General features: G+C 51.4%; 102 protein-coding genes, 3 tRNA genes and 2 rRNA genes. 44 read left to right on the forward strand and 63 right to left on the reverse strand.

Annotation, left to right across the window (positions count from 1 at the left end; genetic code table 11):
• Positions 1-189: 189 nt before the first annotated feature.
• From mtr to ACJHXA_RS15260, 12 genes are all read right to left on the reverse strand, one after another.
• Positions 190-1,434 (reverse strand): tryptophan permease, encoded by a 1,245-nt coding sequence (gene mtr, locus ACJHXA_RS15205; protein WP_000224340.1) that lies wholly within the window; start codon positions 1,432-1,434, stop codon positions 190-192.
• 153 nt (positions 1,435-1,587) lie between these two features.
• A complete protein-coding gene (deaD, locus tag ACJHXA_RS15210) occupies positions 1,588-3,477 on the reverse strand; it encodes an ATP-dependent RNA helicase DeaD (RefSeq protein ID WP_001295553.1) in 1,890 nt (629 codons plus the stop codon).
• On the reverse strand, positions 3,470-3,550 hold the full coding sequence (gene yrbN / locus ACJHXA_RS15215; RefSeq protein WP_010723222.1) for a protein YrbN: 81 nt from the start codon (positions 3,548-3,550) through the stop codon (positions 3,470-3,472). The genes deaD and yrbN overlap by 8 nt, the downstream gene beginning before the upstream one ends.
• A 106-nt stretch (positions 3,551-3,656) precedes the next feature.
• A complete protein-coding gene (nlpI, locus tag ACJHXA_RS15220) occupies positions 3,657-4,541 on the reverse strand; it encodes a lipoprotein NlpI (RefSeq protein ID WP_000802080.1) in 885 nt (294 codons plus the stop codon).
• A gap of 108 nt (positions 4,542-4,649) precedes the next feature.
• A complete protein-coding gene (gene pnp / locus ACJHXA_RS15225; RefSeq protein ID WP_001298740.1) occupies positions 4,650-6,785 on the reverse strand; it encodes a polyribonucleotide nucleotidyltransferase in 2,136 nt (711 codons plus the stop codon).
• 246 nt (positions 6,786-7,031) lie between these two features.
• Positions 7,032-7,301, reverse strand: coding sequence for a 30S ribosomal protein S15 (rpsO, locus tag ACJHXA_RS15230; protein WP_000059466.1), 270 nt, complete (start codon positions 7,299-7,301; stop codon positions 7,032-7,034).
• Positions 7,302-7,449: 148 nt separating this feature from the next.
• Positions 7,450-8,394, reverse strand: a complete 945-nt coding sequence (gene truB, locus ACJHXA_RS15235) for a tRNA pseudouridine(55) synthase TruB (RefSeq protein WP_000089698.1) — start codon at positions 8,392-8,394, stop codon at positions 7,450-7,452.
• Positions 8,394-8,795, reverse strand: coding sequence for a 30S ribosome-binding factor RbfA (gene rbfA / locus ACJHXA_RS15240; RefSeq protein WP_001040205.1), 402 nt, complete (start codon positions 8,793-8,795; stop codon positions 8,394-8,396). The genes truB and rbfA overlap by 1 nt, the downstream gene beginning before the upstream one ends.
• 163 nt (positions 8,796-8,958) lie before the next feature.
• Entirely contained in the window at positions 8,959-11,631 is a 2,673-nt protein-coding gene (gene infB, locus ACJHXA_RS15245) for a translation initiation factor IF-2 (RefSeq protein ID WP_000133043.1), read from the reverse strand.
• A 24-nt stretch (positions 11,632-11,655) separates the two neighbouring features.
• Positions 11,656-13,143, reverse strand: coding sequence for a transcription termination factor NusA (nusA, locus tag ACJHXA_RS15250; RefSeq protein WP_001031057.1), 1,488 nt, complete (start codon positions 13,141-13,143; stop codon positions 11,656-11,658).
• A 27-nt stretch (positions 13,144-13,170) separates the two neighbouring features.
• The gene (rimP, locus tag ACJHXA_RS15255; protein ID WP_001300397.1) at positions 13,171-13,623 is read right to left on the reverse strand and encodes a ribosome maturation factor RimP; all 453 of its coding nucleotides are present in this window, start codon (positions 13,621-13,623) and stop codon (positions 13,171-13,173) included.
• Positions 13,624-13,829: 206 nt separating this feature from the next.
• A tRNA-Met gene (locus tag ACJHXA_RS15260) sits at positions 13,830-13,906 on the reverse strand.
• A 347-nt stretch (positions 13,907-14,253) separates the two neighbouring features.
• On the opposite strand from ACJHXA_RS15260, the gene argG reads away from it, so the two are divergent.
• Positions 14,254-15,597 carry an argininosuccinate synthase gene (gene argG / locus ACJHXA_RS15265; RefSeq protein WP_000207685.1) on the forward strand — a complete coding sequence of 448 codons (1,344 nt, stop codon included), beginning with the start codon at positions 14,254-14,256 and terminating at the stop codon, positions 15,595-15,597.
• Between the two features lie 7 nt (positions 15,598-15,604).
• On the opposite strand, the gene ACJHXA_RS15270 is transcribed toward argG, so the two are convergent.
• From ACJHXA_RS15270 to rlmE, 7 genes are all read right to left on the reverse strand, one after another.
• Complete coding sequence (locus tag ACJHXA_RS15270; RefSeq protein WP_001349419.1) at positions 15,605-17,230, reverse strand: phosphoethanolamine transferase; 1,626 nt, start codon at positions 17,228-17,230, stop codon at positions 15,605-15,607.
• Between the two features lie 458 nt (positions 17,231-17,688).
• Positions 17,689-17,775, reverse strand: a tRNA-Leu gene (locus ACJHXA_RS15275).
• 14 nt (positions 17,776-17,789) lie between these two features.
• Positions 17,790-18,122, reverse strand: coding sequence for a preprotein translocase subunit SecG (gene secG / locus ACJHXA_RS15280; RefSeq protein WP_001297427.1), 333 nt, complete (start codon positions 18,120-18,122; stop codon positions 17,790-17,792).
• 227 nt (positions 18,123-18,349) lie between these two features.
• The gene (gene glmM, locus ACJHXA_RS15285; protein ID WP_000071134.1) at positions 18,350-19,687 is read right to left on the reverse strand and encodes a phosphoglucosamine mutase; all 1,338 of its coding nucleotides are present in this window, start codon (positions 19,685-19,687) and stop codon (positions 18,350-18,352) included.
• A complete protein-coding gene (gene folP / locus ACJHXA_RS15290) occupies positions 19,680-20,528 on the reverse strand; it encodes a dihydropteroate synthase (protein ID WP_000764731.1) in 849 nt (282 codons plus the stop codon). The genes glmM and folP overlap by 8 nt, the downstream gene beginning before the upstream one ends.
• Positions 20,529-20,617: 89 nt before the next feature.
• The gene (gene ftsH, locus ACJHXA_RS15295; protein WP_001107467.1) at positions 20,618-22,552 is read right to left on the reverse strand and encodes an ATP-dependent zinc metalloprotease FtsH; all 1,935 of its coding nucleotides are present in this window, start codon (positions 22,550-22,552) and stop codon (positions 20,618-20,620) included.
• A gap of 99 nt (positions 22,553-22,651) precedes the next feature.
• Complete coding sequence (rlmE, locus tag ACJHXA_RS15300; RefSeq protein ID WP_000145975.1) at positions 22,652-23,281, reverse strand: 23S rRNA (uridine(2552)-2'-O)-methyltransferase RlmE; 630 nt, start codon at positions 23,279-23,281, stop codon at positions 22,652-22,654.
• A 125-nt stretch (positions 23,282-23,406) separates the two neighbouring features.
• On the opposite strand from rlmE, the gene yhbY reads away from it, so the two are divergent.
• Entirely contained in the window at positions 23,407-23,700 is a 294-nt protein-coding gene (yhbY, locus tag ACJHXA_RS15305; RefSeq protein WP_001054420.1) for a ribosome assembly RNA-binding protein YhbY, read from the forward strand.
• Between the two features lie 155 nt (positions 23,701-23,855).
• On the opposite strand, the gene greA is transcribed toward yhbY, so the two are convergent.
• Complete coding sequence (gene greA, locus ACJHXA_RS15310) at positions 23,856-24,332, reverse strand: transcription elongation factor GreA (protein WP_001148001.1); 477 nt, start codon at positions 24,330-24,332, stop codon at positions 23,856-23,858.
• A 247-nt stretch (positions 24,333-24,579) separates the two neighbouring features.
• Here greA and dacB point away from each other — a divergent pair, with 247 nt between their 5' ends.
• Positions 24,580-26,013: a serine-type D-Ala-D-Ala carboxypeptidase gene (dacB, locus tag ACJHXA_RS15315; protein WP_283512320.1), complete on the forward strand. Its 1,434-nt coding sequence runs from the start codon at positions 24,580-24,582 to the stop codon at positions 26,011-26,013.
• A 39-nt stretch (positions 26,014-26,052) separates the two neighbouring features.
• Here dacB and cgtA read toward each other — a convergent pair whose 3' ends face one another.
• From cgtA to rplU, 4 genes are all read right to left on the reverse strand, one after another.
• Positions 26,053-27,225, reverse strand: a complete 1,173-nt coding sequence (gene cgtA, locus ACJHXA_RS15320) for an Obg family GTPase CgtA (RefSeq protein ID WP_000673561.1) — start codon at positions 27,223-27,225, stop codon at positions 26,053-26,055.
• A gap of 15 nt (positions 27,226-27,240) precedes the next feature.
• On the reverse strand, positions 27,241-28,206 hold the full coding sequence (locus ACJHXA_RS15325) for a DMT family transporter (protein WP_103262031.1): 966 nt from the start codon (positions 28,204-28,206) through the stop codon (positions 27,241-27,243).
• Positions 28,207-28,332: 126 nt separating this feature from the next.
• Entirely contained in the window at positions 28,333-28,590 is a 258-nt protein-coding gene (gene rpmA, locus ACJHXA_RS15330) for a 50S ribosomal protein L27 (protein WP_000940595.1), read from the reverse strand.
• A gap of 20 nt (positions 28,591-28,610) precedes the next feature.
• Positions 28,611-28,922 (reverse strand): 50S ribosomal protein L21, encoded by a 312-nt coding sequence (gene rplU / locus ACJHXA_RS15335; RefSeq protein ID WP_000271401.1) that lies wholly within the window; start codon positions 28,920-28,922, stop codon positions 28,611-28,613.
• 258 nt (positions 28,923-29,180) lie between these two features.
• Here rplU and ispB point away from each other — a divergent pair, with 258 nt between their 5' ends.
• Entirely contained in the window at positions 29,181-30,152 is a 972-nt protein-coding gene (gene ispB / locus ACJHXA_RS15340; protein WP_001047336.1) for an octaprenyl diphosphate synthase, read from the forward strand.
• Positions 30,153-30,379: 227 nt separating this feature from the next.
• Entirely contained in the window at positions 30,380-30,658 is a 279-nt protein-coding gene (sfsB, locus tag ACJHXA_RS15345) for a DNA-binding transcriptional regulator SfsB (RefSeq protein ID WP_000445413.1), read from the forward strand.
• Between the two features lie 47 nt (positions 30,659-30,705).
• On the opposite strand, the gene murA is transcribed toward sfsB, so the two are convergent.
• The 7 genes from murA to mlaF all read right to left on the reverse strand — a co-directional run bounded on the left by murA (position 30,706) and on the right by mlaF (position 35,536).
• Positions 30,706-31,965 (reverse strand): UDP-N-acetylglucosamine 1-carboxyvinyltransferase, encoded by a 1,260-nt coding sequence (murA, locus tag ACJHXA_RS15350; protein ID WP_000357259.1) that lies wholly within the window; start codon positions 31,963-31,965, stop codon positions 30,706-30,708.
• Positions 31,966-32,019: 54 nt separating this feature from the next.
• Complete coding sequence (gene ibaG, locus ACJHXA_RS15355; RefSeq protein ID WP_000429656.1) at positions 32,020-32,274, reverse strand: BolA family iron metabolism protein IbaG; 255 nt, start codon at positions 32,272-32,274, stop codon at positions 32,020-32,022.
• A gap of 159 nt (positions 32,275-32,433) precedes the next feature.
• Positions 32,434-32,727 carry a lipid asymmetry maintenance protein MlaB gene (gene mlaB / locus ACJHXA_RS15360; RefSeq protein ID WP_000004488.1) on the reverse strand — a complete coding sequence of 98 codons (294 nt, stop codon included), beginning with the start codon at positions 32,725-32,727 and terminating at the stop codon, positions 32,434-32,436.
• Positions 32,727-33,362, reverse strand: a complete 636-nt coding sequence (mlaC, locus tag ACJHXA_RS15365; protein ID WP_000476487.1) for a phospholipid-binding protein MlaC — start codon at positions 33,360-33,362, stop codon at positions 32,727-32,729. Before mlaC ends, mlaB begins: the two co-directional genes overlap by 1 nt.
• Before the next feature lie 18 nt (positions 33,363-33,380).
• Entirely contained in the window at positions 33,381-33,932 is a 552-nt protein-coding gene (gene mlaD / locus ACJHXA_RS15370) for an outer membrane lipid asymmetry maintenance protein MlaD (protein WP_001296448.1), read from the reverse strand.
• Between the two features lie 4 nt (positions 33,933-33,936).
• On the reverse strand, positions 33,937-34,719 hold the full coding sequence (gene mlaE / locus ACJHXA_RS15375; protein WP_000925795.1) for a lipid asymmetry maintenance ABC transporter permease subunit MlaE: 783 nt from the start codon (positions 34,717-34,719) through the stop codon (positions 33,937-33,939).
• Between the two features lie 7 nt (positions 34,720-34,726).
• Positions 34,727-35,536, reverse strand: a complete 810-nt coding sequence (mlaF, locus tag ACJHXA_RS15380) for a phospholipid ABC transporter ATP-binding protein MlaF (RefSeq protein WP_000438245.1) — start codon at positions 35,534-35,536, stop codon at positions 34,727-34,729.
• A 209-nt stretch (positions 35,537-35,745) separates the two neighbouring features.
• On the opposite strand from mlaF, the gene ACJHXA_RS15385 reads away from it, so the two are divergent.
• The 12 genes from ACJHXA_RS15385 to yrbL all read left to right on the forward strand — a co-directional run bounded on the left by ACJHXA_RS15385 (position 35,746) and on the right by yrbL (position 44,554).
• Positions 35,746-36,723 (forward strand): calcium/sodium antiporter, encoded by a 978-nt coding sequence (locus ACJHXA_RS15385; RefSeq protein ID WP_000922872.1) that lies wholly within the window; start codon positions 35,746-35,748, stop codon positions 36,721-36,723.
• A gap of 13 nt (positions 36,724-36,736) precedes the next feature.
• Positions 36,737-37,723: an arabinose-5-phosphate isomerase KdsD gene (gene kdsD, locus ACJHXA_RS15390; protein WP_001295557.1), complete on the forward strand. Its 987-nt coding sequence runs from the start codon at positions 36,737-36,739 to the stop codon at positions 37,721-37,723.
• A gap of 20 nt (positions 37,724-37,743) precedes the next feature.
• Entirely contained in the window at positions 37,744-38,310 is a 567-nt protein-coding gene (kdsC, locus tag ACJHXA_RS15395; RefSeq protein WP_000030005.1) for a 3-deoxy-manno-octulosonate-8-phosphatase KdsC, read from the forward strand.
• The gene (gene lptC / locus ACJHXA_RS15400; RefSeq protein WP_000030537.1) at positions 38,307-38,882 is read left to right on the forward strand and encodes an LPS export ABC transporter periplasmic protein LptC; all 576 of its coding nucleotides are present in this window, start codon (positions 38,307-38,309) and stop codon (positions 38,880-38,882) included. The genes kdsC and lptC overlap by 4 nt, the downstream gene beginning before the upstream one ends.
• Positions 38,851-39,408, forward strand: a complete 558-nt coding sequence (gene lptA, locus ACJHXA_RS15405; protein ID WP_000669785.1) for a lipopolysaccharide ABC transporter substrate-binding protein LptA — start codon at positions 38,851-38,853, stop codon at positions 39,406-39,408. Before lptC ends, lptA begins: the two co-directional genes overlap by 32 nt.
• A gap of 6 nt (positions 39,409-39,414) precedes the next feature.
• A complete protein-coding gene (gene lptB, locus ACJHXA_RS15410) occupies positions 39,415-40,140 on the forward strand; it encodes an LPS export ABC transporter ATP-binding protein (RefSeq protein ID WP_000224099.1) in 726 nt (241 codons plus the stop codon).
• A gap of 47 nt (positions 40,141-40,187) precedes the next feature.
• Entirely contained in the window at positions 40,188-41,621 is a 1,434-nt protein-coding gene (rpoN, locus tag ACJHXA_RS15415; RefSeq protein ID WP_000809051.1) for an RNA polymerase factor sigma-54, read from the forward strand.
• 22 nt (positions 41,622-41,643) lie between these two features.
• Entirely contained in the window at positions 41,644-41,931 is a 288-nt protein-coding gene (hpf, locus tag ACJHXA_RS15420) for a ribosome hibernation promoting factor (RefSeq protein WP_001176599.1), read from the forward strand.
• A 117-nt stretch (positions 41,932-42,048) separates the two neighbouring features.
• On the forward strand, positions 42,049-42,540 hold the full coding sequence (gene ptsN / locus ACJHXA_RS15425) for a PTS IIA-like nitrogen regulatory protein PtsN (protein ID WP_000183676.1): 492 nt from the start codon (positions 42,049-42,051) through the stop codon (positions 42,538-42,540).
• A 45-nt stretch (positions 42,541-42,585) separates the two neighbouring features.
• Positions 42,586-43,440, forward strand: a complete 855-nt coding sequence (gene rapZ / locus ACJHXA_RS15430) for an RNase adapter RapZ (protein WP_000243741.1) — start codon at positions 42,586-42,588, stop codon at positions 43,438-43,440.
• Complete coding sequence (gene npr, locus ACJHXA_RS15435) at positions 43,437-43,709, forward strand: PTS phosphocarrier protein NPr (RefSeq protein WP_000216791.1); 273 nt, start codon at positions 43,437-43,439, stop codon at positions 43,707-43,709. Before rapZ ends, npr begins: the two co-directional genes overlap by 4 nt.
• A gap of 212 nt (positions 43,710-43,921) precedes the next feature.
• Positions 43,922-44,554 carry a PhoP regulatory network protein YrbL gene (yrbL, locus tag ACJHXA_RS15440; RefSeq protein WP_000620387.1) on the forward strand — a complete coding sequence of 211 codons (633 nt, stop codon included), beginning with the start codon at positions 43,922-43,924 and terminating at the stop codon, positions 44,552-44,554.
• On the opposite strand, the gene mtgA is transcribed toward yrbL, so the two are convergent.
• The 4 genes from mtgA to ACJHXA_RS15460 all read right to left on the reverse strand — a co-directional run bounded on the left by mtgA (position 44,551) and on the right by ACJHXA_RS15460 (position 49,520).
• A complete protein-coding gene (gene mtgA, locus ACJHXA_RS15445; RefSeq protein ID WP_000047091.1) occupies positions 44,551-45,279 on the reverse strand; it encodes a monofunctional biosynthetic peptidoglycan transglycosylase in 729 nt (242 codons plus the stop codon). The two genes, yrbL and mtgA, sit on opposite strands and share 4 nt — an antisense overlap.
• Positions 45,276-45,929 (reverse strand): isoprenoid biosynthesis glyoxalase ElbB, encoded by a 654-nt coding sequence (gene elbB, locus ACJHXA_RS15450; protein WP_001299134.1) that lies wholly within the window; start codon positions 45,927-45,929, stop codon positions 45,276-45,278. Before elbB ends, mtgA begins: the two co-directional genes overlap by 4 nt.
• 229 nt (positions 45,930-46,158) lie before the next feature.
• Positions 46,159-48,495: an aerobic respiration two-component sensor histidine kinase ArcB gene (gene arcB, locus ACJHXA_RS15455; RefSeq protein ID WP_000809774.1), complete on the reverse strand. Its 2,337-nt coding sequence runs from the start codon at positions 48,493-48,495 to the stop codon at positions 46,159-46,161.
• Between the two features lie 95 nt (positions 48,496-48,590).
• Positions 48,591-49,520: a TIGR01212 family radical SAM protein gene (locus tag ACJHXA_RS15460; protein WP_001176896.1), complete on the reverse strand. Its 930-nt coding sequence runs from the start codon at positions 49,518-49,520 to the stop codon at positions 48,591-48,593.
• A gap of 674 nt (positions 49,521-50,194) precedes the next feature.
• Here ACJHXA_RS15460 and gltB point away from each other — a divergent pair.
• From gltB to ACJHXA_RS15475, 3 genes are all read left to right on the forward strand, one after another.
• Positions 50,195-54,655, forward strand: a complete 4,461-nt coding sequence (gltB, locus tag ACJHXA_RS15465; RefSeq protein ID WP_001388534.1) for a glutamate synthase large subunit — start codon at positions 50,195-50,197, stop codon at positions 54,653-54,655.
• A gap of 12 nt (positions 54,656-54,667) precedes the next feature.
• On the forward strand, positions 54,668-56,086 hold the full coding sequence (gene gltD, locus ACJHXA_RS15470; RefSeq protein ID WP_283512322.1) for a glutamate synthase subunit GltD: 1,419 nt from the start codon (positions 54,668-54,670) through the stop codon (positions 56,084-56,086).
• Positions 56,087-56,269: 183 nt separating this feature from the next.
• Positions 56,270-57,397, forward strand: a complete 1,128-nt coding sequence (locus tag ACJHXA_RS15475) for a YhcG family protein (RefSeq protein WP_000445142.1) — start codon at positions 56,270-56,272, stop codon at positions 57,395-57,397.
• Between the two features lie 59 nt (positions 57,398-57,456).
• On the opposite strand, the gene nanQ is transcribed toward ACJHXA_RS15475, so the two are convergent.
• From nanQ to nanR, 6 genes are all read right to left on the reverse strand, one after another.
• Positions 57,457-57,921, reverse strand: coding sequence for an N-acetylneuraminate anomerase (gene nanQ, locus ACJHXA_RS15480; RefSeq protein ID WP_000979880.1), 465 nt, complete (start codon positions 57,919-57,921; stop codon positions 57,457-57,459).
• Positions 57,918-58,793 carry an N-acetylmannosamine kinase gene (nanK, locus tag ACJHXA_RS15485; protein ID WP_000209027.1) on the reverse strand — a complete coding sequence of 292 codons (876 nt, stop codon included), beginning with the start codon at positions 58,791-58,793 and terminating at the stop codon, positions 57,918-57,920. Before nanK ends, nanQ begins: the two co-directional genes overlap by 4 nt.
• Positions 58,790-59,479 carry an N-acetylmannosamine-6-phosphate 2-epimerase gene (locus ACJHXA_RS15490; RefSeq protein ID WP_000054239.1) on the reverse strand — a complete coding sequence of 230 codons (690 nt, stop codon included), beginning with the start codon at positions 59,477-59,479 and terminating at the stop codon, positions 58,790-58,792. The genes nanK and ACJHXA_RS15490 overlap by 4 nt, the downstream gene beginning before the upstream one ends.
• Positions 59,480-59,526: 47 nt before the next feature.
• On the reverse strand, positions 59,527-61,017 hold the full coding sequence (gene nanT, locus ACJHXA_RS15495) for a sialic acid transporter NanT (RefSeq protein WP_000108460.1): 1,491 nt from the start codon (positions 61,015-61,017) through the stop codon (positions 59,527-59,529).
• Positions 61,018-61,125: 108 nt separating this feature from the next.
• The gene (gene nanA, locus ACJHXA_RS15500) at positions 61,126-62,019 is read right to left on the reverse strand and encodes an N-acetylneuraminate lyase (protein ID WP_000224721.1); all 894 of its coding nucleotides are present in this window, start codon (positions 62,017-62,019) and stop codon (positions 61,126-61,128) included.
• Positions 62,020-62,140: 121 nt separating this feature from the next.
• The gene (gene nanR, locus ACJHXA_RS15505; protein WP_000523845.1) at positions 62,141-62,932 is read right to left on the reverse strand and encodes a transcriptional regulator NanR; all 792 of its coding nucleotides are present in this window, start codon (positions 62,930-62,932) and stop codon (positions 62,141-62,143) included.
• Between the two features lie 379 nt (positions 62,933-63,311).
• On the opposite strand from nanR, the gene dcuC reads away from it, so the two are divergent.
• Entirely contained in the window at positions 63,312-64,679 is a 1,368-nt protein-coding gene (gene dcuC / locus ACJHXA_RS15510) for an anaerobic C4-dicarboxylate transporter DcuC (protein ID WP_000466976.1), read from the forward strand.
• Positions 64,680-64,721: 42 nt separating this feature from the next.
• On the opposite strand, the gene sspB is transcribed toward dcuC, so the two are convergent.
• The 5 genes from sspB to zapE form a co-directional block, all read right to left on the reverse strand.
• Positions 64,722-65,219 carry a ClpXP protease specificity-enhancing factor gene (sspB, locus tag ACJHXA_RS15515; protein ID WP_000366129.1) on the reverse strand — a complete coding sequence of 166 codons (498 nt, stop codon included), beginning with the start codon at positions 65,217-65,219 and terminating at the stop codon, positions 64,722-64,724.
• A gap of 5 nt (positions 65,220-65,224) precedes the next feature.
• The gene (gene sspA, locus ACJHXA_RS15520; protein WP_000257293.1) at positions 65,225-65,863 is read right to left on the reverse strand and encodes a stringent starvation protein SspA; all 639 of its coding nucleotides are present in this window, start codon (positions 65,861-65,863) and stop codon (positions 65,225-65,227) included.
• A gap of 394 nt (positions 65,864-66,257) precedes the next feature.
• Complete coding sequence (gene rpsI, locus ACJHXA_RS15525) at positions 66,258-66,650, reverse strand: 30S ribosomal protein S9 (RefSeq protein WP_000829818.1); 393 nt, start codon at positions 66,648-66,650, stop codon at positions 66,258-66,260.
• Positions 66,651-66,665: 15 nt separating this feature from the next.
• On the reverse strand, positions 66,666-67,094 hold the full coding sequence (rplM, locus tag ACJHXA_RS15530; protein WP_000847559.1) for a 50S ribosomal protein L13: 429 nt from the start codon (positions 67,092-67,094) through the stop codon (positions 66,666-66,668).
• Between the two features lie 218 nt (positions 67,095-67,312).
• The gene (zapE, locus tag ACJHXA_RS15535) at positions 67,313-68,440 is read right to left on the reverse strand and encodes a cell division protein ZapE (RefSeq protein ID WP_001192307.1); all 1,128 of its coding nucleotides are present in this window, start codon (positions 68,438-68,440) and stop codon (positions 67,313-67,315) included.
• Between the two features lie 193 nt (positions 68,441-68,633).
• On the opposite strand from zapE, the gene zapG reads away from it, so the two are divergent.
• From zapG to degS, 3 genes are all read left to right on the forward strand, one after another.
• A complete protein-coding gene (gene zapG, locus ACJHXA_RS15540) occupies positions 68,634-69,032 on the forward strand; it encodes a Z-ring associated protein ZapG (protein ID WP_001295270.1) in 399 nt (132 codons plus the stop codon).
• Positions 69,033-69,185: 153 nt separating this feature from the next.
• The gene (degQ, locus tag ACJHXA_RS15545; protein ID WP_001295271.1) at positions 69,186-70,553 is read left to right on the forward strand and encodes a serine endoprotease DegQ; all 1,368 of its coding nucleotides are present in this window, start codon (positions 69,186-69,188) and stop codon (positions 70,551-70,553) included.
• Positions 70,554-70,642: 89 nt separating this feature from the next.
• On the forward strand, positions 70,643-71,710 hold the full coding sequence (gene degS / locus ACJHXA_RS15550; RefSeq protein ID WP_000497724.1) for an outer membrane-stress sensor serine endopeptidase DegS: 1,068 nt from the start codon (positions 70,643-70,645) through the stop codon (positions 71,708-71,710).
• 61 nt (positions 71,711-71,771) lie between these two features.
• On the opposite strand, the gene mdh is transcribed toward degS, so the two are convergent.
• Positions 71,772-72,710 carry a malate dehydrogenase gene (mdh, locus tag ACJHXA_RS15555; RefSeq protein WP_001295272.1) on the reverse strand — a complete coding sequence of 313 codons (939 nt, stop codon included), beginning with the start codon at positions 72,708-72,710 and terminating at the stop codon, positions 71,772-71,774.
• A gap of 434 nt (positions 72,711-73,144) precedes the next feature.
• On the opposite strand from mdh, the gene argR reads away from it, so the two are divergent.
• Together argR and yhcN are read left to right on the forward strand one after the other, a co-directional pair.
• The gene (gene argR, locus ACJHXA_RS15560) at positions 73,145-73,615 is read left to right on the forward strand and encodes a transcriptional regulator ArgR (protein WP_001257846.1); all 471 of its coding nucleotides are present in this window, start codon (positions 73,145-73,147) and stop codon (positions 73,613-73,615) included.
• Positions 73,616-73,979: 364 nt separating this feature from the next.
• Entirely contained in the window at positions 73,980-74,243 is a 264-nt protein-coding gene (yhcN, locus tag ACJHXA_RS15565; protein ID WP_000695690.1) for a peroxide/acid stress response protein YhcN, read from the forward strand.
• A 55-nt stretch (positions 74,244-74,298) separates the two neighbouring features.
• Here the strand turns inward: yhcN and ACJHXA_RS15570 are convergent, their stop codons facing one another.
• From ACJHXA_RS15570 to aaeX, 4 genes are all read right to left on the reverse strand, one after another.
• On the reverse strand, positions 74,299-74,571 hold the full coding sequence (locus ACJHXA_RS15570; protein WP_001029013.1) for a barstar family protein: 273 nt from the start codon (positions 74,569-74,571) through the stop codon (positions 74,299-74,301).
• Positions 74,572-74,662: 91 nt separating this feature from the next.
• Positions 74,663-76,630, reverse strand: a complete 1,968-nt coding sequence (aaeB, locus tag ACJHXA_RS15575; protein WP_000510962.1) for a p-hydroxybenzoic acid efflux pump subunit AaeB — start codon at positions 76,628-76,630, stop codon at positions 74,663-74,665.
• 5 nt (positions 76,631-76,635) lie between these two features.
• The gene (gene aaeA, locus ACJHXA_RS15580; RefSeq protein WP_000854021.1) at positions 76,636-77,568 is read right to left on the reverse strand and encodes a p-hydroxybenzoic acid efflux pump subunit AaeA; all 933 of its coding nucleotides are present in this window, start codon (positions 77,566-77,568) and stop codon (positions 76,636-76,638) included.
• A gap of 7 nt (positions 77,569-77,575) precedes the next feature.
• Positions 77,576-77,779: a p-hydroxybenzoic acid efflux pump operon protein AaeX gene (gene aaeX / locus ACJHXA_RS15585; protein WP_000051841.1), complete on the reverse strand. Its 204-nt coding sequence runs from the start codon at positions 77,777-77,779 to the stop codon at positions 77,576-77,578.
• A gap of 182 nt (positions 77,780-77,961) precedes the next feature.
• Between aaeX and aaeR the strand changes: the two genes are divergently transcribed.
• Positions 77,962-78,891, forward strand: a complete 930-nt coding sequence (aaeR, locus tag ACJHXA_RS15590) for an HTH-type transcriptional activator AaeR (RefSeq protein WP_000440317.1) — start codon at positions 77,962-77,964, stop codon at positions 78,889-78,891.
• A 127-nt stretch (positions 78,892-79,018) separates the two neighbouring features.
• On the opposite strand, the gene tldD is transcribed toward aaeR, so the two are convergent.
• The 8 genes from tldD to csrD form a co-directional block, all read right to left on the reverse strand.
• Positions 79,019-80,464 (reverse strand): metalloprotease TldD, encoded by a 1,446-nt coding sequence (tldD, locus tag ACJHXA_RS15595; RefSeq protein WP_000055909.1) that lies wholly within the window; start codon positions 80,462-80,464, stop codon positions 79,019-79,021.
• 155 nt (positions 80,465-80,619) lie between these two features.
• Complete coding sequence (yhdP, locus tag ACJHXA_RS15600) at positions 80,620-84,420, reverse strand: AsmA2 domain-containing protein YhdP (protein ID WP_001253578.1); 3,801 nt, start codon at positions 84,418-84,420, stop codon at positions 80,620-80,622.
• A 67-nt stretch (positions 84,421-84,487) separates the two neighbouring features.
• Positions 84,488-85,957, reverse strand: a complete 1,470-nt coding sequence (gene rng, locus ACJHXA_RS15605) for a ribonuclease G (protein WP_000123197.1) — start codon at positions 85,955-85,957, stop codon at positions 84,488-84,490.
• The gene (gene yhdE, locus ACJHXA_RS15610) at positions 85,947-86,540 is read right to left on the reverse strand and encodes a nucleoside triphosphate pyrophosphatase YhdE (RefSeq protein WP_000203096.1); all 594 of its coding nucleotides are present in this window, start codon (positions 86,538-86,540) and stop codon (positions 85,947-85,949) included. The genes rng and yhdE overlap by 11 nt, the downstream gene beginning before the upstream one ends.
• Positions 86,541-86,548: 8 nt before the next feature.
• Entirely contained in the window at positions 86,549-87,037 is a 489-nt protein-coding gene (gene mreD, locus ACJHXA_RS15615) for a rod shape-determining protein MreD (protein WP_000179409.1), read from the reverse strand.
• Positions 87,037-88,140: a rod shape-determining protein MreC gene (gene mreC / locus ACJHXA_RS15620; protein ID WP_000802516.1), complete on the reverse strand. Its 1,104-nt coding sequence runs from the start codon at positions 88,138-88,140 to the stop codon at positions 87,037-87,039. The genes mreD and mreC overlap by 1 nt, the downstream gene beginning before the upstream one ends.
• A 65-nt stretch (positions 88,141-88,205) precedes the next feature.
• A complete protein-coding gene (gene mreB / locus ACJHXA_RS15625) occupies positions 88,206-89,249 on the reverse strand; it encodes a rod shape-determining protein MreB (protein ID WP_000913396.1) in 1,044 nt (347 codons plus the stop codon).
• Positions 89,250-89,553: 304 nt separating this feature from the next.
• The gene (gene csrD / locus ACJHXA_RS15630; RefSeq protein ID WP_001241436.1) at positions 89,554-91,494 is read right to left on the reverse strand and encodes an RNase E specificity factor CsrD; all 1,941 of its coding nucleotides are present in this window, start codon (positions 91,492-91,494) and stop codon (positions 89,554-89,556) included.
• Positions 91,495-91,645: 151 nt separating this feature from the next.
• On the opposite strand from csrD, the gene ACJHXA_RS15635 reads away from it, so the two are divergent.
• From ACJHXA_RS15635 to ACJHXA_RS15680, 10 genes are all read left to right on the forward strand, one after another.
• Complete coding sequence (locus ACJHXA_RS15635; RefSeq protein ID WP_001148478.1) at positions 91,646-92,620, forward strand: MDR family oxidoreductase; 975 nt, start codon at positions 91,646-91,648, stop codon at positions 92,618-92,620.
• 977 nt (positions 92,621-93,597) lie between these two features.
• Positions 93,598-94,068, forward strand: a complete 471-nt coding sequence (accB, locus tag ACJHXA_RS15640) for an acetyl-CoA carboxylase biotin carboxyl carrier protein (RefSeq protein WP_000354622.1) — start codon at positions 93,598-93,600, stop codon at positions 94,066-94,068.
• Between the two features lie 10 nt (positions 94,069-94,078).
• Complete coding sequence (gene accC / locus ACJHXA_RS15645; RefSeq protein ID WP_000884620.1) at positions 94,079-95,428, forward strand: acetyl-CoA carboxylase biotin carboxylase subunit; 1,350 nt, start codon at positions 94,079-94,081, stop codon at positions 95,426-95,428.
• Positions 95,429-95,536: 108 nt separating this feature from the next.
• Positions 95,537-95,779 (forward strand): YhdT family protein, encoded by a 243-nt coding sequence (locus tag ACJHXA_RS15650; RefSeq protein ID WP_000381170.1) that lies wholly within the window; start codon positions 95,537-95,539, stop codon positions 95,777-95,779.
• Complete coding sequence (panF, locus tag ACJHXA_RS15655; RefSeq protein WP_001175728.1) at positions 95,769-97,220, forward strand: sodium/pantothenate symporter; 1,452 nt, start codon at positions 95,769-95,771, stop codon at positions 97,218-97,220. Before ACJHXA_RS15650 ends, panF begins: the two co-directional genes overlap by 11 nt.
• An 11-nt stretch (positions 97,221-97,231) precedes the next feature.
• Complete coding sequence (prmA, locus tag ACJHXA_RS15660; RefSeq protein WP_001145827.1) at positions 97,232-98,113, forward strand: 50S ribosomal protein L11 methyltransferase; 882 nt, start codon at positions 97,232-97,234, stop codon at positions 98,111-98,113.
• 328 nt (positions 98,114-98,441) lie between these two features.
• Positions 98,442-99,407 (forward strand): tRNA dihydrouridine synthase DusB, encoded by a 966-nt coding sequence (dusB, locus tag ACJHXA_RS15665; RefSeq protein WP_001219652.1) that lies wholly within the window; start codon positions 98,442-98,444, stop codon positions 99,405-99,407.
• 25 nt (positions 99,408-99,432) lie between these two features.
• On the forward strand, positions 99,433-99,729 hold the full coding sequence (gene fis, locus ACJHXA_RS15670) for a DNA-binding transcriptional regulator Fis (RefSeq protein WP_000462905.1): 297 nt from the start codon (positions 99,433-99,435) through the stop codon (positions 99,727-99,729).
• 85 nt (positions 99,730-99,814) lie between these two features.
• Positions 99,815-100,699 carry an adenine-specific DNA-methyltransferase gene (gene yhdJ, locus ACJHXA_RS15675; RefSeq protein ID WP_001258900.1) on the forward strand — a complete coding sequence of 295 codons (885 nt, stop codon included), beginning with the start codon at positions 99,815-99,817 and terminating at the stop codon, positions 100,697-100,699.
• Between the two features lie 83 nt (positions 100,700-100,782).
• On the forward strand, positions 100,783-100,962 hold the full coding sequence (locus ACJHXA_RS15680; protein ID WP_001295275.1) for a DUF2556 family protein: 180 nt from the start codon (positions 100,783-100,785) through the stop codon (positions 100,960-100,962).
• A 2-nt stretch (positions 100,963-100,964) separates the two neighbouring features.
• Here the strand turns inward: ACJHXA_RS15680 and acrS are convergent, their stop codons facing one another.
• A complete protein-coding gene (gene acrS, locus ACJHXA_RS15685; RefSeq protein ID WP_001129522.1) occupies positions 100,965-101,627 on the reverse strand; it encodes a multidrug efflux transporter transcriptional repressor AcrS in 663 nt (220 codons plus the stop codon).
• 398 nt (positions 101,628-102,025) lie between these two features.
• Between acrS and acrE the strand changes: the two genes are divergently transcribed.
• The 7 genes from acrE to ACJHXA_RS15720 all read left to right on the forward strand — a co-directional run bounded on the left by acrE (position 102,026) and on the right by ACJHXA_RS15720 (position 111,357).
• Positions 102,026-103,183, forward strand: coding sequence for a multidrug efflux RND transporter periplasmic adaptor subunit AcrE (gene acrE, locus ACJHXA_RS15690; RefSeq protein ID WP_000160334.1), 1,158 nt, complete (start codon positions 102,026-102,028; stop codon positions 103,181-103,183).
• A gap of 11 nt (positions 103,184-103,194) precedes the next feature.
• Entirely contained in the window at positions 103,195-106,299 is a 3,105-nt protein-coding gene (gene acrF / locus ACJHXA_RS15695) for a multidrug efflux RND transporter permease subunit AcrF (RefSeq protein ID WP_001273212.1), read from the forward strand.
• Positions 106,300-106,551: 252 nt separating this feature from the next.
• A complete protein-coding gene (locus tag ACJHXA_RS15700) occupies positions 106,552-106,773 on the forward strand; it encodes a membrane protein (RefSeq protein WP_000825639.1) in 222 nt (73 codons plus the stop codon).
• A 430-nt stretch (positions 106,774-107,203) separates the two neighbouring features.
• A complete protein-coding gene (locus ACJHXA_RS15705) occupies positions 107,204-108,229 on the forward strand; it encodes an amino acid ABC transporter substrate-binding protein (RefSeq protein ID WP_000738575.1) in 1,026 nt (341 codons plus the stop codon).
• 67 nt (positions 108,230-108,296) lie between these two features.
• Complete coding sequence (locus ACJHXA_RS15710) at positions 108,297-109,478, forward strand: amino acid ABC transporter permease (protein ID WP_000019655.1); 1,182 nt, start codon at positions 108,297-108,299, stop codon at positions 109,476-109,478.
• 9 nt (positions 109,479-109,487) lie between these two features.
• Positions 109,488-110,591 (forward strand): amino acid ABC transporter permease, encoded by a 1,104-nt coding sequence (locus ACJHXA_RS15715; protein ID WP_001299298.1) that lies wholly within the window; start codon positions 109,488-109,490, stop codon positions 110,589-110,591.
• A gap of 7 nt (positions 110,592-110,598) precedes the next feature.
• On the forward strand, positions 110,599-111,357 hold the full coding sequence (locus ACJHXA_RS15720) for an amino acid ABC transporter ATP-binding protein (protein WP_000078338.1): 759 nt from the start codon (positions 110,599-110,601) through the stop codon (positions 111,355-111,357).
• Positions 111,358-111,587: 230 nt separating this feature from the next.
• On the opposite strand, the gene rrf (ACJHXA_RS15725) is transcribed toward ACJHXA_RS15720, so the two are convergent.
• From rrf (ACJHXA_RS15725) to rrf (ACJHXA_RS15735), 3 genes are all read right to left on the reverse strand, one after another.
• Positions 111,588-111,703 (reverse strand): 5S ribosomal RNA (rrf, locus tag ACJHXA_RS15725).
• A 39-nt stretch (positions 111,704-111,742) separates the two neighbouring features.
• Positions 111,743-111,818 (reverse strand) — tRNA-Thr (locus ACJHXA_RS15730).
• Positions 111,819-111,832: 14 nt separating this feature from the next.
• Positions 111,833-111,948 (reverse strand): 5S ribosomal RNA (gene rrf / locus ACJHXA_RS15735).
• Positions 111,949-111,951 lie beyond the last annotated feature (3 nt).

Genomic DNA, 111,951 nt, shown 5'->3' on the forward strand with positions numbered 1-111,951 from the left:
TGGGAGAAAGGCAGTCCGCTGCATAAATCTACGCAACAGGTTAGAACCCAAGGCCCGATACGGCATGCGGACTGCAGGCAGAGAAAACTGGCCGATTTTCTCTGCACTGGAGGGATAATACAAGACCTGATAAGCGAAGCGCATCAGGCATTGTGTAGGCAGCAGAAATGTCGGATAAGGCACCGCTGATTACTGATACACCGGCAGTAAATTAAAGCTCGATAAAATATGGACCAGTGCGTTGCCAACGCCAAACACCAGAATCAGCGTAATCATCGGCTTGCCGCCCCAGACGCGGAATTTCGGGCTGCCAAAGCGTTTACGCGATGCGCGGGCTAACAGCGCCGGAACAATTGCCGCCCAGATGGTAGCTGCTAAACCAGCATAACCAATGGCGTACAGGAATCCGTTCGGGAACAGTAGACCACCCACAACAGGCGGGGCAAAGGTCAGCAATGCCGTTTTCAAGCGCCCCAGGGCTGAGTCATCGAAACCAAACAGATCTGCCAGATAGTCAAACAAACCCAGCGTTACGCCAAGGAACGAACTCGCTACCGCAAAGTTTGAGAACACGACCAGCAGAAGGTCCAGGCTACGGCTGTTCAGCACGCCGCTTAATGCCTGTACCAGCACATCAATATTACCGCCCTTCTCTGCAATACCGATAAACTCCGGACGCGGGATGTTACCCATCGTCGCCAGCAACCAGATGGTATACAGCGCCAGTGCCATCAGCGTACCGTACACCAGGCATTTCACAATGGTTTTCGGATCTTTGCCGTAATACTTCATCAGGCTTGGCACGTTACCGTGATAACCAAACGACGCCAGGCAGAACGGCAATGTCATCAGCAGATACGGCGCATAAGATGCATTGCTTTCTGCAACGTTGAACAATGTCGCAGGCTGCACATGCCCCAACAGGCTGCCAAAGGTGAGGAAGAAGGTAATGACTTTCGCCCCCAGCACAATCGCCGTCATGCGGCTGACGGCCTTAGTACTCAACCACACCACAAACGCTACCAGCAGTGCAAAACCAAAACCCGCCGCCCGTGCCGGGACGTTTAGCGACATCTCTGCGAAGGTGTGATGCAGAATTGAACCACTGGCAGAAATATAGGCATAGGTCAGGATATAGAGCACAAAGGCAATGGAAATACCGTTGACCACGTTCCAGCCTTTGCCCAGCAAATCTTTGGTGATGGTGTCAAAACTCGAACCGATTCGGTAATTCAGGTTAGCTTCCAGAATCATCAAGCCGGAATGCAGCATACAGAACCAGGTAAAGATCAGCGCCGCCATTGACCAGAAAAACCACGCCCCGGACATGACCACTGGCAGAGAAAACATCCCTGCGCCAATAATGGTGCCGCCGATAATCACCACGCCGCCAAGCAGCGACGGTGACGTTTGGGTGGTGGTTAGTGTTGCCATGAGGGCTTCTCTCCAGTGAAAAATAGTGCGACTGCGTTGTTATGCATTGCACTGTACCAGTACACGAGTACAAAAGACAGAAAAAAAGCCCCGATGGTAAAAATCGGGGCTGTATATATTATTTTACAGATTGTGTTCGCTGTTCAGCGATGATTACGCATCACCACCGAAACGACGACGACCGGTAGAGTCATCACGACGCGGAGCGCGGCCTTCACGACGTTCGCCGCTAAAACGACGACCATCACCACGGCCACCTTCACGGCGTTCACCACTGAAGTTACGACCGCCTTCACGACGTTCGCCACCGAAACCACGACCACCGCCACGACGCTCACCGCCAGTATGCGGCTGTGCATCGCCCAGTAACTGCATGTTCATCGGCTTGTTGAGAATGCGAGTACGCGTAAAGTGTTGCAGCACTTCACCCGGCATACCTTTCGGCAGTTCGATGGTGGAGTGAGAAGCAAACAGCTTGATGTTACCAATGTAACGGCTGCTGATGTCGCCTTCGTTAGCAATCGCACCAACGATATGACGAACTTCAACACCATCATCGCGGCCCACTTCAATGCGGTACAGCTGCATATCGCCAACATCACGACGTTCACGACGCGGACGATCTTCACGGTCACCACGCGGGCCACGGTCGTTACGATCGCGCGGACCACGGTCATCACGGTCACGGAATTCACGTTTCGGACGCATCGGCGCATCTGGCGGTACGATCAGAGTACGTTCACCCTGTGCCATTTTCAGCAGTGCCGCAGCCAGAGTTTCGAGATCCAGCTCTTCACCTTCTGCAGTCGGCTGAATTTTGCTCAGCAGTGCGCGGTATTGATCCAGATCGCTGCTTTCCAGCTGCTGCTGTACTTTAGCGGCGAATTTTTCCAGACGGCGTTTGCCCAGCAGTTCTGCGTTCGGCAGTTCTACTTCCGGAATAGTCAGCTTCATAGTACGTTCAATGTTGCGCAGCAGACGACGCTCGCGGTTCTCAACGAACAGCAGCGCGCGGCCAGCACGACCCGCACGACCGGTACGACCGATACGGTGAACGTAAGACTCAGAATCCATCGGGATATCGTAGTTAACTACCAGGCTGATACGCTCAACGTCCAGGCCACGGGCTGCAACGTCGGTCGCAATCAGGATGTCCAGACGACCATCTTTCAGGCGTTCCAGTGTCTGTTCACGAAGCGCCTGGTTCATGTCACCGTTCAGCGCGGCGCTGTTGTAGCCGTTACGCTCAAGAGCTTCAGCCACTTCCAGAGTCGCGTTTTTGGTACGAACGAAGATAATCGCCGCATCAAAATCTTCCGCTTCCAGGAAACGTACCAGTGCTTCGTTTTTGCGCATACCCCAGACAGTCCAGTAGCTCTGGCTGATGTCAGGACGGGTAGTCACGCTGGACTGAATGCGCACTTCCTGCGGCTCTTTCATAAAGCGGCGGGTAATGCGACGAATCGCTTCCGGCATGGTTGCAGAGAACAGAGCGGTCTGATGACCTTCCGGGATCTGCGCCATAATGGTTTCAACGTCTTCGATGAAGCCCATGCGCAGCATTTCGTCAGCTTCATCCAGAACCAGACCGCTCAGTTTAGAGAGGTCCAGAGTGCCACGTTTCAGGTGGTCCAGCAGACGGCCCGGAGTACCGACAACGATCTGCGGCCCCTGACGCAGGGCGCGTAATTGCACGTCATAACGCTGGCCGCCGTACAGAGCAACCACATTTACGCCGCGCATGTGTTTAGAGAAATCCGTCATTGCTTCAGCAACCTGTACCGCCAGTTCGCGGGTCGGTGCCAGCACCAGAATCTGTGGTGCTTTCAGCTCAGGATCAAGATTCTGCAACAGAGGTAAAGAGAATGCTGCAGTTTTTCCGCTCCCCGTCTGGGCCATACCCAGAACGTCGCGGCCATTCAGCAGATGTGGAATACACTCTGCCTGAATTGGAGATGGTTTTTCGTAACCCAGATCGTTAAGGGCTTCAAGGATAGGAGCCTTCAGGCCCAGATCTGCAAAAGTGGTTTCGAATTCAGCCATGTAGTACGTGTGCCTCAAAATTAATGGCGGCCAGTCTACATAACTCATCATGAAATTGATCAGCAATTTTCATTGAAAAGTGTGAACCGGCTCAAAGTAGGTGTATTAACGAACAACAACGCCCTCACCCGTTAAGGTGATGGCAATCAAAAAAGATTACGGGCTGATGTGTACGTCAGCTATTGCTGGTCCGATTCTGCCAGGTCATCTTGGTCCTGGCCCAGGAGCGATAATTCCAACAATGCGTATCGGTGCTCAACAAAGTTATGAACGTTGTTGGCAACCGCCAGTTTGAACAGTGCCGTGGCGCTGTCCAAATCCCCCAGACTTAGGTAGTACTTACCTAAATAGAAGTTGGTTTCACTGAGATGCTCAGCGAGCGAGGTGTTATCCGTTGCGTCCGCCTTGAGCCTTTCCATTAACGTTTGTTCGCTAATGTTGCCCAGGTAGAACTCGACAATGTTCCATCCCCACTGTTCCTTATCCGATTTTTCGAAGTGCTGTTTCAACACTTCTTTAGCCTGCTTCTCATCGAGCTTCTGCTCGGCGAGATAAAGCCACAGACTACGGAAAGGATCATTGGGATCGTCTTGATAAAACGCCAGCAGATCATCTTGCGCTAACTTGTCACGACCGCCGTAATATAATGCGATCCCGCGATTCAAGTGCGCGTAGTTGTAAGTTGGATCAAGCTCAAGTACAGAATCAAACGCTTCATAGGCAGCATCAAAATTGCCTGCCTGCGTTAAATATATGCCTAAGTAATTGAATACTTCAGGCATATCCGGTCGGATTGCCAGCGCTTGCGAAAAATCGTTACGCGCTAATGCCCTCAGACCGAGACTATCATACAACACTCCGCGCTCATATAAAAGCTGTGCGCGTTCGTCATCGGTTAAAGCCCGACTGGCAAGGATTTGTTCCATACGTGCCAGAATCACTTCCTGCTGTAAAGTCGGTTGCAATGGTACCGCGAGGACTTCACTTTTACGCCAGGAAGTATTACTGCATCCTGCAAGCGTAAGTGCTGTCGCAACGAAACACCAGCGCAAAAAAGGCTTCATTTCCCACTCCCGAAGACCACGGTTGAATGAACGTCCTGTTCCCGGTTGCTAACAAGGCGTCCTGCCCGGTTAAAAGCCCCCCGCCGCAGCGGAGGGCAAATGGCAACCTTACTCGCCCTGTTCAGCAGCCGGAGCTTCCGGTGCTGCAGCAGGTTGAGACTGCTCAGTCGCTTCTTTAATGCTCAGACGGATACGGCCCTGGCGATCAACTTCCAGAACTTTCACCGGTACTTCCTGACCCATCTGCAGGTAATCGGTCACTTTCTCAACGCGTTTGTCAGCGATTTGAGAGATGTGGACCAGACCTTCTTTACCGCCGCCGATGGCAACAAATGCGCCAAAGTCAACGATACGGGTCACTTTACCAGTGTAGACGCGGCCCACTTCGATTTCTGCAGTGATCTCTTCGATACGACGAATAGCATGTTTCGCTTTCTCGCCGTCGGTCGCTGCGATCTTCACAGTACCGTCATCTTCGATTTCGATGGTAGTGCCAGTTTCTTCGGTCAGGGCACGGATAACAGAGCCGCCTTTACCGATAACGTCTTTGATCTTATCCGGGTTGATCTTGATGGTATGGATACGCGGTGCGAACTCAGAGATATCGCCACGCGGCGCGTTGATCGCCTGTTCCATTACGCCCAGGATATGCAGACGCGCACCTTTAGCCTGGTTCAGCGCAACCTGCATGATCTCTTTGGTGATACCTTCAATTTTGATATCCATCTGCAGTGCAGAGATACCGTCGCGGGAACCTGCAACTTTGAAGTCCATATCGCCCAGGTGATCTTCGTCGCCCAAAATGTCAGACAGTACAACGTAGTTGTCGCCTTCTTTCACCAGACCCATTGCGATACCCGCAACGGCAGCTTTGATTGGCACACCTGCGTCCATCAGCGCCAGAGACGCGCCGCACACGGAAGCCATAGAAGAAGAACCGTTGGATTCGGTGATTTCAGACACTACACGTACGGTGTACGGGAATTTGTCCATATCCGGCATGACTGCCAGCACGCCGCGCTTCGCCAGACGACCGTGACCAATTTCACGACGCTTCGGAGAACCGACCATGCCGGTTTCGCCTACGGAGTACGGAGGGAAGTTGTAGTGGAACAGGAAGGTATCGGTACGTTCGCCCATCAGTTCATCAAGAACCTGCGCGTCACGAGCGGTACCCAGCGTTGCAGTAACCAGTGCCTGCGTTTCACCGCGGGTGAACAGCGCAGAACCGTGAGTACGCGGCAGCACGCCAGTACGCACATCCAGACCACGGATCATATCTTTTTCACGACCGTCGATACGCGGTTCGCCTGCCAGTACGCGGCTACGAACAACGTTTTTCTCGATAGCGTGCAGAATTTCACCCAGTTCGTTTTCGTCCAGGGTTTCGTCTTCAGCAAGCAGCGTCGCGATGGTTTCAGATTTGATGACATCAACCTGCGCATAACGCTCTTGTTTGTCGGTGATGCGGTAAGCATCGCTCAGGCGAGCTTCAGCCAGTGCAGCAACGCGCGCGTTCAGCGCTTCGTTTACCGGCTCCGGCTGCCAGTCCCAACGTGGTTTACCGGCTTCTTTCACCAGTTCATTGATGTTCTGAATAACAACCTGCTGTTGTTCATGACCGAACACTACTGCGCCCAGCATCTGGTCTTCGCTCAGCAGTTCAGCTTCAGATTCAACCATCAGAACAGCGGCTTCAGTACCGGCAACAACCAGATCCAGTTTGCTCTCTTTCAGCTCGTCCTGAGTCGGGTTCAGTACGTACTGGTCATTGATGTAACCTACGCGAGCAGCACCAATCGGACCATTGAACGGAATACCAGACAGAGACAGTGCTGCGGAAGCACCAATCATCGCGACGATATCCGGGTTAACTTGCGGGTTAACAGAAACCACGGTGGCGATAACCTGAACTTCGTTGACGAAGCCTTCCGGGAACAGCGGGCGAATCGGGCGGTCAATCAGACGCGCGATCAGGGTTTCGCCTTCGCTTGGGCGGCCTTCACGACGGAAGAAGCTACCCGGGATACGACCAGCAGCGTAGGTACGCTCCTGATAGTTAACGGTCAGTGGGAAGAAGTCCTGACCTGGTTTGGCTTTTTTCTGGCCAACAACGGTAACAAATACCGCGGTGTCATCCATGCTAACCATAACAGCGGCAGTAGCCTGACGAGCCATCATGCCGGTTTCCAGAGTCACGGTGTGTTGGCCGTACTGGAATTTACGAACGATCGGATTAAGCAATGTAATATCCTTTCTCTTTCTTAGACAGTACCTTACGGCACTGGTGTTAATACCCGATCTTCTGCGCATCCTCGCGACTAATGACAACCCTAACCCAGCTCTATGTGGGTAAAGCCTCTCATTAGCCGCGCGAACCTCTGCAACGGAAGATCATTCATAGCAACAATACATTAGTTTCCAGTGAATTGCTGCCGTCAGCTTGAAAAAAGGGGCCACTCAGGCCCCCTTTTCTGAAACTCGCAAGAATTAGCGACGCAGACCCAGGCGCTCGATGAGCTGGGTGTAACGTGCTACGTCTTTACGTTTCAGGTAGTCGAGCAGTTTACGACGCTGAGAAACCATGCGCAGCAGACCACGACGGCTGTGGTGATCTTTTTTGTGCTCTGCAAAGTGGCCCTGCAGGTGGTTGATCTGTGCAGTCAGCAGTGCTACCTGAACTTCGGTAGAACCGGTGTCGTTTGCGTCACGACCAAACTCAGAAACGATTTTAGCTGTTGCTTCAGTACTTAGAGACATTTTAAAACTCCAAAGTATATAGAATGAAAGGACGCCGATCTCTAATTCAGCGATCCCAGTGTACGTTACGCAAAGTGTTAAACAATTTACGCGACGTTAAGCGGCAGTATTCTACTCGTAGCGACCTGTTATCGCAAGACGGTTAACATTACGCCGGGTATTCAACCACCAGGCGACGAGGCGCAACGCGGCCTTCATCGTCAATTTCGCCCATACCGATAAATTTGCCGTTCTCACCTTCTGTAACGCGAACCAGTCCTTCCAGCGGCGCACCGGATGTACGAACTGGGTTACCATTTTTGAAGTAAACAGAAGACGTTAACGGAAGATTCACCACCGGGTAGTCCGAAGCTGGACTGTCCATTGGCATCAGTAATGGATCAAGTAACTCCGCAGCCGGAATATCCTGCTGTTCGGCTTGTTCGACCAGTTCACGCAGATGTTCCAGGGTCACCATCCGTTCAACCGGATATTTACTTACCGCCAGACGACGCAGGTAAATAACATGCGCGCCACAACCGAGTTTTTCACCCAGGTCATCAATGATGGTGCGGATATAAGTGCCTTTTGAGCAGTGAATTTCCAGCTCCAGCTCATTGCCTTCGTGGCGAATAAACAGCAATTCATAAACGGTAATCGGGCGCGCTTCACGCGGTACTTCAATGCCCTGACGCGCATATTCGTACAGTTTTTTACCCTGATATTTCAGTGCTGAATACATCGAAGGGATCTGTTCGATATCGCCACGGAAAGTATCCAGCGCCGCCGCCAGTTGCTCTGCGCTAAAGGTTACCGGACGTTCTTCAACGATTTGTCCGTCGGCATCAGAAGTATCGGTACGCTGTCCAAGACGCGCAATGACCCGATAGCGTTTGTCGGAGTCCAGCAGATACTGGGAAAACTTCGTCGCTTCCCCGAGGCAAATTGGCAACATGCCAGTTGCCAGCGGGTCCAGCGCACCGGTATGCCCGGCACGGTTGGCGTTATAAATCCGTTTCACTTTTTGCAGCGCATCATTGCTGGACATACCCTGCGGTTTATCCAGCAACAAAACGCCGTTAATGTCGCGACCGCGACGACGAGGACGACTCATTAGTCCTCCTTGCTGTCGTCCGGGTTAACACGACGTTCTTCGTCATGTTTGACCACGCTGGTCACCAGGTTTGACATGCGCATCCCTTCAACCAGAGAGTTGTCGTAGAAGAAGGTCAGTTCCGGCACGATACGCAGGCGCATCGCTTTCCCCAGCAGGCTGCGGATGAAACCAGAAGCTTCTTGCAACGCTTTGATGCCCGCTTTAACCGCGTCTTCATCTTTGTCGTTGAGGAACGTCACATATACTTTGGCATACGCCAGGTCGCGAGACATTTCGACACCGGAAACGGTGGTCATCATGCCCAGGCGAGGATCTTTAATTTCACGCTGCAGGATGAGAGCGATCTCTTTTTGCATTTCCTGCGCTACGCGCTGCGGGCGACCAAATTCTTTCGCCATAATAAATTCTCCTGACAAAAAAGGGGCTGTTAGCCCCTTTTTAAAATTAATTTCAGGTGGAAGGGCTGTTCACGTTGGCCTGATAAGACGCGCCAGCGTCACATCAGGCAATCCATGCCGGATGCGGCATAAACGCCTTATCCCGCATGGAACCCTAAAAACCTTAAGCGATGGTACGTTGGATCTCGATGATTTCGAATACTTCGATCACATCGCCAGTGCGGACGTCGTTGTAGTTCTTAACGCCGATACCACATTCCATACCGTTACGGACTTCGTTAACGTCATCTTTGAAGCGGCGCAGGGACTCCAGCTCGCCTTCGTAGATAACCACGTTGTCACGCAGAACGCGGATCGGGTTGTGACGTTTAACCACACCTTCGATAACCATACAGCCTGCGATGGCACCAAATTTCGGCGATTTGAACACGTCACGAACTTCCGCCAGACCGATAATCTGCTGTTTCAGTTCCGGAGACAGCATACCGCTCATCGCCGCTTTCACTTCGTCAATCAGGTTATAGATGACGGAGTAGTAACGCAGATCCAGGCTTTCCGCTTCAATCACTTTACGTGCAGAGGCATCAGCACGTACGTTGAAGCCAACCAGGATGGCGTTGGACGCCGCAGCCAGGGTGGCGTCGGTTTCGGTGATACCACCTACGCCAGAACCGATGATCTTCACTTTAACTTCGTCAGTAGACAGTTTCAGCAAGGAGTCGGAGATCGCTTCCACAGAACCCTGTACGTCTGCCTTCAGGACGATGTTCACTTCGTGAACTTCGCCTTCGGTCATGTTGGCGAACATGTTCTCGAGTTTAGATTTCTGCTGACGCGCCAGTTTAACTTCGCGGAATTTACCCTGACGATACAGTGCAACTTCACGCGCTTTCTTCTCGTCACGTACAACGGTAACTTCATCACCCGCAGCCGGTACGCCGGACAGGCCGAGGATTTCCACCGGAATGGACGGACCCGCTTCCAGCACTTCCTGACCCAGTTCGTTACGCATCGCACGAACACGACCGTATTCGAAGCCACACAGAACGATATCGCCCTTGTGCAGAGTACCTTCACGTACCAGAACGGTAGCAACCGGACCACGACCTTTATCGAGGAAGGATTCGATAACCGCACCGCTCGCCATACCTTTACGTACCGCTTTCAGCTCCAGAACTTCCGCCTGCAGCAGGATAGCGTCCAGCAGTTCATCGATGCCGGTACCCGCTTTCGCAGATACGTGTACGAACTGGCTTTCACCGCCCCACTCTTCCGGCAGGATGCCATACTGGGAGAGTTCGTTCTTAACACGATCCGGATCGGCTTCTGGTTTATCAATCTTGTTCACTGCAACCACCACCGGTACCTGCGCCGCTTTCGCGTGCTGGATTGCTTCGATGGTCTGCGGCATCACGCCGTCGTCGGCAGCAACAACCAGGACTACGATGTCCGTTGCCTGCGCACCACGTGCACGCATTGAAGTAAACGCGGCGTGCCCCGGGGTGTCCAGGAAGGTGATCATGCCGTTTTCAGTTTCAACGTGGTATGCACCAATGTGCTGGGTAATGCCGCCCGCTTCGCCAGAGGCAACTTTCGTTGAACGAATGTAGTCCAGCAGAGAGGTTTTACCGTGGTCAACGTGACCCATGATGGTCACAACCGGCGCGCGCGGTTCAGCCGCAGCACCCGTGTCACGGTCGCTCATTACCGCCTCTTCCAGCTCGTTTTCACGACGCAGGATAACTTTGTGGCCCATCTCTTCAGCAACCAGCTGTGCGGTTTCCTGATCGATAACCTGGTTGATGGTTGCCATTGCGCCCAGTTTCATCATCGCTTTGATGACCTGAGAGCCTTTAACCGCCATCTTGTTCGCCAGTTCGCCAACGGTGATAGTTTCGCCGATCACAACGTCACGGTTAACGGCCTGAGCAGGCTTCTGGAAGCCTTGCTGCAGGGAAGAACCTTTACGTTTTCCGCCTTTACCGCCACGTACTGCTGCGCGTGCTTCTTCACGATCAGCTTTTGATTCAGCGTGTTTGTTACCTTTCTTCGGACGCGCTGCTTTCGCGTTACGACCACGGCCACGGCCGCCTTCGACTTCACGATCGCTTTCGTCTTCGGCCTGGCGAGCATGTTGAGAAGTAGTGACGTGATAATCGCTGGAATCTTCAGTCGGTTCCGCGTTATCAGTCCATTTGTTTTCTTCCGCCATACGACGTGCTTCTTCAGCAACGCGACGTGCTTCTTCTTCGAGTTTACGACGCGCTTCTTCTTCAGCTTTACGCTTGAGCTCTGCAGCTTCCTGCTCACGGCGGGCTTTTTCAGCCTGGGCGTTTTTAGTCATATCGTCTTGTTGATTGCTCACTTTGTCTTTTTCCGCAGCTTCACGTTTCGCTTGTTCAGCAGCTTCACGCTTAGCTTGTTCTGCGGCCTCACGTTCAGCTTTTTGTTGCGCCTCGCGTTTAGCCGATTCTTCTGCCTCACGACGGGCTTGCTCTTCCGCTTCACGCTGCGCTTGCTCTTCCGCTGCAAGGCGTTCAGCCTCTTGCGGATCGCGTTTCACAAAGGTGCGTTTCTTGCGGACTTCGATTTGTACCGATTTGCTTTTTCCACCGGTACCAGGAATGTTAAGGGTGCTGCGTGTTTTACGCTGCAGCGTCAATTTGTCCGGGCCTGAATTTTTCTGATTCAGGTGGTCAATCAAAGTCTGTTTCTCTTGTGCAGACACAGAGTCGTCAGCAGACTTCCGGATACCTGCATCAGCAAATTGCTGTACCAGGCGTTCCACGGAGGTCTGTCGCTCTGCGGCCAGCGTTTTAATCGTTACATCTGTCATGCTGTTCCTTCCTGCTACAGTTTATTACGCTTCGTCACCGAACCAGCAAATATTACGGGCAGCCATAATCAGTGCTCCGGCTTTTTCGTCGGTCAACCCTTCGATATCAGCCAGATCATCAATGCCCTGTTCGGCGAGATCTTCCAGCGTACAAACGCCACGGGCGGCCAGTTTGAATGCCAAATCACGATCTACCCCTTCAAGGTTCAGCAGATCGTCAGCCGGTTTGTTATCACCGAGGCTTTCTTCCTGGGCCTGTGCAATGGTGGCCAGTGCATTTTTAGCACGCTCGCGCAGTGCTTCAACGGTCGGCTCATCAAGGCCTTCGATTTCCAACAGCTCTTTCATCGGCACATAGGCCAGTTCTTCCAGCGTCGAGAAGCCTTCTTCTACCAGAACAGTCGCGAAGTCTTCGTCGATGTCGAGATATTTGGTGAAGGTGTCGATCGCTGCGTGCGCTTCCGCCTGATGCTTAGCCTGCAGGTCGTCAACGGTCATCACGTTGAGTTCCCAACCGCTCAGCTGCGAAGCCAGACGCACGTTCTGACCGTTACGGCCAATCGCCTGCGCCAGGTTACCGGCTTCAACGGCGATATCCATGGTGTGTTTATCTTCATCCACCACGATAGAAGCAACGTCTGCCGGTGCCATTGCGTTAATCACAAACTGCGCCGGGTTATCATCCCACAGGACGATATCGATACGCTCGCCGCCCAGTTCAGTAGAAACCGCCTGAACACGCGCGCCACGCATACCTACACAGGCACCTACCGGATCGATACGTTTATCGTTGGTTTTCACCGCGATTTTCGCACGAGAACCCGGATCGCGAGCCGCTGCTTTAATTTCAATCACTTCTTCGCCGATTTCTGGCACTTCAATACGGAACAGTTCGATCAGCATTTCCGGCTTGGAACGAGTGACGAACAGTTGCGCGCCACGCGCTTCCGGGCGAACGGAATAGAGCACGCCACGAACGCGGTCGCCAGGGCGGAAGTTTTCACGCGGCAGCATATCTTCGCGCAGGATCACGGCTTCAGCATTGTTGCCCAGATCCAGAGAGATGTTGTCGCGGTTTACTTTTTTCACCACGCCGGTGATGATTTCACCTTCGTGTTCACGGAACTGATCAACCACCATCGCACGTTCGGCTTCACGCACTTTCTGCACGATAACCTGTTTTGCCGTCTGGGTAGTGATACGGTCAAAGGTAACAGACTCAATCTGATCTTCAACGTAATCGCCCAGGTTCAGGCTTTCATCTTCATAACGTGCGGCTTCAAGGGTGATTTCCTTGGTCGGCTGGGTGACTTCATCAACAACTAACCAGCGACGGAAGGTGTCAAAATCACCGCTTTTGCGATCGATCTGTACGCGGACGTCGATCTCTTGTTCATATTTTTTCTTTGTTGCTGTCGCCAGCGCGCTTTCCAATGCTTCGAAAATCTTCTCGCGAGGTAGCGCCTTTTCATTGGATACGGCTTCAACTACAGCCAAAATTTCTTTGTTCATCGCGGGCTTTTCACCTCATCCAGACTATTAAAAGTGGGGAACCAGGTTCGCCTTCTGGATATTACTCAGCGCGAACACTTCATCTTTACCTTCGACGGTAACTGTGATCATTTCACCGTCTACCGCTTTGATAACGCCCTGCCATTTACGACGGTTTTGTACCGCCATACGGAGAACCAGAGTCACCTCTTCTCCGACAAAACGGGCGTAGTGTTCAGCCGTGAACAGTGGGCGATCGAGACCCGGTGAGGAGACTTCCAGGTTATAAGCAACGGTGATGGGATCTTCAACATCCAGCACAGCACTTACCTGGTGGCTCACATCAGCACAATCATCAACATTGATGCCATCTTCACTATCAATATAGATGCGCAGTGTGGATGTGCGACCGCGAATAAATTCGATGCCAACCAGTTCAAAACCCAGGGCCTCAACTGGCGCAGTAATCATCTCTGTTAATTTTTGCTCTAATGTGGACAAGCCCACCCCCAAGACATAAAAAAAGGGCCTAAAGCCCAGTTATTCTGTAGTCAGATAACAAAAAACCCCGATAAATCGGGGCTTTATATAACTGAACCCTATAACCGCAACTGCGGTCTGGAGCACTTTCCAGAAGGATTTTTTCAAATCCCACTACGAAGGCCGAAGTCTTCACAGTATATTTGAAAAAGGACTCTAAGGGAAAGTGGTTGCGGGGGCCGGATTTGAACCGACGACCTTCGGGTTATGAGCCCGACGAGCTACCAGGCTGCTCCACCCCGCGCCTGAAACATGGCAAATTCTACTCGTTTTGGGTAAAAAATGCAAATACTGCTGGGATTTGGTGTACCGAGACGGGACGTAAAATCTGCAGGCATTATAGTGATCCACGCCACATTTTGTCAACGTTTATTGCTAATCATGTGAATGAATATCCAGTTCACTTTCATTTGTTGAATACTTTTGCCTTCTCCTGCTCCCCCTTAAGCGCATTATTTTACAAAAAACACACTAAACTCTTCCTGTCTCCGATAAAAGATGATTAAATGAAAACTCATTTATTTTGCATAAAAATTCAGTGAGAGCGGAAATCCAGGCTCATCATCAGTTAATTAAGCAGGGTGTTATTTTATGACGACGATTCTCAAGCATCTCCCGGTAGGTCAACGTATTGGTATCGCTTTTTCCGGCGGTCTGGACACCAGTGCCGCACTGCTGTGGATGCGACAAAAGGGAGCGGTTCCTTATGCATATACTGCAAACCTGGGCCAGCCAGACGAAGAGGATTATGATGCGATCCCTCGTCGTGCCATGGAATACGGCGCGGAGAACGCACGTCTGATCGACTGCCGCAAACAACTGGTGGCCGAAGGTATTGCCGCTATTCAGTGTGGCGCATTTCATAACACCACCGGCGGCCTGACCTATTTCAACACGACGCCGCTGGGCCGCGCCGTGACTGGTACCATGCTGGTTGCTGCGATGAAAGAAGATGGCGTGAATATCTGGGGTGACGGTAGCACCTATAAAGGAAACGATATCGAACGTTTCTATCGTTATGGTCTGCTGACCAATGCTGAACTGCAGATTTACAAACCGTGGCTTGATACTGACTTTATTGATGAACTGGGCGGCCGTCATGAGATGTCTGAATTTATGATTGCCTGCGGTTTCGACTACAAAATGTCTGTCGAAAAAGCCTACTCCACAGACTCCAACATGCTTGGTGCAACGCACGAAGCGAAGGATCTGGAATACCTCAACTCCAGCGTCAAAATCGTCAACCCAATTATGGGCGTGAAATTCTGGGATGAGAGCGTGAAGATCCCGGCAGAAGAAGTCACAGTACGCTTTGAGCAAGGTCATCCGGTAGCGCTGAACGGTAAAACCTTTAGCGACGACGTAGAAATGATGCTGGAAGCTAACCGCATCGGCGGTCGTCACGGCCTGGGCATGAGCGACCAGATTGAAAACCGTATCATCGAAGCGAAAAGCCGTGGTATTTACGAGGCTCCGGGGATGGCACTGCTACATATCGCTTATGAACGTCTGTTGACCGGTATTCACAACGAAGACACCATTGAGCAGTATCATGCACATGGTCGTCAGTTGGGCCGTCTGCTGTACCAGGGGCGTTGGTTTGACTCCCAGGCGCTGATGCTGCGTGACTCTCTGCAACGCTGGGTTGCCAGCCAGATCACTGGTGAAGTTACCCTGGAGCTGCGCCGTGGGAACGATTATTCAATCCTGAATACCGTCTCAGAGAACCTGACCTACAAGCCAGAGCGTCTGACGATGGAAAAAGGCGACTCGGTGTTCTCGCCAGATGATCGTATTGGTCAATTGACCATGCGTAATCTGGATATCACTGATACCCGAGAGAAACTTTTTGGTTATGCCAAAACTGGCCTGCTCTCCTCCTCTGCCACTTCAGGCGTGCCGCAGGTGGAGAATATGGAAAACAAAGGCCAGTAATTCGACATCAACCCTGCCCTTCAGAGGTGGGGTTACCTTGCTTATCCTCTGTAAACTCCTTTCTGAGCATCACATAATCGAAAACATCATGGTTTGCATCCACAACCCGTGAGTCTCCTTTATAGTGTGCAATCACTTCCTCAAGCGTTTGCGGCTGTTCCGGCTTTGTTACCCCCATCCACGCATTAATAAGGTAATTATTGTAAGCTGTCGAAAAGATGTTGTTTTCCGTTGTGCGATCCACGCCATCCCCAAGAACGGGGCTATACCAGATAAACATCGGGACATGATATGCCTGCTGGCTAGCCTCCCTGCCTCCATGAAAATAGACGTTCTTCTTCGTAGGGTCACGTTCCAGGCCGTGGTCGGCAAAATACATGACCGAGGCGCGGCGATCTTTTAATAATTCAAAAACCTGACCTAGCAAACTATCTGTGTAATGAATGGAGTTGTCATAGCAGGCATCCTGATCGTCCTGCGGTTGAAACACGGCGCTGGATTGCGGATAGGCGCTACAAGCCGGTTCATGGCTTCCATTTAAATGAAGAACAATCAGTTTCTTTTGCTGCGTATTTTGCTGTAATGCTTGCGATAAATGCGGCAACAACAATTCATCAAATCCTCTGACATAAACTGTTTCCATGGCGCGCATGGCGATACTGGTAACTGCTGTACCATTCTGCCGAAAAGCGGATTGCGAGCTTAGCCAGAAAGTCTGAAATCCTGCTTGATTAGCCATATTAATAATGTTGTCGGGGTAATTATGAATGTCATGACTCAAAACAGAATCAGCAGTTAAAGAAAGGGGAACCGACAGCGCAGTGTAAGGTGCGCCGCTTATTGCTTGATTAAACAGTTTGATCTGTTTTCTTTGTGCTTCAACTTGCGGTGTCGTAGAGCGTGTATATCCATACAAAGACATATTGTCGACACGTACAGACTCCCCCACAATCAACACGTAGGTATCAATACCTGTATCCCTGACTGATAATTGAAAATACGGCACCGTGTTTGCAATTGAGAGTAATCTTTGATGCTCTTTCGCTGCTAAAGCAAAATAGTTGAGATTAAAAAACGGCGTATAGGTAGCAAATCGCGACGCTAGTATATATGGACTGAACGCTTTTTTATTTTTTGCATCTTTATAAGCAAATTGACAAGCGGAAAATAAACTGCCCGAAATGACAATCAGCAATAATATTCCTGTCACTTTTTTTGTCGGCAAGGAAACATCATATTTTATTATTACTGCCAAAAAAAGAAGGGATAAAAAAGCAAAAGCACATAGATAAGGGATATACATCCCCAGCATTTTGACAACTTCATCCGGATCACTCTGGAGCACACTAATCGCAAATCCATCATTGAAAGTTGTACCAAAGGTACACCATGAATAGAGGCTAATACTCATGTCTGCCGCAGTCAGTAACACAAATGGTGCGGCAACAAGCAGGCGAAGCGGAAGGGATGATATACGTTTTACAACCAGGATGGTCAGGACGAAGAACAGCAATCGCTGAACCATATGCGCGCCGGAAGAGGCGACTAAGTTCGTAATACCAAAAACAATAACACAAAGATACAACAACCAATGAGATTTAAAACTTCTAGCAAATTTGTTGAATACTGTCATCCAGAAATCCAAGTTCACAACCAATATAAACAATTATCAACAATGTTCAATTTTATATCAGACATGTTTTTCAACTCTGATCCATATCAGACCGAAACACTGTTAGTTTTTTCTTTTTAAATGATGCGGCCATTGCGTTCTCAGTAATTAAATAACATTATCAATGCGTCTCTAAACATTACGCAGAACGTAGCCATCAGTAGTTATACTGACAGGAGCAGGATGGTTTATCGAGAAGTAAACATATCCGTATTCGTACCGGAACTGGAGTTGACACAATAAAGTGCCAATTATGTCAGCAGAAGGGAAAAGTTTATAACTAAGGCGTACCGGCACCATCGTTTCAAGGTACCAGCTACGAGTAAAGCAACTGGACGAGATACAGATACCTGACAACCATTCCTCAGACCAGGACCAAAACGAAAAAAGACGCTTTTCAGCGTCTCTTTTCTGGAATTTGGTACCGAGGACGGGACTTGAACCCGTAAGCCCTATTGGGCACTACCACCTCAAGGTAGCGTGTCTACCAATTCCACCACCTCGGCACGGATACTACTTTTTAGTTCGGGATATCGCTGGTCGGCTTAGCCGGAGCAGCTGGTTGAGTTTGTTCGGTTTTCACCGGTGCACTCAGATTTTCCCATTCGCTACCTTTATTGGTTTTGTTGCTATTGATGTTACCCAGCACCAGACTGATGATGAAGAATAACGTTGCCAGCAGCGCCGTCATGCGGGTCATGAAGTTACCAGAACCACTTGAACCAAACAGCGTAGCGGAAGCGCCTGCTCCGAAGGAGGCTCCCATATCAGCGCCTTTACCTTGCTGCAGCATGATCAGACCAACAAGGCCAATTGCCACAATAAGGAAAACTACTAAAAGAGCTTCGTACATAATCAACCTGTTCCTTGCGGAGTTGCCGCGTACCAATGCTTCAACCAATAAAGCGGGAGTTTTTAATCTTTCCCACTGAAGCGGGTGTGAATACTAACCAAAGCGAATGACCTTCGCAAGGGCAATTTTATCGCATTGTATCAACTGCGGAAAAAAACAGCAAAACCGATGTGTTCGCTGAGAAAAAAGGCGACAATCGCCGCCTTTTTAGCCAGTTATCTAACGCTTTAAACGGCTTTTACTGCATCGGCGATGCGGTGTGCAAATTCAGTCACCTGCGCTTCGTCTTCGCCTTCCACCATCACGCGAATTAACGGTTCGGTGCCGGATTTACGCAGCAACACGCGTCCACGGTTGCCCAGCGCAGCTTCAACCTCTGCGGTCACGGCTTTAACTGACTCATGCTCAAGTGGATCGCCGCTACCTGCGGTGTAACGTACGTTAACCAGAATCTGCGGGAACATTTTCATGCCGCTGCAAAGGTCGTGCAGGCTCATATGGTTACGTGCCATCGCCGCCAGCACCTGCAAGCCAGCAACGATGCCGTCACCGGTAGTAGTTTTATCCAGTAGGATCACATGACCGGAATTCTCTGCACCGATACGCCAGCCTTTCTCCTGCATTTTTTCCAGTACGTAGCGGTCACCCACTTTCGCGCGCGCAAATGGAATTCCTAACTGTTTCAGCGCCAGTTCAAGCCCCATGTTGCTCATCAATGTACCCACAGCGCCACCACGCAGCTGGCCCTGACGAAGACCTTCACGCGCGATGATATACATGATCTGATCGCCATCGACTTTATTGCCTTCATGGTCGACCATAATCACGCGATCGCCATCGCCGTCGAAGGCAATACCGAGATCCGCTTTTTCAGCCAGCACACGAGCCTGGAGCGCGCGAACGTCGGTAGCCCCCACTTCGGCATTGATGTTTACACCGTTTGGCTCACAACCGATAGCGATAACGTTCGCCCCCAGTTCGCGCAGCACGTTCGGCGCGATGTGATAAGTCGCACCGTTTGCACAATCCACCACAATCTTCAGTTCACTGAGGCTAAGTTCGTTCGGGAACGTGGCTTTGCAAAACTCGATATAGCGACCCGCGGCATCAACGATACGGCTGGCTTTACCCAGTTCTGCCGAATCAACGCAGCTGATCTCCTTTTCCATTTCCGCTTCGATGGCCTCTTCTACCGCATCCGGCAGTTTGGTGCCGTCGATAGAGAAGAATTTAATCCCATTATCGTAGAACGGGTTATGCGATGCAGATATCACAATTCCGGCCTCTGCGCGGAAGGTACGCGTCAGATAAGCCACGGCCGGTGTTGGCATCGGGCCAGTGAAGAGTGCGGAAAGGCCCGCTGCCGCCAGACCCGCTTCCAGTGCTGACTCCAGCATATAGCCAGAAATACGCGTGTCTTTACCAATAATAATCTTACGGGAGCCGTGGCGCGCCAGCACTTTACCCGCGGCCCAACCCAGCTTAAGCACAAAATCAGGTGTGATCGGCGCATCCCCTACACGACCACGAATCCCATCGGTACCGAAATATTTACGATTACTCATAGCGTTTGTTTTCCTTTGCAGACAGAGTGGCTTCCACCACCCGCATCGCTTCTACGGTTTCTTTGACGTCATGAACACGAATGATGTGCGCGCCTTGCATTGCGGCAATGACCGCACAGGCCAGACTACCGCTCAGGCGCTCGGACGGCCCCACGTTCAGCAGCTGCCCAATCATCGATTTTCGTGACATACCCACCAACAGCGGCAGGTTGAAATGGTGAAATTCAGCCAGGCGCGCCAGTAATGAATAGTTATGGGAGAGATTTTTACCGAAACCGAATCCGGGGTCGAGCAACAATTTCTCTTTTGCGATACCCGCCTGCTCGCAACGTGCTATTTGCTCAATAAAGTAGCGATTCACTTCTGCAAAGACATCGTCATACTTCGGAGCTTCCTGCATGGTTTTTGGATTTCCCTGCATATGCATCAGACAAACCGGTAAACCGGTTTCTGCAGCCGCCTCCAGAGCGCCAGGTTCGGAAAGGGAGCGGATATCATTAATAATGTGAGCGCCAACTTTCGCTGACTCACGGATGACTTCTGGTTTGGATGTATCGACCGAGATCCAGACTTCGAAGCGTTGAGCAATTGCCTCAACCACAGGAATAACACGTTGCAACTCTTCTTCAACGCTAACTTCCGCCGCCCCTGGGCGCGTGGACTCGCCACCAACGTCAATGATCGTCGCGCCAGCATTGATCATCAGATTCGCATGTTTCACCGCATCTATCAGCGAGTTATGCGTGCCACCATCCGAAAAGGAATCAGGCGTGACGTTGAGGATCCCCATTACGTGAGGATGGCTAAGGTCCAGTGAAGTACCCTGGGCAAAGAGTTTCATGATGTTATCCCTGGTATGAATTGATAAGAAAAAACCCCGGAGCACGCCCCGGGGTTTTCGGTACAAATACAGTCATCTGATGCGGGAACTTACTTGTCGCCTAACTGCTCTGACATGGTGTTACCCGGGTTCGGCGTACGCGGTTCATCAACCGGACGAGGAGCCTTTGGACTACCATTGTCGCCAGAATTGTTAGAAGCGCCTGGTTCTTCCCAGCCCGCTGGCGGACGTACATCGCGACGTGCCATCAGGTCATCAATCTGCGGTGCGTCGATAGTCTCATATTTCATGAGAGCATCTTTCATCGCATGCAGAATATCCATATTGTCGGTCAGAAGCTGACGCGCACGATTATAGTTACGCTCAATCAGTGCTTTCACTTCCTGGTCGATGATACGTGCAGTTTCATCGGACATATGTTTCGCTTTCGCTACGCTACGGCCGAGGAATACTTCACCTTCTTCTTCCGCGTACAGCAGTGGACCCAATTTCTCAGAGAAGCCCCACTGGGTCACCATGTTACGTGCCAGATTGGTCGCAACTTTAATATCGTTGGACGCACCGGTAGAAACATGTTCCGGCCCATAGATGATCTCTTCTGCCAGACGACCACCGTACAGCGTAGAAATCTGGCTTTCCAGTTTCTGACGGCTGGCGCTGATTGCGTCGCCCTCAGGCAAGAAGAAAGTCACACCCAGCGCACGACCGCGTGGGATAATCGTCACTTTGTGCACCGGATCGTGTTCCGGCACCAGGCGACCGATAATCGCATGACCCGCTTCGTGGTAAGCCGTTGATTCTTTCTGCGCTTCCGTCATCACCATGGAGCGACGTTCCGCACCCATCATGATTTTGTCTTTCGCTTTCTCGAACTCAACCATCGACACAACGCGTTTGTTGCCACGAGCAGCGAACAGTGCCGCTTCGTTCACCAGGTTCGCCAGGTCAGCACCGGAGAAACCAGGAGTACCACGGGCAATGATTGCCGCGTCGATATCGGGGGCCAATGGTACGCGACGCATGTGAACTTTCAGGATCTGCTCACGACCGCGAACATCTGGCAAGCCGACCACAACCTGACGGTCGAAACGGCCAGGACGCAGCAGGGCCGGGTCGAGAACGTCCGGACGGTTAGTCGCGGCGATAACGATGATACCTTCGTTACCTTCGAAGCCATCCATCTCAACCAGCATCTGGTTCAGAGTCTGTTCACGTTCATCGTGACCACCGCCCAGACCAGCGCCACGCTGGCGGCCTACGGCGTCGATTTCATCGATAAAGATGATGCACGGTGCCGCTTTCTTCGCCTGTTCGAACATGTCACGAACACGGGATGCACCCACACCGACGAACATTTCTACGAAGTCAGAACCGGAGATAGTAAAGAACGGAACTTTCGCTTCGCCTGCAATCGCTTTCGCCAGCAACGTTTTACCGGTACCCGGAGGACCGACCATCAGGACGCCTTTCGGGATCTTACCGCCGAGTTTCTGGAAGCGGCTCGGCTCGCGCAGATACTCTACCAGTTCAGCAACTTCTTCTTTTGCTTCGTCGCAGCCCGCAACGTCAGCAAAGGTCGTTTTGATCTGATCTTCCGTCAGCATGCGCGCTTTGCTCTTACCAAACGACATGGCACCTTTGCCACCGCCGCCCTGCATTTGACGCATGAAGAAGATCCAGACACCAATCAGCAACAGCATCGGGAACCAGGAGATGAAGATAGAAGCCAGCAGGCTTGGTTCTTCAGGCGGTTCACCGACAACCTTGACGTTCTTGGTCAACAGGTTATCCAGTAATTTCGGATCCTGAACCGGAATGTAAGTGGTATAACGGTTACTATCTTTCTTGGTAACGTTGATTTCACGTCCGTTGATACGCGCTTCACGAACCTGGTCGTTATTGACCTCTTGTAGGAAGGTAGAGTAATCCACCTTACGGCCATTAGACTCGCTGGGCCCAAAGCTCTGGAATACTGACATCAGCACAACGGCAATGACCAGCCAGAGTATTAGGTTTTTCGCCATGTCACTCAAGGGATTAACCTCTTATTACAACTGTGTTAAAAACAGCGTCAGGATACTCTATATCCAGCATCTTTCAAACTTTCGTCTGAAATCTCCCGGTTAGGGTTTACGCCCGGTCGCTACAATATACACTTCCCGCGAACGTGCACGAGAAGAGTCCGGCTTACGAACTTTGACCTTCGTAAACAGGGAGCGAATTTCCCTTAGATACTCATCGAAACCTTCGCCCTGGAACACCTTCACTACAAAACTGCCACCTGGCGCTAATACATCACGACACATTTCTAGCGCCAGTTCCACCAGATACATGGCACGGGGGATATCCACCGCCGGTGTTCCGCTCATGTTTGGTGCCATATCGGACATGACAACCTGGACTTTGCTGTCGCCAACGCGCTCCAGCAGTGCTTTCATCACCAGTTCATCACGAAAATCGCCCTGAAGAAAGTCCACACCAACGATAGGATCCATAGGTAAAAGATCGCAAGCGATGATGCGGCCTTTGCCGCCAATTTGGGTGACCACATATTGTGACCAACCACCCGGAGCAGCACCAAGGTCGACAACCGTCATTCCCGGTTTAAAGAGTTTGTCACTTTGCTGTATTTCATCAAGTTTAAACCAGGCACGGGAACGTAACCCCTTTTTCTGTGCCTGTTGAACATATTTATCGCTAAAGTGTTCCTGAAGCCAGCGGCTGGAGCTGGCAGAACGCTTCTTACCTGTCATTTAACTTTCCCATGGGGATAACTCATCGTAACCAATTGCGTAAATTTTTACGCGCCTATTTGGTGATATATGGGAGATGGCGGTAGAATGACCCGTTTTCAATCCCAACGTAAGCAAAAAATACGATGAATCTGAGTACTAAACAAAAACAGCACCTGAAAGGTCTGGCACATCCGCTCAAGCCAGTTGTTCTGCTTGGCAGTAATGGTTTGACCGAAGGGGTGCTGGCCGAGATTGAACAAGCGTTAGAGCACCATGAACTCATCAAGGTGAAAATCGCCACCGAAGATCGCGAAACTAAAACCTTGATCGTGGAAGCTATCGTGCGCGAAACCGGCGCCTGTAATGTACAGGTCATCGGTAAAACGCTGGTGCTTTATCGCCCAACTAAAGAACGTAAAATCTCGCTGCCACGCTAAGATTATCCTAAAGTTACACACATTTGCTGTGTAAAACGAGGGGTTTTCCGCAGGCAGGAGAGCAAAATGCCACGCTCTGTTCGTTGATAAAAGGCCGCATAGCGGCCTTTTTCCTTTCTTTACAATACATCAACATCTTGAGTATTGGGTAATTCTTACAGGTATTCCACCTTAATTACTTCAAATTCTACTTCGCCGCCCGGCGTTTTGATGACCACAACATCATCTTCTTCTTTGCCGATCAGGCCACGAGCAATAGGCGAGTTTACAGAAATCAGGTTTTGTTTAAAGTCAGCTTCGTCATCGCCAACGATGCGATAAGTCTGTTCTTCGTCAGAATCCAGATTCAGCACCGTTACGGTAGCACCAAAAATAACGCGCCCATTGTTGGGCATTTTGGTGACATCAATCACCTGCGCGTTCGACAGCTTGGCTTCGATGTCTTTAATACGGCCTTCGCAGAAACCCTGCTGTTCACGAGCTGCGTGGTATTCGGCGTTTTCTTTCAGGTCGCCATGCTCACGCGCTTCCGCGATAGCAGCAATGATTTCAGGACGGCGCACAGATTTCAGAAAATCCAGCTCTTCGCGTAATTTTTCAGCGCCGCGTAAGGTCATCGGAATAGCTTGCATTTGTTATACCTCTTGAATATTCCTGATGGGGCAAGTCTTCACCCACCCCGGCTGTTCGGCCTGCCCGGCATAACTCCTCACCGGGACCAGAAGCAAAAAAATACCGACCCGGGTACAAGTCCCAGGTCAGCTACAATTCACATTTTGATAGTCATTTTACCCTGAAGTTCCCGAAGGGTCATCGTTTACTTTATAGGGCGTTGCGCCGTAGTATGACGGCTCGATTCCAGGTTGTTAGCGCGAGATTATGCGATTTTCCAGATTTATCATCGGATTGACCAGCTGTATAGCGTTCAGTGTTCAGGCCGCGAATGTTGATGAGTACGTTACTCAACTCCCCGCTGGTGCCAACCTTGCCCTGATGGTGCAAAAAGTCGGCGCGTCGGCCCCCGCTATTGATTACCACAGTCAGCAGATGGCGCTGCCCGCCAGTACGCAGAAAGTGATTACTGCGCTGGCGGCGTTGATTCAACTCGGCCCCGATTTTCGTTTCACCACGACGCTTGAAACCAAAGGCAATGTGGAAAACGGCGTACTTAAGGGTGACTTAGTGGCGCGATTTGGTGCCGATCCGACGTTAAAACGTCAGGATATTCGCAATATGGTCGCGACTTTGAAAAAATCTGGCGTCAACCAAATCGATGGCAATGTGTTGATAGATACCTCCATTTTCGCCAGCCACGATAAAGCCCCCGGCTGGCCATGGAATGACATGACACAATGCTTTAGCGCTCCGCCTGCCGCTGCCATAGTTGACCGCAACTGTTTCTCCGTCTCGCTCTACAGTGCCCCAAAACCTGGTGATATGGCTTTTATACGCGTGGCATCTTATTACCCCGTTACGATGTTCAGCCAGGTACGCACCCTCCCCCGAGGTTCTGCCGAAGCGCAATACTGCGAACTGGATGTCGTACCAGGCGACCTGAACCGCTTTACGCTGACGGGATGCATGCCACAACGTTCTGAGCCGCTCCCGTTGGCTTTTGCCGTGCAGGATGGAGCCAGCTATGCCGGGGCAATTCTGAAAGATGAGTTAAAACAGGCAGGTATCACCTGGAGCGGAACACTGCTGCGCCAGACTCAGGTTAACGAACCTGGAACGGTAGTTGCCAGTAAACAGTCGGCCCCGTTGCACGATCTGCTTAAGATTATGCTGAAAAAGTCGGACAACATGATCGCCGATACGGTTTTCCGCATGATAGGCCATGCGCGCTTCAATGTGCCTGGAACATGGCGGGCCGGGTCGGACGCCGTGCGTCAGATCCTGCGCCAGCAAGCCGGTGTCGATATTGGAAACACCATTATTGCCGATGGTTCAGGGCTTTCGCGGCATAACCTGATTGCCCCCGCCACCATGATGCAGGTGCTGCAATACATTGCCCAACACGACAATGAACTTAACTTTATCTCCATGCTGCCGCTTGCGGGCTATGACGGCTCTTTGCAGTACCGTGCAGGTCTGCATCAGGCGGGCGTGGATGGAAAAGTCTCAGCGAAAACCGGTTCGTTGCAGGGGGTATATAACCTGGCGGGATTCATTACCACAGCGAGCGGGCAACGAATGGCGTTTGTACAATATCTTTCTGGCTATGCAGTAGAACCGGCGGATCAGCGTAATCGCCGTATTCCGTTAGTGCGTTTTGAAAGCCGTTTGTATAAAGATATTTATCAGAACAATTAGTCAAAAAGAAACCCCGGCACATGGCCGGGGTTTTGCTGATTAACGCTTGTAAATGAACTCAACGCCTTCTTCGTCGTCTTCGTCCCAGTCATCATCCCAGTCCTCATCATCCTCTTCAGCAATCTCTTCAAGCTGCTGGCGATGATAATCATCCCACATGAATTCGACTTTCTCTGGCTGTTTCGCTTCTTCAGCCTGCACGACCGGGTTTTCAATGATAAAGGTCATCACATCCCAGCAGAGATCTTTCACGCCCAGTCCACTCGCCGCAGAGATCAGATAATATTTATCTTCCCAGCCCAGCGCTTCAGCAATCGCTTTCGCTTTCTCTTCAGCTTCTGCCTTATCCAGCAGATCGATCTTATTGAACACTAACCAACGTGGTTTCGCCGCCAGATCCTGGCTGTATTTTTCCAGCTCGCTGATAATAATACGCGCGTTTTCAACCGGATCGGTGCCGTCAATCGGATCGATATCGATGAGGTGCAACAGGACGCGGCAACGTTCCAGGTGCTTCAGGAAGCGAATGCCCAGACCTGCGCCTTCCGCAGCGCCTTCAATCAGTCCTGGAATATCGGCAACAACGAAGCTCTTTTCGTTGTCCATTCGTACCACACCCAGACTTGGCACCAGAGTGGTAAACGGATAATCCGCCACTTTCGGTTTAGCCGCCGATACCGCACGAATAAAGGTCGATTTACCCGCGTTTGGCATCCCCAACATACCGACGTCAGCCAGCAGCATCAGCTCCAGCAGCAGCTCACGCTTATCGCCCGGCGTACCGTTAGTTTTCTGCCGTGGTGTACGGTTAACTGACGATTTGAAACGGGTATTGCCCAGACCGTGCCAGCCGCCCTTAGCAACCAGCAGACGCTGACCGTGTTTGGTCATATCGCCCATGGTTTCACCAGTACCCTGGTCGATTACACGCGTACCTACCGGCACTTTAATTGTGACGTCTTTACCGCGCTTACCGGTACAGTCGCGGCTTGCGCCATTCTGACCGCGCTCTGCACGGAAAGATTTTTCAAAACGATAATCGATAAGCGTGTTCAGGTTCTCGTCGGCTTCCATCCATACGTCACCACCATCACCGCCGTCGCCGCCATCCGGGCCGCCTTTCGGAATATACTTTTCGCGGCGGAAGCTCACGCAACCATTACCGCCATCACCTGCAACGACCAGAATCGATGCTTCATCAACAAACTTCATTTTATTCTCCGTAAATCATTCGCCTGCGCGGGGTTGCGATACCACCGTTGTATGCTTACGTAATCCGCCCCAAATACGATGACCAATGGCGGAATACATCGCGCCCGCAACCACGACAAACGCACCGAGATAACCTAAAAGGTTTAACATCGGTCTGGCGAAGAAATCGGGCCAGGCCAGTGATAAAAGATCTGAAAAAAACAGCGTAAACAGTGGGGTGAGCGTGATGATCGCGCTCACCTGCGCTGCCTGCCAGCGAGCCATCGCTTCCGCCAGGGCGCCATATCCTACCAAGGTATTCAGTCCGCAAAAAATTAAACATGCGAGCTGCCAGTGGCTAAGCTGCGCTATCACTCCAGGCTTTGCCAGAGGGAAGAGCGCAATTGTACATAAAGTGTACAGTAAAAACAGGATCTGCGGTGAGGCCAGCCGACGCAATAAAACCTTTTGCGCCACGCCATAACTCACCCAAACCGTCGCCGCACCGACCCCAAAGATAACTCCCCAGGTGTAATCGGTGAGCTTTGTAAATATCTCGACCAGACTGGTGTTAAAAAACATCACCAGGCCGCTCAGGAGCATCAATGCCCCTACAACCTGAGTGCTGCGCATTTTCTCTTTCAGGATAAATACGCTGGCAACCATCATGCCAACTGGCGAGAGTTGCCCAATCACCTGCGAAGCGGTCGGACTCAGGTATTGCAAGGATGAGCTGAACAGGATGAAGTTCCCAAACAGCCCGGCGGTCGCCACTGACAACAAAATCAACCAGCGTGGCTTACGAAACACGCGTAATGGCGGCAACCTCTTCTTCACCGCAAGAATGGCACCAAGGCCAATACTCGCCATCAAGAAACGGTAAAACACGATTGTCGGAGGTTCCATCACCTCCAGCACCTGCTTCATTGCGATTGGCAACGCCCCCCAGCAAATTGCTGTGGTGAGCGCCAAAAGAATGCCAATGCCTGCCTGCTGCTTCATACCGTATTCCCTGCAAAGCGCATTTGCGGATTAACGTCGCACCATGCGCATTTTTACCGGTTATCGAATGTAAAAAGCCCCGCAACGTGTTGCGGGGCTTTCATCCGTTACCGGGACGCGAAAAACTTATTCAGCTTCGATGCTGATAAATTTACGGTTTTTCGGGCCTTTAACTTCGAATTTCACTTTACCGTCTGCTTTAGCAAACAGAGTGTGGTCACGACCGCAACCTACGTTAGCGCCAGCGTGGAATTTGGTACCACGTTGACGAACGATGATGCTACCCGCCAGAACGGATTCGCCACCGAAACGCTTAACGCCCAGGCGTTTAGCTTCTGAATCGCGACCGTTACGTGTGGAGCCGCCAGCCTTTTTATGTGCCATTTGAAATCTCTCCTCAGGTCTTAGGCGCTGATGCCAGTAATTTTCACATCAGTGAACCACTGACGATGGCCCTGCTGCTTACGATAGTGTTTACGACGACGAAACTTAACGATTTTAACTTTCTCGCCACGACCGTGAGCAACAACTTCAGCTTTGATTACGCCGCCATCAACGAAAGGAACGCCGATTTTGACTTCTTCACCGTTTGCGATCATCAGCACTTCAGCGAACTCAACAGTTTCGCCAGTTGCGATGTCCAGCTTTTCCAGGCGAACGGTCTGACCTTCGCTTACTCGGTGTTGTTTACCACCACTTTGGAAAACCGCGTACATATAAAACTCCGCTTCCGCGCACACCTTTTCAATGATTCAGAGTGCGCTATAAATATTCACAATAGGGCGCGAATATTACGCAAAACGCACGCCTTTGACAAGTGCTACAGTCAATACACGAAGAAAAAAAACACAACTTGTACGGTAACGTTTATCTGTGCCATTTTTTCAGTACAATCACTCTATATTCCTAACCATAAACCCTAAGTTGCCTTTGTTCACAGTAAGGTAATCGGGGCGAAAAGCCCGGCTTTTGCGATGAATTTAGAAAAAATCAATGAGTTAACCGCGCAAGATATGGCGGGTGTTAATGCGGCAATCCTTGAGCAGCTTAATTCCGACGTCCAGCTGATCAATCAGTTAGGCTATTACATCGTCAGCGGCGGCGGTAAACGTATTCGTCCGATGATTGCTGTACTGGCTGCACGAGCTGTTGGCTATGAGGGAAATGCGCATGTCACCATTGCTGCCCTGATCGAGTTTATCCACACGGCGACTCTGCTGCACGACGACGTTGTGGATGAATCAGATATGCGCAGGGGTAAAGCTACCGCCAACGCTGCATTTGGCAATGCCGCCAGCGTGCTGGTAGGCGATTTTATTTATACCCGCGCGTTCCAGATGATGACCAGCCTCGGTTCGCTCAAAGTGCTGGAAGTCATGTCAGAAGCCGTAAACGTCATCGCAGAAGGTGAAGTTCTGCAACTGATGAACGTTAACGATCCGGACATCACTGAAGAAAACTACATGCGCGTTATCTATAGCAAAACCGCGCGTCTGTTTGAGGCTGCCGCGCAGTGTTCCGGGATTCTGGCTGGCTGTACGCCGGAAGAGGAGAAAGGCCTGCAGGATTATGGGCGCTATCTCGGCACTGCTTTCCAGTTGATCGACGATTTACTCGATTACAATGCCGATGGCGAACAGTTAGGTAAAAATGTCGGCGACGATCTGAACGAAGGTAAACCGACGCTGCCGCTGCTGCATGCGATGCATCATGGCACACCAGAACAGGCACAGATGATCCGTACCGCCATCGAACAGGGTAACGGTCGCCATCTTCTGGAACCGGTTCTGGAAGCAATGAACGCTTGTGGATCTCTTGAATGGACGCGTCAGCGTGCCGAGGAAGAAGCAGACAAAGCCATCGCAGCATTACAGGTGCTCCCGGACACCCCTTGGCGAGAAGCACTCATCGGCCTCGCGCACATCGCTGTTCAACGCGATCGTTAATCCCCTCCCTTCATCCCGCGCAGTGCGCGGGATGATTCCAGTAAATTCCATAAAAACACTAATTCAGCGCTATAACACCTGAAAAAAAGGGCGATGAATCTTTATATATTCTGAATATTCACACTCTTTACAGGAACTTTTTAGAGCAATAGGCCATCAGGAGTATAGTGATGCCCGACAGAAGAAGTGTTCTGAATGAAAGCGACTAACTTAAGGAGTGAGGAAAGATGGAAAGTAATTTCATTGACTGGCATCCCGCTGACATCATTGCGGGTTTGCGCAAGAAGGGAACGTCAATGGCGGCGGAGTCTCGCAGAAATGGTTTGAGTTCCTCAACGCTGGCAAACGCATTATCGCGCCCATGGCCGAAAGGAGAGATGATTATTGCGAAAGCCCTGGGAACTGACCCCTGGGTTATCTGGCCATCACGCTACCATGATCCGCAGACCCATGAGTTTATCGACAGAACGCAGTTGATGCGTAGCTACACTAAACCGAAAAAATGAGTGGTCTGGCGGTAGCCCCGCGAACGGGGCTGCCAGCTCTCAGACGATTACTCGCCTTTCACACGCTCAATATTTGCACCTAAAGCGCGCAGTTTGTCTTCAATGCGTTCGTAGCCACGATCGATGTGATAAATACGATCAACCACCGTCGTCCCTTCCGCAATACAGCCAGCCAGCACCAGGCTTGCTGATGCACGCAGATCGGTTGCCATAACCTGTGCGCCAGAAAGTTTTTCAACACCGTGACAAATAACGGTATTGCTTTCGATTTCGGCATGCGCGCCCATACGGCTAAGCTCCGGCACATGCATAAAGCGGTTTTCAAAGACCGTTTCGGTGATGAATCCGGTCCCTTCTGCCACCAGGTTCAACAGCGTGAACTGGGCCTGCATATCGGTCGGGAATGCCGGATGCGGCGCGGTACGTACGTTAACAGCCTTCGGACGTTTGCCATGCATATCCAGGCTAATCCAGTCTTCGCCGACTTCGATGTCCGCTCCAGCGTCACGCAGTTTCGCCAGCACGGCGTCGAGAGTATCTGGCTGCGCGTTACGGCAGATAATTTTGCCGCGAGAAATCGCCGCCGCCACCAGGAAAGTACCGGTTTCGATACGATCCGGTAGCACGCGATAGACACCGCCGCCTAAACGTTCCACACCTTCGATGACGATACGATCGGTGCCCTGACCGCTAATTTTCGCACCCAGCGTAATCAGGAAGTTCGCGGTATCGACGATTTCCGGTTCACGCGCTGCGTTTTCAATAATCGTGGTACCTTCCGCCAGGGTTGCAGCACACATGATGGTCACCGTTGCGCCAACGCTGACTTTATCCATCACGATATGTGCGCCTTTCAGACGACCATCGACGGAAGCTTTAACGTAACCTTCTTCCAGTTTGATGGTCGCGCCTAATTGTTCGAGGCCAGAAATGTGTAGATCAACCGGACGCGCACCGATCGTACAACCGCCAGGCAGTGAAACTTGCCCCTGACCAAAGCGCGCTACCAGCGGCCCCAGTGCCCAGATAGAAGCACGCATGGTTTTAACCAGATCGTAAGGTGCGCAGAATACATTAACGTCGCGGGCATCAATATGCACAGAACCATTACGTTCTACTTTCGCACCCAGCTGGCTTAGCAGCTTCATTGATGTATCGACGTCTTTCAGTTTTGGGACGTTCTGGATCTCTACCGGTTCTTCCGCCAGTAGAGCGGCAAAAAGGATAGGCAGAGCAGCATTTTTAGCGCCGGAAATTGTGACTTCGCCCTGGAGCTTCGTTGGCCCCTGAACACGAAATTTATCCATTTAGTTTGTTCTCAGTTAACAATTCATATCCGCTACCGGCGAATCGCCCATAGCTCAAAAGCCGTTCAGTTTGCGATCGCGCGCCCACTCCGCAGGGGTATACGCTTTGATCGACACAGCATGAATGCGGTTATCCGCAATATATTCCATCAGCGGGCCATAGACCGTCTGCTGTTTTTTAACCCGACTCATGCCGTCAAACAACTCACCCACGGCAATAACCTGAAAGTGGCTGCCATCGCCGGAAACGTGGACTTCCTGGAGGGAGAGAGCGTTCATCAACACGCTCTGAATTTCATTATTTTCCATGGGATCTTCAATCATCAGTTAATAAACCAGCGAAACATCTTAGAGCAAAGTTGCGCTGGCATAAATAAGCAAAAAGCCTCGCTGATAAATCAGACAAGGCTCGACTTGCAGGCAGGTTTGCCGGACAGGCGGTTAACGCCATATCCGGCCTGAAAAAATTTAACGAGGCAGAACATCAGCAGGCAAATTATACAATTTCGCCAGGGTATACACTTTGTCGTTTACCCCCTGAAGCGTCACATTGTTGCCCTGCTTTTTCGCCAGATCGATAAGATGGAGCAGCAGTGCCAGTCCCCCCGTATCCACGCGGGACACACGGCTAAGATCGATGCAGGTAATCCCCTTCACCGCTTCCTCACGCATTTCCCAAAGCGGTAGCAAAACGTCCTGATCCAGCTCTCCGGATAACGCCAGCGTGTCACCCGTCTGCATCCAGCTCAGTGACTCGCTCATTATTTTTTCTCTTCCAGAGTGATTTTCTGTTGAGAAATCGATTTCAGTTGCGCAGTCAGGCCGTCGATACCTTTGGTACGCAGCAGCGTTCCCCACTCGTTTTGTTTGGTGGTGATCATACTGACGCCTTCAGCAATCATGTCGTAAGCCTGCCAGTTGCCCGTCTGGGAGTTTTTACGCCACTGGAAGTCCAGACGCACCGGCGGGCGGCCATTCGGATCAATAATGGTAACGCGAATCGGCACAATGGTTTTATCGCCCAGCGGCTGTTCTGGCGCAATCTGATAGGTTTGACCGTGATACATCGCCAGCGCCTGACCGTAAGCCTGCTTCAGGTACTCACGGAAAGCGGCAAAGTAGGCTTCACGTTGAGCAGGGGTCGCACTCTTGTAATACTGGCCCAGCACCAGCGCACCGGCGTATTTCACCTGTACGTATGGCAGCAGTTCCTGATCAACAATGGTACGCAGATAATCCGGGTTGGCCCGAATTTGCGGTTGCTCATTCTTCAGGCGATCGAACGTTTTCTGCGCCGCCTCGTCCATCAGCTTATAAGGATTGGTCTGGTCTGCCGCGGTTGCCGCACTCAGAGGTGCAATCACCAGCAAAGCGACCATCATTAAACGTTTAAACATGCGTCGGTTCTCCTGAAATTATTTCGTTGTACCCACAGGTTCAGTGGTTTCATTATTACCTGGCGCAGCAGCTGGCGCATCGCCACTATTCTTATTGTCATCGCCTTTACTACCGTAAAGGAACTGACCAATGAGATCTTCCAGCACCATCGCAGACTTAGTGTCCTGAATTGTATCGCCATCCTTCAGGATAGCAGTCCCCAGTTCCGGGTCTTCAAAACCGACGTTTAATGCCAGATATTGTTCCCCCAGCAGGCCGGAAGTACGAATGCTCAGCGAACTGGTATCTGGAATGTGGTTATAACGTTGTTCAATTTCCAGCGTTACGCGCGGCAGATAGGTTTTCGGGTCCAGCGTAATATCCGCCACCCGACCCACAACAACGCCACCAATACTGACCGGAGAGCGCGCTTTCAGGCCGCCAATGTTATCGAACGTCGCATAAAGCGTGTAGGTCGGTTCAGTACGTATGGACGTCACGTTCGCCGCCTTCAGGCAAACAAACAGCGCCGCCAGCAGTGCTGCTAATAAAAAGATACCCACCCAAATTTCATTTTTTTTCGTTTGCATGAACTCAATTCCCAAACATCAATGCGGTCAGCACAAAATCCAGCCCCAGAACAGCCAGAGACGAGTGGACAACGGTGCGAGTGGTTGCCCGGCTAATCCCGGCAGACGTCGGGATGGCGTCGTAGCCGTTAAACAACGAAATCCACGTCACCGTGATGGCGAACACCACGCTCTTAATCAGACAGTTGACCAGATCCATACGCCAGTCGACGGCATTTTGCATTGCCGACCAGAAGAACCCGCTATCAATGCCTTTCCAACTGACGCCGACCAGAGATCCGCCCCAGATCCCCACGGCGACGAAAATAACCGTCAACAGTGGTAATGAAATAACCCCAGCCCAGAAACGGGGAGAAATAACCCGACGCAGCGGATCCACCGCCATCATCTCCATACTGGAGAGTTGCTCTGTAGCGCGCATCAGGCCGATTTCTGCGGTTAGCGCCGAACCAGCACGCCCGGCAAACAACAACGCGGCAACCACCGGCCCCAGTTCACGCAGTAGCGATAACGCCACCAGCATACCCAGACTGGTTTCCGCACTATAAGTGGTCAGAACCAGATAACCTTGCAGCCCCAACACCATTCCGATGAACACGCCAGAAACCACAATAATCAGCATCGACAGGACGCCGACATTATAGAGCTGGCGCACCAGCAGCGGCGCATGTTTGCGAAATTCCGGTTTGCCGACCAGCGCATTGAATAACATTAACCCGGCCCGCCCGAACGTTCTCAGGGTTTTAATCCCTTTATGTCCGAGCGACGCCAGCGCATTTAACAGCATGAGTGGCTTAACTCCCTGGTAAAAGATCAGCGTGATAATCGCCGGCAGGATAGCGGAACGGAACAGGCCCGTCAGCTATCCCGTCCAGAAACTGACGTACGCGCGGATCAGGATTCGCCTGCAACGCCTGGGCACTGCCATGAGCGACAATTTTTTTGTCCGCCAGGATCCAGGCGTGATCCGCAATACTTAACACTTCCGGCACATCGTGAGAAACCACCACACAAGTCACGCCCAGCGCGCTGTTCAGCTCAGAAATCAGCTTCACCAGTACGCCCATGGTGATGGGATCTTGCCCAACAAAAGGTTCATCAAACATGATGAGATCCGGCTCCAGCGCAATCGCACGCGCCAGCGCTGCACGCCGCGCCATCCCACCGGAAAGTTCAGAAGGCATTAGTTTAGCCGCTCCACGCAGCCCCACGGCCTCCAGCTTCATCATCACCGTACTATGCAACAATGGCGCGGGAAGTTGGGTATGTTCGCGCAGTGGATAGGCGACGTTGTCAAATACGTTCATATCAGTGAACAACGCCCCGGACTGAAATAACATGCTCATCCGTTTGCGCACTGTATACAGGCGCGAACGAGACATCGCCGGAATATTCTCACCATCGAAAAGGATCTCACCATGATCTGGTGCGATTTGCCCGCCAATCAGACGGAGTAGCGTCGTTTTACCGATGCCCGATGGCCCCATGATCGCCGTGATCTTCCCTCGCGGCACGGTCAGGGAAATATTATCGAAGATGCAGCGATTGCCACGCGTAAAACTGACATCGCGCATATCGACTAAATTCGCCACAGACTGCTCCATAATTCACCCTTCGTCTTGCGTTGATTTTCTAAGCATGGCGCTCAATTTAACCTTGAACCCAACATATTTACAGAATATTACCCGCCGTGGTTAGCGAAAGCTGGCATTTGTTTTACTTTTTAGCCGCATAAAGTCAAAATTAAGAATCCGTTACGGCTTTCTGAAAATCTTCAGCGGACCGGCGAGTATACCTGAAGAAAGGACGTTAGATGCTTTTAGCTACGGCACTGTTAATTGTTGGTTTACTTTTGGTCGTTTACAGTGCCGACCGCCTGGTTTTTGCCGCGTCTATTCTTTGCCGAACCTTTGGCATCCCGCCGCTGATCATCGGCATGACGGTGGTCAGTATTGGTACATCGTTACCAGAAATCATCGTCTCGCTTGCCGCGTCTCTGCACGAACAACGCGATTTAGCCGTTGGTACAGCCCTCGGCTCAAACATTATCAATATATTGCTGATCCTCGGTCTGGCTGCGCTGGTTCGTCCTTTTACCGTCCATTCTGATGTTCTACGCCGTGAATTACCCTTAATGTTGTTGGTCAGCGTGGTGGCCGGTTCCGTACTCTATGACGGACAACTTAGTCGCAGCGATGGTATCTTTCTCCTCTTTCTGGCTGTGCTATGGCTGCTGTTCATTGTTAAACTTGCACGTCAGGCTGAACGTCAGGGGACTGACAGCCTGACCAGAGAGCAGCTTGCAGAGCTGCCGCGTGACGGCGGATTGCCCGTCGCGTTTTTATGGCTCGGCATTGCGCTTATCATCATGCCAGTGGCCACGCGGATGGTGGTTGATAACGCCACGGTGCTGGCGAATTACTTTGCCATCAGCGAGTTGACGATGGGTCTGACGGCAATTGCTATCGGAACCAGCCTGCCGGAACTGGCAACCGCAATAGCGGGGGTTCGCAAAGGTGAAAACGACATTGCTGTCGGAAATATCATTGGCGCAAACATTTTTAATATTGTCATCGTGTTGGGTTTACCCGCGCTGATAACGCCAGGAGAGATTGATCCACTGGCGTACAGTCGTGACTACAGCGTGATGTTGCTGGTGAGCATTATTTTTGCGTTGCTGTGCTGGCGGCGCTCCCCGCAACCGGGCCGTGGTGTAGGGGTATTATTAACTGGCGGATTTATCGTATGGCTGGCGATGTTGTACTGGTTATCGCCAATACTCGTTGAATAACTGGAAACGCATTATGTCGCACGTAGAGTTACAACCGGGTTTTGACTTTCAGCAAGCAGGTAAAGAAGTCCTGGCGATTGAACGTGAATGCCTGGCGGAGCTTGATCAATACATCAATCAGAATTTCACGCTTGCTTGTGAAAAGATGTTCTGGTGTAAAGGGAAAGTTGTCGTCATGGGGATGGGGAAATCGGGGCACATCGGGCGCAAAATGGCGGCAACGTTTGCCAGCACCGGTACACCTTCATTTTTCGTCCATCCTGGTGAAGCCGCGCATGGTGATTTAGGCATGGTTACCCCACAGGATGTGGTGATTGCTATCTCTAACTCAGGTGAATCCAGCGAAATCACGGCCTTAATTCCAGTGCTTAAGCGTCTTCACGTACCGTTAATCTGCATCACCGGTCGCCCGGAGAGCAGCATGGCGCGCGCCGCAGATGTGCATCTGTGTGTTAAAGTAGCGAAAGAAGCCTGTCCGTTAGGGCTGGCACCGACCAGCAGCACCACCGCCACGCTGGTTATGGGCGATGCCCTCGCTGTCGCGCTGTTAAAAGCACGCGGCTTTACTGCTGAAGATTTTGCGCTCTCACACCCAGGCGGCGCACTGGGTCGTAAACTTCTGCTGCGCGTAAACGATATTATGCATACGGGCGATGAGATCCCGCATGTTAAGAAAACGGCCAGTCTGCGTGACGCATTGCTGGAAGTTACCCGCAAAAATCTTGGTATGACTGTCATTTGCGATGACAATATGATGATTGAAGGCATCTTTACCGACGGTGATTTACGCCGTGTCTTCGATATGGGCGTGGATGTTCGTCAGTTAAGTATTGCCGATGTGATGACGCCGGGGGGAATACGTGTGCGCCCTGGCATTCTGGCCGTTGAGGCACTGAACTTAATGCAGTCCCGCCATATCACCTCCGTGATGGTTGCCGATGGCGACCATTTACTCGGTGTGTTACATATGCATGATTTACTGCGTGCAGGCGTAGTGTAAAGATTCAAGGATAAACAACAATGAGCAAAGCAGGTGCGTCGCTTGCGACCTGTTACGGCCCTGTCAGCGCCGACGTTATAGCAAAAGCAGAGAACATTCGTCTGCTGATCCTCGATGTCGATGGCGTACTGTCAGATGGCCTGATTTATATGGGCAATAATGGCGAAGAGCTGAAAGCGTTCAATGTTCGTGACGGTTATGGCATTCGTTGTGCGCTCACCTCTGATATTGAAGTCGCTATCATTACCGGGCGAAAGGCTAAACTGGTAGAAGATCGTTGTGCCACATTGGGGATCACTCACTTGTATCAGGGGCAGTCAAATAAACTGATCGCCTTTAGCGATCTGCTGGAAAAATTGGCGATTGCCCCGGAAAATGTGGCTTATGTCGGCGATGATCTCATCGACTGGCCGGTAATGGAAAAAGTGGGTTTAAGCGTCGCCGTGGCCGATGCGCATCCACTGTTGATCCCGCGCGCCGATTACGTGACGCGCATTGCTGGCGGTCGTGGCGCAGTGCGCGAAGTTTGCGACTTATTACTCCTGGCGCAGGGCAAACTGGATGAAGCCAAAGGGCAATCGATATGAGTAAAGCCAGACGTTGGGTTATCATTGTGCTATCACTGGCGGTTCTGGTGATGATCGGCATTAATATGGCCGAAAAAGACGATACCGCCCAGGTGGTCGTCAACAACAATGATCCCACCTATAAAAGCGAGCATACGGACACGCTCGTCTATAACCCAGAAGGGGCACTAAGCTATCGATTGATTGCTCAACACGTTGAATATTATTCCGATCAGGCCGTTTCGTGGTTTACGCAGCCGGTACTTACCACGTTTGATAAGGATAAAATCCCGACATGGTCCGTAAAAGCAGATAAAGCCAAGCTGACCAATGACCGGATGCTCTATTTATATGGACACGTTGAAGTCAACGCACTCGTGCCGGACTCTCAACTTCGCAGAATCACGACGGATAACGCGCAGATCAATCTGGTGACGCAGGATGTTACCTCTGAAGACCTCGTCACGTTATACGGAACAACATTTAACTCCAGCGGTCTGAAAATGCGCGGCAACTTACGCAGCAAGAACGCCGAGCTGATTGAAAAGGTTAGAACATCCTATGAAATTCAAAACAAACAAACTCAGCCTTAATCTTGTGCTTGCCAGCTCACTTCTGGCCGCCAGCATTCCGGCATTTGCCGTAACCGGAGACACTGATCAGCCGATCCACATTGAATCGGACCAGCAATCTCTTGATATGCAAGGCAACGTGGTTACCTTTACCGGTAATGTCATCGTCACCCAGGGCACCATCAAAATTAATGCCGACAAAGTGGTTGTTACCCGTCCGGGCGGCGAACAAGGTAAAGAAGTGATTGACGGCTACGGTAAACCGGCAACGTTCTACCAGATGCAGGACAACGGTAAACCGGTTGAAGGTCACGCTTCCCAGATGCACTACGAACTGGCAAAAGATTTTGTCGTTCTGACGGGTAATGCTTATCTGCAGCAGGTTGATAGCAACATTAAGGGCGATAAGATCACTTACCTGGTAAAAGAGCAGAAAATGCAGGCTTTCAGCGACAAAGGCAAGCGCGTAACCACCGTTCTGGTGCCGTCGCAGCTGCAGGACAAAAACAACAAAGGCCAGACCCCGGCACAGAAGAAGGGTAATTAATTCGTTATGGCAACATTAACTGCAAAGAACCTTGCAAAAGCCTATAAAGGCCGTCGCGTGGTAGAAGACGTCAGCCTGACCGTCAACTCCGGGGAAATTGTCGGTCTGCTGGGGCCAAACGGTGCCGGTAAGACCACCACTTTCTACATGGTTGTAGGCATTGTGCCGCGCGATGCGGGCAACATCATTATTGATGATGACGATATCAGTCTGCTGCCTCTGCATGCACGCGCGCGCCGCGGTATCGGCTATCTGCCACAGGAAGCCTCCATTTTCCGTCGCCTCAGCGTTTACGATAACCTGATGGCGGTACTGCAAATTCGTGACGACTTGTCTGCTGAACAACGTGAAGACCGCGCGAACGAGCTGATGGAAGAGTTTCACATTGAGCACCTGCGTGACAGCATGGGGCAGTCACTCTCCGGGGGTGAACGTCGCCGTGTAGAAATTGCCCGCGCACTGGCTGCGAATCCGAAATTTATTCTGCTCGACGAACCGTTTGCCGGGGTTGACCCGATCTCGGTTATCGACATTAAACGCATCATTGAGCACCTGCGCGACAGCGGCCTGGGCGTGCTGATCACTGACCACAACGTGCGTGAAACACTGGCGGTTTGTGAACGCGCTTATATCGTCAGTCAGGGGCATTTGATCGCCCACGGCACGCCTACAGAAATCTTACAAGACGAACACGTTAAGCGTGTATACCTTGGGGAAGACTTCAGACTCTGATAGGGTAGAAGTTTGCGACGTTTTAGCAGGAGAGTACGATTCTGAACATGAAGCAAGGTTTGCAACTCAGGCTTAGCCAACAACTGGCGATGACGCCACAGCTCCAACAGGCAATTCGTCTGTTGCAGTTGTCGACGCTGGAACTTCAGCAGGAGCTACAGCAGGCGCTGGAGAGTAATCCGCTGCTTGAGCAAATCGACACTCATGAAGAAATCGACACCCGCGAAACGCAAGACAGTGAAACGCTGGACACCGCCGACGCGCTCGAACAAAAAGAGATGCCGGAAGAGCTGCCGCTCGATGCCAGTTGGGACACCATTTACACCGCTGGTACACCATCCGGCACCAGCGGTGACTACATTGACGATGAGCTGCCGGTCTATCAGGGCGAAACGACGCAGACCTTGCAGGATTACCTGATGTGGCAGGTCGAGCTGACACCGTTTTCCGACACTGACCGCGCTATTGCTACCTCTATCGTCGATGCCGTTGATGACACCGGTTATCTGACTGTCCCGCTGGAAGATATTCTCGAAAGTATGGGCGATGAAGAGATCGACATCGACGAGGTTGAAGCCGTCCTTAAGCGGATCCAACGGTTTGATCCGGTCGGTGTAGCGGCAAAAGATCTGCGTGACTGCCTGCTAATCCAACTCTCCCAATTCGATAAAACCACGCCGTGGCTGGAAGAGGCCAGACTGATCATTAGCGATCATCTCGATCTGTTAGCCAATCACGACTTCCGCACTTTAATGCGCGTCACGCGTCTGAAAGAAGATGTGCTGAAAGAAGCCGTCAATCTGATCCAGTCGCTCGATCCGCGCCCCGGGCAGTCGATCCAGACTGGCGAACCTGAGTATGTCATTCCAGATGTGCTGGTGCGTAAGCATAACGGTCACTGGACGGTAGAACTCAACAGTGACAGCATTCCGCGTCTGCAAATCAACCAGCACTACGCCTCGATGTGCAATAACGCGCGCAACGATGGTGACAGCCAGTTTATCCGCAGCAATCTGCAGGATGCCAAATGGTTGATCAAGAGTCTGGAAAGCCGTAACGATACGCTACTGCGCGTGAGTCGCTGTATCGTTGAACAGCAGCAAGCCTTCTTTGAGCAAGGTGAAGAATATATGAAACCGATGGTACTGGCCGATATCGCCCAGGCTGTCGAAATGCATGAATCGACGATATCTCGCGTGACCACGCAAAAATACCTGCATAGTCCACGAGGCATTTTTGAACTGAAGTATTTCTTTTCCAGTCACGTCAATACCGAGGGCGGCGGCGAAGCTTCCTCCACGGCGATTCGTGCGCTGGTGAAGAAATTAATCGCGGCGGAAAACCCAGCGAAACCGTTGAGCGACAGCAAGTTAACCTCTTTGCTGTCGGAACAAGGTATCATGGTGGCACGCCGCACTGTTGCGAAGTACCGAGAGTCTTTATCCATTCCGCCGTCAAACCAGCGTAAACAGCTCGTTTGACCCAACCGATAAGGAAGACACTATGCAGCTCAACATTACCGGAAATAACGTCGAGATCACCGAGGCACTGCGCGAATTTGTTACAGCCAAATTTGCCAAACTTGAGCAATATTTTGACCGAATCAACCAGGTCTATGTTGTTCTGAAAGTGGAGAAAGTCACCCACACCTCAGATGCAACACTGCATGTAAACGGTGGTGAAATTCATGCCAGCGCGGAAGGTCAGGACATGTACGCTGCCATTGATGGCTTAATTGATAAGCTGGCACGCCAGTTGACCAAACATAAAGATAAACTGAAACAACACTAATTGTCCGGGCAATTAGCATGTGCATGGCGGCCTGTTGTGCGGCACAACGGGCCATTTGTACGGTTAATGCTCCGAGCCTGTTCCACTGTTTGAGTGGGCAGGTTCTTAGGTGAAATTATGACAAATAATGATACAACTCTACAGCTTAGCAGTGTTCTTAACAGGGAATGTACGCGAAGCCGCGTCCACTGTCAGAGCAAAAAACGCGCCCTGGAAATCATCAGCGAGCTGGCGGCGAAACAACTTAGTCTGCCGCCTCAGGTGGTTTTTGAAGCTATCCTGACGCGGGAAAAAATGGGCAGTACCGGTATCGGCAATGGTATTGCCATTCCGCATGGCAAACTGGAAGAAGATACTCTGCGCGCCGTTGGCGTTTTCGTTCAGCTCGAAACGCCTATAGCTTTCGATGCCATCGACAACCAACCGGTGGATTTACTTTTTGCCCTGCTGGTGCCGGCAGACCAAACTAAAACGCACCTGCATACTCTGTCACTGGTGGCGAAACGTCTGGCGGACAAAACCATCTGCCGCCGTTTACGCGCAGCCCAGAGCGATGAAGAGCTGTATCAAATCATTACGGATACCGAAGGTACTCCGGATGAAGCGTAGTTATTCGGTAATGTCTCTTTTAGACGTTGTGAGGAGAAACAGTACATGGTACTGATGATCGTCAGCGGACGTTCAGGTTCAGGTAAATCTGTCGCCCTGCGTGCGCTGGAAGATATGGGTTTTTACTGCGTGGATAACCTTCCCGTAGTGTTGTTACCCGATCTGGCTCGAACTCTGGCCGATCGCGAGATTTCTGCCGCCGTCAGCATTGATGTTCGTAATATGCCGGAGTCACCAGAAATATTCGAACAGGCGATGAGTAACCTGCCTGACGCTTTCTCACCGCAACTCCTGTTCCTGGATGCCGACCGTAATACCTTAATTCGTCGTTACAGTGACACGCGCCGACTGCATCCGCTTTCCAGCAAAAACCTGTCGCTGGAAAGTGCTATCGACAAAGAAAGCGATTTGCTGGAACCTCTGCGTTCGCGAGCGGATCTGATTGTCGATACCTCAGAAATGTCCGTTCACGAGCTGGCTGAAATGCTGCGTACCCGTCTGCTGGGTAAACGTGAACGCGAACTGACAATGGTCTTTGAGTCTTTCGGCTTCAAACACGGTATCCCTATCGATGCAGATTACGTCTTTGACGTGCGCTTCTTGCCGAACCCGCACTGGGATCCGAAACTGCGTCCAATGACAGGTCTTGATAAGCCCGTCGCCGCGTTCCTCGACCGCCACACAGAAGTACACAATTTTATCTACCAGACGCGAAGCTATCTTGAGCTATGGTTACCTATGCTGGAAACCAACAACCGTAGCTACCTGACGGTCGCCATTGGTTGTACCGGCGGGAAGCACCGTTCGGTGTATATTGCAGAGCAACTGGCAGACTACTTCCGCTCGCGCGGTAAAAACGTCCAGTCACGCCATCGTACGCTGGAAAAACGTAAACCATGACCGTCAAGCAAACTGTTGAAATCACAAACAAGCTGGGCATGCATGCCCGGCCTGCAATGAAGCTGTTTGAATTAATGCAGGGTTTTGACGCTGAAGTGCTGTTACGTAATGACGAAGGCACCGAGGCTGAAGCCAATAGCGTTATTGCACTGCTGATGCTGGATTCTGCCAAAGGACGGCAGATTGAAGTTGAAGCCACCGGTCCACAGGAAGAGGAAGCACTGGCCGCCGTTATCGCCCTCTTTAATTCTGGTTTTGATGAAGATTAATCTTCATCACTTTGACATTCAAATCCCTTCAAGCTCCCCCGACAATAAGAAAAGCGCGTACTGAAATCGTTCTCAATCAACGTCATTTGTACATTTTGTGCGCTTTTCACTTTCAGAAGAACCTTAAGAAAACCTTAAGAGGCATTGTTTAGGTTTTGTTTAAGTTAATCGACCATACTGGAGATCGTCAGAAAATATTTCCAGGAGATGGCATGATTCGCTTATCTGAACAAAATCCCCTGGGCACCGGAAGACATCGGAAATGTTATGCGCATCCGGAAGATGCCCAACGCTGTATCAAGATTGTCTACCATCGTGGCGATGGTGGCGATAAAGAGATCCGCCGTGAGTTAAAGTACTACGCGCATCTTGGTCGCCGGTTAAAAGACTGGAGTGGAATACCGCGCTATCACGGTACCGTTGAGACGGATTGCGGAACCGGTTATGTCTACGATGTGATTGCAGATTTTGACGGCAAACCCTCCATTACGCTGACCGAATTTGCTGAGCAATGCCGTTACGAAGAAGACATTGCACAACTGCGCCAGCTACTGAAACAGCTGAAGCGTTATTTGCAGGATAACCGTATCGTGACGATGTCGCTGAAGCCGCAGAATATCCTCTGTCACCGCATCAGTGAGTCAGAGGTTATCCCGGTCGTCTGCGACAACATTGGTGAAAGCACATTGATTCCACTGGCGACCTGGTCGAAGTGGTGTTGTCTGCGTAAGCAAGAGCGGTTATGGAAACGATTTATCGCCCAACCGGCGCTGGCTATTGCCCTGCAGAAAGATCTGCAACCTCGTGAGAGCAAAACGCTGGCCCTCACTTCGCGCGAAGCTTAATCCAGCTGGTGTTGTTGCATAAACGGCTCACCGCCTAACTGATACATCTGCCGTAAAATCCACGCCTGACGGCTACGCACGTAGCCCGATGGCGAGGAGACTTTGAAACGAAGTGGATTAGGTAATACAGCTGCCAGTAATGCAGCTTCCGACCGGGTAAGTTTGCTCGCGGGTTTGTGGAAATAACGTTGTGCCGCAGCTTCGACGCCAAACACACCGTCGCCAAATTCGGCGATATTCAGGTAAACCGTCAGGATACGCTTTTTGCTCCAGACTGTTTCTATCCCCAGCGTTAATCCAGCTTCCAGCCCTTTTCGTACCCAGCTACGCCCATCCCATAAAAAGAGATTTTTGGCCGTCTGCTGAGAAATCGTTGAAGCACCGCGAATACGGTTTTCATTGCGCTCGTTGTGCGCCAGGGCTTTCTCAATGGAAGCGACATCAAAGCCCCAGTGCTCAGGAAATTTCTGATCTTCTGCGGCAATCACCGCCAGTCCCATCCACGGCGAGATTTGATCCATACTGACCCAGTCAGAATGTGCCACGTAACGAAAATTGCCATGCAGCCAGGCGCTGACCTGTCGCTCGACCATTACCGCTGAGAAGGGAACAGGCGCAACACTAAACAACGCGATGCCCCCGCCCCAGAAAACGGCGAGGACAACCATTAACCGCAAAAGAAAACGGCGAACGAAACTAAACACCGTTAAGCGGCTTTTACTCATTCAGCCAGAACCAGCACGCGGGAAACCAGCTTATCAATGCCGCTCGCCGCTTCTGCAATGTTCTGCGCCAGCATATATGCTGGGGTGGTGACAATCTTATTGTCTTCATCAACCACGATATCATCGACAGGACAGGGCACATGCTCCGCGCCCATCTCTTCCAGCACTTCTGCGGTATCGATATCAGTACCGATGGTCAAACGCAGCGGGAAATCGAAAATTTTCGGCAGCATCGCTGGGGCAATACACATAAAACCAAGCGGTTTTCCGGCCTGATGCATCGCTTGTGCCAGCGCCTTTAATTCACGGTCAACGGTGCATTCGCTACCAAGAGTGGCAAAATTGCTTAAATTCTTCGCCGCGCCAAACCCCCCCGGCACAATCAACGCATCCAGTTCAGCGGCATCGGCCTGGGCCAGAGGACGGATTTCACCGCGCGTTATTCGTGCCGCTTCAATCAGCACGTTGCGCGTTTCCGTCATCGCTTCGCCAGTTAAATGGTTGATAACATCAACCTGCTGCTTATCCGGTGCAAAGCAGACCGCCTGCGCACCGCTGCGTGAAATAGCTAACAACGTCAACACCGCTTCATGAATTTCAGAACCGTCATAGACGCCGCATCCGCTCAGAATTACGCCAATTTTCTTCATTGTGATCATCCTTTCGCAATTGACTGAAACACATTAATTTTTTTAATAAAAATGGTACGCATCACACATTTAACTGATTCATGTAACAAATCATTTAAGTTTTGCTATCTTAACTGCGTGCGGCCTGAAAAACAGTGCTGTGCCCTTGTAACTCATCATAATAATTTACGGCGCAGCCAAGATTTCCCTGGTGTTGGCGCAGTATTCGCGCACCCCGGTCTAGCCGGGGTCATTTTTTAGTGGCTTTTGCCACCCACGCTTTCAGCACTTCTACGTCGTGACGCCACTCTTCTTTCATCTCTTCAATCCATTCACCGACGTTATCTTCCCAGGCAGGAAGGTCCGGAGACTGAATTTGCTGACCCAGCTGTTGCAGATGGCGTAACCCCACTGACCCCGCCGCACCTTTAATTTTATGTCCTTCCTCTACAATGCCTTTTTTATCCTGCGCCGTCAGATTCGACTCCAGCACGCTGACATAGCCCGGCATCATCTTCTCAAACACCGCTAACCCGTCGGTGATCAGCTTCGGTCCTACAAGTTCGAGATACTGTTCCAGCATGGGAATATCGAGCAATGCTTCTGATTTACTGTTCTCTTCTGTCGTCACCGTACTCTCCTCATCATCCTGGGTATCCCAGAATTTCTTGATCATCGCGGTTAGCGCCGGAACCGAAAGCGGCTTACTCAGCACATCATCCATTCCAGCATTGAGGTACTCTTGTTTGTCTTTCAGCACGTTAGCGGTTAAGGCCACCAGCGGCGGTAAATCCTCGCGCGGATAACGCTTCGTCAGTTCACGAGAGATATCCAGCCCGGTCATATCTGGCAACTGAATATCCAGCAACACCAGGTCGTATTCGCCCGGTTTAAACATCTCCAGCGCCGCCTTGCCGGTCATGGCGACATCAACGCTGTTACCTAATTTTTCCAGCACAGAACGCGCAACAATCACGTTCAGTTCAATGTCTTCCACCAGCAGCACATTCAGCGCCGGTAAAGGCATATCGTCTTCATCAAACGCATCATCGACCTCTTCTGCTACCGACGGTGCGTGGATCGTCAACGTAAAGGTTGAACCTTTGCCCTGTTCGCTGGTAACCGTAATATCGCCGCCCATATTTTTCGCCAGACGACGAGAAACGGCCAGACCAATACCGGTGCCGGTGGCAGGTTTACCGCCATGACTGTCTTTCACCTGGTAATACATGGCGAAAATTTTATCCAGCTCATCCTGCGGAATGCCGATACCAGAGTCTTCCACTTCAAAATGCAGCATATCGCCTTCATCGTAGCGCACGCGCACGGTAACCTGGCCTTGCTGGGTGAATTTGACGGCGTTACTGATGAGGTTCCACAGGATCTGCCGTAAACGCGTCCCGTCGGTAATGACCTGATGCGGTAATGGCAGCGTCGGCTCCAGGTTAAAGCGCAATCCTTTTTGTTGCGCCTGCAATGCGGAGAGATTTTCCAGATCGGCAAGGAAGCTGGTGAAATCAACCGGTTGATTATCAAGCTGGACCTTGCGCCGTTCCATCTTATCCATGTCGATAATATCGTTAAAGATATTCCCCAGCGTGACGGCCGAAACATGGATGGTCTTGAGATATTTTTCCTGCTCGGCGGTGAGTTCGGTATCCAGCAGAATACGGCTCAGGCCGACGATACCGTTCAGCGGTGTACGCAATTCGTGACTGATGGTGGAGATAAACGTCGTTTTGTCGCGGCTGGCCCGTTCAAGCGCATCCTGATACCGCTTACGCTCGGTAATGTCGCGACCAAAGCCCATCAAACCGTGACGTTTACCCACGCGGTCGTAGTACGGCACTTTACGGATTTCAAAGCAGGCTTTGCGCCCGTCCGGGTAATCCAGCCACTGTTCATAGGTCAGTGACACATTATGACGGAACACTTTTTCATCGGTTTCAATGACTTTTGCGGCGGCTTCCGGTGAGTAAACATCAGCAGGTTTCAGGTGAACCAGTTGTTTTTCGCTTTTTCCGGTCAGCAGCTCCATCGCGCGGTTACAGCCGGAAAACTCTTTATCTTCGTTACGATAAAAAACCAGGTCGGGTGAAGCATCAAGGAAGGAACGTAAGAATGAGGATTGCTGCTCGAGCTGAATTTGTGTCTCTTCGCGCTCTTTGATTTCAATTTTCAGTTGGCCGAAGGTTTCCTGCAGTTCTGCTTCCGCTTTTTCACGAACGGCGATTTCCTGATTTAGCTGGGCAATATTATCTTTTAACTGAACGTTGAGGCTCAAATCGCGCTCGCGCATCTCCTCCAGTTTTTGCACCAGCCGTGACAGACGTTGTCGTGACTCCTCCAGTTGCTCGACGACCACCGATAGAAAGTAGACCGCCCACGGCGTAATCAGCAAACCAAAGAAGATAGAACGAATAACATCAATGCTTTCGACCTGACCATGCAGCACCATGGTTACCGCCATTTGTACCACAATGGCAAGAACGACGAGGGCCAGCGCCAGCAACATTGAGAAGCGCACCAGACCTAACTTCATCATCAGGTCAACATAATACTGCGCCAGCAGACGAATTTGCTTCATTAGGGAATTCCTTCACGACAACCTGCCCCAATAATACCCAATTCTGACAGTTACGTTATAAATTGTGTGAGAAATGCGGAATTCCCCTCAACGACCTACTCCGTTGGAGGTATCCACGGACGTTCCAGCGCCGATCCCTGTACGCCATGTTCATTCAGATAGCGATCCAGCTCGACCATTCCCGTCCATCGATTTTCGCACCACAGAGGAGCAAGCAGCGTCGGGCGACGGGCGCTGGCGGAAATGCGGTGGTAGATCACTTCCGGTGGCGTATGGCGAATCATTTCTCCGGCAGTGAGCGTGTAATCCTCCAGTTCAATACCGTTCAAACGCCCCGCTTCCCAGGCTTTCGCCATAATGCTGCCTTTCACAATATGCAGCGGATGCAGCTTTATGCCGTCCACGCCGGTTTCAACCACTCGCTCCAGCGTTTGCAAACATTCAGCCTGCCCTTCGCCAGGCAGGCCGACAATTAAGTGGGAACACACCTTCAGCCCGCGCTGACGTGCCAGCTGGGTTGTACGCTGATAACAGGCAAAATCATGGCCGCGGTTGATGCGATGCAGTGTTTTGTCGTGGGCGGTTTGTAGCCCCAGCTCCAGCCACACTTCGTAACCCTGGTCCTTATATTCGCAAAGCAGATCCAGCACCGCATCCGGCACGCAGTCCGGGCGGGTACCAACACACAAACCGACAATATTGGCCTGGCTCACCGCCTGCTGATACATAGAACGCAGCACCTGAACTTCCGCAAAGGTGCTGGTATACGCCTGAAAGTAGGCCAGATAGCGTTTAGCGCGGTTAACTAAATTCGCCTGGTGCGCCAGTTGCTCGGCAATGGAACGATGCTGCTGCGCTTCATCGGCAAACGAGGCAACATTACAGAATGTGCAGCCACCACGCCCGATGGTACCGTCACGGTTAGGGCAGCTAAAACCGCCGTGTAGCGTCAGCTTATGCACCTTTTGCCCATAACGACGGGTGAGATCACCACCAAACATATTGACTAATTTCTGTAACTGCATAATCTGATAGACCGCGCCTTGAAAAGAGGCCAAAGCCTGCCATTTTTAGCTCAATTCGGCGATGACCTGGATCAATCGTCCCGGCCTGCTTTTATCAACTGCATAATCAATCAAAATTACCGAAATTTCATGCATAATCACATAAATCACTTTTGCTTATCTTGTGTCAGATTTTTTTATCTCCTTATGGATTTTAGGCAAAAACAGTAGCATGAAACGTCATTACCAATTAAGGCAGTATAAAATGCTGGTTTTCTCGTCAGTTCAAGGCAGGATAAGGGTTAACACGCCTTTATGACAGTCAGGAATTGACTGTTTCTCTAACGACTTCCCTTTTAGCCTTAAAGATAAAATCCATTTTAATTTCAGTAATTTAATAAAGAATTTTGCGCTAAAGCACATTTCTGTACCAATAAGCTTGCCATTTGACCTGTATCAGCTTTCCCGATAAGTTGGAAATCCGCTGGAAGCTTTCTGGATGAGCAGCCTGCTCATCATATTTATGCAGTAATTGAGATCCCCTCTTCACCGTATTAACCGATGCGAAAAGGACAACAAGGGGGCGAATGCGAGGCGCGCGTATGACACGCAAACCCCGTCGCCACGCTCTTTCTGTGCCCGTGCGCAGCGGTTCGGAAGTGGGGTTCCCGCAGAGCCTGGGGGAGGTTCACGATATGTTGTACGATAAATCCCTTGAGAGGGATAACTGTGGTTTCGGCCTGATCGCCCACATAGAAGGCGAACCTAGCCACAAGGTAGTGCGTACTGCAATACACGCACTGGCCCGCATGCAGCACCGTGGCGCGATTCTCGCCGATGGTAAAACCGGCGACGGTTGCGGCTTGCTGTTACAAAAACCGGATCGCTTTTTTCGCATCGTTGCGCAGGAGCGCGGCTGGCGTTTAGCAAAAAACTACGCCGTCGGGATGCTATTCCTGAATAAAGATCCTGAACTCGCCGCTGCCGCACGCCGCATCGTTGAAGAAGAACTGCAACGCGAAACCTTGTCGATTGTGGGCTGGCGTGATGTCCCCACTAACGAAGGCGTGCTGGGTGAAATCGCCCTCTCCTCTCTGCCACGCATTGAGCAAATTTTTGTGAACGCCCCGGCAGGCTGGCGTCCGCGCGATATGGAGCGCCGTCTGTTTATCGCCCGCCGCCGCATTGAAAAGCGTCTCGAAGCCGACAAAGACTTCTACGTCTGTAGCCTGTCGAATCTGGTGAACATCTATAAAGGTCTGTGTATGCCGGCGGATCTGCCGCGCTTTTATCTGGATCTTGCGGACCTGCGTCTGGAATCGGCCATCTGCCTGTTCCACCAGCGCTTCTCCACTAACACCGTACCGCGCTGGCCGCTGGCGCAGCCGTTCCGCTATCTGGCGCATAACGGTGAAATCAACACCATCACCGGTAACCGCCAATGGGCGCGTGCGCGTACCTATAAATTCCAGACGCCGCTTATCCCTGATCTGCACGACGCAGCGCCATTCGTCAACGAAACCGGTTCTGACTCCAGCTCGATGGATAACATGCTGGAACTGCTGCTGGCAGGCGGGATGGATATCATCCGCGCTATGCGTCTGTTAGTGCCGCCCGCCTGGCAGAACAACCCGGATATGGACCCGGAGCTGCGTGCCTTCTTCGACTTTAACTCCATGCATATGGAGCCGTGGGATGGCCCGGCGGGCATCGTGATGTCCGACGGTCGTTTTGCCGCCTGTAACCTCGACCGTAACGGTCTGCGTCCGGCGCGCTACGTCATCACCAAAGATAAGCTCATCACCTGCGCCTCTGAAGTCGGTATCTGGGATTATCAGCCTGACGAAGTGGTCGAAAAAGGCCGCGTCGGGCCAGGCGAACTGATGGTGATCGACACCCGCAGTGGGCGTATTCTGCACTCGGCAGAAACCGATGACGATCTGAAAAGCCGCCATCCATATAAAGAGTGGATGGAGAAAAACGTCCGCCGACTGGTACCGTTTGAAGATCTGCCCGATGAAGAAGTGGGTAGCCGCGAACTGGACGACGACACGCTTGCCAGCTACCAGAAACAGTTTAACTACAGCGCGGAAGAGCTGGACTCCGTAATTCGCGTACTGGGCGAAAACGGTCAGGAAGCGGTCGGTTCGATGGGCGATGATACCCCATTCGCCGTGCTCTCCAGTCAGCCGCGCATTATTTACGACTACTTCCGCCAGCAGTTTGCCCAGGTGACTAACCCGCCAATCGACCCGCTGCGTGAAGCGCATGTTATGTCGCTCGCCACCAGTATCGGTCGTGAAATGAACGTCTTTTGCGAAGCAGAGGGCCAGGCGCACCGTTTAAGCTTTAAATCGCCGATTCTGCTCTACTCCGATTTCAAACAGCTCACGACGATGAAAGAGGAGCACTACCGCGCAGATACGCTGGATATCACCTTTGACGTCACTAAAACCACGCTCGAAGCGACAGTCAAAGAGCTGTGCGACAAAGCCGAAAAAATGGTACGTAGCGGCACCGTGCTGCTGGTGCTCTCCGACCGGAATATCGCTAAAGATCGCCTGCCGGTTCCAGCCCCGATGGCGGTTGGCGCGATCCAGACCCGTCTGGTCGATCAAAGCCTGCGTTGCGATGCCAACATCATCGTCGAAACCGCCAGCGCCCGCGATCCGCACCACTTCGCCGTGTTGCTGGGCTTCGGCGCGACGGCTATTTATCCATACCTTGCCTATGAAACGCTGGGCCGCCTGGTAGACACCCATGCGATTGCCAAAGATTATCGTACCGTGATGCTCAACTACCGTAACGGCATCAACAAAGGCTTGTACAAAATCATGTCCAAAATGGGCATCTCCACCATCGCCTCTTACCGCTGCTCGAAACTGTTTGAAGCGGTCGGTCTGCACGATGATGTAGTGGGCCTGTGCTTCCAGGGGGCGGTCAGCCGCATTGGTGGGGCGAGCTTTGAAGACTTCCAGCAGGATCTGCTGAACCTGTCGAAACGTGCCTGGCTGGCGCGTAAGCCCATCAGCCAGGGCGGCCTGCTGAAATACGTCCACGGCGGCGAATACCACGCTTACAACCCGGACGTGGTGCGCACGCTGCAACAGGCGGTACAAAGCGGCGAGTACAGCGACTATCAGGAATACGCGAAGCTGGTTAATGAGCGTCCGGCAACCACGCTGCGCGATCTGCTGGCAATTACGCCGGGTGAAAACGCGGTCAACATTGCTGATGTTGAACCGGCAAGCGAACTGTTTAAACGCTTTGATACCGCCGCGATGTCTATCGGCGCGTTAAGCCCGGAAGCCCACGAGGCGCTGGCGGAAGCGATGAATAGCATCGGCGGTAACTCGAACTCCGGTGAAGGCGGCGAAGACCCGGCGCGCTATGGCACTAACAAAGTGTCGCGCATCAAGCAGGTGGCTTCTGGTCGCTTCGGCGTTACTCCGGCGTATCTGGTCAATGCCGACGTCATTCAGATTAAAGTCGCCCAGGGCGCGAAGCCGGGCGAAGGCGGTCAGTTGCCGGGCGACAAAGTCACTCCTTACATCGCCAAACTGCGCTATTCGGTGCCCGGAGTGACGCTGATCTCCCCGCCGCCGCACCACGATATCTACTCTATCGAGGACTTAGCGCAGCTCATTTTCGACCTCAAGCAGGTTAACCCGAAAGCGATGATCTCCGTGAAGCTGGTTTCCGAACCGGGCGTAGGCACCATCGCGACTGGCGTGGCAAAAGCTTATGCCGATTTAATCACCATCGCAGGCTATGACGGTGGCACCGGCGCAAGCCCGCTGTCGTCAGTGAAATACGCAGGTTGCCCGTGGGAGCTGGGGCTTGTTGAAACCCAGCAGGCGCTGGTTGCCAATGGTCTGCGTCATAAGATCCGTTTGCAGGTCGATGGCGGCCTGAAAACCGGTGTTGATATCATCAAAGCGGCGATTCTCGGCGCAGAAAGCTTCGGCTTCGGCACTGGCCCGATGGTGGCGCTCGGCTGTAAATATCTACGTATTTGCCATCTGAACAACTGCGCAACGGGTGTAGCAACTCAGGATGACAAACTGCGTAAGAACCACTATCACGGCCTGCCGTTCAAGGTTACCAATTACTTTGAATTTATTGCCCGTGAAACCCGCGAGCTGATGGCACAGCTGGGCGTAACGCGTCTGGTGGATCTGATTGGTCGCACCGACCTGCTGAAAGAACTGGACGGTTTCACCGCCAAACAGCAAAAACTGGCGCTGTCGAAGCTGCTGGAGACCGCCGAACCGCATCCAGGTAAGGCACTCTACTGCACCGAAAACAATCCACCGTTTGATAACGGCCTGCTGAACGCGCAGTTGCTGCAACAGGCGAAACCGTTTGTCGATGAACGCCAGAGCAAAACCTTCTGGTTCGATATTCGCAACACCGACCGTTCTGTCGGCGCGTCGCTTTCAGGCTATATCGCCCAAACGCACGGCGATCAGGGGCTGGCAGCCGATCCTATCAAAGCGTACTTCAACGGCACCGCAGGCCAGAGTTTCGGTGTGTGGAACGCGGGCGGCGTGGAACTGTACCTGACCGGGGATGCCAACGACTATGTCGGTAAAGGCATGGCGGGCGGCTTAATCGCCATTCGTCCTCCGGTTGGTTCCGCCTTCCGCAGCCATGAAGCAAGTATTATCGGCAACACCTGCCTGTATGGCGCGACCGGTGGTCGTCTGTATGCCGCAGGCCGCGCGGGTGAACGTTTCGGCGTGCGGAACTCCGGTGCTATCACCGTGGTAGAAGGCATTGGCGACAACGGCTGTGAATATATGACGGGCGGTATTGTCTGTATTCTGGGTAAAACCGGCGTTAACTTCGGTGCGGGCATGACCGGCGGCTTCGCTTACGTTCTCGATGAAAGCGGTGATTTCCGCAAACGCGTTAACCCGGAACTGGTCGAGGTCTTAAGCGTTGACGATCTGGCGATCCATGAAGAGCATCTGCGCGGTCTTATCACCGAGCATGTTCAGCATACTGGCTCTCAGCGCGGTGAAGAGATTCTGGCGAACTGGTCAACCTTCGCCACTAAATTTGCGCTGGTTAAACCGAAGTCCAGTGATGTAAAAGCACTGCTGGGTCATCGTAGTCGTAGCGCAGCAGAGTTGCGCGTGCAGGCGCAGTAAGGGGTAGCAACAATGAGTCAGAATGTTTATCAATTTATCGACCTGCAGCGCGTTGATCCGCCAAAGAAACCGCTGAAGATCCGCAAAATTGAGTTTGTTGAAATTTACGAGCCGTTTTCCGAAGGCCAGGCCAAAGCGCAGGCTGACCGCTGCCTGTCGTGCGGCAACCCATACTGCGAGTGGAAATGTCCGGTACACAACTACATCCCGAACTGGCTGAAGCTCGCCAACGAGGGGCGTATTTTTGAAGCGGCGGAACTGTCGCACCAGACCAACACCCTGCCGGAAGTTTGCGGACGAGTCTGCCCGCAAGACCGTCTGTGCGAAGGTTCCTGCACTCTGAACGATGAGTTTGGCGCGGTGACCATCGGCAACATTGAGCGTTATATCAATGATAAAGCGTTCGAAATGGGCTGGCGTCCGGATATGTCCGGCGTGAAGCAAACCGGTAAAAAAGTGGCGATTATCGGCGCAGGCCCGGCAGGTCTGGCGTGTGCGGATGTCCTGACGCGTAACGGCGTAAAAGCCGTTGTCTTCGACCGTCATCCAGAAATTGGCGGGCTGCTGACCTTCGGTATTCCGGCCTTCAAGCTGGAAAAAGAGGTAATGACGCGTCGCCGTGAAATCTTCACCGGCATGGGTATTGAATTCAAACTCAATACCGAAGTGGGCCGCGACGTGCAGCTGGACGATCTGCTGAGTGATTACGATGCCGTCTTCCTTGGCGTCGGGACTTATCAGTCAATGCGCGGCGGGCTGGAAAACGAAGGCGCCGATGGCGTGTACGCAGCGCTGCCGTTCCTTATCGCCAACACCAAACAGTTAATGGGCTTTGGTGAAACCCGCGACGAACCGTTCGTCAGCATGGAAGGCAAACGCGTGGTGGTCCTTGGCGGTGGCGACACTGCGATGGACTGCGTGCGTACGTCCGTGCGCCAGGGAGCGAAGCACGTTACCTGTGCCTATCGTCGTGATGAAGAGAACATGCCGGGTTCCCGCCGCGAAGTGAAAAACGCGCGGGAAGAAGGCGTAGAGTTCAAATTCAACGTCCAGCCACTGGGGATTGAAGTGAACGGTAACGGTAAAGTCAGCGGCGTAAAAATGGTACGTACCGAAATGGGCGAACCGGATGCCAAAGGCCGTCGCCGCGCGGAGATCGTTGCAGGTTCCGAACATATCGTTCCGGCAGATGCAGTGATCATGGCGTTTGGTTTCCGTCCACACAACATGGAATGGCTGGCAAAACACAGCGTCGAGCTGGATTCACAAGGCCGCATCATCGCCCCGGAAGGCAGCGACAACGCCTTCCAGACCAGCAACCCGAAAATCTTTGCTGGCGGCGATATCGTCCGTGGTTCCGATCTGGTGGTAACCGCTATTGCCGAAGGTCGTAAGGCGGCAGACGGTATTATGAACTGGCTGGAAGTTTAAGCTCTGTCCCAGCGCCGCCTCCTCAGAAAAGAGTCGGCGCTGAAATTCTCCTTTCTTTCTGGAAAGCGCCTCGCATAATCTGAAGAAAACCAATGTAATACGCTCATCTGGATTGTTACCGGTAGATGCCCGGCGTATAGCTGATTCCATTATTCAACGCAGCGCCATATAAAGGGACAGATAATGGAATCGCTCTCAGAGAGAACCTCAACAGGCTACCAGCAAATCCACGACGGTATTATTCATCTGGTCGATAGCGCCCGGACGGAAACGGTACGTAGCGTTAACGCGCTGATGACCGCGACATACTGGGAAATTGGCCGACGAATTGTCGAATTTGAACAAGGTGGCGAGGCCAGGGCTGCGTATGGTGCGCAGCTAATCAAGCGACTATCAAAGGATTTAAGTCTAAGGTATAAGCGTGGGTTCTCTGCAAAAAACTTACGCCAAATGAGGCTTTTTTACCTCTTTTTTCAACATGTTGAAATTCGCCAGACAGTGTCTGGCGAATTAACACCATTGGGAATTCCGCAGACACCATCTGCAGAATTCCCATCGGCAAAGATTTGGCAGACGCTGTCTGCCAAATCTTTCCCCCTGCCCTGGTCCACCTACGTCCGTTTACTTTCCGTTAAAAACGCTGACGCCCGCAGCTTTTATGAAAAAGAGACGCTCCGCTGTGGCTGGTCTGTTCGCCAGCTAGAACGGCAAATTGCGACCCAATTTTATGAGCGAATACTACTGTCACATGACAAATCAGCCATGCTGCAACAACACGCTCCTACCGAGACGCATATTCTTCCGCAACAGGCGATACGCGATCCCTTTGTGCTCGAATTTCTGGAATTGAAAGATGAATATTCAGAATCTGATTTCGAGGAGGCGCTGATCAACCACCTGATGGATTTCATGCTGGAACTTGGGGATGATTTTGCCTTTGTTGGTCGGCAGCGAAGATTACGCATTGATGACAACTGGTTTCGTGTCGACCTGCTGTTTTTCCACCGCCGTTTACGCTGCCTACTAATCGTCGATCTAAAAGTGGGCAAATTCAGCTATAGCGATGCCGGACAGATGAATATGTATCTCAACTACGCCAAAGAGCACTGGACGCTACCGGATGAAAATCCGCCCATCGGTCTGGTTCTCTGTGCAGAGAAAGGAGCCGGAGAAGCACATTATGCTCTGGCAGGTTTGCCTAACACCGTTCTGGCAAGCGAATATAAGATGCAACTACCTGATGAGAAACGACTCGCAGATGAACTCGTTCGAACACAGGCGGTGCTAGAGGAAGGCTATAGACGCCGTTAATTTCAGCGGTTTCGAATTCTGCAGACAGTGTCTGCAGAATCTTTAAAACGAACTAAGTTTTAAGCCATTAAATCAGCCTTAACCTTCACCACCACCTTTTTAATCTCACCCGGCTCGCCAACAACGCATCCCGGCTTATGCGGCTCTCCTGGCATAAACACGGCGAACATTCCCGGTTTTAAGATGATGGTTTGCTCGTTTTCAATGGCGCTGCAAAGCTGATAATCATCCTCATGGTGGAACTCTTCACACTGACGCGCGGTGCCTGCCATGCCAAACAGAATCCGTTCCTCACCGTTTAATAACAGCTGGATATCAATGTATTGCTCGTGCAATTCCGCTTTTTTCTCGACGGGCGATTGAGTGTTAAACGTCATGACATTCATAAAGATATTGTCGCCCTGTAATTCGTAACGACCCGGCGCTTTTTCTTGCGGTCTGGCAGCTAATGCCAGCGTTAACGCGTCCTGTAACGCAGGATGTAACCCAGCAGACGGTAATGACTGTACTTCACCCATCATCATAATTTTTCTCCCTGGGCCAACAGCGCAGCCCCAAGTAAACCTGCATCATGGCGGTAGTGCGCCGCCAGTAAATCAACATGAAATGCCGCTGGCTCCTGCGCCAGATACGTTTCCACCAGCGCCAGATACCCTTCTGCCAGCCCAACGCTGCCACCGACCACCACGCACTGGCAATCAGTTGTGGCTTTAATATCAGCGATCAGCCTTGCCAGCACATGTGCGGAGCGGTGAATCAGTTGCTGCGCCTGCTCGTCGCCCTGCCCGGCGCGTGTGAAAATAGTTCTCGCATCCGCGCCCATGAGTTCACCTTGCGCTGCCGCCGCAATGCCGCGACCAGAAGCAATCGCTTCCACGCAACCTGTGCGTCCACAGCCGCAGACTGGGCCGTGTGGATCGGCAAGCGTATGCCCGATATGCCCCGCCAGACCGCCAGGGCCGGTAAGCAGTTTACCGCCGCTCACTACACCGCCGCCGACGCCAGTGGAAACGGTGATAAACACCATCTCGGTTACATCGCCTTCCAGCGCCTGATACTCTGCCCATGCTGCGGCCTGCGCGTCGTTAATGGCAATGGTCGGCAAATTGGTAAGTTGTTCCAGCGTTTTGACTAACGGAAAGTGTAGCAATCCACCGAGATTATGCGGATTCAGCGCCAGCAAACTGCCGTCGCGAATAATTCCGGTTGAAGCGATGGCAACCCGCTGCGCATGAGCTTGCAACGGAGAGACTAATGCGGATAAGGCATCACGCAAGGCTTCTGGTGTCTGGCTGGCTGGCGTAGGAAGTTCACGACGATCGCGGATCTGCCCGTCAGCGCCAATCAGCGCGGCGGCAAGTTTAGTACCGCCGATATCAATCGCCAGTGTGGTCATAGCACCGCCTTTTTCATCGCTGTGTTGTACCACTGACAAATGTGTTCAAGACGCGTAATGGCAGAACCGACCGTCACCGCCCACGCGCCGTGGCGCATCGCATCAGCCGCCTGAGCAGGCGTGTTGTAACGCCCTTCGGCAATCACCCGACATCCGGCGTCGCTCAACGTTTTCACCAGCGCCAGATCCGGCTCTTCTGGCGTTTCAGGCGTGGTATAGCCAGAAAGCGTAGTGCCAATAATTTCGGCTCCCAGCTTTTGGCATGCCAGGCCGTCTTCCGGCGTTGAGCAGTCGGTCATCGCCAGTAAACCGTGATGGTGAATACGTGCCAGCAGCGTTTCAACAGGCACCGGACGCGGGCGGTCGGTGCCGTCAATGGCGATAATGTCCGCGCCCGCCTGCGCCAGCGCATCGACATCTTCAATATAGGCCGTGATGCGTACCGGAGAATCCTCCAGATCGCGTTTCACAATCCCGATAATTGGCACGCTCACCACCGCACGCGTGGCTTGCAGATTTGCCACACCTTCAATGCGAATGGCAACCGCGCCCGCCTGCTCTGCCGCTAATGCCATGGCGGCGACGATTTCGGGTTTATCGAGCGGGCTGTCCGGAACCGGCTGGCAGGAGACAATCAGGCCACCGTTAGCAGCGATTTTTTGATCCAGTTGTGCAAGTAACGACATACATCTTCCCTTAGCGAAAGGCCCGGTACATAGACCGGGCAACAGGATTAACTTTTGGTTTTGACTAAATCGTTTTTGGGGCTGCCAAATGGCACGGCACCGCTAAATGGTTTGCCGTCGATAGCGTCATGAGTACGCAATGCTTCCGGGCGCAGCCAACGCTGAACGCGGGAAGGCATATCCAGACCAATCAGCAGGATCACCACAAATGTCAGACTGAACGAGAGCGATGCCAGCGCAGTACCCAGATCCAGACGTTGAGCGATCAACGCGCCGATGATTGGGGCCAGTGCGCCGCCCAATGCGCCAACGTTGTAGGTAAAGCCCAGGCCCGCTGCACGCTGGTCGGTATCGAAATAACCGCCAATCAGTTTCGGTAAGATCCCGGCGATCCCTTGTCCAAGCATTTGCTGGAAGAACAGTAACAGACCGAGCACCCAGACGTTTGCGCCGCCAATCGCAAATACCGGAATAATCAGCAGCTGCGAGGCCAGCAGGCTACAAACGTACGCTTTGCGGGTTCCCAGCCAGTCACCGAGGAAGCCACCTACGCAGCATCCCACGGCCGCGCCAAAGCCACTAAAGAACAGCACATTGGCGACAGTATGCGGGTTATAAGCCAGATCGGTTTTCAGATACGTTGGCAGCAGCGCCTGAATCGGCCATGAGTAGAGGAAAGCAAACAACACGACCACCATCAGCATTACGCCCGTTGGCCAGCGTTTACCCGTACTTTGCACCATAAAGCTGATAAAGATTGCGGCGCATAACAGCCCGAGAACAGCGACGATTGCAGCATTTTGCAGGTTACCGGCGAAGCAGAACCACAGCGCAGTAGCCGCCGCCAGTGTCATTACGATATTGGCAATGCGATGTTCACCACGGTAGAGAATATCCACCATTGTGCGTACTGGTGCTTTACCTGCGTGTTTCTCTTTCCAGTCTTCCGCTTCCGGGATGTTTTTACGCAGCCAGAGAGCAAAGATGATTGGCAAAATGCCGATAAAGAACAGCGCACGCCAACCCCAGACCGGAACCACCAGGCTATAGACCTGAGCGGCAACGACGGCCCCCACAGAGAAGCCTGAAATCAAAAAACCACTGGCTTTGTTACGCAGATGTTTTGGCCAGCTTTCAATGACATAGGTGGCGCTGGAACCGTATTCACCCGCCATCCCCATGCCGATGACCAGACGAGCGATAAACATGGTGATGTAGCCTGGCGCAAAGCCGCAGGCCAGCGTCCCGGCCGAGAAGAGAACGATGCTGGTGACCATTGCCAGACGACGCCCGTAGCGGTCACCCATAGCGCCGAGCATCAGGCCGCCGAACCAGCGAGAGATAAAGGCTGCGGAGATCAGACTTGCCGCCTGCACCGTCGTCAGCCCGAATTCACCCTGTACTTCGGTGAGTACCAGGGCGATTAAAACGAAATCAAAACCGTCAAGCAGATATCCCAACCAGGCAGCGGAAAATGCCCGCCATTGTGCACGATTGAGATGGCGATACCACGGGATATTCTGGGTTGTAGTACTCATTGTGAGTCTCCCGCGGTGGGCGATGCCCACACGCTTTGGTATGAAAATTGTAGGGTACAGATGCGTTTATTTCCCCTCACCCGGTAGGGGCGAGCGAGGGGAAACAACTCACCCGCGCTCTTGCATCAACTGCTGGGCCAGCGCCTTCAGTTCTGGCAGATATTTTTCATCTACCGGACCAAACGGTTTGCGGCACAGCGGCACAGAAACGACATCCATATAATGCAGGACAGTTTTCAGGCCGCGGAATACGCCCGTTTTGATCAGTAAATCAATGACTTTATTACATTCGGTTTGCAGCTTCTGCGCGGTCTGGATATCGCCTTCTTTCAGCGCCTTCACAATCCCCTGATAACGCCAGCCCATGATGTTGTAGGTACTACCGATACCACCATCAGCGCCCGCCAGAAGACCAGAGGCGAAGATTTCGTCGTAACCGTTATAGAGCACCAGATCAGGATGTTCACGACGGATCTGCTCCATCTGATAGAGATCGCCAGAGGTCTGTTTCAGCGCACCTACGCCAGGCAACGTAACAAGTGTGTTGATCTGATCCAGGGTCAGTTTTACCCCACTCAGGGCTGGAATGTTGTACACCACCATCGGCAAACCATCCGCCGAATCAATAATTGCCCGATAGTGATCGCAGTGTTCTTCAAAGCTGAAAGGATAGTAGAACGGCGTGACGGCGGAGACGGCATCGAAGCCATAACGTTTAGCCGATGCCGCAAGTTGTTGGCTTTCGGCGGTGCTGACGCAACCGACGTGGGCGATGAGTTTAATCTGACCTTTCGCCTCTTCGGCGACGATTTCCAGTACCTGTTCACGCTCGGAAAGGCTTTGTACAAAGGCCTCGCCGGTCGAACCACCCACGTATAAACCGTCGATGCCCTGCTGAATATTGAACTGAACCAGGCGACGCAGACTCGCTTTATCCAGTGCTTGTTGTTGGTCAAAAGGAGTCAGGAGTGCAGCCATTACGCCACGTAAATTCGTTGCCATAAATACCTCTGAAGTGATGCTTGTCTGATAAACGATATACCTTTATACCTGTTATACCAGATCAATTAAGCAACACCCCATACAGAAAGCTTATAATGCGATCTGCTTCACTAAAGTGGCATTATTTCTTTTTGTTGGTGGTCTGACCGAAAGCGTGCCAGGTAGCAGAGACGCTGTTGAGATGCGATTGCAACGCACGATCGGCTTCGTCAGGATCATGACGGCGGATCGCATCAACGATCGCAATATGCTGTTGATAACTAACGTTGTTATGTTCGTGCAGTGCCTGATCGGTAACCGTTGGGCGTGCGGCAATAAGCCAGTCGAGCAGGGCAACGTGGATCGCCATGAAGATTGGGTTACCGGGGATCTCCGCCAGCACGCGGTGGAAATCAACGTCTGAACGAATGAATGCCGCGTTGTTATCCAGCGACTGACTGTTGATTTCCAGTGCTTTTGCCAGCAAATCGATTTGCTCATCGGTGGCATGTTCAGCCGCATAGCGCACCAGGCTGGATTCAAAGAACAGACGTAATTGTTCGAAATGGGCAATCCCACCAGGATGAGAAAGGAAATCTTTCGCCATGCCGGAAAGCTCGCCGATGATGGTGTCCGCAGAAGGACGTGAGACGCGGGCACGTTCGCCGTTGTTGATTTGCACCAGACCTTTGCGTTTTAACGCTGCCAGCGCTTCGCGCACAGAAGGACGCCCGACGTTAAAGAACGCCATCAGTTCGCGTTCAGACGGTAATTGTTCACCTTCGCCAAATTCACGACGGCGGATCATCTGTTCCAGCTCTTCTTCCACCATTTCGGAGAGTTTTTTACGCGCCAGCGGGCGGCTACGCAAGTTGCGACCAATTGCAGGTGAAGAATCTTCGGTTTGCGAATCAAATGCGTTCATAAGGCCCATTCTGTAAGGTCAGTGTGATTAACATCATCAGTGACATCCTATCACAGGATTGAAAGTAGGGGAAAATGGCAGGTTTTTCTCTTTGTGCCTCATCATTACCATAATTAACGGAATAATTAACTATTGCGAAAAATTAATGTAACGCAGATAAAAACATCCCGTTTGAATTATTTATAAGACTATTCACGAGCATTATGAATATTATGAATGTGTTCTTACAAAATAATCATAAGCGCATATTTTTTAATGAAAAATCACCTCACCTACAATTAAAAACACGACATCCGCACCATAAATAGACTTGCAAAAAATATAACATCATTGTTTTCAATCTGCCGTTTATGGGATTGACCGTTTTCTTTTGACACGGAGTTCAACAATGTTCGGCATAATTATATCTGTCATCGTATTAATTACGATGGGCTATTTGATCCTGAAAAACTACAAACCTCAGGTGCTGCTGGCTGCCGCAGGTATCTTCCTGATGATGTGCGGTGTCTGGTTAGGGTTCGGTGGTGTACTCGATCCCGCCAAAAGCAGCGGCTACTTGATCGTCGATATTTATAATGAAATCCTGCGCATGCTGTCCAACCGCATTGCCGGATTGGGGCTGTCGATTATGGCGGTGGGCGGTTATGCCCGCTACATGGAGCGCACAGGAGCCAGTCGCGCGATGGTGAGCTTGCTAAGCCGCCCGTTAAAACTCATTCGCTCGCCGTATATTATTCTGTCGGCAACTTACGTCATCGGCCAAATCATGGCGCAGTTTATTACCAGCGCCTCCGGCCTGGGTATGTTGCTGATGGTCACCTTATTTCCGACGCTGGTGAGTCTGGGAGTAAGTCGCCTCTCTGCGGTGGCGGTTATCGCAACCACGATGTCCATTGAGTGGGGGATTCTGGAAACGAACTCCATTTTTGCAGCCCAGGTCGCGGGAATGAAAATTGCCACTTACTTCTTCCACTACCAGCTTCCGGTCGCCTCTTGCGTCATTATCTCGGTGGCGATCTCCCACTTTTTCGTGCAACGCGCTTTTGACAAAAAAGATAAAAATATCAATCACGAACAGGCAGAGCTAAAAGCTCTCGATAATGTCCCGCCGCTCTATTACGCCATTTTACCTGTGATGCCGTTAATCTTGATGCTCGGCTCGCTGTTCCTCGCCCACATCGGGCTGATGCAGTCAGAACTGCATCTGGTGGTGGTGATGTTACTGAGTTTGACGGTGACGATGTTTGTTGAGTTCTTCCGCAAGCATAACTTGCGCGAAACAATGGACGATGTGCAAGCGTTTTTTGACGGCATGGGTACGCAGTTTGCCAACGTGGTAACGCTGGTGGTCGCGGGTGAAATATTTGCGAAAGGCTTAACGACGATTGGCACTGTTGATGCGGTTATCAGGGGTGCGGAGCATTCTGGTCTGGGCGGTATTGGCGTGATGATTATTATGGCGCTAGTCATTGCCATTTGTGCCATTGTGATGGGCTCTGGCAATGCGCCGTTTATGTCATTTGCCAGTCTTATTCCGAATATCGCAGCCGGATTACATGTACCAGCGGTTGTAATGATTATGCCGATGCATTTTGCCACGACGCTAGCGCGCGCGGTTTCGCCGATTACTGCGGTGGTGGTCGTTACGTCAGGAATTGCAGGCGTTTCGCCTTTTGCGGTGGTGAAGCGAACAGCGATCCCCATGGCAGTCGGTTTCGTGGTGAATATGATTGCCACAATCACGCTATTTTATTAAGCCATTAAAAGACAAAACAGGCCACCAGGGCCTGTTTTTGTATTACTTCACAACGCGTAATGCCGGTCGACCACCGCGTGGTGGCTGCGGAGGTTCATCGTCAGGATGAGTGTCATCATCGTGATCTGGCTTGTCGCCATCAATAACCGACATAACGGTTTCGTTGTCTGCCGATGCCTCTTCATCATTCATGATGCTGGTATCTTCATCGTAGGCAGCTTCAGGCTCAAACATCGTGCCTGCGCCATTTTCACGGGCGTAGATAGCCAGCACGGCAGCCAGCGGCACAGAAACCTGACGCGGAATGCCGCCAAAGCGCGCGTTAAAGCGTACCTCATCATTCGCCAGTTCCAGATTGCCGACAGCACGCGGCGCAATGTTGAGTACGATTTGCCCGTCACGCGCATATTCCATAGGAACCTGCACGCCAGGGAGCGTCACATCCACCACCAAGTGCGGCGTGAGCTGGTTATCCAGCAACCACTCATAGAATGCACGCAGCAGATAGGGACGACGTGGTGTTAGCTGTGACAAATCCATACAGATTAACTCCGGCCCAGACGCATTTCACGTTCTGCTTCAGTTAAAGAAGCAAGGAAAGAGTCACGCTCAAAGACGCGGGTCATATAGCCTTTCAGCTCTTTCGCACCCGGGCCGCTGAACTCGATGCCCAGTTGCGGCAGACGCCACAGCAGCGGAGCAAGATAGCAATCGACCAGGCTGAACTCATCGCTCAGGAAGTACGGCTTCTGACCGAAGACCGGCGCAATCGCCAGCAGTTCTTCGCGCAGTTGCTTACGTGCGGCATCTGCTTCAGAAGCTGAACCGTTGATGATGGTGTTCATCAGCGTGTACCAGTCTTTTTCGATGCGATGCATGTACAGACGGCTTTCACCGCGAGCTACCGGGTAAACAGGCATCAGTGGCGGATGCGGGAAACGCTCATCCAGATATTCCATAATGATGCGAGATTCCCACAGGGTCAGCTCACGATCCACCAGGGTCGGAACGCTCTGATTCGGGTTGAGGTCAATCAGATCCTGAGGCGGATTGTCCTTTTCCACGTGTTCGATCTCGAAACTTACACCTTTCTCAGCCAGCACAATGCGGACCTGATGGCTATAGATGTCAGTAGGACCGGAAAACAGCGTCATTACCGAACGTTTGTTGGCAGCGACAGCCATGAAAACCTCCAGGTATAGTCAGAATTTTTACTGCTACCAGCCACCAGGTGGCCAGTCAGAAGTTGTGTTACCCAGTAAGGAACGACTCTCTTTGTTCGAAAATCAAACAAAAAATGAGCAATACCCGACATTTGGGCAGAAAATTGGATGATAGTTTACCAGATTTTGCGACCTTTGTGGTGAGTCGATGCCGGAAATGGGGAAAAAGAGATGCGCTTTAGTCTGAAATAGTTGACTTAGTCCCTTATTGGCGATGTGGTTTTTGTTTTGCCTGTCTGTCAGACGGTAGCAAAAAGCAACTTTCCAATTTTTACGCTGATTCAGAATTTAACCATAAAAAAACCCGCCGAAGCGGGTTTTTTCGCAAATTGTTTTCTGCCGGAGCAGAAGCCAATTAACGTTTGGAGAACTGCGGACGACGACGTGCTTTACGCAGACCGACTTTCTTACGTTCAACCTGACGAGCGTCACGAGTAACGAAGCCAGCTTTACGCAGTTCAGAACGCAGGGACTCGTCGTATTCCATCAGAGCGCGGGTGATACCGTGACGGATCGCACCAGCCTGACCAGAGATACCACCACCTTTAACGGTGATGTACAGGTCCAGTTTCTCAACCATGTCGACCAGTTCCAGCGGCTGACGAACTACCATGCGAGCAGTTTCACGACCGAAGTACTGTTCCAGAGAACGTTGGTTGATTACGATTTTACCGTTGCCCGGTTTGATGAAAACGCGAGCTGCGGAACTTTTGCGGCGACCAGTGCCGTAGTATTGATTTTCAGCCATTGCCTATAATCCCGATTAGATGTCAAGAACTTGCGGTTGCTGTGCCGCGTGGTTGTGCTCGTTACCCGCGTAAACTTTCAGTTTACGGAACATAGCACGACCCAGCGGGCCTTTTGGCAACATGCCTTTAACCGCGATTTCAATCACACGCTCAGGACGGCGAGCAATCATCTCTTCAAAGGTCGCTTGTTTGATACCACCGATGTGGCCGGTGTGGTGATAGTACACTTTGTCAGTACGCTTGTTGCCGGTTACAGCAACTTTGTCAGCGTTCAGAACGATGATGTAATCACCGGTATCTACGTGCGGAGTGTATTCCGCTTTGTGCTTACCGCGCAGGCGACGAGCCAGTTCAGTAGCCAGACGGCCCAGAGTTTTACCGGTCGCGTCAACAACATACCAGTCGCGTTTTACGGTTTCTGGTTTAGCTGTAAAAGTTTTCATTAAAAGCTTACCCAATAAATAGTTACACGTTGGTGAACACCCAAACGTCTTCAATTGTTGAGGTTCACACGACAAAGTCCGGCAAACCTACCCCTTCGAATAGCCTATGCCAGCACACAAAAAGTTTTGGGAAAAAAACTTTCTTGTAACGTGGGGTCGCAGGATTATAGAGAAGTCGGGGTCAAAGATCGACCCCTTTTTGTGATTTGTGACAGGTTTTAACCCGCCAAATGCTCGCGCTTCAGATACTCTTCGCTTTGCATCTCTTGCAGACGTGACAGGCAACGCTGGAACTCAAACTTCAGCCGATCGCCCTGATAAATTTCATACAGCGGCACTTCTGCACTCACCACTAATTTGACATGGCGCTCGTAAAACTCATCCACCAGCGCAATAAAGCGCCGCGCTTCGCTCTCCATCAACCGCGTCATAACTGGTACATCAAACAACATGACCGTATGAAAGAGACGTGAGAGCGCAATATAGTCATGCTGACTGCGGGCGTCGACGCACAGCGTAGTAAAAGAGACCGCCAGCGTCTGGTTCTCGACGCCCATTGTCGCCAATGGCCGATGGTTGATTTCTAACGTCGGTGAATTTTCTCGTTTCGCCCCCGCCAGCGCCAACCATAGTTTATCCATCTGCGCCCGGGTTTCATCGTTGAGTGGCGAAAGCCACAGATGCGCCTGAGTGAGTGTACGCAGTCGATAATCAACACCAGCGTCCACGTTCATTACATCACAATGCTGTTTAATGGCATCGATTGCAGGCAGAAAACGCGCACGTTGCAGGCCATTTCGATAAAGTTCATCCGGCGGAATATTTGACGTCGCTACCAGGGTAATGCCGCGGGCGAACAGGGCTTTCATCAGACCGCCAAGTAGCATGGCGTCGGTAATATCAGAAACAAAAAATTCGTCAAAACAGAGCACGTCAGTTTCGGCTTTAAAGCGATCGGCAATAATTTCCAGCGGATCGGTCTGCCCCTGTAAGGCAGTTAGCTCTTCGTGCACCCGCAGCATAAAACGGTGAAAGTGCAGGCGCTGTTTCCGCTCTCCCGGCAGGCTTTGATAGAAAAGGTCCATCAGCCAGGTTTTCCCGCGTCCTACACCGCCCCACATATATAAGCCACGCACTGGCGTATGCTTTGTGTCTTCGCGTTTACCCCACAGCTTACCGACCCGCGCCATTAGCCCACTCGTCCTGGGGGCTGGTGGCCTGCTATTGATGAGTTCTTGATAAATAATTTCCAGGCGGCTGACGGCCTCTTTTTGAACGTCGTCGGGTTGATGGCTGCCTTCATTGAGCGCCTTCAGGTATTGCGATGTTGGGGTAACGCTTTGCATGATCTTATTGTTATTCCTTGAATAATCGGTGCGCCGTTGTTCACGGTTGACGAAAAAAAGGCCGTTCTACACTACGCGATATGCAGTCGGGATTCCACTTCTGTGGAATTAACGGTTATAGTGGCATAATCAGCCGCAGGCATGGAGCCTGAAGCCAACACCCTACGGAAACAAAAGACAACGGGAGATGTTCATGACCTGGGAATATGCGCTAATTGGGTTAGTCGTCGGCATCATTATTGGTGCTGTGGCCATGCGTTTTGGTAATCGTAAACTACGCCAGCAACAGGCGTTGCAGTACGAACTGGAAAAGAATAAAGCTGAACTGGACGAGTATCGCGAAGAGCTGGTTAGCCACTTTGCCCGCAGCGCGGAATTACTGGATACCATGGCGCACGACTATCGCCAGCTGTATCAGCACATGGCGAAAAGCTCCAGCAGCCTGCTGCCGGAACTGTCTGCTGAAGCAAACCCGTTCCGTAATCGTCTGGCAGAGTCTGAAGCCAGCAACGATCAGGCACCGGTGCAGATGCCTCGCGACTATTCTGAAGGCGCATCCGGCCTGCTGCGTACTGGCGCGAAGCGCGACTAATTTATTTTTCGGGCGCAGCCATTGCGCCCTCCTCTTCTCTCCCTCCCCGACTATCATTTAATCTGGTGTCTCATTGTTAGCCGTCTGAAAATTCAATAACATCAAACTGTTTTGAATCTCTTTTCTTATCATTCAGGTACGAGAGCAGGAATAATGAAAAAACAAACCCAGCTGTTGAGTGCATTAGCGTTAAGTGTCGGGTTAACTCTCTCGGCGTCATTTCAGGCCGTCGCGTCGATTCCAGGCCAGGTTGCCGATCAGGCCCCTCTCCCCAGTCTGGCTCCAATGCTGGAAAAAGTGCTTCCGGCAGTGGTGAGCGTACGGGTGGAAGGAACGGCCAGTCAGGGACAGAAAATCCCGGAAGAATTCAAAAAGTTTTTTGGTGATGATTTACCGGATCAACCTGCACAACCCTTCGAAGGTTTAGGTTCCGGTGTCATCATCAACGCCAGTAAAGGCTATGTGCTGACCAACAACCATGTGATTAATCAGGCACAGAAAATCAGTATTCAGCTCAATGATGGGCGCGAGTTTGATGCAAAACTGATTGGTAGCGATGACCAGAGCGATATCGCCCTGTTACAAATTCAAAACCCGAGCAAATTAACGCAAATCGCTATTGCCGACTCCGATAAATTGCGCGTCGGTGATTTTGCCGTAGCGGTCGGTAACCCATTTGGCCTTGGGCAAACCGCCACCTCTGGCATTGTTTCCGCATTAGGCCGCAGCGGGTTGAATCTTGAAGGTCTGGAAAACTTTATCCAGACAGATGCTTCCATTAACCGCGGTAACTCCGGCGGTGCACTATTAAACCTTAACGGTGAGTTAATTGGCATCAACACTGCAATCCTTGCGCCTGGCGGCGGGAGCGTCGGGATTGGATTTGCCATCCCCAGTAATATGGCGCGAACACTGGCGCAGCAGCTTATCGACTTTGGTGAAATCAAACGCGGTTTGTTAGGCATCAAAGGCACCGAGATGAGTGCCGATATCGCCAAAGCCTTCAACCTTGACGTGCAGCGTGGCGCGTTTGTCAGCGAAGTGTTGCCAGGTTCTGGCTCGGCAAAAGCGGGCGTCAAAGCGGGCGATATTATTACCAGCCTCAACGGCAAACCGCTGAATAGCTTTGCTGAGTTGCGCTCTCGTATCGCGACCACCGAGCCGGGCACGAAAGTGAAGCTTGGCCTGCTGCGTAACGGCAAACCACTGGAAGTAGAAGTGACGCTCGATACCAGCACCTCTTCGTCGGCCAGCGCTGAAATGATCACGCCAGCGCTGGAAGGTGCAACGTTGAGCGATGGTCAGCTAAAAGATGGCGGCAAAGGTATTAAAATCGATGAAGTTGTCAAAGGAAGCCCAGCTGCTCAGGCTGGCTTGCAAAAAGACGATGTGATCATTGGCGTCAACCGCGATCGGGTGAACTCGATTGCTGAAATGCGTAAAGTGCTGGCGGCAAAACCGGCCATCATCGCCCTGCAAATTGTACGCGGCAATGAAAGCATCTATCTGCTGATGCGTTAATGTCGTAAACCGGGCATCAGGCTTACGTGTGATGTCCGGTTAACTCGTGGTATGCTGCTGCCGTTCCCTTTTTTAATGACGCCTCCATCATGTTTGTGAAGCTCTTACGTTCCGTTGCGATTGGATTAATTGTCGGCGCTATTCTGCTGGTTGCCATGCCTTCGCTGCGCAGCCTTAACCCGCTTTCCACTCCGCAATTTGACAGTACCGATGAGACGCCTGCCAGTTATAATCTGGCGGTTCGCCGCGCCGCGCCAGCGGTGGTTAACGTTTACAACCGTGGTTTGAACACCAACTCTCACAACCAGCTTGAGATCCGCACCTTGGGATCCGGTGTAATCATGGATCAACGCGGTTATATCATCACCAATAAACACGTCATCAACGACGCCGATCAGATCATCGTCGCCTTACAGGATGGTCGTGTATTTGAAGCATTGCTGGTGGGATCTGACTCTCTAACCGATCTGGCGGTACTTAAAATTAATGCCACTGGCGGTTTACCTACCATTCCGATCAATGCACGTCGCGTACCGCACATTGGCGACGTGGTACTGGCGATCGGTAACCCGTACAACCTCGGGCAGACCATTACCCAGGGGATTATTAGTGCCACGGGTCGAATCGGTCTGAACCCGACCGGGCGGCAAAACTTCCTACAAACCGATGCTTCCATTAACCACGGTAACTCTGGCGGCGCGCTGGTGAACTCGCTGGGAGAACTGATGGGCATTAACACGCTGTCGTTTGATAAGAGTAACGATGGCGAAACGCCGGAAGGTATCGGCTTTGCGATTCCTTTCCAGTTAGCAACCAAAATTATGGATAAGCTGATCCGCGATGGTCGCGTGATCCGCGGCTACATTGGTATCGGCGGACGCGAGATCGCACCACTGCACGCGCAGAGCGGTGGTATAGATCAACTGCAAGGGATCGTGGTTAATGAAGTGTCACCTGACGGCCCAGCGGCGAATGCGGGTATTCAGGTCAACGATCTGATTATTTCGGTGGATAACAAACCGGCCATCTCTGCTCTGGAGACGATGGATCAGGTGGCGGAAATTCGCCCTGGTTCGGTGATCCCGGTTGTAGTGATGCGTGATGATAAGCAGTTAACGCTGCAGGTCACCATTCAGGAATATCCGGCAACCAATTAAGTCGAGTGCTCAAAACAAAAACCGGAGTCTGTGCTCCGGTTTTTTATTATTCGCTAATCAATTACTTATTAACGAACTCTTCGCCCAGGGCGATATCTTTCTTCAGCGTATCCAGCATACCTTCCAGCGCGTTCTGTTCAAATGCGCTCAGGGTACCGATAGATTTACGCTCTTCCACGCCGTTTTTACCCAGCAGCAGCGGTTGAGAGAAGAAACGGGCGTACTGACCGTCGCCTTCAACGTAGGCACATTCGACAACGCCTTGTTCGCCCTGCAGTGCACGAACCAGAGACAGACCAAAACGTGCAGCTGCCTGGCCCATAGACAGGGTTGCAGACCCGCCACCGGCTTTCGCTTCAACCACCTCAGTACCCGCGTTCTGGATACGTTTGGTCAGATCAGCCACTTCCTGCTCGGTAAAACTAACGCCAGGAACCTGTGACAGCAGCGGCAGAATGGTAACACCAGAGTGACCGCCAATAACCGGCACTTCAACTTCGCCTGGCTGTTTGCCTTTCAGTTCCGCAACAAAGGTGTTGGAACGAATGATATCCAGCGTGGTAACGCCGAACAGTTTGTTTTTGTCATAAACACCGGCTTTTTTCAGCACTTCAGCAGCAATTGCAACAGTGGTGTTAACCGGGTTAGTGATAATACCAATGCACGCTTTCGGGCAGGTTTTCGCAACTTGCTGTACCAGGTTTTTCACGATGCCGGCGTTAACGTTAAACAGGTCGGAACGATCCATACCCGGTTTACGCGCTACACCTGCAGAGATAAGAACGACATCTGCGCCTTCCAGCGCCGGAGTCGCATCTTCACCAGAAAAACCTTTGATTTTCACAGCAGTAGGGATATGGCTCAGATCGACGGCCACACCGGGAGTCACTGGAGCGATATCATACAGAGAGAGTTCTGAACCTGAAGGCAGTTGGGTTTTTAACAGTAGTGCAAGCGCCTGGCCAATACCGCCAGCAGCGCCGAGGACTGCGACTTTCATCCTAAACTCCTTATTATATTGATAAACTAAGATATGTTGCTCCGCTGCCGCGACCTTAATCCACAAAATTGCCGTTTACAATGACCACATCTCAAGAATGTGTAGTCACGCAAGTTTAGCGTTTATGCATTTAATTGCCGTAATCAGGAACCTAACTTACGTAATTAACAGTCGCTTATGCATTAGCGCAACATTCCAACAGGTGGTGACAATATACCCTACCGTTCAGCCAAAACAACATCAATTTGATAACAATTAATTTACTTTTAAGCAGAATTTGCATGCCGTGACGCAGGCATGTTTCTCAATAACGAAATTTGATAAAATCCCGCTCTTTCATAACATTATTTCAGCCTTCTTCAGGGCTGACTGTTTGCATAAAAATTCATCTGTATGCACAATAATGTTGTATCAACCACCATATCGGGTGACTTATGCGAAGCTCGGCTAAGCAAGAAGAACTAGTTAAAGCATTTAAAGCATTACTTAAAGAAGAGAAATTTAGCTCCCAGGGCGAAATCGTCGCCGCGTTGCAGGAGCAAGGCTTTGACAATATTAATCAGTCTAAAGTCTCGCGGATGTTGACCAAGTTTGGTGCTGTACGTACACGCAATGCCAAAATGGAAATGGTTTACTGCCTGCCAGCTGAACTGGGTGTACCAACTACCTCCAGTCCATTGAAGAATCTGGTGCTGGATATCGACTACAACGATGCAGTTGTCGTGATTCATACCAGCCCTGGCGCGGCGCAGTTAATTGCTCGCCTGCTGGACTCACTGGGCAAAGCAGAAGGTATTCTGGGCACCATCGCTGGCGATGACACCATCTTTACCACCCCTGCTAACGGTTTCACCGTCAAAGACCTGTACGAAGCAATTTTAGAGCTGTTCGACCAGGAGCTTTAATCTCTGCCCCGTCGCTTCTGGCGGCGGGGAAAATGTTGCTTATCCCTCTCATTCCCCTTCTTTCTCCTGCGATACATTTAACGAATAGTGCGTTTTACCGCGACACATCATTCACAAAATGAATACATACGGTAAAAAAAGCACATTATGCAAAATTCATTATCTAATTGAAAATACTATAATTAATAATAAATAACCGTGTTTTTTATACTTTTTTGTTATTAAAATTCACATTTTTAACACTTAGTATCAACTGAAACAGTTAGCGTGGTATTAATTAGTTCAATAATTAGTGTATACTTGATTTTGTGATATGGGTCACGAAACAAAGACCCAGCTAAAAGATTATGTCGAGGTAAAAATCATGAAAATCAAAACCACTGTAGCTGCATTAAGCGTACTTTCTGTTCTCTCTTTCGGTGCATTCGCTGCCGACTCCATTGATGCTGCACAAGCACAAAATCGTGAAGCAATCGGGACCGTATCCGTAAGTGGTGTGGCGTCTTCGCCAATGGATATGCGTGAAATGCTGAACAAAAAAGCGGAAGAGAAAGGCGCAACGGCCTACCAGATTACTGAAGCTCGTAGCGGTGACACCTGGCACGCTACGGCTGAACTGTACAAATAAACCCTCATCGTCTTGTCCGACGATATTGCCCCCGGTTCGGGGGCTTTTTTTCGCGCTAATGACGAACATTAAAACGCAAATGCCCTTCCAGCTCTTCCTCTGCCTCATCAAACAGCAATATTAACGCGCCAAAACGGCGACGCGTTTTCTCTCCCAGATGAACAAATTCAATCTCAAGTGGTAGCGGCAGGACATCGTTCATTAACACATCCCATAGTGAGTCGAGATCGCGTACCTTATCTTTCGCCAGACCAAAGGTTTGGCTAAAGTCACGATAAAAATCCTCCTGACTCTCAATCTCATCAAAATCAAAGGTATAAATATTCATCTGTTGCCACCGTCACGTTTCGCGGCGAGTTCTGCCGTGCATCGCTAAGTATAGCCATGAAAAAACCGACGCTTTTGGCGTCGGTTTTGACTTAACTATCGGTCAACGCATGTTGATACTTATGGAGCATCCCCGCCAGCCGATGAACCGGTTCCGTCACCTGCGGTGGCGCTTGCCAGATGCGTAGCTTTTCCTGGTAGATTTCCAGTTCTTCCAGCAACTGGCCAAAGTACCGACGACGTTTATCATCGCTACGGGCAGATATCACATGGTCTGCTGTGCGGCGCATTTGTCGGTGAAACGCCGATAAATCCTCGTTAACCGGGATCGGCGCATCACGCAGGCGCTGGTGCGCGATAATCATCGTCAGCGCCAGGCGAAATTTCGGCAAATCCCCTGGGAACTTATTCATCAGCAAAAACAGCTGCTGATAAAGTGCCGGGAGGTGGTTCTCTTTACGACGTGCCACATTGGTAGTCATCGCGGAAACAGCGGCAGAAACAAACTGATTAAGCAGTACACGTCCGGTCCTGTCGCGCGATTTATCCCGCACAAGCAAAATAACGGTGAACGCGAGCACACAGCCGACGATTTGCCCTAATGCGCTGTCGAGAAACTGACTGAAATGGAAAGTCATCGGGTTATCCAGCACGATAATATTTATGGTGCTGGCCAGCGCCCCCATCGAGCCCAGTCGCCGTTTCTGTACTTCTATACCGAGGAAAAATCCCAGCACTGCCAGGCTAATACACAGCAGCAACATGCTCTGTTGGGTATTAGGGATAATCACCAAAAAGTAGAGCAGCCCTAACGGCAGCGCGGCCAGCGTCCCGTAGATAAAGTCGATCGCCACCATGCGTGGATTCGGCAAACGCATTGCCAGTGACGTCACTACCGCAATCATCACCATTGCACCACTGCCGGAAGTCCAGCCCGTCCACAGCCAGAAAAGCGTGCCCAGAATGCAGGAAAGTGTGGTTCGCCAGAAGTTAACCATCGCATGATGACGTTCGGCTGACTCTACTTTGACTTCCGGTTCGCCTTGCAGGATCTCTTCTTCGGTGGCGTTGATTTTTGTGTTACTGATAACGCCGCGCTTGAGAAGCTGATAACGCGTTGCCGCCGCGACCCAGCTATAAATGGTGACAGGCGTTTCCCGTTCCCCGGTCCAGGCGATAACTCTCCGCAGGCGTTTGAGCTGCTTGTGGACGTCCTGCGCGGTTTCTACCGGCGTGTCAAAAAATTCGCGGAAAGTATCAGTGATCAATTCCGGGCGCGTATTCTGAATAAGATAAGTTTCGCAGGATTGGGTAATCAGCGTCAGCGATAGCGTATTGATCGCTTTTAAACGTCGATTGGCCCGCGCCCAGCGGGAAGATTCCATATTCAGGTTGCTGCGCATGCCTTGTAGCGCCGTGGTGCGTCGCACCAGGTCGCCCCAGGCTTTATCGACAACTTCACCATCGCCATGCTTGATACAGAGTTGCATTAATTGATATTGCGCGACCAGCAAACTTTCCAGCTCTCGATCCACTTCTTGTTTGATCGATCGCGGAGAAAAGAGCAAATCCGCCATAATCGCACACACAATACCGATAACGATCTCGCTACAACGTTCGACGGCAAACTGCGGCGTAAGCAATGGTTCCGGCTGAATGGTGATCACAATGATCAGCGCGGTATAACCGGCCAGCCCCCACGCGTACGAGTTTTCTATTCGTACCAGCGAGGATATCCAGGTACAAAAACCGGCCCAGATACAGCACACCAGAATCATCAATAATGGTGCGCGGATCATCGCAATGATGATCACCAGTCCGGCAATACAGCCAATAAATGTGCCGATGATGCGCAAAAAGCCACGATAACGAATAGCGCCAGAATACGGTTCACCTCCCGCAGCAAAGGCCGGACCGGCGGCAACAATCGCCGCTGTCAGTACCGCCCAGCGTGGCGTTTCCAGCTGGAAGTGAAAGCCAACAAACAGCGCCAGTACAATGGCGGTCGCCAGTTTTACCGCAAAGCGAATATGTTGGTTAGCAATGGAGAAAATACCCATCGTGATTAACCAAACTCACGCAGGCGATGGGCCATTTTACGGAAGAACGAATCCTGGCTTTCGTCGCGATCTTGTTTGCCAGTGACCACCACTGTAGCAGTGGTGCCCGCAGGCCAGATGTTCTCTTGCTGGTTGTCGAGACGAATACGAACCGGAACACGTTGCGCAAGACGCACCCATTCAAGGTTAGAGTCTATAGTCGCCATCCCTTTGTCGTCACGCGTGCTGCTGGCGTTGGTGACCCCTGCGGCAACACTATCAACAGTCCCTTTCAGCACTTTGTTACTGCCAAGCGGCGTGATCTCTGCACGATACCCCGGACGCACCCCTTCCAGCTTAGTTTCTTCCATATAGGCCAGTACATAGAAGGAGTTCTGTTTCACCAGCGCAACCGCCGTTGATCCTCGAGTAATAAACTCACCGGTATAGACGTTGAGGTTGGTCACCCAGCCATCTGCTGGCGCGCGGATCACCGTGCGTTCAAGATCCAGTTTTGCCAGATCGCGGGTCGCCTGCGCTTTCGCTAACTGATGCAGAACCGTTTGTAGTACGTTGTTAGCCTGGTCGATCTCTTCGCGAGACATCGCCTGCACACCGAGACGGTTACGACGTCCGGCCTCCTGGCGTTTCTCCTGTGCCAGTACCTGATAATAAGCAACATCGGCTTGCGCTTCCTCAAGCGCCTTTTGATAGCGCGGCTGGTCGATGGTGAACAGTATCTGTCCTTTTTTCACCAGCTGGTTATCATGAACATTCACCTGGGTAATGAGTCCAGAAACGTCCGGCGCGATCGCAACGACGTCAGCGCTAAAGCGCGCGTCACGCGTCCAGGGGGATTCGGTGTAATAGACCCAGGCATTAAAAATTGCGATGAAGGCCAGAATGACTAATACGACCGTGATGGCCGTACGGGAGAATTTTCTTATTAGTGTTTTCACTTCAACCTCAAACGAACAGTCGCGATATCAAATAAAACAAGCAGCAATAGAGCGCGGTGTTGAACAACGCCGGATGCCAGACAAAGTCGTAGATACCTGTTGGCACAAGTACCCGGCGCACCAGCCAGAAAATCGCCAGTGATAAAAGCAATTCAAAAAATATCGGTGGGAAGGACAGCCCAAACACCACGATAACGGGAAACAGACTCATGTTGACCTTGGTTGTAAAGAGAGAGCAGGCGTTATTATTTTCAGCATCTGTCGCCGCAGAGAAGGGCATGGAAAGCCGGGCGAGAGCAACATTGCTGTAGATTGATATTTAATATATTAGCGTAACTGTTATGCTGTTATCTATATTATGTGATCTAAATCACTTTTAAGTCAGAGTGAATAATGGAACGACTAAAACGCATGTCGGTGTTTGCCAAAGTAGTTGAATTTGGCTCTTTTACCGCCGCCGCCAGACAGCTACAGATGAGCGTTTCGTCCATCAGTCAGACGGTGTCAAAACTGGAAGATGAGTTGCAGGTAAAGCTGTTAAACCGTAGCACACGCAGCATTGGCCTGACCGAAGCCGGTAGAATTTACTACCAGGGCTGCCGTCGTATGCTTCATGAAGTGCAGGATGTTCATGAGCAACTGTATGCCTTCAATAACACCCCCATCGGGACGCTACGCATTGGCTGTTCTTCAACTATGGCACAAAATGTTCTCGCCGGGCTGACAGCCAAAATGCTGAAAGAATACCCAGGTTTGAGCGTCAATCTGGTTACCGGAATTCCAGCCCCCGACCTGATTGCCGACGGTCTGGATGTGGTGATCCGCGTCGGCGCGTTGCAGGATTCCAGCCTGTTTTCCCGCCGTCTTGGCGCGATGCCAATGGTGGTGTGCGCCGCGAAAAGCTATCTCACACAATACGGCATACCGGAAAAACCCGCCGATTTAAGTAGCCATTCATGGCTTGAATACAGCGTGCGGCCCGACAATGAATTTGAACTGATTGCACCGGAAGGGATCTCGACTCGCCTGATCCCGCAAGGGAGATTTGTGACTAATGATCCGATGACGCTGGTGCGCTGGCTAACGGCGGGTGCCGGGATCGCCTACGTGCCGCTGATGTGGGTGATCAACGAGATCAATCGCGGTGAGCTGGAGATCCTGCTGCCGCGTTATCAGTCAGATCCACGCCCGGTTTATGCGTTATATACCGAAAAAGATAAGCTGCCGCTGAAGGTACAGGTCGTGATCAACTCGCTGACGGATTATTTTGTTGAGGTCGGTAAATTGTTTCAGGAGATGCACGGGCGCGGGAAAGAGAAGTAATTCATATTGTACTGTTACGTTCTACAAACCTGTGCCAACGGGTTCCCCTCACCCTAACCCCAGAGGAGCGAGGGGACCGTTCGTGCACGTAGAAAGATTAATTATCCTTCTGAAAATAATGAAATTATTACGCAGTACCGCCAACAGTCAGGTTATCAACTTTCAGCGTTGGCTGGCCCACGCCAACCGGCAAACTTTGCCCTTCTTTACCGCAGACACCCACGCCGTTATCCAGTTTCAGGTCGTTGCCAACCATCGAAATCTGCTGCATGGTTTCGATACCGGAACCAATCAACGTCGCGCCTTTCACCGGCTTCGTTACTTTACCGTTTTCAATCAGATACGCTTCTGAAGTGGAGAAAACGAATTTGCCGGATGTAATATCCACCTGACCGCCACCAAAGTTCGGTGCATAGATACCGTACTCAACGGATTCAATAATTTCCTGCGGGGTCGATTTACCCGGCAGCATATAGGTGTTGGTCATACGCGGCATGGGCAGATGGGCGTAGGATTCACGGCGACCGTTGCCAGTCGGCGTCATCCCCATCAAACGCGCGTTGAGTTTATCCTGCATGTAGCCTTTCAGAATGCCGTTCTCAATCAGCACGTTGTACTGGCCTGGCGTACCTTCGTCATCAATCGCCACCGAACCACGGCGATCGACCATCGTGCCGTCATCAACCACGGTACACAGTTCTGAAGCCACCAGCTCCCCGACCTGCCCACTAAATACTGAAGTGCCGCGGCGGTTGAAGTCGCCTTCCAGACCGTGACCTACCGCTTCATGCAACAGCACGCCCGGCCAACCTGCGCCAAGTACTACCGGCATGGTGCCCGCTGGTGCAGCAACGGCAGAAAGATTGACCAGCGCCATACGCACTGCTTCTTTTGCCCATGCATCCGCACGGACTTCGCCGTCAAGATCGGCAAGGAAGAACTCATAACCAAAACGACCGCCGCCGCCACTGGCACCGCGTTCGCGTTTGCCATCTTCTTCGACCAGAACGCTCACGGAAAGACGCACCAGCGGACGAACATCCGCCGCCAGCGTGCCGTCGGTGGCCGCAACCAGAATTAATTCATAAACGCCGCTGAGGCTGGCAGTCACTTCTTGTACGCGCTTGTCCGCTTCGCGGGCAACCTTATCGACGCGACGCAGGATATCCAGCTTCTCTTCACGGCTCATGCTTTGCAGCGGATCTACCGAGGTATACAACGGGCTATGCTCTACCGCGCCCAGCGTCTGTACTTTGCCATCACCACTATCACGGACGATGGTGCGCGCCGCTTGCGCACTCTGTTCCAGCGCCAGCAGGCTGATTTGGTCTGCGTAAGCAAATCCGGTTTTTTCACCACTGATTGCACGCACACCAACGCCCTGATCGATGTTGTAAGAACCATCTTTAATAATGCGGTCTTCTAAAACCCAGGATTCGTGATAGCTCGACTGAAAATAGAGATCGCCATAATCAAGGCGACGTTCGGCCAGTTGACCGAGGATCGCGAACAAGTCCTGATGTTTCAGGCCGTTCGCCGCTAGCAATTGTTCACTTACCAGGTTCAGACTCATCGTTTTTGCTACTCGTTAGTTACTGCAGTAGAGGATTTTTTACGGCTGCCGGATGCGGCGTGAACGCCCTATCCGGCCTACAGTTATGTTCCGGCTCGTTGGCCTTTGGCAACGATTATCATATGAGATTGGGGCAATTACGCGCCCTCGTCAAATCATTGCGCTTTTTCTTTACGCGGTTGGCGCAACACTTCGTTGATTTGCGGATCGTCCAGCGGACCCGAAATGTGATAGCGCAAAATGGAGACTTTGCTCCACAGCGGCCCCAGCACTTTACTGGCGGCAAACACTGCCGCGCCAACAATGGGGTTAACCGCAAAAGCCGCAGCCACGCCCACCGTCGCAGAAATCTCTGGTGCGACAACCGCTTCCATATTCAGGTCGCGACGTACCAGATTTACCGACCCTTTCATGGCGATATCCGCCTCCAGGCCATCCACCAGCGTGTCGTCGGTGTGCATAACGCCGTCTTTAATCCACGCGGTGCTGCGAATGGAGTCAAAATAGAACCCTTCGCCAAAAGTGTCTCTGAAATCAAAACGCAGCTTACGCATCAGGGCATCTACGCTCAATAAGCGCAGCAATTGCCCAGCATGTCCGGTATTGATTTCGGTAATTTCGCCTTTACCCAGTTGAGTATGAATGATGCCATTCAACGTCGCTTCATCTGGCTGCCAGGGTGCTTTGCGCCAGTGTAAATCGTAATCCACATTAAATGACGACTGGCGTATGGGCGTCGTGACACCAAAAAATTCTGCGGCGGCATCAATTTTCTGCCCGCGCAGTTTTCCTTTCAGCGAGGTACGTTCATTCCCCGGATTATTAACCCATTCACCATCGGCAGTAAGCCGCGAGAAACCAGTATCAATCAGTCCATTGGTCAGCGTTAACGTATCGCCAGAAATGGTGATATCACTGTCAATGCGACCGAATTTTTGCCCCCAGAACCAGCACTCTGTGCATCGTATTTGGGCGTCCGGCCAGCCACGGAAGTTAATGCGCTCCGTTGTCGGGAAAGGTGATGACGGCGTTGAATCACCACGAGTTTTCGCCACGCTCGGGTTGTAATAAAGATATTTGATATTCGCCAGCCACGGCGCGTTATTACGCATCGCTAGCGTGGCGTTGATTTCACGCCCTTGCGCTTCAACCAGGGTGCCATTTGCCGTCGGTTGCGAAACAATACTCAGGTTATTCCATTGCTGATTTCCCAGTGACAACATAGGCGTACGTAACGTTATGTGTTGTGGGAAACTCGCTGCACCACCGACACTCTCCGCAGCGCCTTTCTGGAACAGGGCCAGCCACTCGGCACCATTCATCGGCGGCATATTGAGTTCAACGCCACTTTGTTCCGGCAACGGCGGGAGCGTTTTACTGTCTGCCGCCCAAATAGCACGATCGAGCGTCAGCTTTTGACCGAGCAACCAGCGGCTATTGAAATGATTATCCGCACCAGCCTGTCCGGTTAATTCAAAGCTGTTGAGATTGCCATCAACCTTAACGTTTACCGCTAGTGGTTCACCCGCAGGTTTGGCTAACGGTGAAGGTAAGTGACTGCTCACATTCTTTAGATCGCCGTTCAGCTCTATGTTATAGGTCGCACCAGCATGATAAGGCAGATCAATGCCCACTTTACCATCCCACGCCACGCTGCCACTCAATGCTTCGTTCACCGCTTCAGGCAGAACGCCGGTTTTCGCCGGTTGCCAGTTACCGTTGAGGTTTACCGCTACCTGGTAGGCTTTTGCCCCTTCTTTGGTGGAAAAATCCACGTTCAACGGCTGATTAAACCAGCTTGCTGTCAGTGGTTCACTTTGCAGATCGCTATTGATAAAGCTGAATTTACCGCTCAAATTTTTCAGGGTGCTGTCGAGTGGTTTGATAAACAGACTGTTATTACGCAGCGTCACTTCACCTTTCGCGGTTACCAGTTCGCCGTTCAGCGGGATATCAAGATGTAAGCGAGCATTCACATCGCCGTCGAGCTGGAGTTCTTGCAGGGTCGCCCCCAGAGAATCTTTCAGCGGTGTCTCATCAAAGTAAGGGCCAACGGCTTTACCCGGACCTTTAATGTCAGCGTCAATCAGCAGTTTTTCTTTCGAGTAGTCAGGGATCACTGCGGTGAGATTACTCGCGCGCACGCCGCCCAGATTAACGCCATCGGTTTTCATCCATAAACCGTCGTTAATAAAGTCCAGTTCAATATCAAGGTTAGTTAATGCAGGCCAGTCCGGCTGGAAGGCAAACTTCGCGTTGCGCAGCGGCACCAGCACTTCAAACTGACCTTCGTTGTGTTTATAGGGGAAGAGTTGCGGATTGCCACCATAAACCAGCGTCGCGTTATCCGCTTCACCGCCCTGAATCGCGCCACTTAAGTAATCAACCAGGTCTTTACCCATCAAGTTTTCCGGGAAATAGCGCCAGGCTTGTGAACCATCATCGGTACTGATGCCAGCCAGAATACCCAGCCAGGGTTCATCGTTAGCAGGTTGCAGGTAACGAAAACCGCCGCGCGCATGGACGGCTTTGGCTTTAACGTCAATATTACGCCCATCCAGCTGGAAACCTTTGTCATTGTTCAGCCAGCTTATAGTTGCCTGGCCGTCGGCGATTTCCAGTGGCGCACGGAATACCGTTTCGTAAGGCATCTTTGCCTGCTTCATCGACGCGGTAAGCAAACCATTTTCAACGCTGCCGGAAAGCGTCCCGGAGAAGTGTTCCGCACCCGGTAATAATTTCCATTGCTTCCAGGCCAGATCGCTCCACGATGCCTGAAAACGGGTCTTGTCTGCCGCCTGAAGCGGGATATCCAGCGCCAGAGTGTTAATCTTGCCGCTCGGTTGTGTGGAGCGCCAAACATCACCCAGTGCAGGTGAAAGTTTCGCGGCCAGCGGGCGTATGCCCTCCAGGCCTGCCAGCTCCAGATTACTGGCGCGAATCCGGAGTTCGTCACTGCGTTTATTGTCTTTGCCGCCAACGTCCTGTTCCGGTACCCAGGCCAGCGTCAATGCTCCGCTCGGCCAGGGTTTGCCGTCCATCGTGATCCGTGTATCGGGAATAGAGAACTGCCAGCCCGGATTTTCACGCGTAATATGCGCGGTCAGATTATCCACCGACAGCGTATGCGTTTGCTTCTCGCCCAACCAGCTGGCACCGCCCTGTTTCAGCCAGACGTCACCGCCGGTTACATCGCCTTTGTCGATCGTCATCCAGCCTTCAAGGGAGAACTGTGCCGTTTCCAGAGCAATATTGTCCTGCATCCATTTACCGAGCCACGGCTTCAGGTCGATGTCATCCGCCTGTAGCCAGACGCGACCATTGCTTAACAACCCCTCATCATCGCGCAAATCCATGCGCACCTGCATCACGCCGTGCTGTCCGGTAAGGCTGGAGAGGCTTACCAGGCCTTCCGCACGGTGTCGACGTGGATCGTTCAGCCAGGTGAGTTGTGGGATCGCCAGCTCGGCGCGCTGACCGGATGGCGTCAGAAAACTGACTTCACTGTCGCGGAGATCGAAATGGTCAAATTGACGAAGAAACAGATCGCTGATGTGACTGGCTTCCAGGCTATCATTACCACCACCGCTGGTGATAGGAGTGTTGGTGCGAAAGCGCAGCTGCCAGAAAGTGAGGTCGCGAAACTGCCAGCGCATATGTAACAAGCTCTGCCAGACATCCAGCGCCAGAGTAACGCGTTTAACCGAAAATTCGCCGCCATCTTTTAGTTCTGCACGGATGTCGTGTGCTTCAAGCGTCGGGCCAAAATTCTGCCAGCTGGCTGAGAGCTGACTGGCTTCTACCGGCATGCCAGTCGCGGATTCTATTTTGTTGAGGATTTCCGGACGCCAGGCGTCAAGATGCGGTAAAGCAATACGCAGGCCGCTAACCAGCAGGGCAGCGATCACAACGAGCGCGGCTCCAGTAAGCAGTAAAATCCCCGGCAATCGCCTCACCCGTCACTCCTTGTCTGCTAAAAATGTGACTCAAAAACCCTTTGCCGGATGGCGGCCCAGCATCTGTTTACATCATTACGACGTCAAACTGCTCCTGGTTATAGAGCGGTTCAATTTGTACTTTAACCTGTTTACCAACGAAAATTTCCACTTCCGCCAGCGAGTGTGACTCTTCGCCTTTCAAGGCTTCAGCTACTGCCGGAGAAGCATAGACCAGGAAACGGTCGGAGTCGTAAGCATGGTGGACACGAACAATCTCGCGCATGATTTCATAGCATACCGTTTCCACGGTTTTCACCGTTCCGCGACCGTGGCAGGTTGGGCATTCGTTACACAGTACGTGCTCAATGCTTTCGCGGGTGCGTTTACGCGTCATCTCCACCAGCCCCAGCGCCGAAAAACCATTAACGCTAGTTTTCACCCGGTCTTTGCTCAATGCCTGCTCCAGCGAGTGCAGCACGCGTCGGCGGTGATCTTCATTATTCATATCGATGAAATCAATAATGATAATCCCGCCCAGATTGCGCAACCGTAACTGGCGAGCGATAGCCTGCGTCGCTTCAATATTGGTATTGAAAATGGTGTCGTCCAGATTGCGATGACCGACAAACGCCCCGGTATTGATGTCCACGGTGGTCATCGCTTCGGTCTGGTCGATAATCAGATAACCACCGGATTTCAGTTCTACTTTGCGTTCCAGCGCTCGCTGGATTTCGTTTTCGACATCAAAGAGATCGAAAATCGGCTGGCGTCCGGTGTAATGCTCCAGCTTGCTGGTCATCTCGGGAATGTACTCCGAGGTAAACTCCAGCAATGCTTCGTAAGTCAGGCGTGAGTCAACGCGAATGCGGTCCAGTTCGGCGTCGGCGAAATCACGCAGAACACGCTGCGCCAGCGCCAGTTCGCCGTACAGCTGATAACGGGTCTGCGGGCGTTTTTTACGCTCCATAACTTTGGTCCAGACGCGTTTCAGATAAGCGGCATCGGAGGCCAGTTCAGCCTCGCCAACCCCTTCCGCTGCGGTACGGATGATAAACCCGCCCTGCTCGTCGCAATACTCTGCGACCACTTTTTTCAGGCGTTCACGTTCTGATTCGCTTTCAATACGTTGGGAAACCCCAACGTGAGAAGCCCCTGGCATAAACACCAGATAGCGAGAAGGCAGCGTGATATCGGTGGTCAGGCGCGCACCTTTAGTGCCAAGCGGATCTTTCACCACCTGCACCATCAGATCTTGCCCCTGACGAACCAGTTCCGAGATGTCGCGCACCGTGAATTGCTTTTGTTCTTCACCCGCCACACATTCGGTGTGCGGCATGATATCGGATGCATGAAGAAACGCGGCTTTATCCAGCCCAATATCTACAAAAGCCGCCTGCATACCCGGAAGTACACGACTTACACGACCCTTGTAGATATTGCCTACTATTCCGCGTCGCGCCTCACGTTCAATATGAATTTCCTGCAGAATACCGCCATCAATATACGCCACTCGCGTTTCCGAAGGCGTTACGTTTACTAACAATTCAGCCGTCATGTTTATCCCTTTTCTCACGCAGTGCGTTAAAATTACTTAATAATTCATACGTTTCAACCAGCGGTAAGCCGACTACGGCGTGATAGCTGCCATTTATCTTCCTGACAAAACAGCCACCCAGCCCCTGAATACCGTATGCACCTGCTTTATCTAACGGTTCACCGCTGGCGACATAGCCCGCGATGTCTTCGTCTGTTAACGTTCTGAAAGTCACATCGGTGACCACCAGGCAATCGAGAATGTGCTGGCTGTCGGCCAACGCCACTGCCGTCATCACCTGATGGGTCTGACCCGATAATTTGCGCAACATCTGCGCCGCATGCTCTGCGTCGCGCGGTTTCTCCAGCACTTCTCCATTCAGGATAACGATAGTATCCGCACCCAGCACCGGGAGATCCTGCGCCGTTTGCGCGACACCCGCCTGTGCTTTCTCGCGCGCCAGACGCACAACATACTGCTGCGCGCTCTCCTGCGGCTGACGCTGCTCCTCAATGCCTGTAACAATACGTTCAAAGGTCACGCCAAGTTGCGCAAGTAACTCCTGACGACGCGGAGAACCGGAAGCTAAATACAGAGAAGTCATAGAAACCTTTATTGCACTGCAAACTGCTGACGGACTTTACGCATCAGCAAGAAAATCCACGGCCAGAGCACCCCATTGACTACACTACTCCAGAACACTTCCGGTCTGAAAGAGACGTTAATCACTAAAAACTCTGCCCAGAAAACAATAATATCCACCACCAGCGAAAGCAACATGACGACCAGCGCCTGCTGCCATAATGCGAGGTTGCGGAAAAGCTGGTATTTCAGCGCCACCAGGTAAGCAATGATGCTCATCGCCAATACGCGTACGCCAAGCGTCGAGCCGCTGATCAGATCCAGTATGGCACCCATCACAAAACCTGTGCCCACATTTACGCGATGAGGCAAGGCCAGGATCCAATACAACAAGATGAGTAACACCCAGTTTGGCCGGAAAACAATCAGGTTATCCGGCCAGGGCATGATTTGCAGCAACAGCGCAATGAGGAAAGAGAGCCAGATTACCCAACGTCCCTGGCTACGATAGCTCGCCACTATTGCCCTCCCGGCGCACGCGCAGGCGGTTGAGCACCACTTTGCGGCGGCGTAGCCCTTTGTGGAGAGCGATTAGCAGCAGGCTGTGTGGGCGCAGCAGGCGCAGTAGCTGCATTTCCTGTCGTCGGTTGCTGCGGAGTCGGCTGAGCGATCCCCGTTGCCGGTTCAGGTAACTTTGGCCCCATCGCGTCTGGCGAAGGCAATACCTGCGGCATCATCTGCATCAGACGTTCATTAGCAACACGATGCACCTCTTCCGGCGTCATCGGGTTAGCGCCGTTACGATCCGCGCCCCACAGCAGCAGCAGATAACGCAAACGTTGCAGTCCTGCAGTCGGACGCGCCTGAATCACAGTATAAGCGCGCTGGGTATCGAGTTTTACGGAAGAGACAACCGCGACCGGATAGCCTTCCGGGAAACGACCACCCAGACCGGAGGTCACCAGCACATCACCAACACGAATATCCGTATTCGCTGGCAGATGCTCAAGCTGCAAATCATCCGTACAACCGTTACCGGCTGCAATTACGCGGATATCGTTGCGCAGCACCTGGATTGGCAGCGCGTGGGTCGCATCACAAATCAGCAGCACGCGACTGGTCAGTTTAGCGACGGCCACCACCTGACCAACAACACCTTTGTCGCTGATGACCGGCTGGCCTTCATAAACGCCATTAACGCTACCTTTATCGATAACAACTTGATCGCTATAAGGATCGTTAACCGTGGAGATAACCTGAGTCACCATTTTCTGCTCATCCTGACGCAGCGGGGAACCCAGCAGCTCGCGCAGACGCGCGTTCTCCTGTTTGTATTGTCCAAGCATCAGCAGTTCACTGTTTTTCAGCAACAGTTCCTGACGTAACGCCCGGTTTTCAAGTTCTAGTTGGTCACGCGAGGCCAGCGTCTGCGATACGCCATCCAGCAATTCACGAGGAGCATTGGAAACAAAGTAGAAAGGACTGACGGCGGTATCCATATAAGTACGGATTTGACTGAACGTCCCCAGGCGGCTGTCGGCAATAATAATGCCGAGCGCCACCAGCACCGCCAGAATAAGGCGAATCTGTAGCGACGGGCCACGGCTAAAAATTGGCTTCATAAGTTATGCGTATTCTCGTATCAGACCAGGCAGGGTAAACAGACATTTCCCCTGCCTGCATCCGATTACTCTTCGCTGAACAGGTCGCCGCCGTGCATGTCGATCATTTCCAGCGCTTTGCCGCCACCGCGCGCCACACAGGTCAGCGGGTCTTCAGCAACAACGACTGGAATGCCGGTTTCTTCCATTAACAAACGGTCAAGGTTACGCAGCAGTGCGCCACCACCGGTGAGCACCATGCCGCGCTCGGAGATGTCGGAAGCCAGTTCCGGCGGGCACTGTTCCAGTGCAACCATTACCGCGCTCACAATACCGGTCAGCGGTTCCTGCAGTGCTTCGAGGATTTCGTTGGAGTTCAGGGTAAAACCGCGTGGAACACCTTCTGCCAGGTTACGGCCACGAACTTCGATTTCACGGACTTCATCGCCCGGGTAAGCCGAACCGATTTCGTGCTTGATACGTTCTGCGGTGGCTTCACCGATCAGAGAACCGTAATTACGACGCACATAGTTGATGATAGCTTCGTCGAAACGATCACCACCAATGCGCACGGAAGAGGAGTAAACCACGCCGTTCAAGGAGATAACAGCAACTTCAGTGGTACCACCACCGATATCAACCACCATAGAACCGGTCGCTTCAGAAACCGGCAGGCCAGCACCAATTGCGGCAGCCATCGGTTCTTCAATCAGGAAGACTTCACGGGCACCAGCGCCCTGCGCGGATTCACGAATTGCGCGGCGTTCAACCTGGGTCGCGCCAACCGGTACACAAACCAGAACGCGCGGGCTTGGACGCATAAAGCTGTTGCTGTGCACTTGTTTGATGAAGTGCTGGAGCATTTTTTCAGTCACGAAGAAGTCGGCGATAACGCCGTCTTTCATTGGGCGAATGGCAGCAATATTGCCCGGCGTACGGCCCAGCATCTGCTTCGCGTCATGACCTACTGCAGCTACGCTTTTCGGTGAACCGGCACGATCCTGACGAATGGCCACCACGGAAGGCTCATTCAATACGATGCCTTGTCCTTTTACATAAATGAGGGTATTCGCAGTACCCAGGTCAATGGACAAGTCATTGGAAAACATGCCACGAAATTTTTTCAACATACTAAGGGATAATCCTGAAAGCTGGGGCGGAAAAGAAAATCCGCTTACTTTACCAACCACACGCAGCAGCGACAAGGCGCAAAAATCATCTGCTACGGTGAAAATTAGTGCAGTTCGTTTCCTTTGTTACAAATCTCTGCCTGAGTCCAGAAAGGCTTAATGCATCAGCAGCATTCCTCGCCTGTTTGCAACCGCGTAAGGTCATTCATCTGCATATGTGCTGCAACAATCTGGCGAGCAGACAAGCACACTCCCATGAGACGCAGCGCGCGTTATTCTACGTGAAAACAGATTAAACGGCAGGTTAAACCGAGTATCTTTGTGAATATTTTTTCACGTTAGTATCAAGTGGCTGTGAGGACGCGAAAAAATCCCCTTGCCCGCCTGTAACACCGCGCTGAATCAGGGTCTGCCACTCGCTTCGCGAACGCACACCGGTGGCGTAAACTTGGGTGCTGGTCCCGGAGCAGGCTTCCACCAGGCTTTGAACCAGCAGCTGGTTCTCCGTTCGCTTCTCAATGTTTCTGACCAGCCCCGGATGGAGCTTGAGTAACTCAACATTAAGTTCTTTGATCCAACTGGTGCTTACCAGCGTCAAACCAGCCTGGTTGACGGCTACCCGTACCCCTAAAGCATTCACTAAACGAATAACAGGTTGTAAACGACTGATATGTTGACCTACATCGGCCTCTGCAAGTTCAATAATTATGCGTTTTCGTTGTGATTTTTCACATTGCATTAACGTATCGCGCAGCCAACGCTGAAAACGCGGGCGAATCAGCGACTCAACGGTAACCTGAATCGCCAGATTTTCCTCTGGCCAGTAACGCAATAGTGGAATAAGACGGCTGATTTGCAGACGGTCATACTCTTCCGATAAGCCAAACTGCAAGACCATCGGCATATACTCCGCCGAGCTAACCTCTTCATTACCATCGAAGATGCGGCACATGAGTTCGCGATGATGAACCTGACCTTCGCGAGTAACCGCCGGTTTTTGATAAAGGCGCGGGCCGCCGCGACTGAGCATTTGCTCGATAAGCGTACGCCAGCGAACATTACCGCGTCCTTTTTCAGGCAACGAGTCATCGTAAATAGCCCAGCTATTGCCGCCCTGCAATCCCGCATTACGCGTGGCAGACTCTGCATGTTCCATTACCTGCTCGGTATCCTGACCACTACGCCAGGCGCAGATACCAATGTGGATCATATCGTCGCGATCGAGCATTTTATTGTTCGGCAAGGTATCGACGGCTTTGATTAACTGACCGGCGATGCTCTCTGCCTCTTTTAACGTCCGGTGCGGTAACAGCGCAGCAAAATCACTGCGGTGGTAACGCGCCAGCAGTGCGCCAGGGTAGCGCATCATAAATGTCGACAGCAGATTCGTCAGAGTGAAGAACTGTTCTTCAACCTGGCTGTGCCCCCAGGTATCGCTCAACATATTGAAATCCGGCAGACGAATCATCATCACGATCCCGTGGGTACCTACTTTCTCCTGATCTTCCAGTAACGTTGCTAACTGATTATCGAAAAAGAGTCGGTTATTGAGGCCGGTTTTCACGTCCTGGGCGGCATAAGAGCGGATCAGCGTATCAAGACGGCTGTGTTGTTCGCGTGCGTTCTGAATTTCACGAAGCAGCGTATCTAGCGCACTGCTGGTTCTGGGCGGCCATTCATAGATGGTTCCCAACACATTAGAGCCACGCTCACCGTTTAAGATACGAGTAGCCCGGGTTTCCAGCAATTCTTGCCCGGCAAGTTGCCGTTGTAACCAGCGTACCGCCAGGAAGAGCATAACAATGATAAAGCCAATCGCCCCCGTGAGCGGCGCGGTAGTCATTAAAGAATGGAAATAGTTGCCCATCGGATCCTGATAAACCAGACGCAGCGACATCCCCGGATGCTTTATCAACGGAACACTCAGTTCGCGAAACAGATCGCTGGAGCCAACCGGACGATAACTACCATTTCTGGCCAGGGTATAAACCTGTTTATCACCATGGAGCAGGTCTACACGAACGATATCTGCCGACATCATTAATTCGGTAATTTGTGGCCTTAATGTGCTGAAGTCATTCGACACAAGGTGGGTATCAATCGCCGTCGCCACCGCCTGAACGCGATGACTAAACTTATACTGAATTGCGTTGTAGAAACTTAGCGAACAGCCCAGCAAAGTCACAAAAATTGTTAACCCGGTGAGCAGCGTAACAAAGGCCGAAAATTTCGTCGTTAATCTCATCCTTGTGTTAACTCCGATAGTGAGGAAGCGGGCATACTAGCAAATCAGATTTATCTCGCAATTTATTGCGCTTCATCGGCTTTGCTTTTCCATTAGCGAGTATAGTCTTCAGAAATTATTTTCCAATCCATCATGCACATGAGGACCACTTATGCAGGCGTTACTTTTAGAACAGCAGGACGGCAAAACTCTCGCATCGGTACAGACACTTGACGAAAGTCGCCTGCCGGAGGGCGATGTCACGGTTGATGTTCACTGGTCGAGCCTGAACTATAAAGATGCGCTGGCGATTACCGGTAAGGGAAAAATCATCCGTAATTTTCCGATGATTCCTGGGATCGATTTTGCCGGAACTGTACGCACCAGCGAAGATCCGCGTTTTCATGCCGGTCAGGAGGTGTTACTCACTGGCTGGGGCGTTGGTGAAAACCACTGGGGTGGGCTGGCGGAGCAGGCGCGAGTGAAAGGTGACTGGCTGGTTGCCATGCCGCAAGGGCTGGACGCGCGTAAAGCAATGATTATCGGTACTGCCGGTTTTACCGCCATGCTGTGTGTGATGGCGCTGGAAGATGCCGGTGTTCGCCCGCAGGACGGGGAGATTGTCGTGACGGGTGCCAGTGGTGGCGTCGGCAGTACCGCCGTGGCGCTGCTGCATAAGTTGGGTTATCAGGTCGTTGCCGTTTCCGGTCGCGAAAGTACCCATGAATACCTGAAAAGTTTAGGTGCCAGTCGTATTCTCCCTCGTGATGAGTTTGCCGAATCCCGTCCTCTGGAAAAACAAGTCTGGGCTGGGGCAATTGACACTGTTGGCGACAAAGTGCTGGCAAAAGTGCTGGCGCAAATGAATTACGGCGGCTGCGTGGCGGCCTGTGGTCTGGCGGGTGGTTTTACTCTGCCAACCACGGTCATGCCATTTATTCTGCGTAATGTCCGTTTGCAAGGGGTGGATTCAGTAATGACGCCACCAGAACGCCGCGCACAAGCCTGGCAGCGACTGGTCGCCGATTTACCGGAATCATTCTATACCCAGGCGGCAAAAGAGATATCTCTGTCAGAGGCACCGAACTTTGCCGAGGCCATCATTAATAACCAGATCCAGGGTCGCACGCTGGTGAAGGTTAACTAACCATTTAGCAAGGAATAATAAGAGAGGGAACTCATTTTGACATCATTATTCAATCGGTTAACGGGAAAAGCGGTTAGCCGGACAGCTTTCGTCGAACACCTTGGTCAGGAAGTTGTACAACATCATCCAAACTGGAAAGTCATGATTTCGACTGACCACAAATTGATGCGCATTGATACTCCTCTAAACAGCCATTATTGATATGCCTCCGTCGCCTGTTAGGTTTATGGTGCTTTGCCTGGGCGACACTACGCTTAACCTATTACTGATTTCTGGTCCCATGGGGTGAATAATCTGATTTTATTTGACTACAAATTAACCACTCGAACCTATTTAATGCTGAGAATTGTCAGTCGGTTGATTTTGCGTGCTTTAGCATTCACATCTATCCAGACGATGCAGTGAAAATTGGGTAATCCCCAGCAACCGCTGCGTAATGTCGTCTATCTTGTCGCGATCCTGGCATCCCTACATTATTTGTGGTCTGTGAAGATTATCTCATTGCAGCCCCTCATCTTCGCAGGGCTGGCTTTACAGCTTTTCACCTTACGTTATAAGAAGTTCCGTCGATGATGGCGCTAATTTCGTGAATTGTGCGGCTTGTTGCAAATTACACGGTGTTGAAGGTTATTTACATGTTAGCTGTTGATTATCTTCCCTGATAAGACCAGTATTTAGCTGCCAATTGCTACGAAATCGTTATAATGTGCGACCTCGTCCTCCCTGACACAGTTTTTGCGCTGCGGAAAAGGTGACATTGGCGCAACGAAGGTATATTTTGTTTTTTGCCGGAGGATAGCAGCAGATCGCTGCACAATGTCCGTCAAGTCTAACATTGACACTCTGGGGCAAAATAGACCGGCGTCCCGGCCTGCTGGAATTTATCGCTATGCATACAGCTGTCGGGGCATACGCTTTACAGACGGCGGTGAAACGCCTGTCACAATCACACTAAACAAAGAGTACGGAACCCACTCATGGATATTCGTAAGATTAAAAAACTGATCGAGCTGGTTGAAGAATCAGGCATCTCCGAACTGGAAATCTCCGAAGGCGAAGAGTCAGTACGCATCAGCCGTGCAGCTCCTGCCGCAAGTTTCCCTGTGATGCAACAAGCTTACGCTGCACCAATGATGCAGCAGCCAGCTCAATCTAACGCAGCCGCTCCGGCGACCGTTCCTTCCATGGAAGCGCCAGCAGCAGCGGAAATCAGTGGTCACATCGTACGCTCCCCGATGGTTGGTACTTTCTACCGCACCCCAAGCCCGGACGCAAAAGCGTTCATCGAAGTGGGTCAGAAAGTCAACGTGGGCGATACCCTGTGCATCGTTGAAGCCATGAAAATGATGAACCAGATCGAAGCGGACAAATCCGGTACCGTGAAAGCAATTCTGGTCGAAAGTGGACAACCGGTAGAATTTGACGAGCCGCTGGTCGTCATCGAGTAACGAGGCGAACATGCTGGATAAAATTGTTATTGCCAACCGCGGCGAGATTGCATTGCGTATTCTTCGTGCCTGTAAAGAACTGGGCATCAAGACTGTCGCTGTGCACTCCAGCGCGGATCGCGATCTAAAACACGTATTACTGGCAGATGAAACGGTCTGTATTGGCCCTGCTCCGTCAGTAAAAAGTTATCTGAACATCCCGGCAATCATAAGCGCCGCTGAAATCACCGGCGCAGTAGCAATCCATCCGGGTTACGGCTTCCTCTCCGAGAACGCCAACTTTGCCGAGCAGGTTGAACGCTCCGGCTTTATCTTCATTGGCCCGAAAGCAGACACTATTCGCCTGATGGGTGACAAAGTGTCGGCAATCGCGGCGATGAAAAAAGCGGGCGTTCCTTGCGTACCAGGTTCTGACGGCCCGCTGGGCGACGATATGGATAAAAACCGTGCCATTGCTAAACGCATAGGTTATCCGGTGATTATCAAAGCCTCCGGCGGCGGCGGCGGTCGTGGTATGCGTGTAGTGCGCGGCGACGCTGAACTGGCACAATCCATCTCCATGACCCGTGCGGAAGCGAAAGCCGCATTCAATAACGATATGGTTTACATGGAGAAATACCTGGAAAATCCTCGCCACGTCGAGATTCAGGTACTGGCTGACGGTCAGGGCAACGCTATCTATCTGGCGGAACGTGACTGCTCTATGCAGCGTCGTCACCAGAAAGTGGTCGAAGAAGCACCAGCACCGGGAATTACACCGGAACTGCGTCGCTACATCGGCGAACGTTGTGCTAAAGCGTGTGTTGATATCGGCTATCGCGGTGCAGGTACTTTCGAGTTCCTGTTCGAAAACGGCGAGTTCTATTTCATCGAAATGAACACCCGTATTCAGGTAGAACACCCGGTTACAGAAATGATCACCGGCGTTGACCTGATCAAAGAACAGCTGCGTATCGCTGCCGGTCAACCGCTGTCGATCAAGCAAGAAGAAGTTCACGTTCGCGGCCATGCGGTGGAATGTCGTATCAACGCCGAAGATCCGAACACCTTCCTGCCAAGCCCAGGCAAAATCACCCGTTTCCACGCACCTGGCGGTTTTGGAGTGCGTTGGGAGTCTCATATCTACGCGGGCTACACCGTACCGCCGTACTATGACTCAATGATCGGTAAGCTGATTTGCTACGGTGAAAACCGTGACGTGGCGATTGCTCGCATGAAGAATGCGCTGCAGGAGCTGATCATCGACGGTATCAAAACCAACGTTGATCTGCAGATCCGCATCATGAATGACGAGAACTTCCAGCATGGTGGCACTAACATCCACTATCTGGAGAAAAAACTCGGTCTTCAGGAAAAATAAGACTGCAAAAGCGTCAAAAGGCCGGATTTTCCGGCCTTTTTTATTACTGGGGATCGACAACCCCCATAAGGTACAATCCTCGCTTTCTTCACCCATCAGGGACAAAAAATGGACACTCGTTTTGTTCAGGCCCATAAAGAGGCGCGCTGGGCGCTGGGGCTGACCCTTTTGTATCTGGCAGTTTGGTTAGTAGCCGCTTACTTACCTGGCGTTGCCCCCGGTTTTACCGGCTTTCCGCGCTGGTTTGAGATGGCCTGCATCCTGACGCCGCTACTGTTTATTGGACTGTGCTGGGCGATGGTGAAATTTATCTATCGCGATATCCCACTGGAGGATGACGATGCAGCTTGAAGTAATTCTACCGCTGGTCGCCTATCTGGTGGTGGTGTTCGGTATCTCTGTTTATGCGATGCGTAAACGGAGCACCGGCACCTTCCTTAATGAGTATTTCCTCGGCAGCCGCTCTATGGGCGGTATTGTGCTGGCGATGACGCTCACCGCGACCTATATCAGTGCCAGTTCGTTTATCGGCGGGCCAGGAGCTGCTTATAAATACGGGCTGGGCTGGGTATTGCTGGCGATGATTCAGCTTCCTGCAGTCTGGCTTTCACTCGGTATTCTCGGCAAGAAGTTTGCGATTCTTGCGCGCCGCTACAATGCAGTGACGCTGAACGATATGCTGTTTGCCCGCTACCAGAGTCGTCTTCTGGTGTGGCTGGCGAGTTTGAGTTTGCTGGTTGCGTTCGTTGGTGCGATGACCGTGCAGTTTATCGGCGGTGCGCGCCTGCTGGAAACCGCGGCGGGTATTCCTTATGAAACCGGGCTGCTGATTTTTGGTATCAGCATTGCGTTATATACCGCCTTTGGTGGCTTTCGCGCCAGCGTGCTGAACGACACCATGCAAGGGCTTGTGATGCTGATTGGCACCGTTGTGCTGCTTATTGGCGTGGTACATGCCGCTGGCGGCTTAAGCAACGCAGTACAGACCTTGCAAACCATCGATCCGCAACTGGTTACGCCACAAGGCGCTGACGATATTCTGTCGCCTGCCTTTATGACGTCGTTCTGGGTACTGGTGTGCTTTGGCGTGATTGGCCTGCCGCATACTGCGGTGCGCTGTATCTCTTATAAAGACAGCAAAGCAGTACACCGGGGGATCATCATCGGTACGATTGTAGTCGCAATCCTGATGTTCGGTATGCACCTGGCCGGAGCGTTAGGTCGTGCAGTGATCCCCGATCTCACCGTACCGGATCTGGTGATCCCGACGTTAATGGTAAAAGTGCTGCCACCGTTTGCTGCCGGAATCTTCCTGGCTGCACCTATGGCTGCGATCATGTCGACGATCAATGCCCAGTTGCTGCAAAGTTCCGCTACGATCATTAAAGATCTCTATCTGAATATCCGTCCGGATCAAATGCAAAACGAGACGCGTCTGAAGCGGATGTCGGCGGTAATTACGTTAGTTCTCGGCGCGTTGCTGCTGCTTGCCGCCTGGAAGCCGCCAGAAATGATCATCTGGCTGAATTTGCTGGCCTTCGGTGGGCTGGAAGCCGTTTTCCTGTGGCCGCTGGTGCTGGGTCTTTACTGGGAACGCGCCAACGCCAAAGGCGCGCTAAGTGCGATGATCGTTGGCGGCGTGCTGTATGCCGTACTCGCGACGCTGAATATTCAGTACCTGGGCTTCCACCCTATTGTGCCCTCGTTACTACTAAGTTTGCTGGCTTTCCTGGTCGGAAACCGTTTCGGTACATCCGTCCCGCAAGCTACCGTTTTGACTACTGATAAATAAAGAGTTTTGCCATGCCTTGGATCCAACTGAAACTGAACACCACCGGCGCGAACGCGGAAGATCTTAGCGATGCGCTGATGGAAGCGGGTGCCGTTTCTATCACTTTTCAGGATACCCACGATACGCCAGTATTTGAGCCGCTGCCGGGCGAAACGCGCCTGTGGGGCGACACCGATGTGATTGGTCTGTTCGACGCTGAAACCGATATGAACGACGTGGTGGCGATTCTGGAAAACCATCCGCTGCTCGGCGCAGGCTTCGCGCATAAAATCGAACAACTAGAAGATAAAGACTGGGAGCGCGAATGGATGGATAATTTCCACCCGATGCGCTTTGGTGAACGACTGTGGATCTGCCCTAGCTGGCGTGATGTGCCGGACGAAAACGCCGTCAACGTGATGTTAGATCCAGGGCTGGCGTTTGGTACGGGTACCCATCCAACCACCTCTCTGTGCCTGCAATGGCTCGACAGCCTCGATTTAACCGGTAAAACAGTCATCGACTTTGGCTGTGGTTCCGGCATTCTGGCGATCGCGGCGCTGAAACTGGGTGCAGCAAAAGCCATTGGTATTGATATCGATCCGCAGGCGATTCAGGCCAGCCGCGACAACGCCGAACGTAATGGCGTTTCTGACCGTCTGGAACTCTACTTACCGAAAGATCAGCCAGAAGAAATGAAAGCCGACGTGGTGGTCGCTAACATCCTTGCAGGCCCATTACGTGAACTGGCACCGTTAATCAGCGTCCTGCCGGTTTCAGGCGGTTTGCTGGGCCTTTCCGGTATTCTGGCAAGCCAGGCAGAGAGCGTTTGTGAAGCTTATGCCGATAGCTTCGCACTGGACCCGGTCGTGGAAAAAGAAGAGTGGTGCCGTATTACCGGTCGTAAGAATTAACCTTCGCATCGCCGTAGGGTGACGCGGGGCGAAGTGCGAGCAAGCTCACAAAAGGCACGTAAATTTGCCGGTTATTTACGCAAATTTGCGTGCCAAAATTTTCATTCATAAAGAAAAATTGAGAACTTACTCAAATTTCTTTGAGTGTAAATTTTAGTCACTATTTTCTAATATGATGATTTTTATGAGTAATTATCGCACCACGCTCATTTTAAATGCAATTCTTTGATCCATCTCAGAGGATTGGTCAAAGTTTGGCCTTTCATCTCGTGCAAAAAATGCGTAATATACGCCGCCTTGCAGTCACAGTATGGTCATTTCTTAACTCATGCGCATCGGACAATATCAGCTCAGAAATCGCCTGATCGCAGCGCCCATGGCTGGCATTACAGACAGACCTTTTCGGACGTTGTGCTACGAGATGGGAGCCGGATTGACAGTATCCGAGATGATGTCTTCTAACCCACAGGTTTGGGAAAGCGACAAATCTCGTTTACGGATGGTGCACATTGATGAACCCGGTATTCGCACCGTGCAAATTGCTGGTAGCGATCCGAAAGAAATGGCAGATGCAGCACGTATTAACGTGGAAAGCGGTGCCCAGATTATTGATATCAATATGGGTTGCCCGGCTAAAAAAGTGAATCGCAAGCTCGCAGGTTCAGCCCTCTTGCAGTACCCGGATGTCGTTAAATCGATCCTTACCGAGGTCGTCAATGCAGTGGACGTTCCTGTTACCCTGAAGATTCGCACCGGCTGGGCACCGGAACACCGTAACTGCGAAGAGATTGCCCAACTGGCTGAAGACTGTGGCATTCAGGCTCTGACCATTCATGGCCGTACACGCGCCTGTTTGTTCAATGGAGAAGCTGAGTACGACAGTATTCGGGCAGTTAAGCAGAAAGTTTCCATTCCGGTTATCGCGAATGGCGACATTACTGACCCGCTTAAAGCCAGAGCTGTGCTCGACTATACAGGGGCGGATGCCCTGATGATAGGCCGCGCAGCTCAGGGAAGACCCTGGATCTTTCGGGAAATCCAGCATTATCTGGACACTGGGGAGTTGCTGCCCCCGCTGCCTTTGGCAGAGGTTAAGCGCTTGCTTTGCGCGCACGTTCGGGAACTGCATGACTTTTATGGTCCGGCAAAAGGGTACCGAATTGCACGTAAACACGTTTCCTGGTATCTCCAGGAACACGCTCCAAATGACCAGTTTCGGCGCACATTCAACGCCATTGAGGATGCCAGCGAACAGCTGGAGGCGTTGGAGGCATACTTCGAAAATTTTGCGTAAACAGAAATAAAGAGCTGACAGAACTATGTTCGAACAACGCGTAAATTCTGACGTACTGACCGTTTCTACCGTTAACTCTCAGGATCAGGTAACCCAAAAACCCCTGCGTGACTCGGTTAAACAGGCACTGAAGAACTATTTTGCTCAACTGAATGGTCAGGATGTGAATGACCTCTATGAGCTGGTACTGGCTGAAGTAGAACAGCCCCTGTTGGACATGGTGATGCAATACACCCGTGGTAACCAGACCCGTGCTGCGCTGATGATGGGCATCAACCGTGGTACGCTGCGTAAAAAATTGAAAAAATACGGCATGAACTAATTCAGGTTAGCTAAATGCTTGATTAAAAAGGCGCTACTCGGCATGGGGAAGCGCCTTTTTTATAGGTGTCACAAAGGGAGTGACCATGAGAACAGGATGTGAACCGACCCGGTTTGGTAATGAAGCTAAGACCATTATTCACGGTGATGCGCTTGCCGAACTTAAAAAGATCCCCGCCGAAAGTGTCGATCTGATCTTTGCCGACCCACCATATAACATCGGTAAAAATTTTGATGGTCTGATCGAAGCCTGGAAAGAAGATCTGTTTATCGACTGGCTGTTTGAAGTGATTGCAGAGTGCCACCGCGTTCTGAAAAAGCAGGGCAGCATGTACATCATGAACAGCACGGAAAACATGCCCTTTATCGATCTCCAGTGCCGCAAGCTTTTTACCATCAAAAGTCGCATCGTCTGGTCATATGACAGTTCTGGAGTACAGGCGAAAAAACACTACGGCTCCATGTACGAACCCATCCTGATGATGGTGAAAGACGCAAAGAACTACACATTCAACGGTGATGCTATTCTGGTAGAAGCCAAAACCGGATCGCAGCGCGCGTTGATCGATTATCGCAAAAATCCTCCACAGCCATACAATCATCAAAAAGTACCGGGTAACGTCTGGGATTTTCCGCGCGTGCGTTATTTGATGGATGAATATGAGAACCACCCGACGCAAAAACCGGAAGCCTTACTGAAACGCATTATTCTCGCCTCTTCCAACCCAGGCGATATCGTTCTCGACCCGTTTGCCGGTAGCTTTACTACCGGTGCCGTAGCCGTCTCCAGCGGGCGAAAATTCATTGGTATTGAGATCAACAGCGAGTACATCAAAATGGGGCTTCGACGGCTGGATGTCGCGTCGCATTACTCTGCGGAAGAACTGGCGAAAGTGAAAAAAAGAAAGACCGGCAACCTGTCAAAACGAAGCCGGTTAAGCGAAGTTGACCCCGATCTCATTGCAAAGTAAAGGAAGTGTAAGCCTGGTTTTCAGATTATTCATTTCGTGTATATTTCCTGCCAGACTTGGTTAAACATACACAGGCTCAGGTAATGATTCGCAAGTATTGGTGGCTCGTCGTTTTCGCTGTCTTCGTTTTTCTGTTTGATACTTTACTGATGCAGTGGATTGAACTGCTGGCAACAGAAACAGACAAATGCCGCAATATGAACTCAGTTAATCCACTAAAACTGGTTAACTGTGACGAACTGAATTTTCAGGACAGAATGTGAATTTACATGACACTTAATTCATTCGTTTGATGAATTAATTTCGTTATGTTTTCATCTGGCATGAACATTCTTAATACGTTATCGACCAGAGCGGGGGCTTGTTTATAAAGATCATAACCCGCCATATTCATTAACCAGTTTTGAACAATTCCGCTGAAGGCACCATTAATAATAATCATCACAACATCTAAATCGAGGTTATTTGCTACACAACCTTGTTGCTGACACGCCTGCAATACTTCGCGGAGAGTCTGCGGATTGAAGCCCATCTTTTCGCGTATCACTCCCTCGGCCAGCATCTCATCATTAAATTCACATTTGTGATATAAGATTTTCAGCAACGCCTGCTGGCGGGGAATTTTGGCAATATATTGCAAGCCGACAATCAATTTTTCACGCAATTGTTGAAACGGGTCATGCTCTAATCCAGCCGTCAAGTGTTCCTGGATTAACTCCCGCAATGAAGGCTGTTGCAACCACATCTCATTAAACAGTTGAGTCTTGTTTTCGAAGTGCCAGTAGATAGCGCCACGCGTAACGTTAGCAGCGTCGGCAATGTCGTTGAGTGTCGTCTTGCTTACGCCATGCTGCGCAAACTGGGCGATGGCAGTTTCAATCAGTTCTTGCCGGGTCTTCAGAGCTTCGGCTTTGGTTCTTTTTGCCATGATTAATTATTCAGGAAATAAATATATTCGACACAGAGTGAGAAAATAGCGAAGGTTAATCTATCACCTAATGTGTATTTATACGAGAGACTAATATTGAGTTGCTATAAATCGTCAAATAAATAATATATATTATTTACCTAAAATACATTCGCCACATGAATATATATTTCAATTTACGAGGTTTTAATTCTGCCTCTTTCAACCCGCGTCAAAATAAAACAGTAGAATATTAATCTTTTTTTGTGTTTATGTGCCTTGAGACGCCAGTATTCATAACTATTCCTTACATCGACGAATGATAATTTGTAGGATAGCAAACTGTATTTTTCTTTCTGCGAGTTAACGCGTTGCCTTTCTGGGTAAATAACGCGCTTTTGGTTTTTTGAGGAATAGTAATGACGAAACATGCCAGGTTTTTCCTCCTGCCCTCCTTTATTCTGATCTCCGCGGCTTTAATCGCCGGTTGTAACGATAAGGGAGAAGAGAAAGCTCACGTCGGTGAACCGCAGGTTACCGTTCATATTGTGAAAACGGCCCCGTTAGAAGTTAAGACTGAATTACCAGGCCGCACCAATGCTTACCGTATAGCCGAAGTTCGCCCACAGGTTAGCGGGATCGTACTGAATCGTAATTTCACTGAAGGCAGCGATGTACAAGCAGGCCAGTCCCTGTACCAGATCGATCCCGCGACCTATCAGGCAAATTATGACAGCGCGAAAGGCGAACTGGCGAAAAGTGAAGCCGCCGCCGCCATCGCGCATTTGACGGTAAAACGTTACGTTCCGCTCGTGGGTACGAAATACATCAGCCAGCAGGAGTACGACCAGGCCATTGCTGATGCTCGCCAGGCCGATGCCGCCGTGATTGCCGCAAAAGCCACAGTCGAAAGCGCTCGCATCAATCTCGCTTATACCAAAGTGACTGCGCCAATTAGCGGACGTATCGGCAAATCGACCGTGACCGAAGGCGCTCTTGTCACTAATGGGCAAACGACTGAACTGGCGACTGTCCAGCAGCTCGATCCTATCTACGTTGATGTGACCCAATCCAGCAACGATTTTATGAGGCTGAAGCAATCCGTAGAGCAAGGAAATTTGCATAAGGAAAACGCCACCAGCAACGTAGAGTTGGTCATGGAAAACGGTCAAACCTATCCCCTGAAAGGTACGCTGCAATTCTCTGATGTGACCGTTGATGAAAGCACCGGCTCCATAACCCTACGTGCCGTCTTCCCTAACCCGCAACATACGCTTTTGCCGGGTATGTTTGTGCGCGCACGGATTGATGAAGGCGTCCAACCTGACGCCATTCTTATCCCGCAACAAGGCGTTAGCCGCACACCGCGTGGTGATGCAACCGTGCTGATTGTTAACGATAAAAGTCAGGTGGAAGCGCGCCCTGTCGTTGCCAGTCAGGCGATTGGCGATAAATGGTTGATTAGCGAAGGTCTGAAATCTGGCGATCAAGTCATTGTCAGCGGCCTGCAAAAAGCGCGTCCGGGAGAGCAGGTTAAAGCCACTACCGATACCCCCGCAGATACTGCATCGAAGTAAGGTAATCTGACATGGCAAACTTTTTTATTCGACGACCGATATTTGCATGGGTGCTGGCCATTATTCTGATGATGGCGGGCGCACTGGCGATCCTACAATTACCCGTCGCTCAGTATCCAACCATTGCACCGCCTGCGGTTTCTGTTTCAGCAAACTATCCGGGCGCTGATGCGCAGACCGTGCAGGATACGGTGACGCAGGTTATCGAACAGAATATGAACGGTATCGATAACCTGATGTATATGTCCTCCACCAGCGATTCCGCCGGTAGCGTGACAATTACCCTTACCTTCCAGTCCGGGACCGATCCTGATATCGCGCAAGTGCAGGTGCAGAACAAACTCCAGCTCGCCACGCCGTTGCTGCCGCAGGAGGTTCAGCAGCAGGGGATCAGTGTTGAAAAGTCCAGTAGCAGCTATTTGATGGTGGCGGGCTTTGTCTCTGATAACCCAGACACCACACAGGACGATATCTCGGACTATGTGGCCTCTAACGTTAAAGATACGCTTAGCCGTCTGAATGGCGTCGGTGACGTACAGCTTTTCGGCGCACAGTATGCGATGCGTATCTGGCTGGACGCCGATCTGCTAAACAAATATAAACTGACACCGGTTGATGTGATTAACCAGTTGAAGGTACAGAACGATCAGATCGCTGCCGGACAGTTGGGCGGAACGCCAGCGTTACCAGGGCAACAGTTGAACGCCTCAATTATTGCTCAGACGCGGTTAAAAAATCCGGAAGAATTCGGCAAAGTAACCCTGCGCGTAAACAGTGACGGCTCGGTGGTACGCCTGAAAGATGTCGCACGAGTTGAACTTGGCGGTGAAAACTATAACGTTATCGCTCGTATCAACGGAAAACCGGCGGCGGGCCTGGGGATTAAGCTGGCAACCGGCGCGAATGCTCTCGATACCGCGAAAGCCATTAAGGCAAAACTGGCGGAATTACAGCCATTCTTCCCGCAGGGAATGAAGGTTCTCTACCCTTATGACACCACGCCATTCGTCCAGCTTTCTATTCACGAAGTGGTAAAAACGCTGTTCGAAGCCATTATGCTGGTGTTCCTGGTGATGTATCTGTTCTTGCAGAATATGCGAGCAACGCTGATCCCCACCATTGCGGTACCCGTGGTGTTATTAGGGACGTTTGCCATCCTCGCCGCTTTTGGTTACTCCATCAACACACTAACGATGTTCGGGATGGTGCTTGCCATCGGGCTGCTCGTCGATGATGCGATAGTGGTGGTGGAGAACGTCGAGCGCGTGATGATGGAGGATAAGCTCCCGCCAAAAGAAGCGACGGAAAAATCGATGTCGCAAATTCAGGGCGCACTGGTGGGTATCGCGATGGTGCTGTCAGCGGTATTTATTCCGATGGCATTCTTCGGCGGTTCTACTGGGGCAATTTATCGCCAGTTCTCTATCACCATCGTTTCGGCAATGGCGCTTTCTGTTCTGGTGGCATTGATTCTTACCCCTGCGTTATGTGCAACACTGCTCAAACCCACCTCAGCTGAGCATCACGAAAATAAGGGTGGTTTCTTCGGCTGGTTTAATACCACCTTCGATCATAGCGTTAACCACTACACCAACAGCGTCGGCAAAATCCTCGGTTCCACAGGACGATATTTACTGATCTATGCGCTGATTGTTGCAGGAATGGTGGTGTTGTTTTTACGTCTTCCGTCTTCCTTCTTACCTGAAGAGGATCAGGGTGTCTTTCTGACCATGATTCAGTTACCCGCTGGCGCGACGCAAGAGCGGACGCAAAAAGTGTTGGATCAAGTGACGGATTACTATCTGAAGAACGAGAAAGCGAACGTTGAAAGTGTCTTTACGGTTAACGGCTTTAGCTTCAGCGGCCAGGCACAAAACGCCGGTATGGCCTTCGTCAGTCTGAAACCGTGGGAAGAGCGTAATAGTGATGAAAACAGTGCGGAAGCGGTAATCCATCGTGCCAAAATGGAATTGGGCAAGATCCGCGACGGTTTTGTCATTCCATTCAATATGCCAGCCATTGTTGAACTGGGCACGGCAACGGGTTTCGACTTTGAGTTAATTGATCAGGCTGGGCTGGGTCACGATGCCCTGACCCAGGCCCGTAACCAGTTGCTTGGCATGGCGGCGCAACATCCTGCCAGCTTAGTCAGCGTGCGTCCTAATGGCCTGGAAGACACCGCGCAGTTTAAACTGGAAGTTGACCAGGAAAAGGCGCAGGCATTAGGTGTTTCACTTTCTGACATCAATCAGACCATTTCAACGGCGTTGGGTGGGACTTACGTTAACGACTTCATCGACCGTGGTCGCGTGAAAAAGGTGTATGTTCAGGCGGATGCCAAATTCCGTATGCTGCCAGAAGATGTCGATAAACTTTATGTCCGCAGCGCCAACGGCGAAATGGTGCCATTCTCGGCCTTTACCACTTCACATTGGGTGTATGGCTCTCCGCGACTGGAACGCTACAACGGTCTGCCGTCAATGGAGATTCAGGGGGAAGCCGCGCCAGGAACCAGTTCCGGCGATGCCATGGCGTTGATGGAAAACCTTGCGTCAAAATTACCTGCGGGCATTGGTTATGACTGGACGGGTATGTCGTATCAGGAACGCTTATCGGGAAACCAGGCTCCCGCTCTGGTAGCAATTTCCTTTGTGGTTGTTTTCCTGTGCCTTGCTGCACTCTATGAAAGCTGGTCAATTCCTGTCTCGGTTATGTTGGTAGTGCCGTTAGGGATTGTCGGCGTGCTACTGGCGGCAACACTCTTTAATCAAAAAAATGACGTCTACTTTATGGTGGGCTTGCTAACGACAATTGGCTTGTCGGCCAAAAACGCTATTTTGATTGTTGAGTTCGCTAAAGATCTCATGGAGAAAGAGGGTAAAGGTGTTGTTGAAGCGACACTGATGGCAGTACGTATGCGTCTGCGTCCTATCCTGATGACCTCTCTCGCCTTTATTCTCGGCGTATTACCGCTAGCTATCAGTAACGGTGCCGGCAGTGGCGCGCAGAACGCTGTGGGTATCGGGGTAATGGGAGGAATGGTCTCTGCAACGTTGCTGGCAATCTTCTTCGTACCGGTGTTCTTTGTGGTGATCCGCCGTTGCTTTAAAGGATAAATCAGAAACATAAAGGCGCTTTCGGGTGCCTTTATTATTTCCAGTGAAACCCATAAAAATTAATAAGATATTCTTCTGCTCACTCTTTAAAAGCTTTCTATAGTTCCCGCTCCCTTCACTATTTTTACAATTCACATAATTTGTCATTATTCATTCCGCAAGATTTATAACCTCCGGTGATAAAATGGCATTCAGCTCGTTAATAAGAGAGTTAACTTATTAAGCGTTAGCGTTTATTACTGAGGTAACACCATGAAAAGATTAATTCCTGTGGCATTGCTCACCGCATTGCTGGCGGGCTGTGCTCACGATTCGCCCTGCGTTCCGGTTTATGACGATCAGGGTCGTCTGGTTCACACCAATACCTGTATGAAAGGCACGACTCAGGATAACTGGGAAACGGCTGGGGCTATTGCTGGCGGGGCAGCGGCTGTTGCTGGCCTGACGATGGGGATCATCGCTCTGTCGAAATAACTGAACAGGGCGCGGAGTTTCGCGCTCTGTTTAACGATACAGTATCTTTACATAAGATAAAATATTGCTATATTCTGCTGGCTAATTCTCTGCTGATTTAGCATGTTATATCGCGTTATTTCGCTGCTTTCGAAATAACGCATCAATTTAACTTTCACACTTCCCACCAGAAATATACTCACGCTAACAATCATTATTCTGCTTAGTAAAACACGCGTAAATATTTTGCGCCAAAATGTGGCGCATGTTTCATTTTCGCACCATTGCGGGGCGCTGTTTTTATTATTTCCTGTCTACACTCAGCTTATTGCGACGCGAAATCGGGCGCAAAAGCTGGCACTACTTTTGCTTATAAGAGGATGGCCACAGACAGGTAAAAGACGTTTCCCAAACGTCCTATAACGATAATTTTCGCCTCACAGGAAGCATTATGAAAAAGATGATGATAGCCACACTGGCTGCCGCCAGCGTGCTGCTTGCCGTTGCAAATCAGGCGCATGCTGGCGCGACGCTTGATGCCGTTCAGAAAAAAGGTTTTGTGCAATGCGGGATCAGTGATGGATTACCTGGGTTCTCTTATGCCGATGCAGACGGTAAGTTTTCAGGTATTGATGTTGATGTTTGTCGTGGTGTTGCCGCTGCTGTATTTGGTGACGACACGAAAGTGAAATATACCCCACTCACAGCAAAAGAACGCTTCACCGCTTTACAGTCAGGGGAAGTGGATTTGCTCTCCCGTAATACGACCTGGACTTCATCTCGCGATGCCGGGATGGGAATGGCATTTACCGGCGTCACTTATTACGACGGCATTGGCTTCCTGACGCACGATAAAGCGGGGCTAAAAAGCGCGAAAGAACTGGATGGCGCTACCGTCTGTATTCAGGCGGGTACTGATACCGAACTCAACGTTGCCGACTATTTCAAGGCAAACAATATGAAGTACACACCGGTGACTTTCGATCGCTCTGACGAATCAGCGAAGGCACTGGAATCTGGTCGCTGCGATACGCTGGCCTCGGATCAGTCGCAACTGTATGCCCTGCGCATCAAATTAAGCAACCCAGCTGAATGGATTGTCTTACCGGAGGTTATCTCTAAAGAACCGCTTGGGCCGGCAGTTCGTCGTGGCGATGATGAATGGTTCTCGATTGTACGCTGGACGCTTTTCGCCATGCTGAATGCTGAAGAGATGGGCATCAATTCCCAGAACGTCGATGAAAAAGCGGCTAATCCAGCAACGCCTGATATGGCACATCTGCTGGGTAAAGAAGGCGATTACGGCAAGGATCTGAAGCTGGATAATAAATGGGCCTATAACATCATCAAACAGGTGGGTAACTACTCGGAAATTTTCGAGCGTAACGTAGGTTCAGAAAGCCCGCTGAAAATTAAACGTGGGCAAAATAATCTCTGGAATAACGGCGGTATTCAGTACGCGCCGCCCGTGCGTTAAGTCGGTGTGAGGTAACGGGCGTCGCTACGGCGGCGCTCTCTTCAGCGTTATGCTTTCCGAGGTTTCTATGTCTCATCGCCGCTCAACCGTTAAAGGCTCACTCTCTTTTGCCAACCCTACGGTTCGCGCCTGGTTATTCCAGATCCTTGCCGTTGTTGCTGTTGTCGGCATTGTTGGTTGGTTATTTCACAACACTGTAACGAATCTCAATAATCGTGGCATTACTTCAGGTTTTGCCTTTCTGGATCGCGGCGCTGGCTTCGGTATTGTCCAGCATTTGATCGATTACCAGCAGGGCGACACCTACGGACGCGTTTTTATTGTCGGCTTACTCAATACGCTACTGGTTTCTGCATTGTGTATTGTGTTCGCTTCTGTTTTAGGCTTCTTTATCGGTCTGGCGAGACTTTCGGATAACTGGCTGCTACGAAAACTATCCACAATTTATATTGAGATCTTCCGTAATATTCCCCCGCTGCTGCAAATCTTCTTCTGGTACTTTGCCGTGTTGCGCAATTTGCCCGGACCACGCCAGGCTGTGAGCGCGTTTGATCTGGCCTTTTTGAGCAATCGTGGGCTTTATATTCCGTCACCGCAGCTGGGAGACGGATTTATTGCGTTTATCCTGGCTGTTGTTATGGCTATAGTCCTTTCTGTTGGGCTATTCCGCTTTAATAAAACATACCAGATAAAGACCGGACAACTGCGCCGCACCTGGCCGATCGCCGCAGTGTTGATCATTGGTTTGCCTTTACTGGCGCAATGGCTTTTTGGCGCAGCACTACACTGGGATGTCCCAGCCCTACGAGGCTTTAACTTCCGCGGCGGGATGGTTTTAATTCCTGAACTGGCAGCCTTAACGCTGGCACTTTCGGTTTATACATCTGCATTTATCGCCGAGATTATCCGCGCTGGGATCCAGGCAGTGCCTTATGGTCAACATGAAGCGGCTCGGTCACTGGGATTACCCAACCCGGTTACGCTACGCCAGGTCATTATTCCCCAGGCACTGCGAGTGATTATTCCGCCGTTAACCAGCCAGTATCTCAACATCGTCAAAAACTCCTCTCTTGCCGCCGCTATTGGCTATCCCGATATGGTTTCGCTGTTTGCTGGCACCGTGCTGAACCAGACGGGGCAAGCCATCGAGACGATAGCCATGACCATGTCGGTCTATCTGATTATCAGCCTGACTATCTCGCTGCTGATGAATATCTATAACCGCCGCATCGCGATCGTTGAACGCTAAGGAGTCATGATGACAAAAGTATTGCTGTCTCAGCCCTCGCGCCCAGCGAGCCATAACTCAAGCCGCGCGATGGTGTGGGTGCGAAAAAATCTGTTCTCCAGCTGGAGCAATAGCCTGCTGACTATTGGCTGCATATGGTTGATGTGGGAACTGATCCCACCGTTGCTGAACTGGGCATTTTTGCAGGCTAATTGGGTTGGCTCAACGCGTGCCGACTGCACAAAAGCCGGTGCCTGTTGGGTCTTCATCCACGAACGATTTGGTCAGTTTATGTATGGACTTTACCCACACGACCAACGCTGGCGAATTAACCTGGCATTACTGATTGGCCTTGTGTCAATCGCACCAATGTTCTGGAAAATACTCCCGCATCGCGGTCGCTATATTGCGGTCTGGGCGGTGATTTACCCACTGATTGTCTGGTGGCTGATGTATGGCGGTTTTTTTGGTCTGGAGCGGGTTGAAACCCGGCAATGGGGCGGGCTGACGCTAACTTTAATTATTGCATCCGTTGGGATTGCGGGGGCGCTACCGTGGGGGATCTTACTGGCGTTAGGTCGCCGCTCCCATATGCCGATTGTGCGTATCTTATCGGTCATTTTTATCGAGTTCTGGCGCGGCGTACCGCTGATTACCGTATTGTTTATGTCTTCGGTCATGCTGCCTTTGTTTATGGCAGAAGGCACCAATATCGACAAACTGATCCGCGCGCTGGTTGGCGTGATCCTGTTTCAGTCAGCATATGTTGCGGAAGTCGTGCGAGGCGGATTACAGGCGCTGCCTAAAGGGCAATATGAAGCGGCAGAGTCGCTGGCGTTGGGTTACTGGAAAACTCAGGGGCTGGTTATTCTGCCACAGGCGTTGAAGCTGGTAATTCCTGGGCTGGTAAATACCATCATCGCACTCTTCAAAGATACCAGCCTGGTGATCATTATCGGGTTGTTCGATCTTTTCAGTAGCGTTCAGCAGGCAACCGTTGATCCCACCTGGTTGGGTATGTCGACGGAAGGGTATGTTTTCGCCGCGCTGATCTACTGGATCTTCTGTTTCAGCATGTCGCGCTATAGCCAGCATCTGGAAAAACGTTTTAACACCGGGCGTACACCGCATTGAGGACACTATGAGCCAAATTTTACTGCAACCTGCTAACGCGATGATTACGCTGGAAAACGTCAATAAATGGTATGGACAATTCCATGTTTTGAAAAATATAAATTTAACCGTGCAACCGGGAGAACGGATCGTTCTGTGTGGCCCTTCAGGTTCCGGTAAATCGACAACCATTCGTTGTATTAATCATCTGGAAGAACATCAACAGGGACGGATCGTGGTAGATGGCATCGAACTTAATGAAGATATCCGCAATATTGAGCGCGTCCGGCAGGAAGTGGGAATGGTCTTTCAGCATTTCAATCTCTTCCCTCATCTGACCGTTCTACAGAACTGTACCCTGGCACCGATTTGGGTACGCAAGATGCCAAAGAAAGAGGCTGAAGCTCTGGCGATGCATTACCTTGAGCGGGTGAGAATTGCCGAACATGCGCATAAGTTTCCCGGACAAATTTCTGGTGGTCAGCAGCAACGCGTTGCCATTGCGCGTTCGCTGTGTATGAAGCCGAAAATTATGTTGTTTGATGAGCCAACGTCGGCGCTCGATCCGGAGATGGTGAAAGAGGTGCTGGATACGATGATTGGGCTGGCGCAGTCGGGTATGACAATGTTGTGTGTAACACATGAGATGGGGTTTGCACGTACCGTCGCTGACCGGGTAATTTTTATGGATCGTGGGGAGATAGTGGAACAAGCTGCACCTGATGAATTTTTTGCGCATCCTAAATCAGAGCGTACGAGGGCATTTTTATCGCAGGTAATCCATTAATTGAATGTTAGTTCGAAAAGCAAAAAGGCCATCCTTTCGGATGGCCTTTCGCTTGATTTGATGTCTGGCAGTTTATGGCGGGCGTCCTGCCCGCCACCCTCCGGGCCGTTGCTTCGCAACGTTCAAATCCGCTCCCGGCGGATTTGTCCTGGTTGGGAGAGTGTTCACCGACAAACAACAGATAAAACAAAAGGCCCAGTCTTCCGACTGAGCCTTTTGTTTTATTTGATGTCTGGCAGTTCCCTACTCTCGCATGGGGAGACCCCACACTACCATCGGCGCTACGGCGTTTCACTTCTGAGTTCGGCATGGGGTCAGGTGGGACCACCGCGCTACTGCCGCCAGACAAATTCTTTTCTAATCTGCCGAACTTTAACCTAAAAAGTGGTGCTGATACCCAGAGTCGAACTGGGGACCTCACCCTTACCAAGGGTGCGCTCTACCAACTGAGCCATATCAGCACGCTAAATTTGATGCCTGGCAGTTCCCTACTCTCGCATGGGGAGACCCCACACTACCATCGGCGCTACGGCGTTTCACTTCTGAGTTCGGCATGGGGTCAGGTGGGACCACCGCGCTACGGCCGCCAGGCAA

Source organism: Escherichia sp. WS33, assembly GCF_046486385.1.
In the GTDB taxonomy this organism is placed as follows: Bacteria; Pseudomonadota; Gammaproteobacteria; order Enterobacterales; family Enterobacteriaceae; genus ECMA0423.

Bases quoted from the DNA above. Each gene is read 5' to 3' on its own strand.
- ACJHXA_RS15460 (WP_001176896.1), bottom strand. From the start codon at position 49,520: ATGCAGTTACAGAAATTAGTCAATATGTTTGGTGGTGATCTCACCCGT.
- kdsD (WP_001295557.1), top strand. From the start codon at position 36,737: ATGTCGCACGTAGAGTTACAACCGGGTTTTGACTTTCAGCAAGCAGGT.
- lptC (WP_000030537.1), top strand. From the start codon at position 38,307: ATGAGTAAAGCCAGACGTTGGGTTATCATTGTGCTATCACTGGCGGTT.
- mlaD (WP_001296448.1), bottom strand. From the start codon at position 33,932: ATGCAAACGAAAAAAAATGAAATTTGGGTGGGTATCTTTTTATTAGCA.
- aaeX (WP_000051841.1), bottom strand. From the start codon at position 77,779: ATGAGTCTGTTTCCCGTTATCGTGGTGTTTGGGCTGTCCTTCCCACCG.
- prmA (WP_001145827.1), top strand. From the start codon at position 97,232: ATGCCTTGGATCCAACTGAAACTGAACACCACCGGCGCGAACGCGGAA.
- gltD (WP_283512322.1), top strand. From the start codon at position 54,668: ATGAGTCAGAATGTTTATCAATTTATCGACCTGCAGCGCGTTGATCCG.
- acrF (WP_001273212.1), top strand. From the start codon at position 103,195: ATGGCAAACTTTTTTATTCGACGACCGATATTTGCATGGGTGCTGGCC.
- yhdJ (WP_001258900.1), top strand. From the start codon at position 99,815: ATGAGAACAGGATGTGAACCGACCCGGTTTGGTAATGAAGCTAAGACC.
- lptB (WP_000224099.1), top strand. From the start codon at position 39,415: ATGGCAACATTAACTGCAAAGAACCTTGCAAAAGCCTATAAAGGCCGT.
- ispB (WP_001047336.1), top strand. From the start codon at position 29,181: ATGAATTTAGAAAAAATCAATGAGTTAACCGCGCAAGATATGGCGGGT.
- ACJHXA_RS15570 (WP_001029013.1), bottom strand. From the start codon at position 74,571: ATGAATATTTATACCTTTGATTTTGATGAGATTGAGAGTCAGGAGGAT.
- truB (WP_000089698.1), bottom strand. From the start codon at position 8,394: ATGAGTCGTCCTCGTCGTCGCGGTCGCGACATTAACGGCGTTTTGTTG.
- nanQ (WP_000979880.1), bottom strand. From the start codon at position 57,921: ATGATGATGGGTGAAGTACAGTCATTACCGTCTGCTGGGTTACATCCT.
- ibaG (WP_000429656.1), bottom strand. From the start codon at position 32,274: ATGGAAAATAATGAAATTCAGAGCGTGTTGATGAACGCTCTCTCCCTC.
- mlaB (WP_000004488.1), bottom strand. From the start codon at position 32,727: ATGAGCGAGTCACTGAGCTGGATGCAGACGGGTGACACGCTGGCGTTA.
- ACJHXA_RS15475 (WP_000445142.1), top strand. From the start codon at position 56,270: ATGGAATCGCTCTCAGAGAGAACCTCAACAGGCTACCAGCAAATCCAC.
- ACJHXA_RS15700 (WP_000825639.1), top strand. From the start codon at position 106,552: ATGAAAAGATTAATTCCTGTGGCATTGCTCACCGCATTGCTGGCGGGC.
- sspA (WP_000257293.1), bottom strand. From the start codon at position 65,863: ATGGCTGTCGCTGCCAACAAACGTTCGGTAATGACGCTGTTTTCCGGT.
- nanT (WP_000108460.1), bottom strand. From the start codon at position 61,017: ATGAGTACTACAACCCAGAATATCCCGTGGTATCGCCATCTCAATCGT.
- hpf (WP_001176599.1), top strand. From the start codon at position 41,644: ATGCAGCTCAACATTACCGGAAATAACGTCGAGATCACCGAGGCACTG.
- rpmA (WP_000940595.1), bottom strand. From the start codon at position 28,590: ATGGCACATAAAAAGGCTGGCGGCTCCACACGTAACGGTCGCGATTCA.
- npr (WP_000216791.1), top strand. From the start codon at position 43,437: ATGACCGTCAAGCAAACTGTTGAAATCACAAACAAGCTGGGCATGCAT.
- ftsH (WP_001107467.1), bottom strand. From the start codon at position 22,552: ATGGCGAAAAACCTAATACTCTGGCTGGTCATTGCCGTTGTGCTGATG.
- secG (WP_001297427.1), bottom strand. From the start codon at position 18,122: ATGTACGAAGCTCTTTTAGTAGTTTTCCTTATTGTGGCAATTGGCCTT.
- yrbL (WP_000620387.1), top strand. From the start codon at position 43,922: ATGATTCGCTTATCTGAACAAAATCCCCTGGGCACCGGAAGACATCGG.
- rapZ (WP_000243741.1), top strand. From the start codon at position 42,586: ATGGTACTGATGATCGTCAGCGGACGTTCAGGTTCAGGTAAATCTGTC.
- argG (WP_000207685.1), top strand. From the start codon at position 14,254: ATGACGACGATTCTCAAGCATCTCCCGGTAGGTCAACGTATTGGTATC.
- sspB (WP_000366129.1), bottom strand. From the start codon at position 65,219: ATGGATTTGTCACAGCTAACACCACGTCGTCCCTATCTGCTGCGTGCA.
- panF (WP_001175728.1), top strand. From the start codon at position 95,769: ATGCAGCTTGAAGTAATTCTACCGCTGGTCGCCTATCTGGTGGTGGTG.
- acrS (WP_001129522.1), bottom strand. From the start codon at position 101,627: ATGGCAAAAAGAACCAAAGCCGAAGCTCTGAAGACCCGGCAAGAACTG.
- rplU (WP_000271401.1), bottom strand. From the start codon at position 28,922: ATGTACGCGGTTTTCCAAAGTGGTGGTAAACAACACCGAGTAAGCGAA.
- aaeR (WP_000440317.1), top strand. From the start codon at position 77,962: ATGGAACGACTAAAACGCATGTCGGTGTTTGCCAAAGTAGTTGAATTT.
- rlmE (WP_000145975.1), bottom strand. From the start codon at position 23,281: ATGACAGGTAAGAAGCGTTCTGCCAGCTCCAGCCGCTGGCTTCAGGAA.
- tldD (WP_000055909.1), bottom strand. From the start codon at position 80,464: ATGAGTCTGAACCTGGTAAGTGAACAATTGCTAGCGGCGAACGGCCTG.
- argR (WP_001257846.1), top strand. From the start codon at position 73,145: ATGCGAAGCTCGGCTAAGCAAGAAGAACTAGTTAAAGCATTTAAAGCA.
- mtr (WP_000224340.1), bottom strand. From the start codon at position 1,434: ATGGCAACACTAACCACCACCCAAACGTCACCGTCGCTGCTTGGCGGC.
- acrE (WP_000160334.1), top strand. From the start codon at position 102,026: ATGACGAAACATGCCAGGTTTTTCCTCCTGCCCTCCTTTATTCTGATC.
- cgtA (WP_000673561.1), bottom strand. From the start codon at position 27,225: ATGAAGTTTGTTGATGAAGCATCGATTCTGGTCGTTGCAGGTGATGGC.
- yhbY (WP_001054420.1), top strand. From the start codon at position 23,407: ATGAATCTGAGTACTAAACAAAAACAGCACCTGAAAGGTCTGGCACAT.
- dcuC (WP_000466976.1), top strand. From the start codon at position 63,312: ATGTTCGGCATAATTATATCTGTCATCGTATTAATTACGATGGGCTAT.
- fis (WP_000462905.1), top strand. From the start codon at position 99,433: ATGTTCGAACAACGCGTAAATTCTGACGTACTGACCGTTTCTACCGTT.
- murA (WP_000357259.1), bottom strand. From the start codon at position 31,965: ATGGATAAATTTCGTGTTCAGGGGCCAACGAAGCTCCAGGGCGAAGTC.
- rng (WP_000123197.1), bottom strand. From the start codon at position 85,957: ATGACGGCTGAATTGTTAGTAAACGTAACGCCTTCGGAAACGCGAGTG.
- ACJHXA_RS15490 (WP_000054239.1), bottom strand. From the start codon at position 59,479: ATGTCGTTACTTGCACAACTGGATCAAAAAATCGCTGCTAACGGTGGC.
- ACJHXA_RS15710 (WP_000019655.1), top strand. From the start codon at position 108,297: ATGTCTCATCGCCGCTCAACCGTTAAAGGCTCACTCTCTTTTGCCAAC.
- degS (WP_000497724.1), top strand. From the start codon at position 70,643: ATGTTTGTGAAGCTCTTACGTTCCGTTGCGATTGGATTAATTGTCGGC.
- rbfA (WP_001040205.1), bottom strand. From the start codon at position 8,795: ATGGCGAAAGAATTTGGTCGCCCGCAGCGCGTAGCGCAGGAAATGCAA.
- glmM (WP_000071134.1), bottom strand. From the start codon at position 19,687: ATGAGTAATCGTAAATATTTCGGTACCGATGGGATTCGTGGTCGTGTA.
- elbB (WP_001299134.1), bottom strand. From the start codon at position 45,929: ATGAAGAAAATTGGCGTAATTCTGAGCGGATGCGGCGTCTATGACGGT.
- degQ (WP_001295271.1), top strand. From the start codon at position 69,186: ATGAAAAAACAAACCCAGCTGTTGAGTGCATTAGCGTTAAGTGTCGGG.
- mlaF (WP_000438245.1), bottom strand. From the start codon at position 35,536: ATGGAGCAGTCTGTGGCGAATTTAGTCGATATGCGCGATGTCAGTTTT.
- dusB (WP_001219652.1), top strand. From the start codon at position 98,442: ATGCGCATCGGACAATATCAGCTCAGAAATCGCCTGATCGCAGCGCCC.
- mtgA (WP_000047091.1), bottom strand. From the start codon at position 45,279: ATGAGTAAAAGCCGCTTAACGGTGTTTAGTTTCGTTCGCCGTTTTCTT.
- ACJHXA_RS15720 (WP_000078338.1), top strand. From the start codon at position 110,599: ATGAGCCAAATTTTACTGCAACCTGCTAACGCGATGATTACGCTGGAA.
- aaeB (WP_000510962.1), bottom strand. From the start codon at position 76,630: ATGGGTATTTTCTCCATTGCTAACCAACATATTCGCTTTGCGGTAAAA.
- rplM (WP_000847559.1), bottom strand. From the start codon at position 67,094: ATGAAAACTTTTACAGCTAAACCAGAAACCGTAAAACGCGACTGGTAT.
- rpsO (WP_000059466.1), bottom strand. From the start codon at position 7,301: ATGTCTCTAAGTACTGAAGCAACAGCTAAAATCGTTTCTGAGTTTGGT.
- ACJHXA_RS15635 (WP_001148478.1), top strand. From the start codon at position 91,646: ATGCAGGCGTTACTTTTAGAACAGCAGGACGGCAAAACTCTCGCATCG.
- accC (WP_000884620.1), top strand. From the start codon at position 94,079: ATGCTGGATAAAATTGTTATTGCCAACCGCGGCGAGATTGCATTGCGT.
- gltB (WP_001388534.1), top strand. From the start codon at position 50,195: ATGTTGTACGATAAATCCCTTGAGAGGGATAACTGTGGTTTCGGCCTG.
- nusA (WP_001031057.1), bottom strand. From the start codon at position 13,143: ATGAACAAAGAAATTTTGGCTGTAGTTGAAGCCGTATCCAATGAAAAG.
- mlaC (WP_000476487.1), bottom strand. From the start codon at position 33,362: ATGTTTAAACGTTTAATGATGGTCGCTTTGCTGGTGATTGCACCTCTG.
- ptsN (WP_000183676.1), top strand. From the start codon at position 42,049: ATGACAAATAATGATACAACTCTACAGCTTAGCAGTGTTCTTAACAGG.
- arcB (WP_000809774.1), bottom strand. From the start codon at position 48,495: ATGAAGCAAATTCGTCTGCTGGCGCAGTATTATGTTGACCTGATGATG.
- ACJHXA_RS15385 (WP_000922872.1), top strand. From the start codon at position 35,746: ATGCTTTTAGCTACGGCACTGTTAATTGTTGGTTTACTTTTGGTCGTT.
- ACJHXA_RS15270 (WP_001349419.1), bottom strand. From the start codon at position 17,230: ATGACAGTATTCAACAAATTTGCTAGAAGTTTTAAATCTCATTGGTTG.
- ACJHXA_RS15650 (WP_000381170.1), top strand. From the start codon at position 95,537: ATGGACACTCGTTTTGTTCAGGCCCATAAAGAGGCGCGCTGGGCGCTG.
- nanR (WP_000523845.1), bottom strand. From the start codon at position 62,932: ATGGGCCTTATGAACGCATTTGATTCGCAAACCGAAGATTCTTCACCT.
- ACJHXA_RS15680 (WP_001295275.1), top strand. From the start codon at position 100,783: ATGATTCGCAAGTATTGGTGGCTCGTCGTTTTCGCTGTCTTCGTTTTT.
- deaD (WP_001295553.1), bottom strand. From the start codon at position 3,477: ATGGCTGAATTCGAAACCACTTTTGCAGATCTGGGCCTGAAGGCTCCT.
- nanA (WP_000224721.1), bottom strand. From the start codon at position 62,019: ATGGCAACGAATTTACGTGGCGTAATGGCTGCACTCCTGACTCCTTTT.
- sfsB (WP_000445413.1), top strand. From the start codon at position 30,380: ATGGAAAGTAATTTCATTGACTGGCATCCCGCTGACATCATTGCGGGT.
- zapG (WP_001295270.1), top strand. From the start codon at position 68,634: ATGACCTGGGAATATGCGCTAATTGGGTTAGTCGTCGGCATCATTATT.
- mlaE (WP_000925795.1), bottom strand. From the start codon at position 34,719: ATGCTGTTAAATGCGCTGGCGTCGCTCGGACATAAAGGGATTAAAACC.
- ACJHXA_RS15705 (WP_000738575.1), top strand. From the start codon at position 107,204: ATGAAAAAGATGATGATAGCCACACTGGCTGCCGCCAGCGTGCTGCTT.
- kdsC (WP_000030005.1), top strand. From the start codon at position 37,744: ATGAGCAAAGCAGGTGCGTCGCTTGCGACCTGTTACGGCCCTGTCAGC.
- mdh (WP_001295272.1), bottom strand. From the start codon at position 72,710: ATGAAAGTCGCAGTCCTCGGCGCTGCTGGCGGTATTGGCCAGGCGCTT.
- mreC (WP_000802516.1), bottom strand. From the start codon at position 88,140: ATGAAGCCAATTTTTAGCCGTGGCCCGTCGCTACAGATTCGCCTTATT.
- yrbN (WP_010723222.1), bottom strand. From the start codon at position 3,550: ATGAAAATTGCTGATCAATTTCATGATGAGTTATGTAGACTGGCCGCC.
- csrD (WP_001241436.1), bottom strand. From the start codon at position 91,494: ATGAGATTAACGACGAAATTTTCGGCCTTTGTTACGCTGCTCACCGGG.
- yhcN (WP_000695690.1), top strand. From the start codon at position 73,980: ATGAAAATCAAAACCACTGTAGCTGCATTAAGCGTACTTTCTGTTCTC.
- rpoN (WP_000809051.1), top strand. From the start codon at position 40,188: ATGAAGCAAGGTTTGCAACTCAGGCTTAGCCAACAACTGGCGATGACG.
- greA (WP_001148001.1), bottom strand. From the start codon at position 24,332: ATGCAAGCTATTCCGATGACCTTACGCGGCGCTGAAAAATTACGCGAA.
- nlpI (WP_000802080.1), bottom strand. From the start codon at position 4,541: ATGAAGCCTTTTTTGCGCTGGTGTTTCGTTGCGACAGCACTTACGCTT.
- ACJHXA_RS15715 (WP_001299298.1), top strand. From the start codon at position 109,488: ATGACAAAAGTATTGCTGTCTCAGCCCTCGCGCCCAGCGAGCCATAAC.
- rpsI (WP_000829818.1), bottom strand. From the start codon at position 66,650: ATGGCTGAAAATCAATACTACGGCACTGGTCGCCGCAAAAGTTCCGCA.
- accB (WP_000354622.1), top strand. From the start codon at position 93,598: ATGGATATTCGTAAGATTAAAAAACTGATCGAGCTGGTTGAAGAATCA.
- ACJHXA_RS15325 (WP_103262031.1), bottom strand. From the start codon at position 28,206: ATGAAGCAGCAGGCAGGCATTGGCATTCTTTTGGCGCTCACCACAGCA.
- mreB (WP_000913396.1), bottom strand. From the start codon at position 89,249: ATGTTGAAAAAATTTCGTGGCATGTTTTCCAATGACTTGTCCATTGAC.
- lptA (WP_000669785.1), top strand. From the start codon at position 38,851: ATGAAATTCAAAACAAACAAACTCAGCCTTAATCTTGTGCTTGCCAGC.
- nanK (WP_000209027.1), bottom strand. From the start codon at position 58,793: ATGACCACACTGGCGATTGATATCGGCGGTACTAAACTTGCCGCCGCG.
- folP (WP_000764731.1), bottom strand. From the start codon at position 20,528: ATGAAACTCTTTGCCCAGGGTACTTCACTGGACCTTAGCCATCCTCAC.
- infB (WP_000133043.1), bottom strand. From the start codon at position 11,631: ATGACAGATGTAACGATTAAAACGCTGGCCGCAGAGCGACAGACCTCC.
- zapE (WP_001192307.1), bottom strand. From the start codon at position 68,440: ATGCAAAGCGTTACCCCAACATCGCAATACCTGAAGGCGCTCAATGAA.
- yhdE (WP_000203096.1), bottom strand. From the start codon at position 86,540: ATGACTTCTCTGTATTTAGCTTCCGGTTCTCCGCGTCGTCAGGAGTTA.
- dacB (WP_283512320.1), top strand. From the start codon at position 24,580: ATGCGATTTTCCAGATTTATCATCGGATTGACCAGCTGTATAGCGTTC.